Annotated in this window: 103 protein-coding genes, 1 tRNA gene and 1 pseudogene (2 of these 105 cut by a window edge); 61 read left to right on the top strand and 44 right to left on the bottom strand. The window is 67.7% G+C overall.

Annotated elements, in window-relative coordinates:
- Positions 1-209: the 5' end (the start) of a glycerol kinase GlpK gene (gene glpK / locus KR541_RS13950; RefSeq protein WP_050014613.1), read on the bottom strand. Its footprint begins 1,294 nt before the window's first position; only the first 209 of its 1,503 coding nucleotides appear in the window; its start codon is at positions 207-209; its stop codon lies beyond the left edge, outside the window.
- A 111-nt stretch (positions 210-320) separates the two neighbouring features.
- Positions 321-1,844: a glycerol-3-phosphate dehydrogenase gene (gene glpD / locus KR541_RS13945; protein ID WP_050014611.1), complete on the bottom strand. Its 1,524-nt coding sequence runs from the start codon at positions 1,842-1,844 to the stop codon at positions 321-323.
- Positions 1,845-2,006: 162 nt separating this feature from the next.
- Between glpD and KR541_RS13940 the strand changes: the two genes are divergently transcribed.
- Complete coding sequence (locus tag KR541_RS13940; protein WP_050014610.1) at positions 2,007-2,375, top strand: hypothetical protein; 369 nt, start codon at positions 2,007-2,009, stop codon at positions 2,373-2,375.
- A 91-nt stretch (positions 2,376-2,466) separates the two neighbouring features.
- Here KR541_RS13940 and KR541_RS13935 read toward each other — a convergent pair whose 3' ends face one another.
- Positions 2,467-2,664 carry a hypothetical protein gene (locus KR541_RS13935; protein ID WP_050014609.1) on the bottom strand — a complete coding sequence of 66 codons (198 nt, stop codon included), beginning with the start codon at positions 2,662-2,664 and terminating at the stop codon, positions 2,467-2,469.
- Between the two features lie 300 nt (positions 2,665-2,964).
- Positions 2,965-3,744, bottom strand: coding sequence for a DeoR/GlpR family DNA-binding transcription regulator (locus KR541_RS13930; protein WP_034208319.1), 780 nt, complete (start codon positions 3,742-3,744; stop codon positions 2,965-2,967).
- Between the two features lie 211 nt (positions 3,745-3,955).
- On the opposite strand from KR541_RS13930, the gene KR541_RS13925 reads away from it, so the two are divergent.
- The 3 genes from KR541_RS13925 (at position 3,956) to KR541_RS13915 (ending at position 7,327) form a co-directional block, all read left to right on the top strand.
- Positions 3,956-5,596 (top strand): gamma-glutamyltransferase family protein, encoded by a 1,641-nt coding sequence (locus tag KR541_RS13925; protein WP_050014607.1) that lies wholly within the window; start codon positions 3,956-3,958, stop codon positions 5,594-5,596.
- A gap of 326 nt (positions 5,597-5,922) precedes the next feature.
- Complete coding sequence (locus KR541_RS13920; protein ID WP_050014606.1) at positions 5,923-6,750, top strand: ferritin-like domain-containing protein; 828 nt, start codon at positions 5,923-5,925, stop codon at positions 6,748-6,750.
- Between the two features lie 70 nt (positions 6,751-6,820).
- Complete coding sequence (locus KR541_RS13915) at positions 6,821-7,327, top strand: hypothetical protein (RefSeq protein WP_050014605.1); 507 nt, start codon at positions 6,821-6,823, stop codon at positions 7,325-7,327.
- Here the strand turns inward: KR541_RS13915 and KR541_RS13910 are convergent.
- The 3 genes from KR541_RS13910 to KR541_RS13900 form a co-directional block, all read right to left on the bottom strand.
- On the bottom strand, positions 7,321-8,766 hold the full coding sequence (locus tag KR541_RS13910) for a DEAD/DEAH box helicase (protein ID WP_050014604.1): 1,446 nt from the start codon (positions 8,764-8,766) through the stop codon (positions 7,321-7,323). The two genes, KR541_RS13915 and KR541_RS13910, sit on opposite strands and share 7 nt — an antisense overlap.
- A gap of 137 nt (positions 8,767-8,903) precedes the next feature.
- Positions 8,904-10,202 (bottom strand): c-type cytochrome, encoded by a 1,299-nt coding sequence (locus KR541_RS13905; RefSeq protein WP_050014602.1) that lies wholly within the window; start codon positions 10,200-10,202, stop codon positions 8,904-8,906.
- Positions 10,203-10,221: 19 nt separating this feature from the next.
- Positions 10,222-10,986: a c-type cytochrome gene (locus KR541_RS13900; protein ID WP_050014600.1), complete on the bottom strand. Its 765-nt coding sequence runs from the start codon at positions 10,984-10,986 to the stop codon at positions 10,222-10,224.
- A 390-nt stretch (positions 10,987-11,376) separates the two neighbouring features.
- Between KR541_RS13900 and KR541_RS13895 the strand changes: the two genes are divergently transcribed.
- Entirely contained in the window at positions 11,377-12,309 is a 933-nt protein-coding gene (locus KR541_RS13895; RefSeq protein WP_089488793.1) for a CopD family protein, read from the top strand.
- A gap of 148 nt (positions 12,310-12,457) precedes the next feature.
- Here the strand turns inward: KR541_RS13895 and dgoD are convergent, their stop codons facing one another.
- A complete protein-coding gene (gene dgoD / locus KR541_RS13890) occupies positions 12,458-13,606 on the bottom strand; it encodes a galactonate dehydratase (RefSeq protein ID WP_050014598.1) in 1,149 nt (382 codons plus the stop codon).
- Positions 13,607-13,752: 146 nt separating this feature from the next.
- Here dgoD and KR541_RS13885 point away from each other — a divergent pair, with 146 nt between their 5' ends.
- Positions 13,753-14,436 carry a FadR/GntR family transcriptional regulator gene (locus tag KR541_RS13885; protein ID WP_089488792.1) on the top strand — a complete coding sequence of 228 codons (684 nt, stop codon included), beginning with the start codon at positions 13,753-13,755 and terminating at the stop codon, positions 14,434-14,436.
- Positions 14,437-14,475: 39 nt separating this feature from the next.
- On the opposite strand, the gene KR541_RS13880 is transcribed toward KR541_RS13885, so the two are convergent.
- Positions 14,476-14,721 carry a DUF1272 domain-containing protein gene (locus tag KR541_RS13880; RefSeq protein ID WP_006483256.1) on the bottom strand — a complete coding sequence of 82 codons (246 nt, stop codon included), beginning with the start codon at positions 14,719-14,721 and terminating at the stop codon, positions 14,476-14,478.
- Between the two features lie 148 nt (positions 14,722-14,869).
- On the opposite strand from KR541_RS13880, the gene KR541_RS13875 reads away from it, so the two are divergent.
- On the top strand, positions 14,870-15,217 hold the full coding sequence (locus KR541_RS13875) for a GFA family protein (RefSeq protein WP_050014595.1): 348 nt from the start codon (positions 14,870-14,872) through the stop codon (positions 15,215-15,217).
- 39 nt (positions 15,218-15,256) lie between these two features.
- On the opposite strand, the gene KR541_RS13870 is transcribed toward KR541_RS13875, so the two are convergent.
- Complete coding sequence (locus KR541_RS13870) at positions 15,257-18,364, bottom strand: transglycosylase domain-containing protein (protein WP_050014593.1); 3,108 nt, start codon at positions 18,362-18,364, stop codon at positions 15,257-15,259.
- A gap of 247 nt (positions 18,365-18,611) precedes the next feature.
- Positions 18,612-19,499 carry a LysR family transcriptional regulator gene (locus tag KR541_RS13865; RefSeq protein WP_089488790.1) on the bottom strand — a complete coding sequence of 296 codons (888 nt, stop codon included), beginning with the start codon at positions 19,497-19,499 and terminating at the stop codon, positions 18,612-18,614.
- A gap of 583 nt (positions 19,500-20,082) precedes the next feature.
- Here KR541_RS13865 and KR541_RS13860 point away from each other — a divergent pair.
- On the top strand, positions 20,083-20,367 hold the full coding sequence (locus tag KR541_RS13860; protein ID WP_050014589.1) for a PAAR domain-containing protein: 285 nt from the start codon (positions 20,083-20,085) through the stop codon (positions 20,365-20,367).
- Positions 20,368-20,425: 58 nt separating this feature from the next.
- Here KR541_RS13860 and KR541_RS13855 read toward each other — a convergent pair whose 3' ends face one another.
- Both KR541_RS13855 and KR541_RS13850 read right to left on the bottom strand, forming a co-directional pair.
- The gene (locus tag KR541_RS13855) at positions 20,426-20,737 is read right to left on the bottom strand and encodes a cupin domain-containing protein (protein ID WP_050014587.1); all 312 of its coding nucleotides are present in this window, start codon (positions 20,735-20,737) and stop codon (positions 20,426-20,428) included.
- A gap of 59 nt (positions 20,738-20,796) precedes the next feature.
- Complete coding sequence (locus KR541_RS13850; protein WP_050014585.1) at positions 20,797-21,480, bottom strand: DJ-1/PfpI family protein; 684 nt, start codon at positions 21,478-21,480, stop codon at positions 20,797-20,799.
- 116 nt (positions 21,481-21,596) lie between these two features.
- On the opposite strand from KR541_RS13850, the gene KR541_RS13845 reads away from it, so the two are divergent.
- Both KR541_RS13845 and KR541_RS13840 read left to right on the top strand, forming a co-directional pair.
- Entirely contained in the window at positions 21,597-22,571 is a 975-nt protein-coding gene (locus KR541_RS13845; RefSeq protein WP_050014583.1) for a GlxA family transcriptional regulator, read from the top strand.
- Positions 22,572-22,746: 175 nt separating this feature from the next.
- Positions 22,747-23,721: a LysR family transcriptional regulator gene (locus KR541_RS13840; protein WP_089488789.1), complete on the top strand. Its 975-nt coding sequence runs from the start codon at positions 22,747-22,749 to the stop codon at positions 23,719-23,721.
- Positions 23,722-23,825: 104 nt separating this feature from the next.
- On the opposite strand, the gene KR541_RS13835 is transcribed toward KR541_RS13840, so the two are convergent.
- The 4 genes from KR541_RS13835 to KR541_RS13820 form a co-directional block, all read right to left on the bottom strand.
- Positions 23,826-23,902: transfer RNA gene (locus KR541_RS13835), tRNA-Met, on the bottom strand.
- 159 nt (positions 23,903-24,061) lie between these two features.
- A complete protein-coding gene (locus tag KR541_RS13830; RefSeq protein ID WP_050014581.1) occupies positions 24,062-25,720 on the bottom strand; it encodes an MFS transporter in 1,659 nt (552 codons plus the stop codon).
- Between the two features lie 227 nt (positions 25,721-25,947).
- A complete protein-coding gene (locus KR541_RS13825; RefSeq protein ID WP_089488788.1) occupies positions 25,948-27,501 on the bottom strand; it encodes a sensor histidine kinase in 1,554 nt (517 codons plus the stop codon).
- Positions 27,502-27,518: 17 nt separating this feature from the next.
- Positions 27,519-28,247 (bottom strand): response regulator transcription factor, encoded by a 729-nt coding sequence (locus KR541_RS13820; protein WP_006497347.1) that lies wholly within the window; start codon positions 28,245-28,247, stop codon positions 27,519-27,521.
- Here KR541_RS13820 and KR541_RS13815 point away from each other — a divergent pair.
- The 10 genes from KR541_RS13815 (at position 28,246) to KR541_RS13770 (ending at position 37,642) form a co-directional block, all read left to right on the top strand.
- Complete coding sequence (locus tag KR541_RS13815) at positions 28,246-28,386, top strand: hypothetical protein (protein WP_160300515.1); 141 nt, start codon at positions 28,246-28,248, stop codon at positions 28,384-28,386. The two genes, KR541_RS13820 and KR541_RS13815, sit on opposite strands and share 2 nt — an antisense overlap.
- A gap of 49 nt (positions 28,387-28,435) precedes the next feature.
- Positions 28,436-29,506, top strand: coding sequence for a recombinase RecA (recA, locus tag KR541_RS13810; RefSeq protein WP_011546125.1), 1,071 nt, complete (start codon positions 28,436-28,438; stop codon positions 29,504-29,506).
- Entirely contained in the window at positions 29,506-30,414 is a 909-nt protein-coding gene (recX, locus tag KR541_RS13805; protein ID WP_089488787.1) for a recombination regulator RecX, read from the top strand. Before recA ends, recX begins: the two co-directional genes overlap by 1 nt.
- 146 nt (positions 30,415-30,560) lie before the next feature.
- Entirely contained in the window at positions 30,561-31,169 is a 609-nt protein-coding gene (locus KR541_RS13800; protein WP_050014576.1) for a DUF2889 domain-containing protein, read from the top strand.
- Positions 31,170-31,237: 68 nt separating this feature from the next.
- The gene (gene sucC / locus KR541_RS13795; RefSeq protein ID WP_006477915.1) at positions 31,238-32,404 is read left to right on the top strand and encodes an ADP-forming succinate--CoA ligase subunit beta; all 1,167 of its coding nucleotides are present in this window, start codon (positions 31,238-31,240) and stop codon (positions 32,402-32,404) included.
- A 64-nt stretch (positions 32,405-32,468) separates the two neighbouring features.
- Positions 32,469-33,350: a succinate--CoA ligase subunit alpha gene (gene sucD / locus KR541_RS13790; protein WP_006477916.1), complete on the top strand. Its 882-nt coding sequence runs from the start codon at positions 32,469-32,471 to the stop codon at positions 33,348-33,350.
- Between the two features lie 157 nt (positions 33,351-33,507).
- Positions 33,508-34,209 carry a TerC family protein gene (locus KR541_RS13785; RefSeq protein WP_050014572.1) on the top strand — a complete coding sequence of 234 codons (702 nt, stop codon included), beginning with the start codon at positions 33,508-33,510 and terminating at the stop codon, positions 34,207-34,209.
- Between the two features lie 95 nt (positions 34,210-34,304).
- Positions 34,305-34,901, top strand: a complete 597-nt coding sequence (locus KR541_RS13780) for a pilin (RefSeq protein WP_050014570.1) — start codon at positions 34,305-34,307, stop codon at positions 34,899-34,901.
- Positions 34,902-35,056: 155 nt separating this feature from the next.
- Positions 35,057-36,835, top strand: coding sequence for a PglL family O-oligosaccharyltransferase (locus KR541_RS13775; RefSeq protein ID WP_216089588.1), 1,779 nt, complete (start codon positions 35,057-35,059; stop codon positions 36,833-36,835).
- Positions 36,836-37,291: 456 nt separating this feature from the next.
- Entirely contained in the window at positions 37,292-37,642 is a 351-nt protein-coding gene (locus KR541_RS13770; protein ID WP_124556531.1) for a TonB family protein, read from the top strand.
- Between the two features lie 148 nt (positions 37,643-37,790).
- On the opposite strand, the gene KR541_RS13765 is transcribed toward KR541_RS13770, so the two are convergent.
- The 5 genes and pseudogenes from KR541_RS13765 to moaC all read right to left on the bottom strand — a co-directional run bounded on the left by KR541_RS13765 (position 37,791) and on the right by moaC (position 43,221).
- The gene (locus tag KR541_RS13765; protein ID WP_050014706.1) at positions 37,791-38,951 is read right to left on the bottom strand and encodes a glycosyl hydrolase; all 1,161 of its coding nucleotides are present in this window, start codon (positions 38,949-38,951) and stop codon (positions 37,791-37,793) included.
- A 76-nt stretch (positions 38,952-39,027) separates the two neighbouring features.
- Positions 39,028-39,933: a hypothetical protein gene (locus tag KR541_RS13760; protein WP_050014566.1), complete on the bottom strand. Its 906-nt coding sequence runs from the start codon at positions 39,931-39,933 to the stop codon at positions 39,028-39,030.
- Entirely contained in the window at positions 39,926-40,738 is an 813-nt protein-coding gene (locus tag KR541_RS37040) for a DUF2345 domain-containing protein (protein ID WP_425542616.1), read from the bottom strand. The genes KR541_RS13760 and KR541_RS37040 overlap by 8 nt, the downstream gene beginning before the upstream one ends.
- Before the next feature lie 51 nt (positions 40,739-40,789).
- Positions 40,790-42,452, bottom strand: a pseudogene (locus KR541_RS37035) (type VI secretion system Vgr family protein); the annotation flags it as partial.
- A gap of 280 nt (positions 42,453-42,732) precedes the next feature.
- Positions 42,733-43,221: a cyclic pyranopterin monophosphate synthase MoaC gene (moaC, locus tag KR541_RS13750; protein WP_050014564.1), complete on the bottom strand. Its 489-nt coding sequence runs from the start codon at positions 43,219-43,221 to the stop codon at positions 42,733-42,735.
- 269 nt (positions 43,222-43,490) lie between these two features.
- Here moaC and KR541_RS13745 point away from each other — a divergent pair, with 269 nt between their 5' ends.
- Entirely contained in the window at positions 43,491-45,185 is a 1,695-nt protein-coding gene (locus KR541_RS13745) for a M48 family metalloprotease (RefSeq protein WP_204383382.1), read from the top strand.
- Between the two features lie 36 nt (positions 45,186-45,221).
- Here the strand turns inward: KR541_RS13745 and KR541_RS13740 are convergent, their stop codons facing one another.
- From KR541_RS13740 to KR541_RS13715, 6 genes are all read right to left on the bottom strand, one after another.
- Positions 45,222-45,809 (bottom strand): DUF2946 family protein, encoded by a 588-nt coding sequence (locus KR541_RS13740; protein WP_050014561.1) that lies wholly within the window; start codon positions 45,807-45,809, stop codon positions 45,222-45,224.
- Entirely contained in the window at positions 45,802-46,839 is a 1,038-nt protein-coding gene (locus tag KR541_RS13735; RefSeq protein WP_050014560.1) for a YheT family hydrolase, read from the bottom strand. Before KR541_RS13735 ends, KR541_RS13740 begins: the two co-directional genes overlap by 8 nt.
- 33 nt (positions 46,840-46,872) lie before the next feature.
- Complete coding sequence (locus tag KR541_RS13730) at positions 46,873-47,319, bottom strand: nuclear transport factor 2 family protein (RefSeq protein ID WP_050014558.1); 447 nt, start codon at positions 47,317-47,319, stop codon at positions 46,873-46,875.
- 115 nt (positions 47,320-47,434) lie between these two features.
- Positions 47,435-48,472 carry a lipopolysaccharide heptosyltransferase II gene (gene waaF / locus KR541_RS13725; protein WP_050014556.1) on the bottom strand — a complete coding sequence of 346 codons (1,038 nt, stop codon included), beginning with the start codon at positions 48,470-48,472 and terminating at the stop codon, positions 47,435-47,437.
- 140 nt (positions 48,473-48,612) lie between these two features.
- Entirely contained in the window at positions 48,613-48,807 is a 195-nt protein-coding gene (locus KR541_RS13720; RefSeq protein WP_006482499.1) for a zinc-finger domain-containing protein, read from the bottom strand.
- A 50-nt stretch (positions 48,808-48,857) separates the two neighbouring features.
- Entirely contained in the window at positions 48,858-49,781 is a 924-nt protein-coding gene (locus tag KR541_RS13715) for a branched-chain amino acid transaminase (RefSeq protein ID WP_006477940.1), read from the bottom strand.
- Between the two features lie 206 nt (positions 49,782-49,987).
- On the opposite strand from KR541_RS13715, the gene KR541_RS13710 reads away from it, so the two are divergent.
- The 3 genes from KR541_RS13710 to KR541_RS13700 all read left to right on the top strand — a co-directional run bounded on the left by KR541_RS13710 (position 49,988) and on the right by KR541_RS13700 (position 52,541).
- Positions 49,988-50,743: an AzlC family ABC transporter permease gene (locus tag KR541_RS13710; RefSeq protein WP_050014553.1), complete on the top strand. Its 756-nt coding sequence runs from the start codon at positions 49,988-49,990 to the stop codon at positions 50,741-50,743.
- Positions 50,740-51,063 (top strand): AzlD domain-containing protein, encoded by a 324-nt coding sequence (locus KR541_RS13705; protein ID WP_050014552.1) that lies wholly within the window; start codon positions 50,740-50,742, stop codon positions 51,061-51,063. The genes KR541_RS13710 and KR541_RS13705 overlap by 4 nt, the downstream gene beginning before the upstream one ends.
- Before the next feature lie 281 nt (positions 51,064-51,344).
- Positions 51,345-52,541, top strand: coding sequence for a phosphoglycerate kinase (locus tag KR541_RS13700; protein WP_050014551.1), 1,197 nt, complete (start codon positions 51,345-51,347; stop codon positions 52,539-52,541).
- Between the two features lie 157 nt (positions 52,542-52,698).
- Here KR541_RS13700 and KR541_RS36930 read toward each other — a convergent pair whose 3' ends face one another.
- Entirely contained in the window at positions 52,699-52,827 is a 129-nt protein-coding gene (locus KR541_RS36930) for a hypothetical protein (protein WP_256975618.1), read from the bottom strand.
- On the opposite strand from KR541_RS36930, the gene pyk reads away from it, so the two are divergent.
- The 6 genes from pyk (at position 52,826) to KR541_RS13670 (ending at position 59,635) form a co-directional block, all read left to right on the top strand.
- Complete coding sequence (gene pyk, locus KR541_RS13695; RefSeq protein WP_050014704.1) at positions 52,826-54,262, top strand: pyruvate kinase; 1,437 nt, start codon at positions 52,826-52,828, stop codon at positions 54,260-54,262. The genes KR541_RS36930 and pyk overlap by 2 nt on opposite strands.
- A gap of 318 nt (positions 54,263-54,580) precedes the next feature.
- Positions 54,581-55,645: a class II fructose-bisphosphate aldolase gene (gene fba, locus KR541_RS13690; protein WP_050014549.1), complete on the top strand. Its 1,065-nt coding sequence runs from the start codon at positions 54,581-54,583 to the stop codon at positions 55,643-55,645.
- A gap of 233 nt (positions 55,646-55,878) precedes the next feature.
- Positions 55,879-56,769, top strand: a complete 891-nt coding sequence (locus KR541_RS13685) for a phosphoribosylaminoimidazolesuccinocarboxamide synthase (protein ID WP_027785305.1) — start codon at positions 55,879-55,881, stop codon at positions 56,767-56,769.
- 17 nt (positions 56,770-56,786) lie between these two features.
- Positions 56,787-57,308: a 5-(carboxyamino)imidazole ribonucleotide mutase gene (purE, locus tag KR541_RS13680; protein WP_050014544.1), complete on the top strand. Its 522-nt coding sequence runs from the start codon at positions 56,787-56,789 to the stop codon at positions 57,306-57,308.
- Positions 57,309-57,398: 90 nt separating this feature from the next.
- Positions 57,399-58,595, top strand: a complete 1,197-nt coding sequence (locus tag KR541_RS13675) for a 5-(carboxyamino)imidazole ribonucleotide synthase (RefSeq protein WP_050014543.1) — start codon at positions 57,399-57,401, stop codon at positions 58,593-58,595.
- A gap of 11 nt (positions 58,596-58,606) precedes the next feature.
- On the top strand, positions 58,607-59,635 hold the full coding sequence (locus KR541_RS13670) for an L-threonylcarbamoyladenylate synthase (protein WP_050014541.1): 1,029 nt from the start codon (positions 58,607-58,609) through the stop codon (positions 59,633-59,635).
- Between the two features lie 89 nt (positions 59,636-59,724).
- On the opposite strand, the gene KR541_RS13665 is transcribed toward KR541_RS13670, so the two are convergent.
- The 3 genes from KR541_RS13665 to dacB form a co-directional block, all read right to left on the bottom strand.
- A complete protein-coding gene (locus KR541_RS13665) occupies positions 59,725-60,864 on the bottom strand; it encodes an SGNH/GDSL hydrolase family protein (protein WP_216089587.1) in 1,140 nt (379 codons plus the stop codon).
- A 96-nt stretch (positions 60,865-60,960) separates the two neighbouring features.
- Complete coding sequence (locus KR541_RS13660) at positions 60,961-61,875, bottom strand: sterol desaturase family protein (protein ID WP_050014538.1); 915 nt, start codon at positions 61,873-61,875, stop codon at positions 60,961-60,963.
- A 333-nt stretch (positions 61,876-62,208) separates the two neighbouring features.
- The gene (gene dacB / locus KR541_RS13655) at positions 62,209-63,741 is read right to left on the bottom strand and encodes a D-alanyl-D-alanine carboxypeptidase/D-alanyl-D-alanine endopeptidase (protein WP_050014537.1); all 1,533 of its coding nucleotides are present in this window, start codon (positions 63,739-63,741) and stop codon (positions 62,209-62,211) included.
- Positions 63,742-63,926: 185 nt separating this feature from the next.
- On the opposite strand from dacB, the gene KR541_RS13650 reads away from it, so the two are divergent.
- The 6 genes from KR541_RS13650 to KR541_RS13625 all read left to right on the top strand — a co-directional run bounded on the left by KR541_RS13650 (position 63,927) and on the right by KR541_RS13625 (position 69,301).
- Complete coding sequence (locus KR541_RS13650; RefSeq protein WP_050014536.1) at positions 63,927-64,589, top strand: response regulator; 663 nt, start codon at positions 63,927-63,929, stop codon at positions 64,587-64,589.
- Positions 64,590-64,592: 3 nt separating this feature from the next.
- Positions 64,593-65,939 (top strand): ATP-binding protein, encoded by a 1,347-nt coding sequence (locus KR541_RS13645; protein ID WP_050014534.1) that lies wholly within the window; start codon positions 64,593-64,595, stop codon positions 65,937-65,939.
- A gap of 114 nt (positions 65,940-66,053) precedes the next feature.
- The gene (locus KR541_RS13640) at positions 66,054-67,535 is read left to right on the top strand and encodes a DegQ family serine endoprotease (RefSeq protein WP_089488779.1); all 1,482 of its coding nucleotides are present in this window, start codon (positions 66,054-66,056) and stop codon (positions 67,533-67,535) included.
- Between the two features lie 104 nt (positions 67,536-67,639).
- A complete protein-coding gene (locus KR541_RS13635; protein ID WP_089488778.1) occupies positions 67,640-68,077 on the top strand; it encodes a carboxypeptidase-like regulatory domain-containing protein in 438 nt (145 codons plus the stop codon).
- Between the two features lie 128 nt (positions 68,078-68,205).
- Positions 68,206-68,565, top strand: coding sequence for a DUF427 domain-containing protein (locus KR541_RS13630; RefSeq protein ID WP_050014528.1), 360 nt, complete (start codon positions 68,206-68,208; stop codon positions 68,563-68,565).
- A gap of 28 nt (positions 68,566-68,593) precedes the next feature.
- Positions 68,594-69,301, top strand: coding sequence for an SRPBCC family protein (locus KR541_RS13625; RefSeq protein WP_050014527.1), 708 nt, complete (start codon positions 68,594-68,596; stop codon positions 69,299-69,301).
- Positions 69,302-69,352: 51 nt separating this feature from the next.
- Here the strand turns inward: KR541_RS13625 and KR541_RS13620 are convergent, their stop codons facing one another.
- Entirely contained in the window at positions 69,353-70,357 is a 1,005-nt protein-coding gene (locus tag KR541_RS13620) for a helix-turn-helix domain-containing protein (RefSeq protein ID WP_209928301.1), read from the bottom strand.
- A gap of 152 nt (positions 70,358-70,509) precedes the next feature.
- On the opposite strand from KR541_RS13620, the gene KR541_RS13615 reads away from it, so the two are divergent.
- Positions 70,510-71,175 (top strand): cysteine hydrolase family protein, encoded by a 666-nt coding sequence (locus KR541_RS13615; RefSeq protein WP_089488932.1) that lies wholly within the window; start codon positions 70,510-70,512, stop codon positions 71,173-71,175.
- A gap of 37 nt (positions 71,176-71,212) precedes the next feature.
- On the opposite strand, the gene KR541_RS13610 is transcribed toward KR541_RS13615, so the two are convergent.
- Entirely contained in the window at positions 71,213-71,854 is a 642-nt protein-coding gene (locus tag KR541_RS13610; protein ID WP_050014522.1) for a TetR family transcriptional regulator, read from the bottom strand.
- A 408-nt stretch (positions 71,855-72,262) separates the two neighbouring features.
- Here KR541_RS13610 and KR541_RS13605 point away from each other — a divergent pair, with 408 nt between their 5' ends.
- From KR541_RS13605 to KR541_RS13575, 7 genes are all read left to right on the top strand, one after another.
- Positions 72,263-73,537, top strand: coding sequence for an efflux RND transporter periplasmic adaptor subunit (locus KR541_RS13605; RefSeq protein WP_089488777.1), 1,275 nt, complete (start codon positions 72,263-72,265; stop codon positions 73,535-73,537).
- 15 nt (positions 73,538-73,552) lie between these two features.
- Positions 73,553-76,753 (top strand): efflux RND transporter permease BpeB, encoded by a 3,201-nt coding sequence (gene bpeB, locus KR541_RS13600; protein WP_060734073.1) that lies wholly within the window; start codon positions 73,553-73,555, stop codon positions 76,751-76,753.
- A complete protein-coding gene (locus KR541_RS13595; RefSeq protein WP_176016111.1) occupies positions 76,753-78,270 on the top strand; it encodes an efflux transporter outer membrane subunit in 1,518 nt (505 codons plus the stop codon). The genes bpeB and KR541_RS13595 overlap by 1 nt, the downstream gene beginning before the upstream one ends.
- A 484-nt stretch (positions 78,271-78,754) precedes the next feature.
- The gene (locus KR541_RS13590; protein WP_050018263.1) at positions 78,755-79,432 is read left to right on the top strand and encodes a PAAR domain-containing protein; all 678 of its coding nucleotides are present in this window, start codon (positions 78,755-78,757) and stop codon (positions 79,430-79,432) included.
- Positions 79,429-79,983, top strand: coding sequence for a PAAR domain-containing protein (locus KR541_RS13585; protein ID WP_050018264.1), 555 nt, complete (start codon positions 79,429-79,431; stop codon positions 79,981-79,983). The genes KR541_RS13590 and KR541_RS13585 overlap by 4 nt, the downstream gene beginning before the upstream one ends.
- On the top strand, positions 79,980-80,633 hold the full coding sequence (locus KR541_RS13580) for a M35 family metalloendopeptidase (RefSeq protein ID WP_089488775.1): 654 nt from the start codon (positions 79,980-79,982) through the stop codon (positions 80,631-80,633). The genes KR541_RS13585 and KR541_RS13580 overlap by 4 nt, the downstream gene beginning before the upstream one ends.
- 25 nt (positions 80,634-80,658) lie before the next feature.
- Complete coding sequence (locus KR541_RS13575; protein WP_124631677.1) at positions 80,659-81,099, top strand: OmpA family protein; 441 nt, start codon at positions 80,659-80,661, stop codon at positions 81,097-81,099.
- Positions 81,100-81,346: 247 nt separating this feature from the next.
- On the opposite strand, the gene KR541_RS13570 is transcribed toward KR541_RS13575, so the two are convergent.
- Complete coding sequence (locus tag KR541_RS13570; protein ID WP_050016976.1) at positions 81,347-82,723, bottom strand: nucleobase:cation symporter-2 family protein; 1,377 nt, start codon at positions 82,721-82,723, stop codon at positions 81,347-81,349.
- Positions 82,724-83,162: 439 nt separating this feature from the next.
- On the opposite strand from KR541_RS13570, the gene KR541_RS13565 reads away from it, so the two are divergent.
- The 5 genes from KR541_RS13565 to KR541_RS13545 all read left to right on the top strand — a co-directional run bounded on the left by KR541_RS13565 (position 83,163) and on the right by KR541_RS13545 (position 88,008).
- Positions 83,163-84,644: a xylulokinase gene (locus KR541_RS13565; protein WP_216089586.1), complete on the top strand. Its 1,482-nt coding sequence runs from the start codon at positions 83,163-83,165 to the stop codon at positions 84,642-84,644.
- Between the two features lie 215 nt (positions 84,645-84,859).
- Positions 84,860-85,966, top strand: coding sequence for an S-(hydroxymethyl)glutathione dehydrogenase/class III alcohol dehydrogenase (locus tag KR541_RS13560; protein WP_006483756.1), 1,107 nt, complete (start codon positions 84,860-84,862; stop codon positions 85,964-85,966).
- Positions 85,967-85,982: 16 nt separating this feature from the next.
- On the top strand, positions 85,983-86,831 hold the full coding sequence (gene fghA / locus KR541_RS13555; protein ID WP_124654457.1) for an S-formylglutathione hydrolase: 849 nt from the start codon (positions 85,983-85,985) through the stop codon (positions 86,829-86,831).
- Positions 86,832-87,034: 203 nt separating this feature from the next.
- Positions 87,035-87,694, top strand: coding sequence for a hypothetical protein (locus KR541_RS13550; protein ID WP_089488771.1), 660 nt, complete (start codon positions 87,035-87,037; stop codon positions 87,692-87,694).
- A gap of 17 nt (positions 87,695-87,711) precedes the next feature.
- Positions 87,712-88,008, top strand: a complete 297-nt coding sequence (locus KR541_RS13545) for a hypothetical protein (RefSeq protein WP_050016983.1) — start codon at positions 87,712-87,714, stop codon at positions 88,006-88,008.
- 24 nt (positions 88,009-88,032) lie between these two features.
- Here the strand turns inward: KR541_RS13545 and KR541_RS13540 are convergent, their stop codons facing one another.
- The 4 genes from KR541_RS13540 to KR541_RS13525 are packed head-to-tail and all read right to left on the bottom strand — an operon-like array spanning position 88,033 to position 91,139.
- Entirely contained in the window at positions 88,033-88,815 is a 783-nt protein-coding gene (locus KR541_RS13540; RefSeq protein WP_050017091.1) for a metal ABC transporter permease, read from the bottom strand.
- Positions 88,808-89,698, bottom strand: a complete 891-nt coding sequence (locus tag KR541_RS13535) for an ABC transporter ATP-binding protein (protein ID WP_050016985.1) — start codon at positions 89,696-89,698, stop codon at positions 88,808-88,810. Before KR541_RS13535 ends, KR541_RS13540 begins: the two co-directional genes overlap by 8 nt.
- A 21-nt stretch (positions 89,699-89,719) precedes the next feature.
- A complete protein-coding gene (locus tag KR541_RS13530; protein WP_089435550.1) occupies positions 89,720-90,631 on the bottom strand; it encodes a metal ABC transporter solute-binding protein in 912 nt (303 codons plus the stop codon).
- A gap of 46 nt (positions 90,632-90,677) precedes the next feature.
- On the bottom strand, positions 90,678-91,139 hold the full coding sequence (locus tag KR541_RS13525) for a Fur family transcriptional regulator (RefSeq protein ID WP_050017093.1): 462 nt from the start codon (positions 91,137-91,139) through the stop codon (positions 90,678-90,680).
- A gap of 330 nt (positions 91,140-91,469) precedes the next feature.
- Between KR541_RS13525 and KR541_RS13520 the strand changes: the two genes are divergently transcribed.
- From KR541_RS13520 to KR541_RS13485, 8 genes are all read left to right on the top strand, one after another.
- Positions 91,470-92,246: an L-iditol 2-dehydrogenase gene (locus KR541_RS13520; protein ID WP_050016989.1), complete on the top strand. Its 777-nt coding sequence runs from the start codon at positions 91,470-91,472 to the stop codon at positions 92,244-92,246.
- A gap of 79 nt (positions 92,247-92,325) precedes the next feature.
- A complete protein-coding gene (locus KR541_RS13515) occupies positions 92,326-93,282 on the top strand; it encodes a sugar kinase (protein ID WP_050016991.1) in 957 nt (318 codons plus the stop codon).
- Positions 93,270-94,634 carry a D-tagatose-bisphosphate aldolase, class II, non-catalytic subunit gene (locus tag KR541_RS13510; protein WP_050016993.1) on the top strand — a complete coding sequence of 455 codons (1,365 nt, stop codon included), beginning with the start codon at positions 93,270-93,272 and terminating at the stop codon, positions 94,632-94,634. Before KR541_RS13515 ends, KR541_RS13510 begins: the two co-directional genes overlap by 13 nt.
- Before the next feature lie 71 nt (positions 94,635-94,705).
- On the top strand, positions 94,706-96,031 hold the full coding sequence (locus KR541_RS13505) for an ABC transporter substrate-binding protein (RefSeq protein ID WP_006477974.1): 1,326 nt from the start codon (positions 94,706-94,708) through the stop codon (positions 96,029-96,031).
- Between the two features lie 113 nt (positions 96,032-96,144).
- Complete coding sequence (locus KR541_RS13500; protein ID WP_216089585.1) at positions 96,145-97,098, top strand: carbohydrate ABC transporter permease; 954 nt, start codon at positions 96,145-96,147, stop codon at positions 97,096-97,098.
- Positions 97,095-97,946 (top strand): carbohydrate ABC transporter permease, encoded by an 852-nt coding sequence (locus KR541_RS13495; protein WP_050016995.1) that lies wholly within the window; start codon positions 97,095-97,097, stop codon positions 97,944-97,946. Before KR541_RS13500 ends, KR541_RS13495 begins: the two co-directional genes overlap by 4 nt.
- Complete coding sequence (locus KR541_RS13490) at positions 97,943-98,671, top strand: HAD family hydrolase (protein WP_050016996.1); 729 nt, start codon at positions 97,943-97,945, stop codon at positions 98,669-98,671. The genes KR541_RS13495 and KR541_RS13490 overlap by 4 nt, the downstream gene beginning before the upstream one ends.
- Positions 98,672-98,733: 62 nt before the next feature.
- Positions 98,734-99,843 carry an ABC transporter ATP-binding protein gene (locus tag KR541_RS13485; protein WP_216089584.1) on the top strand — a complete coding sequence of 370 codons (1,110 nt, stop codon included), beginning with the start codon at positions 98,734-98,736 and terminating at the stop codon, positions 99,841-99,843.
- 100 nt (positions 99,844-99,943) lie between these two features.
- Here the strand turns inward: KR541_RS13485 and KR541_RS13480 are convergent, their stop codons facing one another.
- The 4 genes from KR541_RS13480 to KR541_RS13465 all read right to left on the bottom strand — a co-directional run bounded on the left by KR541_RS13480 (position 99,944) and on the right by KR541_RS13465 (position 105,091).
- Positions 99,944-100,900: a sugar-binding transcriptional regulator gene (locus KR541_RS13480; protein WP_034174431.1), complete on the bottom strand. Its 957-nt coding sequence runs from the start codon at positions 100,898-100,900 to the stop codon at positions 99,944-99,946.
- 123 nt (positions 100,901-101,023) lie between these two features.
- Entirely contained in the window at positions 101,024-102,505 is a 1,482-nt protein-coding gene (gene xylB / locus KR541_RS13475) for a xylulokinase (RefSeq protein ID WP_216089583.1), read from the bottom strand.
- A 105-nt stretch (positions 102,506-102,610) separates the two neighbouring features.
- Positions 102,611-104,005: a D-arabinitol 4-dehydrogenase gene (dalD, locus tag KR541_RS13470; protein WP_050017003.1), complete on the bottom strand. Its 1,395-nt coding sequence runs from the start codon at positions 104,003-104,005 to the stop codon at positions 102,611-102,613.
- A 174-nt stretch (positions 104,006-104,179) separates the two neighbouring features.
- Entirely contained in the window at positions 104,180-105,091 is a 912-nt protein-coding gene (locus KR541_RS13465; protein WP_050017005.1) for a LysR family transcriptional regulator, read from the bottom strand.
- A 99-nt stretch (positions 105,092-105,190) separates the two neighbouring features.
- Here KR541_RS13465 and mdlC point away from each other — a divergent pair, with 99 nt between their 5' ends.
- The 4 genes from mdlC (at position 105,191) to KR541_RS13445 (ending at position 110,908) form a co-directional block, all read left to right on the top strand.
- Positions 105,191-106,798, top strand: coding sequence for a benzoylformate decarboxylase (gene mdlC, locus KR541_RS13460; protein WP_050017007.1), 1,608 nt, complete (start codon positions 105,191-105,193; stop codon positions 106,796-106,798).
- Between the two features lie 29 nt (positions 106,799-106,827).
- Positions 106,828-108,279 (top strand): aldehyde dehydrogenase family protein, encoded by a 1,452-nt coding sequence (locus KR541_RS13455; protein ID WP_050017009.1) that lies wholly within the window; start codon positions 106,828-106,830, stop codon positions 108,277-108,279.
- A 14-nt stretch (positions 108,280-108,293) separates the two neighbouring features.
- Positions 108,294-109,238, top strand: a complete 945-nt coding sequence (locus KR541_RS13450) for a ketopantoate reductase family protein (protein ID WP_124595539.1) — start codon at positions 108,294-108,296, stop codon at positions 109,236-109,238.
- A 263-nt stretch (positions 109,239-109,501) separates the two neighbouring features.
- A complete protein-coding gene (locus KR541_RS13445; RefSeq protein ID WP_050017013.1) occupies positions 109,502-110,908 on the top strand; it encodes an MFS transporter in 1,407 nt (468 codons plus the stop codon).
- A 21-nt stretch (positions 110,909-110,929) separates the two neighbouring features.
- Here KR541_RS13445 and kynA read toward each other — a convergent pair whose 3' ends face one another.
- On the bottom strand, positions 110,930-111,447 hold the 3' portion of the coding sequence (gene kynA, locus KR541_RS13440) for a tryptophan 2,3-dioxygenase (RefSeq protein ID WP_050017015.1). Its footprint extends 418 nt past the window's final position; 518 of the gene's 936 nt are visible here — the last part of the coding sequence; its start codon lies beyond the right edge, outside the window — the gene reads right to left on this strand; the stop codon is at positions 110,930-110,932.

Genomic DNA, 111,447 nt, shown 5'->3' with positions numbered 1-111,447 from the left:
TTCAGGCCCGTGCGCGTGACGGCTTCTGCGGCGACGCCGGCTTGCGTCGACCAGATTTCCTGCGGGTCGTGCTCGACCCAGCCGGGTTGCGGGTAAATCTGTTCGAATTCCTTCTGGGCGATCGATACGATGTTGCCCTGGCGATCGAACAGCATCGCGCGGGAACTCGTGGTGCCCTGGTCAAGCGCGAGGATGTACTGGTCCTGCATGTCTCTCATCTCCATCCGTGGATTGGCTTAGTTGTGATGCGCGCCGCATGTGGGCGGCGCGTCGGTGAATCAACGTCGGTCAGGCAACGGCAACTGCAATGTGCATTCGAATCAGGCGTGCGGTGCATGCGCGGCGGCGAACCACGCGTCGACCGCGGCGGTCACGGCGTCCAGCGTGCCGGGCGCGACGTGCAGGCCCAGCTTCGAGCGGCGCCACAGCACGTCCTGTGCGCAGGTCGCCCATTCGGCGTCGCGCAGATAGCGCAGTTCGGCGTCGTGGATGCCCGGTGCGATTTCGGCGCCGAGGTCGGCGAGCGAGGTCGCGCCGTCGACCACGCGCTCCGCACGCGTGCCGTACGCACGTGCATAGCGGCGTGCGAGCGCGGCGGGCAGCCACGGATGGCGTTTCGCGAACGCACTGGCGAACCCGTCGAACTTCGCGTCGGCGATATCGCCGCCCGGCAACGCGACGCCGGCCGTCCAGGTCTTCGCGTCGCGGCCGAGCGCGCGGCACAGCATGTCGCCGGCTTCTTCCGCGAGCTTGCGGAACGTCGTGATCTTGCCGCCGAACACCGACAGCAGCGGGGCGCCCGCGCCGTCGTCGAGTTCGAGGCGATAGTCGCGCGTGACGGCCGACGCGTTCGCCGCGTTCTCGTCTTCCAGCAGCGGGCGCACGCCCGAATAGGTCCAGTGCACGTCGGCCGGCGAGATCTTGCGCTTGAAGTAGCGGTTGATCGAATCGCACAGATATTGCGTCTCGTCGCGATCGATCGCGACCTTCGCGGGATCGTTCGTGTATTCGACGTCGGTCGTGCCGATCAGCGTGAAGTCGTGCTCGTACGGAATCGCGAAGATGATCCGCTTGTCCGGATTCTGGAAGATGTACGCGTGATCGTGATCGAACAGGCGGCGCGTGATGATGTGGCTGCCCTTCACGAGCCGCACGCTGTGATGCGCGCCGCGGCCGAGCGCGCCGTGCAGCACGTCGCCGACCCACGGGCCGGCCGCGTTCGCGATCGCGCGCGCCTGCACGACGCGGATCGAACCGTCGGCGTGCTGGAGCCGCGCTTCCCATTCGTCGCCGCGGCGTTCGGCGGACACGAGCTTCGTGCGCGTGAGGATCTCGGCGCCGCGCTCCTTCGCATCCATCGCGTTCAGCACGACGAGGCGGGCATCGTCGACCCAGCCGTCGGAATACACGAAGCCGCGCTTGATCGAGTCGATCAGCGGCGCGCCGGCCGCATGGCGGCGCATGTCGATGCCGCGCGAGCCGGGCAGCAGTTCGCGTTTCGCGAGGTGATCGTAGAGGAACAGGCCGATGCGGATCAGCCAGGCCGGGCGCAGGTTCGGCATGTGCGGCATTACGAAGCGCAGCGGCCACATGATGTGCGGCGCCGCGCGCAGCAGCGTTTCGCGCTCCTGCAACGCCTTGCGCACCAGTCCGAACTCGTTGTACTCGAGGTAACGCAGGCCGCCGTGAATCAGCTTCGTGCTGGACGACGACGTATGCGACGCGAGGTCGTCCTGCTCGCAGAGCATGACCGACAGGCCGCGGCCGGCCGCATCGCGCGCGATCCCCGCGCCGTTGATGCCGCCGCCGACGACGAGCAGATCGTAGCGATTCGGTTGGGTCACCTGCTGTCCTTATCGTCTGTTGAAATAGGGCGAACATGAAATGTTCGAATTCGAAATTTAACGAACGAAATCGAAAAAGTAAAGTTCGATAAAGCGGGGCCAGTAGCGCGCGACACGATCCCGGACGATACTGGCGAAATCGACCGTTTCGCGAGGTGAATCATGCGTATTGGGATGTGGGCCGGCGTGTGCGCCATCCTTCTGGCGGGGTGCAGCGCGGGTACGCCGCCGCTCGCCGGCAACTGGCGGGCGCCGTCGTTCGTCGACCTGCAGACGTCGTGCGGCGGCGCCGTGCGCGACTGGGGCGCGGACGCGCAGCCGGTCTATTCGACGCTGTACGACGCGTACGTCGCGAAACGGTATCGCGGGCTGACCGAAGCGAACTATTGTGCGTTCGTAAACGAACTTTCGACCCACTATGTGGCGCCTGACGCGGCGGCGCGCGCGGGCTGGATCGCGTATTTCAACGGAGCGCGCGCGCAGGCCATCAGCTGGCGGGCGGCGGTCGATCCGACGCTGCGCGGCGGTTGAAGCCGGCGGCGACGAACGGGCCGGGAGGCGGAAACGACCGCGCGGCCGGATGCCGGCCGCGCGATCAGGTCAAGGTCGGGAACAGCGGGGCTTACGAATAGCGGTACTTGACGGATCGCAGCGTGGCGTCGCCGGTCTCGGTCACGCAGTATCTGCGCCCCGAGCCGAGCCCTTCCAGGCGGACGAGCTGTTGTTCGAGCAGGATGTCCAGTTCATCCCGATCCATGTCGCGCTGATCAGGCGCGTCCTTCACAAGCAAGAGCGTGGCGAATTCATGCGGACTCAGCATCGTTCTCTCCATGGCAATCGGACTGCCCGCGCGGCCGGCGCATACGCCGACGCGCGATACCCCGCGGGGTATGGCTTGGGGGGAAAGCTGTATTCGCCGGCCCTGCAGTTCGCACCGCCCTGGCACAGGCGGATCGGCGAACGGGCCGGGGAACTGGAGTCTAGTCGAGCGCACACGCAACGACAAATCGTGCCCCGTTAATTTTCCGTTTGACAGAAGGGCATGCCGCAAGCGGTTCGTGCGCGGCGCCAACTTCTTGATTTCACTTGAAGTTTCAGGTGCGGTGCAGCATCGCAACCGTCATTCCGCGACGTACACCTGGGTGCCGGCGGCGGCCACCGTATCGGCCATGTCGGGCGGCAGCGGCTTGTCGGTGAAGAGCGCGTGCACCTGGCTCAGATGGCCCTGGCGCACGAGCGCCGGGCGGCCGACCTTCGAATGATCGGTGACGAGGTACACCGTGCGTGCATGCTGCATGATCGCCTCGGCGACGCGCACCTCGCGCGTGTCGAAATCGCGCAGCGTGCCGTCGGCCTCGATCGCCGACGTGCCGATGATCGCGTAGTCGACCTTGAACTGCCGGATGAAGTCGATCGCGAGTTCGCCCACGATGCCCTTGTCCCACGGCCGCACGATGCCGCCCGTGATCAGCACCTCGCAGTCGGGGTAGCCGCTCATCATCGACGCGACGTTCAGGTTGTTCGTGATCACGTGCAGCCCGTGATGGCGGTTCAGCGCGCGCGCGACTTCCTCGGTCGTCGTGCCGAGGTTGATGAACAGCGACGCCTGGTCGGGGATGTGCGACGCCGCGAGCGCCGCGATGCGCCGCTTCTCGTCGTGGAACATCCGCTGGCGCGCGGTGTACGACACGTTCTCCGAGCTGGTCGGCAGGCTCGCGCCACCGTGATAGCGGCGCAGCAGGTTCAGGTCGGCAAGCCAGTTCACGTCGCGGCGGATCGTCTGCGGCGTGACCGCGAAGTGCGCGGCGAGATCGTCGACGGTCACGAAGCCGTCGCGCTGCACCCATTCGAGCAATTCCTGCTGGCGCGCGTTGAGGGTGAGGCGGGGATCTCGGGTCATGGCTCGATGGTCGTGTCGTGAGACGGAGCGGGTATTGTAAGGGCGGCAACGGCGTTCGGCCGGCCTGCCGGACATCGGCGCGCATGATTCATGCGGAAATGGCATGGATTCATGTGACAAATGAATTTGTGCGATCGCGCCGATCGCGCTGCAATGGCGGATTGCCCGTTCGCACGGGCCCGTTCATTCAGCTTTCGACGAGGTGGTCTCGATGAGTGGCTTCAACTGGCACAACCCGTATCCGTCGACCCGTATTCCGGTGTTCGCGCGCAACGTCGTGTCGACGTCGCATCCGCTGGCCGCGCAGGCCGGGCTGCGGATGCTGTGGAAGGGCGGCAACGCGGTCGACGCGGCGCTGGCCGCGGCCGCCGCGATCACGGTCGTCGAGCCCGTATCGTGCGGGCTCGGCGGCGATGCGTTCGCGCTCGTATGGGATGGCGACCGACTGTCGGGGCTCAACGCATCGGGCGTCGCGCCGGCCGCATGGAACGTCGACTACTTCCGCAAGCGTCACGGCGAGGACGCGCGCGGCAACGCGAACAAGCCGACCCGCGGCTGGGACACCGTCACCGTGCCGGGCGTGATCGCGGGCTGGGAAGCGCTGCACGCGAAGTTCGGTTCACTGCCGTTCGCGGACCTGCTCGAGCCGGCGATCGAGATCGCGGAGCGCGGCTTTTCGGTGCCGCCGATCGTCGCGCACAAGTGGGCGGCGGCCGTCCCCGAACTGCAGGGCCTGCCCGGTTTCGCGGACACCTTCATGCCGCGCGGCCGCGCGCCGCTCGTCGGCGAACGCGTGTGCCTGCCCCGTCATGCGCAGACGCTGCGCACGCTCGCGAAGGACGGCGCGCGGGCGTTCTACGAAGGCGCGCTCGCCGAGCGTATCGCCGCGTTCGCGCGCGAAGGCGGCGGCGCGCTGACCGCAGCCGACCTGCGCGCGTACCGGCCGGAATGGGTCGAGCCGATCGGCAAGCGCTTCGGCCGTCACACGATTCACGAGATCCCGCCGAACGGGCAGGGCATCGCCGCGCTGATCGCGCTCGGCATCGCCGAGCAGGCGGGCGTGACCGAGTGCCCGGTCGACTCGGTCGATTCGCAGCATCTGCAGATCGAGGCGATGAAGCTGGCGTTCGCCGACGTCTATCGCTACGTCGCCGATCCGCGCGCGATGGACGTCACGCCCGAACAGATGCTCGACGATGCGTATCTCGCCGAACGCGCGAAGCTGATCGATCGCGCGCGTGCGACGCACTTCGCCGCCGGCCGTCCGCATTCGGGCGGCACGATCTACCTGTCGGCGGCCGACGAGCGCGGGATGATGGTGAGCTTCATCCAGTCGAACTACATGGGCTTCGGCTCGGGGCTCGTCGTGCCCGGCGCCGGCATTGCGCTGCAGAACCGCGGGCACGGCTTCTCGATGGACCCGGCTTCGCCGAACGTCGTCGGGGGCGGCAAGCGGCCGTTCCACACGATCATCCCGGCGTTCGTTACCGAGGAAGCCAATGGCCGCACCGAGGCCGTGATGAGCTTCGGCGTGATGGGCGGCGACATGCAGCCTCAGGGCCATCTGCAGACCGTCGTGCGGATGCTCGGCTATGGCCAGCAGCCGCAGGCCGCGTGTTGCGCGCCGCGCTGGAAGGTCAATCGCGACTTCACGCTCGACGTCGAGGCGACGATGAACCGCGCGACGGTCGACGCGCTGGCCGCCCGCGGCCATACGATCCAGTCGATCGACGATCCTTACATGGATTTCGGTTCGGGGCAGTTCGTGTGGCGCCTCGATCCCGACGATCCCGAGCGCGGCTACGTGGCCGCGAGCGACAGCCGGCGCGACGGGCTCGCGGCCGGTTTCTGACGGATCGCTTCCGGCTTTCTTTGCAGTTGTCCAGCATTACGGGCGGCCCGGTGGCCGCCCGTTTCGTTTGATGCGGCGGATCTCGTCGACCGCGCGCAAGCGGTTTGAAGGACTTGTCTAACGAACGGCAACAGACGCCGTGGAACTGCGCGTGTCGGGTATGGTCAGTGCTCTGGAGCACGAACTTCAAAGTCCGGCTAAGATGCCAGGATGGTTCGGCCGGACCGACTCACTATAAACGCAAGTAAAACGCCGCCTGCGGATCGGCTGGCGCCTGTGCCCCAGGCATGGGCCGGCCTCCGCGCGACGACTGGGAGCGCACTACCATGGACACCAAAACGACGCATGTGATGCCGTGGCGTATCGAGGACATCGACCTGAACCGGATCGATCGTCAGCGTGCCGCCGCGAACGAGGATCTGCTACTGCTGCTGTGCGCGTCGTCGTTCATCGAAAGCGGCTCGGATCTCTATACGAGCAATCTGAGCGAATTCTTCAATGACGATCCGGAAGTCTCCGCATGGCTCAACAATGCATGGGAGCCCGAAGAATTGCAGCACGGCCGCGCGCTGAAGGCGTATATCGCGCACGTGTGGCCCGAGTTCGACTGGGATACGGCCTTCGCGAATTTCTTCGCCGAGTATTCGAAGACGTGCTCGGTCGAGGCATTCGAAAAAACCCGCGCGCTCGAAATGGTCGCGCGCTGCGTCGTCGAGACGGGCACGGCCACGCTCTATCGCGCGATCAACGAATGCTCGGACGAGCCGGTGCTGAAGGAAATCACCGACAACATCCGCACGGACGAAGTGCGTCACTACAAGCACTTCTTCAAGTTCTTCAAGAAGTACAACCAGGTCGAAGGCAACGGCCGGCTCGCGGTGCTCGGTGCGCTTGCGCGCCGCGTGATGGAAATCAAGAACGAGGATTCCGAGATCGCGCTGCGCCACGTGTTCGCGGTCCGCTATCCGGACCGCGTCGGCGACAGCCAGTACAACCGCGAGCGCGCCGCGCGCATCAATTCGCTGGTCCGGCGCAACCTGTCGGCCGACATGTGCGTGAAGATGCTGCTCAAGCCGCTCGACCTGCCCGCGAAGATCCAGCCGGGCGTCCACTATCCGCTCACGAAGATCACGCGGCACGTTTTCCTGCGCTGATCGCCGCGGGGCGGCCCGTCGCGCGTATGCTGGCGCATCCTCATCCGATCCGCAGCCGGGCCACGCCATCATGACCGATACCCATCGCCACGCACTCGAACAATGGACGTTCGATGCGTGGCCGTCCGCCGTCGTGTCGCTGTTCGACGGCACCGCGCTCGAGCGTCACGCCGACGTCGCAGCGTCGCTGATCGTCGCGACCGACGACGGCCAGTTGCGCACGACGCTGCTCGGCGTCGGCGAAATCTACGCACACGATGCGCGCACGCTGCTGATCGCGCTCTGGCCGCAGTCGCGGGCGGCGCGCGCGATCGCGCAACGGCGCACGGCCGCGTTGACGCTGGTCGCGGACGGCGCGTTTTTTCAGGCGCAACTGGAGATGAGGCCGCTCGAAGGGGACTTCGGCGGACTGGCCGGATTCGCTGCGACGATCGCGCACGGCGATGCGCAGCGGGTCGGCTATGCGCGTCTCGCGACAGGCGTCACGTTCACGCTGGAAGGGGAGCGCGCCGCGGTGCTCGCACGCTGGCAACGCCAGATCGAGCACCTGCGGCGCGCGGCCGCGCGGCTTCAGTGACCGCGCTGGCCGCTGCGCGACGAACGGTTGCGGTTCGGATGCGCGGCGTTGCCGCTTGCCGGGCGGGCGCCGTTGGCGCCGCCTGCCGGACGTCCGCCGCTATTGCCAGCGGCGCCGCCTTGCGTGCGCGGCTTCGCGGTCTTCTGCTGCGATGCCTTCGGTTGCGCGTTGCCGTCGCGTTTCGCGGCCGGCTGGCCTGAGCCGCCGGCACGCGGCTGGCGATTGCCGCCGCCACCGCCGCCGCCGCGCGGTTGCTGCTGGCCGCGGCGTTGCTGGATCGGCTCCGGCTTCGCGTTCGGATCGGGTTCGAAGCCCGCGATCACTTCCTGCGGGATCTCGCGCTTGATCAGCCGCTCGATGTCGCGCAGCAGTTGCTTCTCGTCGACGCACACGAGCGACACGGCTTCGCCGGTCGCGCCCGCGCGGCCCGTGCGGCCGATCCGGTGCACGTAATCCTCGGGCACGTTCGGCAGGTCGAAGTTGACGACGTGCGGCAACTGGTCGATGTCGATCCCGCGCGCGGCGATATCGGTCGCGACGAGCACCTGCAGCGTGCTGTTCTTGAACTCGGCCAGCGCGCGCGTACGCGCCGACTGGCTCTTGTTGCCGTGGATCGCCATCGCGCTGATGCCGTCCTTCGTCAGTTGCTCGGCGAGCCGGTTGGCGCCGTGCTTGGTGCGCGTGAACACGAGCACCTGGAACCAGTTGTGTTCGCGGATCAGGTGCGTGAGCAGCTCGCGCTTGCGGTCGCGGTCGACCGGGTGGATCTTCTGCGCGACGCTCTCGGCGGTCGTGTTGCGGCGGGCGACCTCGATCAGCGCGGGCGAATCGAGCAGGCTGTCGGCGAGCGCCTTGATTTCATCGGAGAAGGTGGCCGAGAACAGCAGGTTCTGGCGTTGCGGCGGCAGCTTCGCGAGCACGCGCTTGATGTCGTGGATGAAGCCCATGTCGAGCATCCGGTCGGCTTCGTCGAGCACGAGGATGTCGAGATCCGACAGGTCGATGGTCTTCTGCTGCATGTGGTCGAGCAGGCGCCCCGGCGTCGCGACGACGATGTCGACGCCGCGCTTGAGCGCATCGATCTGCGGATTGATGCTGACGCCGCCGAACATCACGGTCGAGCGCAGCTTCAGGTACTTGCTGTACGCGCGCACGCTTTCCTCGACCTGGGCGGCGAGTTCGCGCGTCGGCGTGAGGATCAGCGCGCGCACCGCACGCTTCGCGCCACGGTGCTCCGCGTAGAACGTATGCAGGCGTTGCAGGATCGGCAGCGTGAAGCCGGCGGTCTTGCCGGTGCCGGTTTGTGCGCCGGCGAGCAGGTCGCCGCCGCCGAGGACGGCCGGGATCGCCTGCTGCTGGATCGGGGTCGGCGACGTGTAGCCGAGCTCGTTGACCGCCTTGACCAGCGGTTCGGCCAGGCCGAGAGATTCGAAAGACATAGATACCACTCTTGAGTTTTATGATCGGCGATGCATCGCGCGGCCCGCGCGGCAAACCTGCATCGCAAAACAGCCAAAAAGCAAAAGGGCGCGGCCGCGGTTTCCCGCAGCCGCGCCCCGTTTGTGTGAGCCGCTTCTTAGTCGAGCGGCGCGGAACGCAGGTCGCTCACCTGTTGCGGCGAGATCGGCGTACCGTTGTTACCCCAAGACATCCGGATATACGTGACGACCGCCGCGACTTCCTGGTTCGACAGCGACTGCGCGAACGGCGGCATCCCGTACGGACGCGGATTCTTGAACGTGCTCGGCGGGTAGCCGCCATTCAGCACCATGCGGATCGGGTTGACGGCCGATTCCATCATGATCGAGTGGTTACCCGCGAGCGGCGGATAGGCCGGCGGCTTGCCCGCGCCGTTTTCGGCGTGGCAGGTCGCGCAGTTGTCCGCGTAGATCTTCTTGCCCTGGTCGAACAGCGCGTTGCCGAACTGCTTCGACGGCTCGTACTGCATGTTCTTCGGCGCTTCGGCTTTCTGCGGGATCGACTTCAGGTACGTCGACATCGCGCGCGTATCTTCGTCGGTCATGTACTGCAGGCTGTTGTGGACCACGTCCGCCATCGGGCCGAACACTGCGCCCTTCTGCGACACGCCGGCCTGCAGCAGGTCGGACAGCTCCTGCACGTGCCAGTCGCCGAGGCCGAGCTCCTTGTCGTTCGTCAGCGACGGCGCATACCAGTTCTGCAGCGGGATCAGGCCGCCGGCGAACGCCGACGAGCTCACCGGGCCGCCCATCATGTTGATCGACGTGTGGCACATCGAGCAGTGGCCGAGGCCTTCGACGAGATACGCGCCGCGGTTCCATTCGACCGACTTCGTCGGATCCGGCTTGTATTCGCCTTCCTTGAAGAACAGCGTGCGCCAGCCGATCAGCAGGTTGCGGTTGTTGAACGGGAACTTCAGTTCGTGCGGACGGCTCGGCACCGACACCGGCGCGACCGAACGCAGGTACGCGTAGATCGCGTCCGAATCGGCGCGCGTGACCTTCGTGTAGCTCGCGAACGGGAAGCCCGGGTACAGCAGGCTGCCGTCCTTCGAGCGACCGGTGTGCATCGCGCGGTAGAAGTCGTCCGACGTCCATTTGCCGATACCGTTCTGGTCGTCCGGCGTGATGTTCGGCGTGTACATCGTGCCGAACGGCGTCGCCATCGGCAGGCCGCCCGCGAAGGACTTGCCGCCGCGCACGGTGTGGCACGCGATACAGTCGCCGACGCGCGCGAGGTATTCGCCCTTCTTGATCAGCGCGGCCTGGTCGGCCGGCGTGGCCGCGACGGCGGCAGCGCCGTGCAGCGTGTCGTTGCCCGGCCACAGGACCGGCACGAGGGCGGCAGCCGCGACGATCGCGACGGCCGAGAGTGCAAACAGGGACTTGCGTTTCATTGTGTCTGTCTCCCTTGCCTTATTGCGGTTCGCTGCCGCAGGCGAGCGGAGTCTTCATCGAACGCGCCGGGGCCGGCACGGGGTTGGCGGGCGCCGGTTGCGCGGCGAGCCACGCGGTCACGGCCGTCACGTCTTCGTCGGAAAGCTTCGCGGCGATGTCGTGCATGCAATCGGGCGCCTTCGCGTGGCGGTTGCCCGAGCGCCATGCGCCGAGCTGCGCGCTCAGGTAATCGGCGTGCAGGCCGACGAGGCCCGGGATCGCCGGCTGCATGCCGGTCAGCCCTGCGCCGTGGCAGGCCACGCAGGCCGGCAGCTTGCGGGACGGGTCGCCCTGCGTGACGAGCTGCTTGCCGCGTGCGAGCGTCGCGGCCGGCAGCGTCGGCTTCGCCGGCGTCGGGTACGGCGGACGTTCGGCCGAGAAGTGCTCGGCGATTTCCTTCAGGTAATCGTCGTTCAGGTACGTCAGCAGATAGTTCATCGGCGGGTACTTGCGCCGGCCGTCACGGAAGTTGACGAGCTGGTTGTACAGGTACTCGGCCGGCTTGCCGGCAAGACGCGGGAAGTAGTCGTTGTCCGTGCCCTGGCCGTGAACGCCGTGGCATGCAGTACAGCCGCGCACGCGCTCGGCCATGGTATCGGGTGCCTTGAGCGGCGCCTGCTGGGCGTGCGCTTGCTCCGTGGGCTTGGTCTGCGCTTGGGCAGCGCTCATAAGGCCCGCGCCGCCGATCATCAGAACGGCGAGCAGCGGACGGAAGAGGCGTCTTGAAGACACACGAGACTCCATGTTTATTCGTCGGGGACCTTGTCCGGGCTACGATCGGCTCGGCGCATGGACGGCAGGACAGCCGGGCTGCTGCGACGCGGCATTCTATCATCGATGGGTAATGACGGCTATTTGGCAAAAGGACATCGGTTCCTGTCCGTTTGCGACTTGCGACAATTTGACGCGCATTGTGCCGGGGGCATGTGAACCGGCGTGCGTTTTCCCCATCGAAGACCGTACACTCGCGGGTCGCGCGGCGCCGCCTCCGCCGCAGGTCCAGTCATTTCTCCCGTTTCCGGATTCATCGATGACGTTTTCTACCGTGCCGTTGCCTGCCTCCCGCTGTCCGTCCCGCTGTCCGTCCCGGTGCCGCCGCACTGCCGGCCTGCCGCTTGCGGGAGGGGGCGCGCGATGAAGTTCGACAGCTTGTGGATCGGTCAGGTCGCGCTCGCGGCGCTGATGGATGCGGCGTTCGCGATGGCGGTCGGCTCGGCGCTGCTCAAGGCGTGGCTCGGCAAGGACGGTGCGCGGCCGGTCATCGCGCCGTCGCACCCCGCCTGGCTGCGCGCGCAACATTCGCTGGTCGCGGCGGCGCTGGCGCTGGTGCTCGCCGATCTCGGCTGGCTCGTCTACGAGGCCGCGACGATGAGCGGCGCGGGGCTCGGCGGCGCGTTCGCCGCGATTCCCGTCATGCTGATGCAAACGCATACGGGCTTCGCGTGGAGCGTCGCGTTCGCCGGCGCGCTGCTGCTCGCGGTCGTCGCGCTCGCGAAGCCGGACGGCCCGGTCGCGCATGCAGTGCTGTGGCTCGCGGTGATCGTGGTCGCGGCCGGCAAGGCGTCGCTCGGCCATGCGGCCGACAGCGGCGTGCTGTCCGCGGCGGTCGGCGTGCAGACGCTGCACCTGCTGGCCACCGCCGTATGGGGCGGCCTCGTGCTCGCGGGCGGGCTCGCGGTGTTGCCGGCGCTCGGGACGTCGGTCGCGCGCGGCGCGCTGATCCGCATCGGCCAGCACCTGTCGCGCACGTCGATCGTCGCGGTCGTCTTCGTGCTCGGCACCGGCGTGCTCAACGCGATCCGCGGGCTCGGCGGCTCGCTCGCGCCGCTCGACGGCAGCACGTGGGGGCGCGTGTTGCTGCTGAAGTTGCTGCTCGTCGCGCTCGCGCTCGTGCTTGGCGGGCTCAACCGCTTCTCGGCGCTGCCGCGCCTGCGCCGCACCGCGTCGACCGAGGACGCGTACACGTTCCGCAACATCCTGCATCTCGAAGGGATGACGATGATCGGCGTGTTCGTGGCGGCGGCCGTGCTGTCGTTCAGCGTGCCGGGATTCGCGGCGCTCGGCTGACGGCCGAACGGCGCAGGGCGCAGGGCGCTGGCGCGCGCCGCTGGCGTGGCGCGGATGCAAGAACGGCCGCCTTGTCGGGCGGCCGTGTCGAACGCATTGCGCGGCGCGCGCCGCACCCCGCGTCTTTCTTATTTATCTCACGCGTTCATCACCACTCGGCGACGCTGCCGTCCGCGTGGCGCCACACCGGGTTGCGCCAGCGATGGCCGGTCTTCGCCATCTCGCGCACCTTCTCCTCGTTCACGTCGATGCCGAGCCCCGGCCCTTGCGGGATCGCGACGAAGCCATCGTCGTAGCGGAACACCTCGGGGTTGCGCAGATAGTCGAGCAGGTCGTTGCCCTGGTTGTAGTGGATGCCGAGGCTCTGTTCCTGGATGAACGCGTTGTAGCTGATCGCGTCGAGCTGCAGGCACGCGGCGAGCGCGATCGGCCCGAGCGGGCAATGCAGCGCGAGCGCGACGTCGTAGCTTTCCGCGAGCGTCGCGATCTTGCGGCACTCGGTGATGCCGCCCGCGTGCGATGCGTCCGGCTGGATGATGTCGACGTAGCCGCCCGCGAGGATGTGCTTGAAGTCCCAGCGCGAGTACAGCCGCTCGCCGAGCGCGATCGGCGTGTTGGTCTGGTTGACGATGTCGCGCAGCGCCTCGGCGTTCTCCGACAGCACCGGCTCCTCGATGAACATCAGCTTGTACGGGTCGAGTTCCTTCGCGAGCACCTTCGCCATCGGCTTGTGCACGCGGCCGTGGAAGTCGACGCCGATCCCGACGTGCGGGCCGACCGCGTCGCGCACCGCCGCGACGTTCGCGATCACCTGCTCGACCTTGTCGTAGGTGTCGACGATCTGCAGTTCCTCGGAGCCGTTCATCTTCACGGCCTTGAAGCCGCGCTCGACCACCGCGCGCGCATTGTTCGCGACGTCGCTCGGCCGGTCGCCGCCGATCCACGAATACACCTTGATGCGGTCGCGCACCTGGCCGCCGAGCAGCGCGTGCACGGGCACGCCGTGATGCTTGCCCTTGATGTCCCACAGCGCCTGGTCGACGCCCGCGATCGCGCTCATCATGATCGGGCCGCCGCGGTAGAAGCCCGCGCGGTACATCACCTGCCAGTGATCCTCGATCAACAGCGGGTCGCGGCCGACCAGGTAGTCGGCCAGTTCCTGCACGGCGGCCTCGACCGTGTGCGCGCGGCCTTCGACGACGGGCTCGCCCCAGCCGATGATGCCCTCGTCGGTTTCGATCTTGAGGAACAGCCAGCGGGGCGGGACGACGAACGTTTCGAGGCGGGTGATTTTCATGACGCGTGTCTCCATGATTGACCGGCGCGCCCGCGCGGGCGCGGCGCACGATCCGTGCTTTCACGGTTATCCTAGCGTAGTCGAATAAAAAATAGTATTAATAGCATTAATGCGCAGATAGTGGGCAGCCCGCCCGACGGAGAACGATCATTCAACGCGACCTGCATGGACAGACGGCCTTCCGGCTCGCGACGGCGATCCTGCGCGGCGACTACCCGCCCGAATCGCTGCTGCCGAGGGAACCCGACCTGATGGAGATGTACGGCGTGAGCCGCACGGTGATGCGCGAGGCGCTGCGCACGCTGACGTCGAAGGGGCTGGTCGAATCGCGGCCGAAGGTCGGCACGCGCGTGCGGCCGCGCCGTGCGTGGAACCTGCTCGATGCCGACCTGCTCGACTGGTATGCGCGCGTCGCACCGCCGCTCGCGTTCGCGCTGAAACTGCAGGAAATGCGCGAGATGATCGAGCCGCACGCGGCCGCGCTCGCCGCGCGCACCCATACGCCCGAAGCCTTCGACGCGATCGACGGCGCGGTGCGCGCGATGGCCGCCGCGCGCAACGTCGACGAATGGGTGCGCGCCGACCTGCACTTTCACCTGAGCGTGCTGGAGGCCGGCGGCAACGAGCTGCTGGTGCCGCTCGGCGCGCTGATCGATCGCACGCTCGAGGCGCAACTGCAGCTGAACGCGCGCCGGGCGGACGTGTACAACGCGTCGCTTGCCGAGCACACGGCCGTCAGCGACGCGATCCGCGTGCGCGACGAAGACGGCGCGCGCCGCGCGATGGCGACGCTGCTCGCGGTGACGCGCGCGCGGATCGAGACGTCGTGACGGAGCGGGGCGAGGCGGCCCCCGCGCCGCGCCGTGTCGTCAGGCGTTCGCGCAGCCGCCCGGCTTGTGGATGCGTTCCGTCGACGGCGGGTACTTCGCGAGCAGGCTCGCCGGCCGCCGCGGCCGCGCGACCAGGTCGCCGCCGCAGTTCGGGCAGCGGCCCTTCAGCACGTCGTCGGCGCAGGTCGCGCAGAACGTACATTCAAATGTACAGATGCGCGCTTCCGCCGAATCGGGCGGCAGGTCCTTGTCGCAGCATTCGCAGCCGGGGCGCAGTTCGAGCATGAGGGTCTCCTGGGTCGATGACGGATGGGCGCCGCCCGGACATTGCGTGCGGCGCGTGCGAGCGCTACTGTACGCGTTTGGATCGGCCCGGCCAACGGCGTCCCGCCTGGGCGCCGGCGCTGCGCACGGGCTGCACCGGGAGACGACCATGCTTTATCGCGGAAGCTGTCATTGCGGCGACGTGACGTTCGAGGCGGAAGGCGACCTGCAGGGCGTGATGGCGTGCAACTGCTCGATCTGCCAGCGCAAGGGCGCGCTGATGTGGTTCGTGCCGCGCGACCACATGAAGCTGCTGACGCCCGACGAAAATCTCGCGACCTACCTGTTCAACAAGCACGTGATCCGGCATCGCTTCTGCAAGCGGTGCGGGATTCATGTATTCGGCGAAGGCGTCCATCCGGACGGCACCGCAATGGCCGCGATCAACGTGCGCTGCGTCGAGGGCGTCGATCTCGACGCGCTACCCGTCACGCACTACGACGGCCGCTCGCGCTGAGCGGCGCGCGGTTGCGGGCGCCTGCGCGGCGCAATCGGATCAGGAGGGTTGCACGGGCGCCGCGTTCGGCGCAGGCGTTTCCGCTTGCGGCGCCGGGCCGGCGGTGCGCGTGCCGGCGTCGGCCGGGCGTTCGATCAGCGGCGCGAGCGCCGGCGCCATCGACTTCAGCAACTGCACGGCCATCGCGCTCGTGAAGTCGTAGCGCGCCGCATACGGCTCGTGCGCGGTCGCCGTCAGCACGCCGAAGAACCGGTCGCCGATCGCGAACACGAAGGTGCCGCTGCGGTTGACCTTGCGCGACTCGATCAGCCGCGCGCCGCGCGCATAGATGTTGAAGCGCTGGTCGCCCGTCCCGGTCTTGCCGTACACGTCGAGCGTCTTGCCGTCCGGCAGCGTGAGCCCGCCCGCGAGGCGGCGCGCGGTGCCGTGGAGCACGACGTCGCGCAGCAGCGTGTGCGCGACGTTGACGATCTCCGGCGCCAGCATCGGCTGCGGCTGCGCGGCCGCGCGCACGAAGCGGGTTTCGTACGGCGTGCCCTTCGCGAAATCGAGCCGTGTGATCGTCTCGGTCGGCGCCTTCTGGCCGCCGTTCGCGATCAGGCCGATCAGTTTCGCGAGCGCGTCGGGCTGGTCGCCCGAGGCGCCGATCGCGGCCGCGTAGGACGGCGTCACCTCCGCGAACGGGTAGCCGAGCGCGCGCCACGACTTCGTGATTTCCGCGTACGCGCGCAGCTCGACCATGCGGCGGATGCGGCGGTCCTGCGTCGCGTGGTAGCGGGTCTTGTACAGCCACGAATACGTGTAGAAACGCGCATCGCGACTGTCGCGCTGCACGTCGGCGAGCGACGCGGCCGGATGTGCGCGCAGGTAGTTGAGCGTCCACAGCGCGAGCGGATGAACGCTCGCGATATAGCCGCGATCGTTGAGGTTGAAGCGGTCGATCGCGTACTTCGCGTAGAGCGCGGCGAGATCGTCGTCGGACAGCGTCGCGGCCGGCGTGCCTTTCAGTTGCGCGCGCATCTGCGCATCGAACCATGCAAGCGATTCGTTCGGCGCGACGCTGCGCAGCACCGTCGCGAGCTTCGGCGGCGACTTGCGTACGTCGCGCAGCATCAGCGCGAGCGCGTCGTCGGGCGCCTTGCCCGCATAGCGCGTGTAGTAGCGCTTCACGTAGACCTGGCTTTCGCCGTCGACGAATTGCTGCAGGTAATGCTGGCGCTGCGCGGGATCATTGAGCCACGACGACGACGGGCCGGCCGCCTGCAGCGTTTCGTAGTGAACGATGTCGCGCATCAGCCGCACGAACACGAGGTTGACCGAGTGCTCGAACGCCGCGTGCAGCGTCAGGATGCGGCCGTTGTCCGACTTTTCGAAGTTCGAGAACACCTGCGCGCCGCCGCCCGTGTAGAACACGTCCGGACTCGCCGAATACTTGCGTTCGACGGACGCATCCAGCATCGCCTGCAGCGAGCGGTCGCGCGTATGCGACAGGTAGTCGAGCGCCCAGCGCGACAGCCCGTCGATCGGATCCGGTTTCACGCGCGCCAGCTCCGCGTTCGACAGGTTCGCATAGCGCGCATGCAGGTCGGCGACGATCTGCAGGTACGTGATCAGCGTGCGCAGCTTCGCGGTCGAGCCGAGGTTGATGCGGCCGCCGCGATTCACGTCGAACGGCTGGTTCACGCTGTCGGTCTGCACGCGCAGCATGTTCGCGCCGTTGCGGTGCTCGTACAGCGTGAAGCTGTACGTGAGGTGCGACGGGTCGTCCTTCGGCGCCAGCATCTCGAAACCGTACAGGCCGGCGGCCTGCGCGCCGTCGCGCGTCGATGCCCGCGCGAGCCGCTCCGCGACCGCCTGCTGCACGCCGTTGTCGAGCGTGCTGGTGGCCTGCAGATCGAGCTGGTCGAGCTGGTACAGGTCGCTGATGCCGAGCGCCGACAGCAGCGACGCGCGCGCGGAGGTCACGGCCTTGCGCGACACGAACGACTGCACGCGCGCGGCGGCCGGCGGCGCGCTGCGTTCGATCTGCGCGGCGAGCGCGGCATCGCGCAGCGCGGGCGAGATCACGCCGCCGTTCGACAGCAGCCGCAGGTAGCTGTCGGTCAGCTTCTGCAGCGCCGGATAGCCGCGGTTGAGGAAGTACGACGGCGCGCGCTGCGCGATCAGCAGCGACAGCGCCTCGCGGAACATCTTGCCTTGCTGGTCGACGTTGTCGCCGGTCGTCGGCGCGGAGAGCACCCGGTTCACGTCGTTGAAGTCGCGGCCGTACCACGCGGCGAGGCCGTCGCCGATGCCGGTGATTTCGCCGACGTGCGGCCGCGCGGCGAGCGGCACGGAGTTCAGGTAGCGCACCACGATCGTGCGGCGCGCGAGCATCGTCTGCGGGCCGTTCAGGTACGCGCGCACCGACGCGGACGCGATCTGCCGCAGCTTCTCGGGCGGCGTCGCGGTGCGGCCCTCGGGCGAATGGCGGAATTTCTCGATCTGCGTCGCGAGCGTGCTGCCGCCCGGGCGCGCCTGATGGCGATTGACCACGTGCAGCGCCTGGTCGGCCAGCGCGCGGCTGAAGCGCCCCCAGTCGATCGCCGGGTTGCGGTTCGGTTCGTTCGCATCGAGCAGGTAGCGATCCTCGATGAACAGCAGCGAATCGGTGATCACGCGCGGCACCGTGTCGAAGTCGGCATAGACGCGCTGCGGGAACACGGTCGCGAACAGCGGCGAGCCGGTCGAATCGAACAGCATCAGGCCCGTCTGGTCTTTCTCTTCGTAAGGGAGAAATAGCCCGCGCTCGCCGAGCGACAGCATCCGCTGCGAATCGCGCGCCTGTTCGCTGACGACGAAGCCGCGCGCGAGCAGCCGCTGCTGGAACGCGGGGATCAGCGCGTAGCCGAAGCGCTGGTCGTACGGGCCGTTCCCGGGGAAGCGGATGTGATCGCTCGGCCCCGTCTCGACCGTATAGCCGACGTCGCGGGTGAGCTCGGACAGGTAGCGCGCCTGCAGCCGGGACGTTTCGATCTCGGTCTGCACCAGCCGCGCGACGATCGCCACCGCGATCAGCAGTGCGGCGAGCAAAGACCACTTGACCCACGTCCAGACCGATGCGGGACCGGTCACGCGCGGGAGGATACGATTCAGCGGCCGATTCATGGCGGCGTCTCCCTGAGGGCGCGGTTGTCCGGCCACACCCCATTAAGGATTAGTGTAGTCCTCCGCGGCGGGCTGCCAAGGCCGGTTGACTACCGAGATGCGCCGGCGCAACAGGCGTGCCCGCGCCGGCCGGGCGACGGGTCGATGGCGGTCGGGGCGCCAGCCGGCGCGGTGCGCCGGCCCTGGGCAGGTCGAGCGGGCGGCGGCGACGCAGCGTGGAAAAATGGTGCGCGATTTCACCGTTCATTCAACTGGTGAAATGCTCGATCAGGTGATCGACGAACAGCCGTGCCTTGCGCGGAAAATGCCGGCGGGTCGGGTACGCGACATTCATCTCGAGGGCTTCGAGCCGATAGCCGGGCAGCAGCGCGAGCAGCCGGCCGTCGTCGAGATCCGGCTTGACGAGGAAATCGGGCAGGACCGCGATGCCCATGCCGGACAGCGCCCAGTTCCGGATCAACCCGACGTTGTTCGACGATGCGGATTTGTTCGGGCGCACGGTGATGCGCGTTTGTTCGTGTTCGAACGACAGGTATTCGCCCGCGAAATCGGCATGGAATGCCAGGCCCGCGTGCGATGCGAGATCGTGCGGATGGGCCGGCGCGCCGTGCCGTTCGACATAGTGCGGCGCCGCGCAGACGATCCGGTTGATGCGCGTGAGCGGGCGCTTCACGAGGGAGTTGTTGCCGATGTGCTGCGACAGCAGCAGCCCGATGTCGAAGCCCTCGGACACGAGGTCGACGTGACGGTCCACGATCGTGACTTCCGGCACGATGGCCGGATGGCGCGTCTTGAACGCGTCGATGGCCGGCGCGAGCACGTGCATGCCGAACATGACCGGCGCGGCGATTTTCAGCGATCCAATCGGTTCGTGATGCATCGAGGCGATCGTTTCCTCGACCCGGTCGATCTCGTCGATCACGTGACGTATCTGCGCCAGATAGAGGTGGCCCGCGTCGGTCAGCGACAGGCTGCGGGTGGTGCGATTCAGCAGGCGTGCGCCGAGCCGATCCTCGATGCTCATCACGAGGCGGGTGGCCGACGAATTGGAGATGTTCAGTTCCGTGGCCGCGCGCGCGAAACTGCGAAGTTCGGCGACCTTGACGAATAGTCGCATCGGTAGGAGTTCGTCCATTTTTTATCGATAAATAGAAAACGATGACTTGATTCTATCTATCGGTTTGCTGGATTTTAACGGGCGTTTTTCGCGAATTATTATTATGGAATCGCGTATTTATCTGGTGTGCGAACGGTATGAGAATGGTGGATTCCAAGGCATTAAAGTCGTTGAATTGGCGATTTGATTGAGATTGCAATTAAACCTTTTTGACGGATTTGTATTTAGTAATTGTACGAAAATATAGGCTACTTTTTCGTTAAAGAATCGGACGTTATCGATGCGATGTGATGCCGAACCGTATACGTCCCTGTTGCGTTGGCAGCTTCGCGCGTTCGTGCCGGCGCACGGCCTCGGCGGAACGGCGGATCGGGTAGTCGCAGGTAATCGGGTTTGGCGCATCGCGGCGCGTGAGCGCGCGTGACCGCCGGATGGCCGTGCGCGGCGAACACGTGTTGCAGCGGGCGGCCCACGCCGAGGACCCGTGTCGCGGCCGCGGCCAGCGGTGATATGCTCGCGGGACGCCCGCGACCGACGGGCGGTTTCACGATGCCCGTGCGCGGTTGCGTCGCGCGGCGTTTCCGAGGGAAGAACCGACATCATGAGCCGCAAATTCATTCTGAAGGGCGACACGACCGATCACGGCGGCGTCGTGCTCGAAGGGATCGCCAATTCGTCGTTCGACGGGCGCGAACTCTCCTATCTCGGCGCAGCTGTGTTCTGCGCGGCGTGCAAGTCGCCGGGCGTGATCGTATCGGACGGCGGCGAGCGCACGATGACCGTGATGGGCAAGGTCGTCGCGCTCGAACACGACCTGTGCCAGTGTCTGTGCACGCCGCAGCCGAAACTGATCCCGTCGCAGGCGACCGGGACGATCTCGGGCTGAGCCCCGCCGCGCGCAGGCGGTCGTCGTCCGCGCTGCGTCGAGACACCGATGCCCGCTGTCAGACGCTGCCTGTGGTCTCGATCACGAGGATGCGCGCGGCGCCGAGCGGATGCGCGACGTGCTCGGTGCCGACCGTCGCATGGAAGACGTCGCCCGTCTCGAGCACCGTCGCATGCTCGACGCCTGCGTCGCGGTAGCGCATCTCGACGCGGCCATCGAGCACCGCGAACACCTCCTCGCCGTCGTTCACGTGCCAGCGATACGGCTGGTCGGTCCAGTGCAGCCGGACCGTGATGCCGTTCAGGTTCGCGATGTCGAGCGCGCCCCACGCGCGGTCCGCCGTGAATGCGGCACTCCGGATGATCTTCATCAATGTGTTCTCCGGCACGCGTGTGTGCCGCTTTCCCGTGATTTTTCCGACATCCGCGTTCAGCGCGACGCTGCGCGCAGCGCCTGCTCGACGATCTGCTTGCGCTTCTCGAAGCCGGCGGCCGTCCGTTCGGTGACGCGCGTCACGACCGCAGCCGGCGCGGTGTCGGGCGAGCCGGCGTCGAACGGCGGCGCGGGCGCATATTCGAGCTGCAGCTGAATCGCCTGCGCTTCTTCGTCGCCGACCAGCTCCGCGGCGATCGTCAGCGCGAAGTCGATGCCGGCCGTCACGCCGCCGCCCGTGACCAGGTTGCCGTCGCGCACGACGCGCTCGCGCACCGGTATCGCGCCCAACGGTTCGAGCAGCGAGTGGAACCGCCAGTGCGTCGTCGCGCGCCGTCCGCGCAGCAGGCCGGCCACGCCGAGCAGCAGCGCGCCCGTGCAGACCGACGTCACGTAGCGCGCGGTGGCCGCGCGCCGTTGCACGAACGCGATCGTTTCGGTATCGAGCAGCAGGTCGTTAATGCCGATCCCGCCCGGGATGCAGATCACGTCGAGCGGCGGGCAGTCGTCGAACGTGCAGGTGGGCGCGAGCGCGAGGCCGCTGCTCGACGCGACCGCGTCGCGCGACTTCCACACCAGATGGACGGCCGCGTCGGGCAGCGACGCGAGCACGTCGTGCGGGCCGGTGAGGTCGAGTTGCTGGACGCCCGGAAAGACGAGAAGGCCGATATGCAGGCTCATGCGAGGACTCCGTCGGGAAGGGAACGCGCGCCGTTCGGCACGGGATGGACAGATCGATTCTAGGCGCGTAGTGTTTGGCGAAATTGCCATATCGCCCACGTTTTCAGCCAATCGCCATGCCCGCCGCCGCTCCGCGTTCGATCCTCGTCCTCGCGTTTCCCCGTGCGCAACTGCTCGATGTGACGGGGCCGCTGCAGGTGTTCGCATCCGTCAACGAGCTCGCGCTGGAGCGCGGGCAGCCGGCGCCGTATGCGCCGCGCGTCGTGGCCGTCGAAGCCGGGCCCGTCGAGACGTCGTCGGGCCTCGTCGTGATGGCCGAGTCGCTGCGCGCGGCCGCGCGCCGTCCCGACACGCTGATCGTCGCCGGCGGGAAGGGCGTGCATGCGGCGTCGAAGGATGCGCGGGTGGTGAGTTGGGTGCGGCAGCAGGCCGGGCGCGCGCGGCGCGTGGCGTCGGTCTGCACCGGCGCGTTCCTGCTCGCCGAGGCCGGCCTGCTCGACGGGCGGCGCGCGGTCACGCACTGGGCGCGCTGCGACGAATTCGCGGCGCGCTACCCGAACGTGCGTGTCGAACCGGACCCGATCTTCATCCGCGAAGGCGCGCTGTGGACGTCGGCCGGCGTGACGGCCGGCATCGATCTGGCGCTCGCGCTGGTCGAAGAAGATCTCGGTCGGGCGACCGCGCTCGACGTCGCGCGCGAACTCGTCGTGTTCCTGAAGCGTCCGGGCGGACAGGCGCAGTTCAGCACGATGCTGTCGATGCAGCGCACTGCCGACCGGTTCGGCGAGCTGCACGCGTGGATGGCCGAGCACTTGACGGCCGACCTGTCGGTGCCCGCGCTCGCCGAGCGCGTGAGCATGAGCGAGCGCAGCTTCGTGCGCCACTATCGTGCGGAGACCGGCCGCACGCCCGCGCGCGCGGTCGAGCAGATCCGGGTCGAGGCCGCGCAACGCCTGCTCGGCGAAACGGCGTGGCCCGTCAAGCGGATCGCCGGGCGTTGCGGCTTCGGTACCGAGGAGACGCTGCGACGCAGTTTCGTGCGCGTGCTCGGCGTGTCGCCGCAGGGATATCGCGAGCGGTTCGTGCGGTAACGGACGACGGATGAGCGGGGCCGGAGCAGGCGCTGCGCGGAACTGAACGGAAACCGGTCGGTTTCGAGTCCGAAGCACCGAAACTATTCAGGGTTGGACAACAATAGGCGGGGGCTTGTGCCGCGCCCGCCGCGGGCTCTATTCTGTTCCGTTGGTGATTCGAAGGGGAAGCGGCATGGACCGAATCCAGGCAATGGAAGTTTTTACCCGCGTGGTCGACGCGAACAGCTTCACGCGGGCGGCCGACACGCTCGCGATGCCGCGCGCGTCGGTGACGACCATCATCCAGAATCTCGAGGCGCTGCTCGGCGTGCGCCTGATGCACCGGACGACGCGCCGGCTGTCGCTGACGCCGGAGGGCGCCGCGTACTACGAGCATTGCATGAAGATCATCGCGGAGATCGCCGAGGCCGACGCGAGTTTCCAGGCCGGCAACCGCAAGCCGAGCGGCATGCTGCGCGTCCACATGCCGAGTTCGCTCGGGCGGCGCATCGTGCTGCCGTCGCTGTCGATTTTCCGGCAGCGCTATCCGGACATCACGCTCGAGCTGGGGCTGTCCGACCGCTACGTCGATCCGGTCGAGGAGGGCATCGACTGCATGATCCGGGTCGGGCCGCTCGAGGATTCGTCGATGGTCGCGCGGCGCATCGGGATGCTCAAGCGCGTGACGTGCGCGTCGCCTGATTACCTGGCCCGTCACGGCGAACCGAACGAGATTGCCGATCTCGTCGAACATCATGCGGTGAATTTCCGCTCGAGCCACGGCGCGCGGGCGATTCCGTGGGTGTTCATGATCGACGGCAAGCCGTTCGAGGTGCGGATGAACGGCAGCGTCACGGTCAACGATTCGGATGCCTACGTGACGTGCGGGCTCGAAGGCTTCGGGATGATCCAGCCGACGCTGTTCATGGTGCTGTCGCACCTGCTCGACGGTTCGCTGGTCGAAGTGCTGCCGGACAGCAATCCGAAGCCGAAGCCGATTTCCATCGTGTATCCGCACAACCGGCATTTGTCGCAGAAGGTGCGCGTGTTTGCGGACTGGATCGCGGAGGTGTTCGAGTCGACGCCGGCGCTGGAGGGTGGGGAGAACTGGCGGGGGAAGGTGGGGGCGGAGGCACGGGATGCGAAGCGCGGAGCGGTGGTGGCGTAGTCGCGGCGCAGCACGCGGGCTGAAGGACGGGCAACGTGCGGCACCGTGTGCGCTGAAGCAATGAAAAAGCCGCTGTTTCTTTCGAAACAGCGGCTTTTCGCATTTGGTGGCGAATCAGGGATTCGAACCCCGGACCTGCGGATTATGATTCCGTCGCTCTAACCGACTGAGCTAATTCGCCGAAGACCCAAATTATGTCGATCGGCCGGCCGGCTGTCAATACCTTTTTCCATCTTCCCCGAAAAAAGTTGCCGGCGGCCCGTGCCGGCCTCCATCGCGGGCGGGAGCCGGCCAGCGGAAGCAGTGCCTCCGCCGGCCTTTCCCCGCTGCGCAGCCAACATCAATCCTGCGCGTAGATGTCCGAGTCCTTCGTCTCCTTGACGAACAGCAGGCCGATCACGAACGTGGCCAGCGCGATCACGATCGGATACCAGAGCCCCGAGTAGATGTTGCCCTTCGCCGCGACGATCGCGAACGCGGTCGCCGGCAGGAAGCCGCCGAACCAGCCGTTGCCGATGTGATAGGGCAGCGACATCGATGTGTAGCGAATCCGCGTCGGGAACATCTCGACCAGCATCGCCGCGATCGGGCCGTAGACCATCGTCACGAAGATCACGAGGATCGTCAGGATCACGATCGTCATCGGCCAGTTGAGTTGCGCCGGGTCCGCCTTGGCCGGGTAGCCGGCCCCCTTCAGCGTCGACGCGAGCGTCTTGTCGAATGCCGCGCCCTGCACCTTCGCGTCGGCCGCCTTGCCGTCGTAGGTCTGGATCACCGTGTCGCCGACCTTGATCTGGGCCGGCGTACCGGCCGGCGCCGCGACGTTCTCGTAGTTCAGGCCGGCCTTCGCGAGCGCGCTCTTCGCGATGTCGCACGAACTCGTGAACTTCGACGTGCCGACCGGGTTGAACTGGAACGAGCAGGCGGCCGGATCGGCGATGACCGTGATCGGCGCCTTCTGCGTCGCGAGTTCGAGCTGCGGGTTCGCGTAGTGCGTGAGCGCCTTGAACAGCGGGAAGTAGGTCAGCGCCGCGATCAGGCAGCCCGCGAGGATGATCGGCTTGCGGCCGATCTTGTCCGACAGCGAACCGAAGAACAGGAAAAACGGCGTGCCGATCAGGAGCGCGATCGCGATCAGGATGTTCGCGCTCGCGCCGTCGACCTTCAGCGTCTGCGTGAGGAAGAACAGCGCGTAGAACTGACCCGTGTACCACACCACGGCCTGGCCGGCCGTCAGGCCGATCAGCGCGAGGATCACGATCTTCAGGTTCTTCCACTGGCCGAACGCTTCGGTCAGCGGCGCCTTCGACGTCTTGCCTTCCGCCTTGATGCGCAGGAACACCGGCGATTCGTTCAGTTGCAGCCGGATCCACACCGACACCGCGAGCAGCAGGATCGACGCGACGAACGGCACGCGCCAGCCCCAGCTGCCGAACGCTTCCTCGCCGATGAACGTGCGTACGCCGAGGATCACGAGCAACGACAGGAACAGGCCGAGCGTGGCCGTCGTCTGGATCCACGCGGTGTAGAAGCCGCGCCGGTTGGCCGGCGCATGCTCGGCGACGTAGGTCGCCGCGCCGCCGTACTCGCCGCCGAGCGCGAGGCCCTGCAACAGCCGCATCGCGATGAAGATCACGGGGGCGGCGATGCCGATCGACGCGTAGCCGGGCAGGAAGCCGACCACGAAGGTCGAGACGCCCATGATCACGATCGTCACGAGGAACGTGTGCTTGCGGCCGACGAGGTCGCCGAGCCGGCCGAACACGATCGCGCCGAACGGCCGCACCGCGAAGCCGGCCGCGAAGCCGAGCAGCGTGAAGATGAACGCGGCGGTCGGATTGACGCCGGAGAAGAAGCTCTTGCTGATGTAGGCCGCGAGCGAGCCGGCCAGGTAAAAGTCGTACCACTCGAACACGGTGCCGAGCGACGACGCGAAGATCACCTTCTTCTCTTCGCCCGTCATCGGCGAGTGCGAAATTTGCCCGCCTAACGTTGCCATGAATCGTCTCCAAGTCCCTTGATATAGATATGCGGCCGCCGTGGGAGGGGCGGGCCTGTCGACGATTATTGGCACGGAAACTTACGGCCCACTGACTCGCGCGTACAAAACCACTGCGCGTTAACCCGCGTCGAATCGGCCGCTTCGCGCGCCGATCGTAGCGCGAACGGTTGGTAAATCGCCGGTTTCGACGTTTTTGCGCCGCGCCGCGGCGGCGCGCGTCAGGGTTAATCCGGGGCGGGGGCGGCCAGCGGCAGGCTGATGCGCACGAGCGTGCCGGCGAGGCGCGGGGCGTGCTGATAGACGTGATCGTCGAGCGTCAGCGTGCCGCCGTGCTGCGTGGCGATCTCGCGCACGATCGCGAGCCCAAGGCCGCTGCCGTCGCCTTCGCGGCCGAGGATCCGGTAGAAGCGCTCGACGACGCGATCGCGCTCGCCGGCCGGGATGCCGGGGCCCGTATCCTCGACTTCGAGATGCACCCGCCGCGCCGCGGGCTCGGCGCGCACGCGCACCGTGATGCGGCCGCCTTCGGGCGTATAGCGGATCGCGTTGTCGACCAGGTTGCCGAGCATCTCGCGCAGCATCACCGGATTGCCGTCGACGTCGAGCGGCGCGTCGTCGTCCGGGCCTTCGTACCCGAGGTCCATCCGTTTCGCGAGCGCGGCCTGCACCCAGTCGCGCACCGTGCGTCGTGCGAGCGCGCCGATCTCGACCGGCTCGAAGGTCAGCCCGCTCGCGCGGTTTTCGGCACGCGCGAGCGCCAGCAGTTGCGTGACGAGCCGCGCGGCCTGCTCGGAGCTCGTCGCGATCTGCTCGAGCGAACGCTGCACGTCGGGCGGCACCGGGTGGCGCAGCGCGAATTCGGCCTGCGTGCGCAGGCCCGCGAGCGGCGTCTTCATCTGGTGCGCGGCGTCGGCGATGAAACGTTTCTGCAGCGCCATGTTCTGTTCGAGCCGCGCGAGCAGGTCGTTGAACGACGTGACGAGCGGTTCGATCTCGGGCGGCGCGCGCTGCGCCTCGACGGGCGACAGGTCGTCGGGTCGTCGCGCGCGGATGTGCGCCTGCAGCGCGTTGAGCGGCGCGAGCCCGCGCGACAGCCCGAACCAGACGAGCAGGATCGCGAGCGGCAGGATCACGAATTGCGGCAGGATCACGCCCTTGATGATGTCGTTCGCGAGCGCGTTGCGCTTGTCGAGCGTTTCGCCGACCTGCACGAGCACGGGCTGCGCGCCGCTCGCCTGCGGCAGCGCGACGGTCGTATATGCGACGCGCACGTCGTTGCCGCGCAGCAGGTCGTCGCGGAACACGACGACGCCCGGCGGCGGGCGGTCCTCGTCGCGCGGCAGCGGCATGTCGGCCTCGCCGGCGACCAGCTCGCCGCGCGTGCCGAGCACCTGGAAGTAGACGCTGTCGATGTTGTCCGCGCGCAGGAAGTCGCGCGTCTGCTCCGGCAGCGTCAGTTCGGCGACGCCGTTGACCGGATGGATCTGCCGGGCGAGCACGTACGCGTTGGTCTCGAGCGCGCGGTCGAACGGGCCGTTCGCGATCGTCTTCGCGACGAGATAGGTGACGGCGATGCTCATCGGCCACAGCAGCAGCAGCGGCGCGAGCATCCAGTCGAGGATTTCGCCGAACAGCGAGCGCGGGCGCGGCGTTTCGGGCGATTCGGTTTCGTCGGGCGGCGCGAACGGGTTCTCGTAGCGGGCGTCGCGCGCGTCGTCGGCAGCCGACGACGGCGCGCCGGTCGGGTGGCGGGAAGGGGAATGGGCCGGCGTGGCCATCGCGGCGCCGCCCGGCGTCAGCGCAGCGGCGTGCCGGCGGCCGCGGGCTGGGGCGCCGCCGTGTCGGCCGGCGTCGCGGGCGCGACCTTCTCGAGGCAATAGCCGAGGCCGCGCACGGTCGAGATCCGCACGCCGCTCGGTTCGATCTTCTTGCGCAGCCGGTGCACGTAGACTTCGATCGCGTTGTTGCTGACTTCCTCGCCCCATTCGCACAGGTGATCGACGAGTTGTTCCTTCGACACGAGGCGGCCGATCCGCTGCAGCAGCACCTCGAGCAGGCCGAGTTCGCGCGCGGAGAGATCGAGCACGTGATCGTTCGCATACGCGATGCGGCCGACCTGGTCGAATGCGAGCGAGCCGTGGCGCACGACCGTCGGGCCGCCGCCGGCGCCGCGCCGGGTCAGCGCGCGCACGCGCGCCTCGAGCTCGTTGAGTGCGAACGGCTTGGCCATGTAGTCGTCGGCGCCGAGGTCGAGCCCCTTCACGCGTTCGTCGACGCTGTCGGCGGCGGTCAGGATCAGCACGGGGAGATTGGAATTGCGCGCGCGCAGGCGCTTGAGCACGTCGAGCCCGGACATTTTCGGGAGCCCGAGATCGAGGATCAGCAGGTCGAAAGTCTGCATCGACAGCGCGGTGTCGGCGTCGACGCCGCTCTTCACGTGATCGACGGCATAGCCCGATTGGCGGAGTGACCGGGTGAGTCCGTCCGCGAGTATGCTGTCGTCTTCGGCGATGAGAATTCGCATGTTGCTGACCGATGCCGGCAGGGCGTTCGCGCCGGCGCGGCTGTCTCCGAAGTTATTCGTGTACAACGCAACCCGCATTGCGGGCTTGCATAAACCACTGTTTTTTTATACAGTGTCTGCATTCGTGGGCAGCGCTTGATGCGGGCGCGCCTCCAACAGACGCTGCTCATCATAGCAAAGGACGATTCATGGAAGATAGCAAGAAGGGCTCCGGGATGACCGCCGAGAAGAGCAAGGCGCTGGCGGCCGCGCTCGCGCAAATCGAGAAGCAGTTCGGCAAGGGCTCGATCATGCGCATGGGCGACGGCGAGGCGGCCGAGAATATCCAGGTCGTCTCCACGGGGTCGCTGGGTCTCGACATCGCGCTGGGCGTCGGCGGCCTGCCGCGCGGCCGGGTGGTCGAGATCTACGGTCCGGAATCGTCCGGTAAAACCACGCTCACGCTGCAGGTCATCGCCGAACTGCAGAAGATCGGCGGCACGGCAGCCTTCATCGACGCCGAGCACGCGCTCGACGTCCAGTACGCGTCGAAGCTCGGCGTGAACGTGCCGGAGCTGCTGATCTCGCAGCCGGACACCGGCGAGCAGGCGCTCGAAATCACCGATGCGCTGGTGCGCTCGGGCTCGATCGACATGATCGTCATCGACTCGGTCGCGGCGCTCGTGCCGAAGGCCGAAATCGAAGGCGAGATGGGCGATTCGCTGCCGGGCCTGCAGGCCCGCCTGATGTCGCAGGCACTGCGCAAGCTGACCGGCACGATCAAGCGCACGAACTGCCTCGTGATCTTCATCAACCAGATCCGGATGAAGATCGGCGTGATGTTCGGCAACCCGGAAACCACGACGGGCGGCAACGCACTGAAGTTCTATTCGTCGGTGCGTCTCGACATCCGCCGGATCGGCTCGATCAAGAAGAACGACGAGGTGATCGGCAACGAAACCCGCGTGAAGGTCGTCAAGAACAAGGTATCGCCGCCGTTCCGCGAAGCGATCTTCGACATCCTGTACGGCGAAGGCATTTCCCGCCAGGGCGAGATCATCGATCTCGGCGTGCAGGCGAAGATCGTCGACAAGGCCGGCGCCTGGTATAGCTACAACGGCGAGAAGATCGGCCAGGGCAAGGACAACGCGCGTGAATTCCTGCGCGAAAATCCGGAAATCGCGCGCGAGATCGAAAACCGCATCCGCGAATCGCTCGGTGTCGTCAGCATGCCCGATGGCGTAGCCAACGAAGCCGAGGCGCTGGACGAAGAAGAGTGATGGTTGCGCGCCGAGGTCGGGCTGGCGAGCCGGAGGAGCACGACACGCCCGAAATGGCGGGTCGCTCCGGCCGGCGAGCCGCACCCTCGGGCGCCAGCCGGCGGGACGCAGGCGGCAACGCTGCGAACCGCACCGCGACGAGGGCATCCGACGATGCCCTCGTTTCGTTTGAGATTGCCGCACCGGACGATCCGTTCGACGACGACGAATCGTTCGACGCACACGATCGCCCCCGCCGTCGGGTGTCCGGTGTCCGCTTCCCGGGCGATCGAGCCCCGGGCGCTCGTGCCCCGGGCGATCGCGCAGCCGATGCGCCCGCGACGGAAGATGTCTATACGCGCAGCAGCCAGCATCCGCGCCGCACACGCCGTGCATCCGGCGCGTCTTTCGGCGCATCTTCCGGCGGCGCTGCTTCAAGCGACGCCCCGGGCGCTCGCGAACGCGAGTCGTCGAAGCCGCCGCGGTCGTTGAAGGGGCGCGCGCTCGGCTATCTGTCGAGGCGCGAATACAGCCGCGCGGAACTCGCGCGCAAGCTCGCCCCTTACGTCGGCGAGGACGAATCCGTCGACCCGGTGCTCGATGCGCTGGAAAAGGAAGGCTGGCTGTCCGACGCGCGCTTCGCCGAGAGCCTCGTGCATCGTCGCGCGTCGCGCGTCGGCGTCGCGCGCATCGTCAGCGAACTGAAGCGCCATGCGGTCGGCGACAGTCTCGTCGAAGAGGTGAATGCCCAATTGCGCGAGACCGAGTGGACGCGCGCGCAGGCCGTTTGGCGCAAGAAATTCGGTGCACTGCCGCAAACGCCTGCCGAGCGCGCGAAGCAGGCGCGCTTCCTGGCCGCGCGGGGCTTCTCGAGCGCGACCATCGTGAAGTTGCTGAAGGTCGGCGACGATTTCCCGATCGATGACTGAGCCGCCCGGTCGCGCGCGTGGCGCGCGATTTTGCTGCATCGCAACCGCTTCCGGACAGGCGGGAATACCCGCCGTCGGGGCCGAATGCCTCAAATACCCAATATGCTAAAATCCACGGGTTTTCCTCTTCGGCCTCAACCTCCAGCATGCCGCTATCCGAGCCCGTGCCCCGTCAGTTGCGACATCGACGCGCAATCCGAGCGGAAGCCTACGAGCGCGGCGACGGCTTGTGGGACATCGAAGCCTGCCTGACCGACCACAAGCCGCGCGATGTCGCGCTTGCGTCGGGCATCCGGCCTCAGGGCCTGCCGATCCACGAACTCTGGCTGCGCGTGACCATCGATCGTGACCTCAATGTCGTCGACGCCGAAGCGTCTTCGGAATGGGTGCCCTATCCCGGTCACTGTCAATCCGCTTCCCCCGCCTATCGGGCCCTCATCGGGCTCAACCTCTTCCGCAATTTCCGCCGCAACGCGAACCGGCTGCTCGCCGGCGTCGCAGGCTGTTCCCATCTCACCGAACTGTGCGCCGTGCTGCCGACGGCCGCGATCCAGGCGTTCGCCGGTGATGTATGGAACGTGCGCGAGGAGGGTGGCGAAGGGCCGGACCATGACGGCGTGCACGCCGAACCGCCTTTCCAGCTCGGCCGCTGCCGCGCGCTGCGATTCGATGGCGAGGTCGTGCGGCAGTACTACCCGCGCTGGTATGGCCCGATTCGGCCGGATCTGCCCGGTGAAGGCAGCACGAAGGAATGAACGGAAATCATTCGAAGAAGCGTCTTAAGCGACATTTCATCCAACTCTCAGACTGAAGGGAATCACGCATGAAGATTCACGAGTACCAGGGTAAGGAAATCCTGCGGAAATTCGGCGTCGCGGTACCGCGCGGCAAGCCGGCGTTCTCGGTGGACGAGGCCGTCAAGGTGGCGGAAGAGCTCGGCGGCCCGGTTTGGGTCGTGAAGGCTCAGATTCACGCGGGTGGCCGTGGCAAGGGCGGCGGCGTGAAGGTGGCGAAGTCGATCGAACAGGTGCGCGAATACGCGAACCAGATCCTCGGCATGCAGCTCGTCACGCACCAGACCGGTCCGGAAGGCCAGAAGGTCAACCGCCTGATGATCGAAGAAGGCGCCGACATCAAGCAGGAACTGTATGTCAGCCTCGTCGTCGACCGCATCTCGCAGAAGATCGTGCTGATGGGTTCGAGCGAAGGCGGCATGGACATCGAAGAAGTCGCCGAAAAGCACCCGGAACTGATCCACAAGGTCATCGTCGAGCCGTCGACGGGCCTGCTGGACGCGCAGGCCGACGACCTCGCCGCGAAGATCGGCGTGCCGGCCGCATCGATTCCGCAAGCGCGCGCGATCCTGCAAGGCCTGTACAAGGCATTCTGGGAAACCGACGCTTCGCTGGCTGAAATCAACCCGCTGAACGTCTCCGGCGACGGCAAGGTCACCGCACTCGACGCGAAGTTCAACTTCGACTCGAACGCGCTGTTCCGTCACCCGGAAATCGTTGCGTACCGCGATCTGGACGAAGAAGATCCGGCTGAAATCGAAGCGTCGAAGTTCGATCTCGCGTACATCTCGCTCGACGGCAACATCGGCTGCCTCGTGAACGGCGCAGGCCTCGCGATGGCGACGATGGACACCATCAAGCTGTTCGGCGGCGAACCGGCGAACTTCCTGGACGTCGGCGGCGGTGCGACGACCGAGAAGGTCACGGAAGCGTTCAAGCTGATGCTGAAGAACCCCGACCTGAAGGCGATCCTCGTGAACATCTTCGGCGGCATCATGCGCTGCGACGTGATCGCGGAAGGCGTGATCGCCGGTTCGAAGGCCGTGAACCTGAACGTGCCGCTCGTCGTGCGCATGAAGGGCACGAACGAGGACCTCGGCAAGAAGATGCTGGCCGATTCGGGCCTGCCGATCATCTCGGCCGACAGCATGGAAGAGGCTGCGCAGAAGGTCGTCGCGGCTGCCGCAGGCAAGTAACGCTATCGAATACGCATGGCGGCGCGGCTTGCACGCGACGCCCATCGAACAGAGGTCAAAATACATGTCGATTCTGATCAACAAGGACACGAAGGTCATCACGCAGGGCATTACCGGCAAAACCGGTCAGTTCCATACGCGCGCCTGCCGTGAATACGCAAACGGCCGCGAAGCATTCGTCGCGGGCGTGAACCCGAAGAAGGCCGGCGAAGATTTCGAAGGCATTCCGATCTACGCGAGCGTCAAGGAAGCGAAGGCGGAAACCGGCGCGACCGTGTCGGTCATCTACGTGCCGCCGGCAGGCGCAGCCGCTGCGATCTGGGAAGCGGTCGAAGCCGATCTGGATCTCGCGATCTGCATCACGGAAGGCATTCCCGTGCGCGACATGATCGAAGTGAAGGACCGCATGCGTCGCGAAGGCCGCAAGACGCTGCTGCTCGGGCCGAACTGCCCGGGCACGATCACGCCGGACGAACTGAAGATCGGCATCATGCCGGGTCACATCCACCGCAAGGGCCGCATCGGCGTCGTGTCGCGTTCGGGCACGCTGACGTATGAAGCGGTTGCGCAGCTGACGGCACTGGGCCTCGGCCAGTCGTCGGCAGTCGGTATCGGCGGCGACCCGATCAACGGTCTGAAGCACATCGACGTGATGAAGATGTTCAACGACGATCCGGATACGGATGCGGTCGTGATGATCGGCGAAATCGGCGGTCCGGACGAAGCCAACGCCGCCGAGTGGATCAAGGACAACATGAAGAAGCCGGTCGTCGGCTTCATCGCGGGCGTCACGGCGCCTCCGGGCAAGCGCATGGGCCACGCCGGCGCGCTGATCTCGGGCGGTGCGGATACGGCCGAAGCGAAGCTGGAAATCATGGAAGCGTGCGGCATCACCGTCACGCGCAACCCGTCGGAAATGGGCCGTCTGCTGAAGAAGGCGCTGTAAGTATTTCCATCGGGCTCGTCCTGCAGAAAACGCCGGCTTTGCCGGCGTTTTTTGTTATGCTCCCGCAATGAATTCGTAAGCACCGGGCATGCGTGCTGCATGTGCCGACGATGAACCGGGTCGCCCGCGAGGCGGCCGCTGCCCTTTCCTCACCGCCATGCTCGAATTCCTGACCTCGCTGCACTGGGGCGCCATTCTCCAGATCGTCATCATCGATATCCTGCTCGGCGGCGACAACGCGGTCGTGATCGCGCTTGCATGCCGCAACCTGCCGGCGAACCAGCGGCTGCGCGGGGTCGTCTGGGGCACCGCTGGGGCGATCCTGCTGCGCGTCGCGCTGATCACGTTCGCGGTCGCGCTGCTCGACGTGCCGTTCCTGAAGCTCGGCGGCGGGCTGCTGCTGCTGTGGATCGGCATCAAGCTGATGGCGCCGGCCGCCGACGCGCACGACAACATCAAGCCGGCCGACCGGCTGTGGGATGCCGTGAAGACGATCGTGATCGCCGATGCGGTCATGAGCCTCGACAACGTGATCGCGATCGCCGGCGCGGCCGAGCAAGCCGATCCGTCGCACCGGATCGCGCTCGTGATCTTCGGGCTCGTCGTCAGCGTGCCGATCATCGTGTGGGGCAGCACGCTAGTGCTGAAGCTGCTCGACCGTTTCCCGGTCGTCGTGGCGCTCGGCGCCGGGCTGCTCGGCTGGATCGCGGGCGGGCTGATCGTGAACGACCCGGTCGGCGACCGCTGGCCGGTGCTCGATACGCCGGAAGTGGTTTACGGCGCGAGCATCGTCGGGGCCCTGTTCGTCGTCGCGATCGGTTACGCGCTCAGGAAACGCCGCGACGTGCCGCAGCACTGACTGGCCATCCGGCCGACTGCCGGCTTCGCGGCCCGCTGGCTACGATCGAGACGCCTGCCTTTGTCGGCAGGCGTTTTTCGTTTCCGGAGCCTGCCATGTTCGAAGCCTTTTCCGTTTCCCTGTTCCGTCGCGTTGCCGCCGATCTGCGGCGCGCGAACCGGTCGTCGCCGCGCTGGCGGCTGGCCGGGTTCACGCTGATCGAACTGATGATCGTGCTGGCGATCGTCGGCGTCGTCGCGGCCTATGCGATTCCCGCGTACCAGGATTACCTCGCACGGTCGCGCGTCGGCGAGGGGCTTGCGCTCGCGTCGTCGGCGCGGCTCGCGGTCGCCGACAATGCCGCGAGCGGCGCGAGCCTCGACGGCGGCTACAGCCCGCCGGCCGCGACCCGCAACGTCGAATCGGTTGCGATCGATGGCGCCACCGGCCAGATCACGGTTGCGTTCACCACCCGTGTCGCCGCGGCCGGCACGAATACGCTGGTGCTCGTGCCGTCCGCGCCCGACAAGGCCGATGCGCCCACCGCGCGCGTGCCGCTCAAAAAGGGGGCGATACAGGCGGGCGCGATTGCGTGGGAATGCTTCGCCGCCGGCAAGGACGCGTCGTCGCTGCCGGCGCCCGGCGCCGGGCCGTTGCCCGGTAACGCCGCGACGCTGCCCGCGAAATATGCGCCCGCGGAGTGCCGTGCATAAGGCTGGCGCAGAAGGAGAGCGGCCGCGCATGCGGCCTGCCGGCCGCCGCTTCGGCCGGCCGGGCTGCGGCCCGACGCCGGCACGCGGAGCGACAGCCCCGCACAGAGCGGGGAAAGTTTTGTATAGTGCGCCGGTTGCTGACATCCGGTTCGCTCATGCCTTCTACTTTTTCCCGTTCGTTGTCGCTCGTTGCGCTGGCTGTCGCCCTGATCGTGCCGTACGCGATCACGAATCACACGTATCCGATCCCGACCTTCTATTCGGAGTTTTCCGCGCTGGTGCTGTATCTGCTGGTGGGCGTGTCCGTCGTGCTGCTCGCGCGCACCGGCCGCCCGGCCCAGCGGTTTGCCGCGCCGCCGGCGTTCGCGGCGCCGCTCGGTTTTGCGGCGGTGCTGATCGCGCAGGTCGCGCTGATCCCGCTCAAGGTGCCGTCGATGAACTGGCTGGCGGTCGGCTATCTCGCCGCCGCGCTGGTCGCGATGCAGGCCGGGTATGCGCTGGCGCGCGACGGGATGGCGGAAATCGTGTCGCGGATGATGGCCGGTGCGCTGCTCGTGGGCGGCGTGTTCGCGGTCGGCACCCAGATCGTGCAGCTGTTCCACCTCGAATCGGCCGTCTCGCCGTTCGTCGTGGTGTACAACATCGCGGTCGATCGCCGCCCGTACGGCAACATGGCGCAGGCGAACCACCTGGCCAGCTACATCGCCTTCGCGCTCGCGGGTGCGCTGTATCTGGTGCAGACGCGCCGGCTCGCGGTGTGGGCATGGCTCGCGCTGTCGCTCGTGCTGTCGGTCGGTCTCGCGCTGACGGTGTCGCGCGGGCCGTGGCTGCAGGTCGCGGTGATGGTCGTCGCGGGCTTCTGGATGGCGTGGGTCGAATCGCGCCGCACGCCGGGCAATGCGCGTGCGTGGCTGATACCGGTGGTGCTTGCGGTCGCATTCATCGCGGTGAACGTCGCGGTGCGCTGGGCCAACGTGCACTACCACCTGAATCTCGCGGAGTCGGCAGCCGACCGGATGCGCGATGCCGGGCAGATCGCGCCGCGCCTCGCGCTGTGGAAGTACGGGCTCGCGATGTTCCGCGAGCATCCGCTGCTCGGGGTCGGCTGGGGCGAATTCCCGTCGCATCAGTTTGCGCTCGTGCGCACGCTCGGCGGCGTCGAGATCGCGAACAACTCGCACGACATCTTCATCGACCTGCTCGCGAAGTCCGGTCTCGTCGGGCTCGGCGTGCTCGCCGTCACGCTCGTCATGTGGTTCGTGCGTGCGGTGCGGGCGCCGCAGTCGAGCATGCGCGTGTTCGGCTTCGCGCTGATCGGCATCCTGCTGATGCATGCGCTGGTCGAGTATCCGCAGCAATACATGTTCTTCCTCTTGCCGGCGATGTTCGTGATCGGGCTGCTCGAGGTGAAGCCGCTGCGTATCCTGCCGAGGCGTGCGGCATTCGGGCTGTTCGCGGTGCTGTCGTTCGGCGGCGTGCTGGCGGCGGTGCCCGTGCTGCGCGACTACCAGCGCGCGGAAGTGCTCTATTACGGCAGCAGCCCGGCCGCGCAGTACCGCGATGCGCCGTCGCTGCTGTTCGGCGCGTGGGGCGATTACGGTGCGGCGACGCTGCTCACGATTTCGTCGGACAACCTGCCGCTCAAGCTCGCCGCGCACGAGCGCGCGATCGCGCTGCTGCCCGGCGAGACGGTGCTGCGCCGCTATGCGGTGCTGCAGGCGCTGGCCGGCCGCGAAGCGGACGCGCTCGATACCGTCGCGCGCCTGCATGTGTTTGCGAAGGAATTGAAGGACTGGCCGCAACAGCTGGCCGCGTTGTACAAGCTGTGCGATCAGGAGCCGGCGCTGAAGACGTTCAGGGCGGCCGTCGTCGCGAAGTACGGCGAAGCGCCGGCCGACGAGGGCGACGATTCGGACGACGACGATTCGGATTGACGCGTGTCGTGCACGCCGGAACGGGGAATTCCGGCGTCTACCGCGCCGCGCTGACGGCGGCCGACGTCGGAGCAAGACGGCCGCCCGGCGCATAGCGCGCCAATCCGGTCGGGTATCGATTACGTCGCGGATCGCGCGGATTCCAGCCGAATGGGCGGCGATTCGCGTCAACCATTGTCAAATCGCCGCCGCTGACCGGGCGGCGCGTGCACAATGCGCGAAAGCGCTCGCGTGCCCGCCGGCGCGGCGCGTAGCCGGTGTGAATACGGAGAATGTCCAGGCTATCCGGGCATTCCGCCGAGCAGGATCGCGGTCGAGCATTGTTCGGCCGCGCGGCCGTAACGGGGCGCCGGTCCGATGGCCGCGGCGCGGTGCGACACACGCGATGCGGCCGGCGAAAGGCTGCCGGCGCGCGACGCATGTGCCCAGAACAGTGCTGAAGAACGACATTCGACCATGGCCCTTCGCTCGACCTACCTGATCCTGCCCGCCGTCGCGGTACTGCTTTCCGGCTGCGCGATGCTGTCGTCGTCGCAGGAAAGCAAGCTGACCTGCCATATCCCCCGGGCCGTCTATCCGGATAGCGCGAAACCGCTCACGCGTCCGGTTACCGTGCTCGTGCGCGCGCTGATGACGACGTCCGGCGAAGCGCAGAACGTGACCGTGACGACGAGTAGCCGCAACGCGGCGGCCGATCGCGCGGCCGTCGAGGCGATGACGCACGCGACTTGCGCGCAGACTGGCGCGACCGCGAATCCTTTCCTGCTGACGCAACCGTTCGTGTTCGAGCCGCAGCGCGGGCAGTGACGGGCGGGCTGCGCGCCGATGGCCGCACCGTTGCACGCGGCCACCGAAAGTCGATCCGTGCGGCCGCCGAGCCGTGCGCTCGATGTGCGCTGCCGCGGAGCCGGCACCCGAATCGCGACGGCGGTCCGCGGCAATCGCATCGGAACGGTCAGAACTGCCGCTTCTTGAGCGTATAGGCGACCAGCGAATACAGCGTGTTCGTTTGGGCGTTGAAATATCCGCCCTGAGCCGGTTTCTCCCTGCTCGAGTTCCAGGTCTTCCCGCCGTCGCTGCTGACGAACGTGAGATCGAGCGGTGTGCCGTTGCGGCTGGCGTCGGTGGCGTAGACGAGCAGCAATCCGTCCCGGCCGACGCTCAGACTATCGAGCGTCAGTGCGTCGTCAAACGAATGCAACTGGCGCACCTGCTCGGGTTCGCCGTTCGTCCACGTCGAAATGGCGCCGACGCGTTTTCCCTTGTCGGCGGGATTATCGAAATTGCGCGGTTCGCCGAGGCGCGACAGCGCGTAAAGCGCATAGTGATTCGACGCGGTTGGAGACGAGGACAGGTTGACGACGACCTGTTCGGGCAAAACGGCCTCCAGGGCGAACCCGGATTGCTCCCAGCCCAGCCGATAGACGACGCTTCCGGCGGTAGCATGCTCGGATTTCTCGACATGGTATGCCACGCGCAAGGTACCGTCCGGGCCGAGGTCGATGCCGTCAAAGGTGCGGCGGGGTTTGCCGGCCTCCGCAGCACCCGGTGGCAGTTGGATTTCCCGCCACGATTGACCGCCGTCGGACGTGCGCCACACGTGCGGGCCCCAACCGATCGCATAGCCGCGCTGCGGATCCAGAAAGAGCAGGCGACCGATGTTCCGATCTTCGGGCCACGCGAGCTGTACCCAGTCGCGTCCGCCGTTGGACGACTTCCAGAGCTTGGTCACGTGCGGCGTCAGCCCGTCGGCAGGCTGAGGCGACTTGTAGTCCATCCAGCCGGTGCTGATGAATTCGACCGTCCAGTCCTTGGCGTGCCACCAGGCGGCGGTCTGGCCCACCTGCTTGAAATGGCGCGTCATGTCGCCGTTCACCGGGCCGCGCCAGAATTCGACCGACGTCCGGTTCAGCGTTTCGCGACTGTCGCTCATCCAGGCTTCGGCCGGCTCGGCTTTTTCCTTGTCCTTCCATTCCGCGTACGGTTTGAACGTGATTTCAGGATCGCTGATCTTCAGCGTGATCGCCTCGTTTCCCGATATCACGAAGTCGCCTCCGCCGTAAGGCTTGCTGTTCTTCATGAAAGTGTTGGAAACGACCTGCCAGTCATTCGACATAGATGAGAACCCGACAATCAAGACAATGAGCACGACTGCCGCACCGAGCGACAGCTTCAGGAATTTTTTCGTCATTTCATTTCGGCATCAGTTTTTCGATTGCCTGTGCAACAGGGTCGATGACATGTTCGTTGACGGCATCACCGGCCTTTTTCGCATATTCGACGGTATTGTCGACGTACTGTTTGCCCACGCCGACACCGCTGTCGAATGCCTGGGAGAATGTCCTGAGATCACCCCATTCCTGGGCGTTGGGTTGCTTCAGGATGTAGTACATATCGACAGGCCCGAGCCCGGCCAGACCGCCGTCGAGATAGGCGAGAGGGTGGGTCTTGAACGCGTACGTCTTGAAGGTGTCGTCATCCAGTTCGAGCGCGTACTGCGGCACGTTCATCTCGCAACCGCCGCTGTTCGGCTTCTTGCCCCTGATCGAAATGGTGTCGCCGCGCATGTTCTGCTGCAAACCCTGTTCCAGATAATGCTGCAGGAACCAGCGTGCGCTCGCAAGCCACGCCTTGCCTTTGTCGCTCAATTGCGGGAGCAGGTATTTGCCGTAATTCGAGCAATAGTAGTAACCGTAGCTGACGTAATATCCCGGCGGCTTATGCCCGCATCCGATATGACGCATCATGAAATTGCCGTGGCGGGACCAGTCGGAATCGGTGCTTTCGGCTTGTATCAGGTTCTCCCGCCGATGCAGCAGTTCACGGGCAACTTTCGTGTCTTTCCACGGATCCCATGACGTCGCGAATTTCTTGACGGTTGCCCAGATACTCGACGTGCTGACTTTTTCGACCGTTTCCCAGTACTCGCCATGCAGCGGCCGGTAGTAGTACGGGCACGTTCCGATAATGGAATCCGCCGCCGGCGTCACATGCTTGTCGCAGATGTTGATCTGTACCTTCGGCCGATCCTGGTATCCCGTCGGGGTGAGCATCGCCGCACCGGTTCCGAGCACCTTGTCCTGTTGTCCGTCAGCCATTCGATTTCCCCAGAAACTTGACGACGACGTCGTGCGGCACGTGGCTCTGCGTGAGCCCTGTCTCGCCTGCCGCGTTGGTGACGCCTTCCGAGATCAGTTGTCCGTTCGAGAACATCTGGTACCGCGTGTTCGCGACCGGGATGTCGGTGCCGGCCCAGTGCGCGATGAACGCCTGGTCGTAGTTGCCGTTGGAGTTCGGCAGCGTCGGCATCGCTTGCGACAGGTGGGTGGGGCCGCTGAACGCATGCTGCGCGCCCTTGATGTCGATCTTGCCGGGCGCATGCACCTCGATGTTGCCGTTCGCGATGCGGATATAGGCGCCGCCGGACGTCAGCAGGATTTCCTTCGCCGCGGCGCCTTCGACCGACTGCGTGACGGCGATCAGCTTCAGCGCCTTCTGCGCGGTCAGCTCGATGTTGTCCGCGTGCGCCTGCACTTCGACCTTGCCCTTGCCGGCGAACAACTTCATCCCCGCGTTTTGCGCGAACAGGCTGATCCGGTCGAGGACACTGGCGACCAGCGATTTCCCGGCGGCGACGTGCGTGCTTTGTCCGCTGACGAGGTTGATCTGCTGGTCCGCGGCAAATTGCGCGGATTGCTGCGTGGACATCCCGATGCCGGCCGGGCTGCCGAACAGCATGACCGGCTCCTTGAACGCATTCGCGCTGCCGGTTCCGCCGCCGGCCGTCCGCCCGCCCGACGTGCCGCCGCTCACGCTGTTCCGCGTCGCATCGGCGAACTGCTTCAGTGCCGAGTGGCCGGGGTCGAGCGACTCGCCCTGATGCTGCGCGCTGACCTGCGACATCGCGTCGATCAGTCCTTCCGCGCGCACGAGCTGCTCCCGCGTCTCGTCGACGTCGAGCGGCTGGCTTGCCGCCTGCTTCGGATGCGTCGTGACGTACAGCCCGCGGTTCGCGCGCACGGCGCCGTAGGCGTCCGAGCGCAGGTCGAAGCCGCTGCCGAGATAGCTGCCGCGGTTGTTGCCCGCGTGGTCGATCAGGTAGCCCAGATGCAGATGTGCGTTGGTCTGGCTGCTGTACAGGTGCACGCGGTTCTGCGACGTCGCGTCGTCCAGTACCAGCTGGTTGTAGCCGGCGCCCGCATATTCCTTTGACCGGTATCCGGACAGGATCCCGTTGCTGTGCCATTGCGGACTCGTCGCGCCGTTGTAGACCTTGCCGACGATGATCGGACGATCGCAGTCGCCGCCGACGAAGTCGACCAGCACTTCCTCGCCGCTGCGGTGCGGGTGAACGGCGCCGTAGCCGTTGCCCGAATCGGACGACGTGGCGCGGAGCCAGCACGATGCCTTTTCGTCGCCGTCGTTCAGGCGGTCCCAGTGGAAGCGGACCTTGACCCGGTTGAGCGCGTCCGTGTGGACCTCTTCGCCCTGCGGGGCGACGACGATCGCGGATTGCAGGTGCATCGGCGGCTTCGCATGCTCGAACGGGCTGCGGAACGGCACCGTCGTGCGCTGCGCTTCGATGCGGATCTGATAGAAGCCCTCGGTGCCGTCGGGATGACGCACACGCGACAGCGGAGTATCGCCTGCCTGCACGATGCGGCCGATCTCGGCCTGCAGACTGTGCGGGAAAACGGCCGACTCGTCGGCCACGGGCAGGTTGTTGACGATGACCCACGTCGTCTCGATCACCGCGAATTCGCGTTGACCGGCATCGTCCTTGTCGTGTTCGGGATGATCGGCGAACGCGAACGTGCGTCCCGCGTCCATGCGCCGCACGCCGCCGACACCATGAAAGCGCTTCGCTTGCGATTCCTGTTCTTCCATCCAGATCTTCGACAGATGGTCGCCGCGCGACTGCTCGGGATACGTGTACGCACCCGTGTATTCGTAGACTTCGAGCTGCCCCGGCAGGTCGCCCTGGTTCGCGATCGTCGGCGTGTGGGTGGCCTTCGGATTCGACGCGGTGGGCGGCTGCTTGTAGTCGAACGTGCGCGTGGCGCGCGACGCTGCGCAGCGTGCGCGTACCGGTGAACTGGACGAGCGTGTCGGCTTCGTCGCCCGTGCCCGCGTGATGAAAGCGCACGGTTCGCGGCGACAGCGCGGGCAACGCATCGAGCCGATCGACGATGACGAGCCGGTGCGACTTGCCGTCCTTGTCCTGTTCCCAGAAACCGTACAGGCCTTCCGATTCCATCAGGCGATGCACGAAATTCCAGTCGTCCTCGTATTGCATGCAGAACGAGCGCGACGGCAGCGGTCGGGAAAGCTGGAACGTGAAGCGGCCCTGGGCCTGCGGGTGCTGGTTCAACACGTCGGCGATGATGTCGTCGGCCGACCGGTCCTGCCAGATGCGCTGATCGCGGCGGAACTTCAGGAAGTGCAGGAACGATGCAAAGACGATCTGGTAGTGCGTGACGCCGCTGTCCGATCCGAGCCGGCGGACCGCATGCGCATAGCCGTGGTGTGGCGCGTACGATTGGTCGGCCTGCTGGATCCAGAGCGTCACCGGCTGCGCGATCAGTTTCTTGAGTTCGACGTCGTCGGATACCGACATGGTATCGACGGTGAACTCGAAATGGCGCCCGAGCCGCGACCGGCCCGCGACCCGCTGTGGCAACAGGACGTCAGGACCGAGCGGGGTATCCAGCTTGACGAGGCGCGCGTGCTGGACCGGTCCGGCCAGCAACGCGCTTCTTAACGCTTGCGAATTCATCACCAGGGCTCGCTTTGTTGTGCTGTTTTGCTGGTTCGCACGCTCTCTCGTGCGGAATCCGGTAATTGTATGAGATAAACGGTTTTATCTCGAATTTGCGGGCCGGCTGCGCCCAGGCCGTTCAGCCCGCCGCGTCTTCCGCCTTCCAGTCCCCCGACTTCCCGCCGCGCTTCTCGCGCACGCTCACGTCGGTGATCACCATCCCGCGGTCGACCGCCTTGCACATGTCGTACACGGTCAGCAGCCCGACCTGGACGGCCGTCAGCGCTTCCATCTCGACGCCGGTCCGGCCGAACGTCTCGACCTGCACGACGCAATGCACGCCCGGCAGCGCGTCGTCGAGTTCGAAGTCGACGGCCACGCGCGTCAGCGCGAGCGGGTGGCACAGCGGAATGAGATCGGCCGTGCGCTTCGCGCCCTGGATCGCCGCGATGCGCGCGACGCCGAGCACGTCGCCTTTCTTGGCCTTGCCGTCGCGGATCAGCGCGAACGTGGCCGGCAGCATCCGGATCGTGCCGCGCGCGATCGCGATGCGCCGCGTTTCCTGCTTGTCGCCGACGTCGACCATGTGCGCATGGCCGGCGGCATCGAAATGGGTGAGTCCTGACATGTCTTCCTCTCGTGGAACGGCGTGCGCGCGCACGTCCGTCGATCCGGCTTCGCGGTCGGCCGCGCTTCGAATCCCGTACCGGCGCGACGAACCGATCCAACCGCGCAGCGGGCGCCTATCATAGCAGCGGCGTTCGCGTTGCCGGACGCGCAGATGACGCATGCGCGGCACGGGACAGTCGTCGCGGCGCCGGTACAATGACCCGAATATTCAGACCAAACGCCGCGATGCGCGCCGCTCGCGCGGGACGGCGTCGTATTCATCCTGCCATGCGTGTCAAACAGTTGCTTGCCGTGTCGCTGTCGGCCGCGCTTGCGCTGCCGCCGGGCGGCCATGCGCAGAGCGCCGCCGCGCCGCCGCTCGAGCCGGCAGCGGGCGGCGCGACGTCGATATCCACCGTGCCGTCCGGCATCGCGACCGGCGTGTTCGGCACGTACGGCGGCGCGGAGAGCCGGTTCTCGGGCGCGGACGGTGCGTCGGCGCCGGTCGCGAGCCTGCGCGCGCCGCTGCGTGCGCTGGAGCTGCCCGATCTCGGCGACGGCTCCGGCGGCGCGCTGACGCCGCGGGCCGAGCGCCGGCTCGGCGAGCGCGTGATGCGCGAGGTGCGGCGCGATCCCGACTATCTCGACGACTGGCTCGTGCGCGACTACCTGAACGCGATGGCGGCGCGGCTCGCGGCCGCGGCGGCGGCGCGCTACATCGGCGGCTACACGCCCGACTTCGACCTGTTCCCGGTGCGCGATCCGCAGATCAACGCGTTCTCGATGCCGGGCGGCTTCATCGGGATCAACAGCGGGCTGGTGGTGACGACGCAGACGGAGTCGGAACTCGCATCTGTGGTCGGCCACGAGATGGGGCATGTGCTGCAGCGGCACATCGCGCGGATGATCGGCGCGAGCGAGAAGAGCGGCTACACGGCGCTCGCGACGATGCTGCTCGGCGTGCTGGCCGGCGTGCTCGCGCGCAGCGGCGATCTCGGCAGCGCGATCGCGATGGGCGGGCAGGCGTACGCGGTCGACAACCAGCTGCGCTTCTCGCGTTCGGCCGAGCGCGAGGCCGATCGCGTCGGCTTCCAGTTGCTCGCGGGAGCCGGCTACGACCCGTATGGGATGCCGGGCTTCTTCGAGCGGCTCGATCGCGCGTCGATGGGCGATGCGGGCGTGCCGGCCTACGCGCGCACGCATCCGCTGACCGGCGAGCGGATTGCGGACATGGAGGATCGTGCGCGCCGCGCGCCGTACCGGCAACCGCGCCAGTCGGCCGAATACGGGTTCGTGCGCGCGCGGCTGCGCATCCTGCAGAACCGGGCGCCGACCGACATCTCGGCCGAGGCGCGCCGGATGCAGCTCGAGATCGACGATCGCACCGCGCCGAACGTCGCGGCGAACTGGTACGGCATCGCGCTCGCGAACACGCTGCTCGGCCAGTACGATGCGGCGGACAAGGCGCTCGCGTCGGCGCGCGGCGCGTTCGACGAGCGCGAGCGGCGCGACGACGATCCGGCCACCCGTTCGCCGAGCCTCGACGTGCTGGCCGCCGACATCGCCCGCCGCGCGGGCCGGACCGACGACGCGGTACGGCTGTCGGCGCTCGCGCAGCGGCGCTGGCCGGCGTCGCACGCGGCGATCGTCGCGCACCTGCAGGCGCTGATCGCCGCGCGCCGCTTCGCCGACGCGCAGACGCTCGCGCGGGCGCAGGCGAAGGCCGACCCCGAACAGCCGGACTGGTGGGATTACCTCGCGAAGGCGAGCGACGGCAAGGGCGACGTGCTCGCGCGGCGCCGCGCGCTGGCGGAGAAACTGGCGCTCGACGGCGCGTGGCCATCGGCGATCCGGCAACTGAAGGAAGCGCGCGACGCGAAGGACGTGTCGTTCTACGAGCAGTCGATCATCGGCGCGCGGCTGCTGGAATTCGAGGCGCGCTACAAGGAAGAGCGCGACGACGAGAAGAACGGCCGCGGGTAGCGGCCATCGCGCGGCGAACGCGGCCGGCGCCGCCGCTCACTGGTCGCTGTCGGCCGCGTCGCGCGCGCGGCGCGCCGGGCTGGCGACGTAGCCGAACCGTGCCGGTACGTCGGCGCACGCGATGCTGCCGAGCGGCAGCGTACGGCCGTCGCGCCAGCGCAGCACGGGCGGCTCGGCATCGAAATCCGCGTGATCGGCGAACAGCCCGAGGTCGTGATCGTGCAGCGCCGCGATGCGCGCGGGCGTGCCGGCGTCGCGAAACAGCACGCCGCCGCCGTCGTCGAGCCACGCTGCCTCCGGCTTGAACGGGGCGCCCGTCTGGTCGGTGAGCGCAAGCTGCCCGTCATGCTCGGCGAGCCGCACGACCCACGGCGTATAGGCGAGTTCGACGTACACGCGCTGCGGCCCGTTCTGGAAGAACCACTGGCCCTGCGCGTCGCATGCGTAGTTGCGGCCGATGAACGCGTTCAGCGCCGCATGCCGGATCGGCGAGCCGAGCTCGCCGGCCGCCTGCGCGGCGTCGTCGCGCAGCCGCCATGCGCCGCGCCGATCGAGCAGCAGCCAGCCGGTGCAATGCGGCACGTTCGGCCATTTGGCGAGCGCCTGCCTGACGATGTCATCCATGGTCGACGAATTTCGAGCAATAGCCGAACACCCGCGCCGACAGCCAGTCGAGGCGGCCGGGGAACGGCCCGGTCATGAAGCCCGCGTGGCCGCCGTGCGCGGGCTGGTCGAGCTCGACGGCCGGCGACACGTCGGCCGGGCCCGGCAGCGCCGATTCGGGCAGGAACGGGTCGTTGCGGGCGTTGAGGATCAGCGTGGGCACGTCGATCGCGCGCAGCAGCGGGCGCGTCGTCGCCTGGGTCCAGTAGTCGTCCGCGTTCGCGAAACCGTGCAGCGGCGCGGTCACGACTTCGTCGAAGTCGCGCATCGTCACGGCCCGCAGCATCGCGTCGCGGTCGAACAGCCCCGGATACTGTTCGAGTTTCGCGAGCCCCTTGCGTTTGAGCGTCTTCAGGAAGCTGCGCGTGTAGACCATCGCGAAGCCCTGCGACAGCGCGCGGCCGCCGGCATGCACGTCGATCGGCGTCGAGATCGCGGCGGCGGCGCGCACGATCGACGTGTCGCTGCGATGCTCGCCGAGCCAGCGCAGCAGCACGTTGCCGCCCAGCGACACGCCGGCCACGACCAGCGGTCCGCGGTGCTGCGCGGCGAGCCGGCGCAGGATCCAGTCGACCTCGGCGCTGTCGGCGAGATGGTAGAAGCGCGGCTGCCGGTTGATCTCGCCGCTGCAACTGCGGAAGTGCGGGACGACCGCGTGCCAGCCGTGCGCGCGCGCGGTGGCCATCATCGCGAGCGCGTAGTGCGAGCCGGAGCTGCCTTCGAGGCCGTGGAACAGCACGAACAGCGGCGCGTCGGGCGCCGGCGCCGCGCTGTCGAGGTGCGCGACCCAGTCGAGGTCGATGAAGTCATGGTCGGGCGTTTCCCATCGCTCTCGCCGATAACCGACTACCGGCCGCCGCGCGAACAGCGCGGGCACGATGGTTTGCACATGGCTGTTGGGCAGCCAGCGCGGTGCGCGATAGCGCAATGAATCGTCGTCGGGGGCCGGGGGCCCGGTCAGCGGCGAGGTGGGCGGAGAAGCCGTACTCATGATCGCCCCGCTAATGCGTTGCTTCGTTTTTCGTCAGTGCAGCGGACCCTGCCCGTGACGGATCTTCGCGGCGAATTGTCCGGCCGCTCGTTCAGGAATCGGGCTCGCGTGGATGTGCGCGATGCGCCATTCGCCACGTTCGTGGATCATCACGTACGTCGCGAAAACCATGTCGGGTTCGGCCGTCAGGTCGGCCTGCTGATGCGCTTCGGCGATCGTATAGACGACCGTGCCGAGGCTGTCGTACACGCGGATGTCGAGCGGCTCGATCGTGACGGGGCGCGTCGCGAGGCGATTGCCCAGCCCGCTGCGGATCTGGTCGAGGCCGTGCAGATGCTCGCCGTCCGCCCACACGCAGCTGGCGAAATCCTCGTCGATCCACAGCGCCAGCAGCGCGTCGAGATTGGCATCCGCGACGGCCTGGTAGTAGGCGTTCAGCGTATCGGCGGCAGCTTCGAACAGGCGGGCAAAACGTGGCATCGGGGTGGTCTCTCGCGCGCATCGCGCGCCGTATTCAGCACGGCGGCCCGGATCGAGCCGCCGTACACCGGTGAATCGGATTGCCCGGCGCGCCGTGCGACGCTGCCGGTCAGGGTCAGCGCTGCCCGACGAGCATGCCGCGCAAATCGCCGAATACCTGCTCGGGACCGAGTTCGCGCAGGCACTTCAGGTGGCCGAGCGGGCACTCGCGTTCGAAGCAGGGACTGCATTCGAGATGTAACCATTGTACCTTCGCCAGGTCCGACAGCGGAGGGGTATGGCGCGGATCGGTCGATCCGTACAACGCGACGAGCGGCCGGCGCAACGCGGCGGCGACGTGCATCAGCCCCGAATCGTTGGTGACGACCGCGTTCGCGCGCGCGATCAGCGCGCACGCCTCGGACAACGACGTCTGCCCGCACAGGTTGCGCACGTTCGGCGCGTGGTCGGCGATCGCCTGCGCGGCGGCCGAATCCTTCGGCGAGCCGAGCGCGACGATCTGCGTATACGGGAACGACTGGTGGACGATGGTCGCGAGCGACGCGAAGTGCTCGGGCGGCCAGCGCTTGGCCGGGCCGTATTCGGCGCCGGGGCAGAACACGACGAGCGGCTTGCGCGTATCGAGATTGAAACGTGCGGACACGCGCGCCGTCTCGTTCAGGTCGGCGTCCAGGCGCGGCGCGGGCAGCGTCTTCATCGACTCGGGCAGCTTCGCGCCCGGCGCGTACGCGAGCGCCGCGTAGTGGGTCGTCATCGGCGGCCGCTCGCCCGACTTGTCGGGGTTCGCGTGCCGCACGTTCAGCAGCCCGTAGCGGTGCTCGCCCGTATAGCCGATGCGCAGCGGAATGTTCGCGAGCCACGGGATCACCGCGGATTTCAGCGAATTCGGCAGCACGTACGCCGCGTCGTAGCCGACGTCGCGCAGGTCGCTCGCGAGCTGCCAGCGGCGCAGCAGCTGCAGCTTGCCGTGCGCGAGATCGGTCGCGTAGACATCGTGGATCTCGGGCATCCGCTCGAGCACGGGCGCGACCCAGGAGGGTGCGACGGCATCGATCGCGATGCGGGGATGGAGCTTTTTCAGCAGCGCAAAAAGCGGCTGCGCCATCAATGCGTCACCGATCCAGTTCGGTGCGATAACCAGCGCTCGACGCATCAGGTCGACTTCCGATGTCGTAATGAAGCACGGCGCACGGGCGCCGCGTTCGGGTTGCCAGAATGGGGAAGGGCGGCGCGCCGGACTGCCGGCTGCGCCGCCTTGCGGGTCGGCGGGCCGTCAGGCCCGGCCGCCGGGGCTCAGTGGCCCTTGACGACCTCGCCGTCGCGCAGCTTGTAGCGCGTGCCGCAGTACGGGCAGCGCGCCTCGCCGTGCGATACGTCGATGAAGACGCGCGGGTGCGCATTCCAGCGCGTCATGGCCGGGTTCGGGCAGTAGGCGGGAAGATCCTTGGCCGTCAGCTCGACCAGCGGCATTTCCTTGATTTCGCTCATGAGACTTTCTCTTATCACTCTTGTGTGGGGCGGTCGGTGGCGCGGCGCGCTCAGACCTTCGTCAGCCAGTGCGCGTACTTCGCGTTCTTGCCTGACACGATATCGAAAAACGCCGACTGGAGCTTTTCCGTGACGGGGCCGCGCGCGCCGCTGCCGATCGTGCGGTTGTCGAGTTCGCGGATCGGCGTGACCTCGGCGGCCGTGCCGGTGAAGAACGCTTCGTCGGCCGTGTAGACCTCGTCGCGCGTGATGCGCTTCTCGATGACCTCGATGCCGGCGTCCTTCGCGAGCGTGATGACCGTGTCGCGCGTGATGCCGTCGAGGCAGGACGACAGGTCGGGCGTGTACAGCTTGCCGTTGTTCACGAGGAAGAAGTTCTCGCCGGAGCCTTCGGACACGTAGCCGTCGACATCGAGCAGCAGCGCTTCGTCGTAGCCGTCGGCCGTCGCTTCCTGGTTCGCGAGAATCGAGTTCACATACCAGCCGGATGCCTTCGCACGCACCATCGACACGTTCACGTGGTGGCGCGTGAACGACGACGTCTTCACGCGGATGCCCTTCGCGAGGCCGTCCTCGCCGAGGTACGCGCCCCACGGCCACGCGGCGATCGCGACGTGGATCGTATTGCCCTTCGCGGCCACGCCGAGCTTTTCCGAGCCGACCCAGATGATCGGGCGCAGGTAGCACGACTCGAGATGGTTCTCGCGCACGACCGCGAGCTGCGCGGCTTCGAGCGTTTCGCGGTCGAACGGCACGTCCATCTGGAAGATCTTCGCCGAATTCAGCAGACGTTTGGTGTGCTCGCGCAGGCGGAAGATCGCGGTGCCGCCGTCGGCCGTCTTGTACGCGCGCACGCCCTCGAAGACGCCCATGCCGTAGTGCAGCGTATGGGTCAGGACGTGGATCTTGGCGTCGCGCCAGTCGATCAGCTTGCCGTCCATCCAGATCTTGCCGTCGCGGTCGGCCATTGACATAAGATTCTCCTGGAAGCGGTGATGTGCTGCGGGTGATGTGCAGCGTTGAACCGGAAAGACGCTTATTTTAGCGTCATTTGGGGACGATCCGGTCGGGCGGCACGGGGCCGGCGCTATAATCGTCCGGTACCGATTCCAATAACGATGGGTCGCACGGCAGGAGGCGCCGGCGTCCCGACGAACCGCCCGCTGCGGCCCGCTTTCCGATGCTCGCTCGATTGTCCGCCACCGACCGCTTCGCGCTGATCCAGGGCGCGCGCGACTATTCCCCGACACTGATGGCGATCCTGTCCTGGGGGCTCGTCACCGGCATCGCGATGAGCAAGTCCGTGATGACGCTCGGGCAGGCGAGCGCGATGTCGCTGTTCGTCTACGCGGGCTCGTCGCAGCTCGCGGTGCTGCCGCTGCTCGCGGCGAAGCTGCCGATCTGGACCGTGTTGCTCACGGCCGCGATGGTCAACCTGCGCTTCGTGATCTTCAGCGCCGGGCTGGCGCCCCATTTTTCCTACCTGCCGCTGTGGCGGCGCCTCGCGATCGGCTATTTCAACGGCGACGTGATCTATCTGCTGTTCCAGAAACAGGGCTTCGCGTACGGCCGCGTGCCGGGCAAGGAAGCGTATTTCTGGGGGATGGCGCTCGCGAGCTGGGCGTCGTGGCAGGTGTCGTCGCTCGCCGGCATCCTGCTCGCGAGCGTCTTTCCCGCGAGCTGGGGGCTGGAGCTGGCCGGCACGCTCGCGCTGATCCCGATCATGGTGTCGGCGGTCGCGAACCGCTCGACGCTCGCGGCCGTCGCGGTCGCGGGCATCGTGTCGCTGATCGCGTTCGACCTGCCGTACCGGCTCGCGCTCCCGATCGCGGTGCTCGCCGCGCTCGCGGCCGGCTGCGCGGCCGATTTCTTCGTCGAGCGCGCTGACTGGCGGCGCATCCGGACCGAAACCGTGCACGAAAAGGACATCGAATGAGCGCGACCGAGATCTGGATCGTCATCGTCGGGATGACGATCGTCACGGCCGTCACGCGCGCGCTGTTCCTGATCGGCGGCGAGCGCACCGTGCTGCCCGAACGCGCGCAGCGCGCGCTGCGCTACGCGCCGGCCGCCGCGCTGGTCGCCGTCGTGTTGCCCGACGTGCTCGAAACGCCGGCCGGACTGTCGTTCGGGCTGTCCAATCATCCGTTCTACGCGGCGCTCGCCGGCCTCGGCTGGTTTTTGTGGCGGCGCAGCATGCTCGGCACGATCGTCATCGGGATGCTCGTGTTCACCGCACTGCGGCTGATTTTCTGATGCGCCGCCGTTCCGGTCCGATCACTGCCGGCCGGCTGTGCGCCTGTCTTGCTGCGATGCAGCAATTCGTCCGTTCCGGCGCGCGATCCCAAATAGGCGGAATTCGCCGTCGCACGGGTCAGTCTGCCGGATGGATCGGCTAGAATGCCCGTTCGAGATTTTTTACCCGTGCGCGTCTTGCGAACCGCCAGCCACGGCCGCATCCGGCGCCCTTTCGCGGCAGCCCGCGCACGTCCAGCGTGAACCCCCCTTTCCCCATCCACCACTTCAATCTGTTCAACATGAGCCAAGTCAAGCGTCTTACCGACCTGATCGCCGCCGGCCAGCTCGCCGGCAAGCGGGTGTTCATCCGCGCCGACCTGAACGTCCCGCAGGACGACCAGGGCAACATCACCGAGGACACGCGCGTGCGTGCGTCCGTGCCGGCCATCCAGGCCGCGCTCGACGCCGGCGCGGCGGTGATGGTCACGTCGCACCTCGGCCGTCCGACCGAAGGCGAATTCAAGCCGGAAGACTCGCTCGCGCCGGTCGCGAAGCGTCTCGCCGACCTGCTCGGCCGTGACGTGCCGCTCGTCGCGAACTGGGTCGAGAACGGCGTGAACGTCGCGCCGGGCCAGGTCGTGCTGCTCGAGAACTGCCGCGTGAACAAGGGCGAGAAGAAAAATTCGGACGAGCTCGCGCAGAAGATGGCGAAGCTCTGCGACGTGTACGTGAACGACGCGTTCGGCACCGCGCACCGTGCGGAGGCGACCACCCACGGGATCGCGAAGTACGCGCCCGTGGCATGCGCGGGCCCGCTGCTTGCTGCGGAACTCGACGCGCTCGGCAAGGCGCTCGGCAACCCGGCGCGCCCGCTGGTCGCGATCGTCGCCGGTTCGAAGGTGTCGACCAAGCTGACCATCCTGAAGTCGCTGGCCGGCAAGGTCGACCAGCTGATCGTCGGCGGCGGCATCGCGAACACGTTCATGCTCGCGGCCGGCCTGTCGATCGGCAAGTCGCTCGCGGAAGCCGATCTCGTCGCCGAGGCGAAGGCGATCATCGACGAAGCGCGCGAGCGCGGCGCATCGGTGCCGATCCCGACCGACGTCGTCACCGCGAAGGAATTCTCGCCGACGGCCGCGGCCACGGTGAAGCAGGTCGCCGACATCGAAGCGGACGACATGATCCTCGACATCGGCCCCGATACGGCCAAGGCGCTCGCGAGCCAGCTCGAGAAGGCCGGCACGATCGTGTGGAACGGCCCGGTCGGCGTGTTCGAGTTCGACCAGTTCGGCAACGGCACCAAGACGCTCGCCGAAGCGATCGCCAAATCGTCCGCGTTCTCGATCGCGGGCGGCGGCGACACGCTCGCGGCCATCGCGAAGTACGGCATCCACGACCAGGTCAGCTACATCTCGACGGGCGGCGGCGCCTTCCTCGAGTTCCTCGAGGGGAAGAAGCTGCCGGCGGTGGAAGTGCTCGAAACGCGGGCGGCCTGAGCGTGGCGGCGCGCGCAGGGGTGACGAAGGCCGCGCGCTCCGCGAAAGCGGAGCAGCCGGCCGGCGCGGGCAAGCGCACACGCGCGCCCGCGCGGGCGAACACCGCCCCGCGCGCACCGGCGGCCGCCGGCGACGCGGCCGTGCAGCACCACGAGATTCAGAACAAAGCGATGCCGGGCGCCAGCACCGGCACGCCCCCCGGAACGGCGGCCGCTGGGCCTGCCGGTTCCGGCTCTCGCAGCGTTTCACCCAGCGCATCCACCTTGATCCAGATGAGGAGTTTCATGCAGCGCGCCACCAAGATAGTCGCCACGATCGGCCCGGCATCCAGTTCGCCGGAGATTCTGCTGCAGATGATGCAGGCGGGCCTCGACGTCGTGCGGCTCAATTTTTCGCACGGCACGGCCGACGATCACCGCCAGCGCGCCGAAATGGTGCGCGAGGCCGCCCGCAAGGTTGGCCGCGAGATCGCGATCATGGCCGACCTCCAGGGCCCGAAGATCCGCGTCGGCAAGTTCGAGAACGGCAAGACCACGCTCGTGCCGGGGCAGCCGTTCATCCTCGATGCGGGCTGCGAACTCGGCAACGACGAGCGCGTCGGCCTCGACTACAAGGAGCTGCCGCGCGATCTGAAGCCGGGCGACCTGCTGCTGCTGAACGACGGCCTGATCGTGCTGACCGTCGAGCGCGTGCTCGGCGACGAGATCCACACGATCGTCAAGGTGGGCGGCGAGCTGTCGAACAACAAGGGGATCAACCGCCAGGGCGGCGGCCTGTCGGCGCCGGCGCTGACCGCGAAGGACATGGAGGACATCCGCACCGCGATGTCGCTCGGCGCGGACCTCGTCGCGGTGTCGTTCCCGAAGAACGCGACCGACATGGAAATGGCGCGCCAGCTCGCGAACATCGCGGGCGCGCCGTACGGCATCAAGCCGAAGATGATCGCGAAGATCGAACGCGCGGAGGCGATTCCGGCGCTGCAGAGCATCCTCGACGCGTCCGACGGCATCATGGTCGCGCGCGGCGACCTCGCGGTCGAAGTGGGCAACGCGGCCGTGCCGGCGCTGCAGAAGCGGATGATCCGGATGGCGCGCGAGTCGAACAAGCTCGTGATCACCGCGACGCAGATGATGGAATCGATGATCTACGCGCCGGTGCCGACCCGCGCGGAAGTGTCGGACGTCGCGAACGCGGTGCTCGACGGCACCGACGCGGTGATGCTGTCGGCCGAGACGGCTGCCGGCAAGTATCCGGTCGTCACGATCGAGACGATGGCGGCCGTGTGCGTCGAGGCGGAAAAGTCGGAAGAAGTCGAGCTGGACAAGGACTTCCTCGACCGCACGTTCACGCGGATCGACCAGTCGATCGCGATGGGCGCGCTGTTCACCGCGTACCACCTGGGCGCGAAGGCGATCATCGCGCTGACCGAATCGGGCGCGACCGCGCTGTGGATGTCGCGTCACTACACGCACGTGCCGATCTTCGCGCTGACGCCGCGCGTCGGCAGCGAGCGCACGATGGCGCTGTACCGCAACGTGACGCCGCTGCACGTCGACTTCAACAGCGACCGCGATTCGGCGCTGCAGGCCGCGCTCGAGATCGTCGTCAAGCAGGGCTACGTGCAGCACGGCGACATGGTCGTGCTGACCGTCGGCGAGCCGATGGGGCAGGCGGGCGGCACCAACACGCTGAAGATCGTGCGGGTCGGCGAGCACTATTGAGCGCCGGCTGAACCGCATCGCGCCGGCCGGCAGACCGGCGGCCCGGATCGGCTGCAATTGATCCGGCACCGTTTTTTTGCGCGCAGGCCGCGCGGGGTCCGAAGCCCCGCGCGGCTTTTTTTCTCCTTTTTGGCCCGATTGTGCCGTGCGAACGTAACAAATTGCGAGCGGGCGCCACCGGGCGGTCGGAATCGGAGGCGCTTCGCGATAAAATGCGGCTATTCGACGCTCAGCCGCGCCGCGCCGTCCCGGTTCAGAGGGGAGTGAGCGCCGCGCCGGCGTCAGGGCGCACCGGTTTTCATTCCAAGGAGTTCCACAATGCCTCTCGTATCAATGCGTCAATTGCTGGACCACGCGGCAGAGCACGGTTACGGCCTGCCGGCCTTCAACGTGAACAACCTGGAGCAGGTCCAGGCGATCATGGCGGCGGCGGATCAGGTCGGCGCGCCCGTGATCATGCAGGCATCGGCCGGCGCGCGTAAGTACGCGGGCGAGCCGTTCCTGCGCCACCTGATCGAAGCAGCGGTCGAATCGTATCCGCACATCCCGGTCGTGATGCACCAGGATCACGGCCAGTCGCCGGCGGTCTGCACGGCCGCGATCCGCAGCGGCTTCACGAGCGTGATGATGGACGGTTCGCTCGAAGCCGACGGCAAGACGGTCGCGTCGTACGAGTACAACGTCGACGTGTCGCGCAAGGTCGTCGAGATGGCGCACTCGATCGGCGTGACGGTCGAAGCCGAACTCGGCGTGCTCGGCTCGCTCGAGACGATGAAGGGCGACAAGGAAGACGGTCACGGCGCGGAAGGCACGATGACCCGCGAGCAACTGCTGACCGATCCGGAGCAGGCCGCCGACTTCGTGAAGCTCACGCAGTGCGACGCGCTCGCGATCGCGATCGGCACGTCGCACGGCGCGTACAAGTTTTCGAAGAAGCCGACGGGCGACATCCTGTCGATCCAGCGCATCAAGGAAATCCACGCACGCATTCCGAACACGCACCTGGTGATGCACGGTTCGTCGTCGGTGCCGCAGGAACTGCTGGCCGAGATCCGCGAATTCGGCGGCGACATGAAGGAAACCTACGGCGTGCCGGTCGAGGAAATCCAGGAAGGCATCAAGCACGGCGTGCGCAAGATCAACATCGACACCGACCTGCGTCTCGCGATCACCGGCGCGATCCGCCGCTACCTGTTCGAGAACCCGGGCAAGTTCGATCCGCGCGACTACCTGAAGCCCGCGCGCGAAGCCGCGAAGCAGGTGTGCGTCGACCGTTACCTCGCGTTCGGCTGCGAAGGCCAGGCCGGCAAGATCAAGCCGGTGTCGCTCGACAAGATCGCCGAGCAGTACAAGTCGGGCGCGCTCGCACAGGTCGTGCGCTGAGACTGTAGTACGATTGCCCCGCCCGGTTCTGCCGCCGGGCATGGGCTGGCTGCCCGTTCGGCCGGATTTGATCCGGCCCCGGCAGCCGTTCCGTCCGGCCGAACAAGGGCCGGCCGGCAGCCGCCCGGGCGCTGCGCCCGCCGGTTCGCCGACGTATTGCAAGACCGCCGTTCCCGCCTGCCGCGGGGAACGGCGTTTCCCTTTTTGTTTGGCTCCTTATCTGCGAAAAGACGATGTCTACCCTTTACGAATCCACGCTCCGCTCGCTGCCGCTTCTCGGTCGCGGCAAGGTTCGCGATAACTACGCGGTCGGCAACGACAAGCTCCTGATCGTCACGACCGATCGCCTGTCGGCCTTCGACGTGGTGATGGGCGAGCCGATTCCGAACAAGGGCCGCGTGCTGAACCAGATGGCGAACTTCTGGTTCGACAAGCTCGCGCACATCGTGCCGAACCACCTGACGGGCGACGCGCCGGAAGCGGTCGTCGCGGCCGACGAGGTCGAGCAGGTGAAGGGCCGCGGCGTGGTCGTCAAGCGCCTCGAGCCGATCATGATCGAAGCGGTCGTGCGCGGCTACCTGGCCGGCAGCGGCTGGAAGGAATACCAGGCGTCGGGCGCCGTGTGCGGCGTGCAGCTGCCGGAAGGCCTGCAGAACGCGCAGAAGCTGCCCGAGCCGATCTTCACGCCGGCCGCGAAGGCCGAGATGGGCGAGCACGACGAGAACATCACGTTCGAGGAAACCGAGCGCCGCATCGGCACCGAGCTGGCCGCGACGATCCGCGACATCTCGATCCGCCTGTACAAGGAAGCGGCCGACTACGCGGCGACGCGCGGCATCATCATCGCCGACACGAAGTTCGAATTCGGCCTCGACAACCACGGCAAGCTGTATCTGATGGACGAAGTGCTGACCGCCGATTCGTCGCGCTTCTGGCCGGCCGACCAGTACGAAGTCGGCACGAACCCGCCGTCGTTCGACAAGCAGTTCGTGCGCGACTGGCTCGAGGCGCAGCCGTGGGGCAAGACGGCGCCGGCGCCGGCGCTGCCGGCCGACGTCGTCGAGAAGACGGCCGCGAAGTACCAGGAAGCGCTCGAGCGCATCACGGGCCAGTCGCTTGCCTGATCGAGGAAGATAAGAGAATGAGTGAAGTCCAGACCGCCCACACGCACAGCGCGCCGCTGATCGGCGTGCTGATGGGTTCGAGTTCCGACTGGGACGTGATGAAGCACGCGGTCGCCATCCTGCAGGAATTCGGCGTGCCGTACGAAGCGAAGGTCGTGTCCGCGCACCGGATGCCCGACGAGATGTTCGACTATGCGGAGAAGGCGCGCGAGCGCGGGCTCCGCGCGATCATCGCGGGCGCCGGCGGCGCCGCACACCTGCCCGGCATGCTCGCCGCGAAAACCACGGTGCCCGTGCTCGGCGTGCCGGTCGCGAGCAAGTACCTGAAGGGCGTCGATTCGCTGCACTCGATCGTGCAGATGCCGAAGGGCGTGCCGGTCGCGACGTTCGCGATCGGCGAGGCCGGCGCCGCGAATGCCGCGCTGTTCGCGGTGTCGATCCTGTCCGGGAACTCGGTCGACTACGCGAACCGGCTCGCCGCGTTCCGCGTGCGCCAGAACGAAGCCGCGCACGCGATGGTGCTGCCGCCGCTGGAATGACGGCATGGCGCGCGGCCGCACGATGCGGCCGGCGCCGGATTTTCCTACTGCGGCGGGCCTTTCCGCGTTCCGCCGCGACCGACCACTGACATGACCGCAACTCCTGATTCCGTTTCCCCGATCCTGCCCGGCGCGTGGCTGGGCATGGTCGGCGGCGGCCAGCTCGGCCGCATGTTCTGCTTTGCCGCCCAGTCGATGGGCTATCGCGTCGCCGTGCTCGATCCCGATCCGACGAGCCCCGCCGGCGCGGTCGCCGATCGCCACCTGCGCGCGGCGTACGACGACGAAGCCGCGCTCGCCGAACTGGCGGACCTGTGCGACGCCGTATCGACGGAGTTCGAGAACGTGCCGGCCGCGAGCCTCGATTTCCTCGCGCGCACGACGTTCGTCGCACCGGCCGGCCGCTGCGTCGCGGTCGCGCAGGACCGGATCGCGGAGAAGCGATTCATCGAGGCGTCGGGCGTGCCGGTCGCGCCGCACGTCGTGATCGAATCGGCGGCGGCGCTCGTCGCGCTCGACGATGCGGCGCTCGACGCGGTGCTGCCGGGCATCCTGAAGACGGCCCGCCTCGGCTACGACGGCAAGGGCCAGGTGCGTGTCGCCACCGCGCAGGAAGCGCGCAACGCGCATGCCGCGCTCGGCGGCGTGCCGTGCGTGCTGGAGAAGCGCCTGCCGCTGAAATACGAAGTGTCGGCGCTGATCGCGCGCGGCGCCGACGGCCGCTCGGCCGCGTTCCCGCTCGCGCAGAACGTGCATCACAACGGCATTCTCGCGCTGACGGTCGTGCCGGCGCCGGCGGCCGACGCCGCGCGCGTCGAAGAGGCGCAGCAGGCGGCCGTGCGGATCGCCGATACGCTCGGCTACGTCGGCGTGCTGTGCGTCGAATTCTTCGTGCTGGAGGACGGCTCGTTCGTCGCGAACGAAATGGCGCCGCGCCCGCACAACTCCGGCCACTACACGGTCGATGCGTGCGCAACGAGCCAGTTCGAGCAGCAGGTGCGCGCGATGACGCGCATGCCGCTCGGCAATCCGCGCCAGCATTCGCCAGCCGCGATGCTGAACATCCTCGGCGACGTGTGGTTTCCCAATGGTGCGGCGGCCGACGCCGTCACGCCGCCGTGGGACACGGTCGCCGCGATGCCGGCCGCGCACCTGCATCTGTACGGCAAGGAAGAAGCGCGCGTCGGCCGCAAGATGGGCCACGTGAACTTCACGGCCGAGACGCGCGACGAAGCCGTCGCCGCCGCCACCGCGTGCGCGCACCTGCTGCGCGTGCCGCTCGACTGAGGCGCGGGCCGATGTCCATCGATCTCCCGAAGCACGTGACGCCCGCGCAGATCGACGCGGCCGCGGCGCTGCTCGACGCGGGCCAGCTCGTCGCGTTTCCGACCGAGACCGTCTACGGGCTCGGCGGCGACGCGGCGAACCCCGAGGCCGTCGCGCGCATCTATGCGGCGAAGGGGCGGCCCGCGAACCATCCGGTGATCGTGCATCTGCCGCCCGGCGGCGACCCGGGCTATTGGGCCGACGACCTGCCGGCCGACGCGCACGCGTTGATCGATGCATTCTGGCCGGGCCCGCTCACGCTGATCCTGAAGCGCCATGCGCGCATTCCCGATGCCGTGAGCGGCGGGCAGGATTCGGTCGGGCTGCGCTGTCCGTCGCATCCGGTCGCGCAGGCGCTGCTGGCCGCGTTCAGCGCGCGGCGCGGCGGCCATGGCGGCGTGGCCGCGCCGTCCGCGAACCGGTTCGGCCACGTGAGTCCGACGACCGCGCAGCACGTGCGCGACGAGTTCGGCGATACCGTGCACGTGCTCGACGGCGGCGCGTCCGAAGTCGGCATCGAGTCGACGATTCTCGACCTGTCGCGCGGCTTCCCGGCGCTGCTGCGCCCGGGCCACGTGACGCCGCAACAGATCGCCGACGTGCTCGGCCGCGCACCGAGGCTGCCGGACGGCAGCGATGCGACGGCGCCGCGCGCGTCGGGCACGCTGAAAGCGCATTACGCGCCGCGCACGCCGCTCGCGCTGCTGCCGTTCGACGCGCTCGAGCCGCTGCTCGCGGCCGCGCAAACCGACGGCGAGCGCGTCGCGCTCGTCGCGCGCGCATCGCGGGCAGCGCACTGGGCGCAGGCCGACGGCGTGCATTTCATCGCGGCGCCGGAAGATCCGCAGGCCTATGCGCGCGACCTGTACGGGATGCTGAGGGCGCTCGACCGCGCGCAGGTCGCGCGCATCCTCGTCGAGAAGCTGCCCGAGACCGTCGAATGGATCGCGGTCAACGATCGTCTCGGCCGCGCGGCGGCCGCGTTCGAAGCGCGCGACTGACGCAGCCTTCGCCTTCCGCTCGAGAATGAAAAAACGCCTGACCGGCGCGAACCGGTCAGGCGTTTTCGCTTGGGCGCGTGGCCGGCGGCTTACTTGCCGACGCCGGATTTCGCGATCTGCTGTTCGACGTACTGCGCGAACAGCGCATGCAGGCGCGTGGTCGGGTGGACCGTGTCGGCGAACATGTAGGTCTGGTCCGCGTTCGCGACCGTGTAGGTCTGCGGCGAGCAGAACAGCGACGAGCCGAACGCGGTCGCGTTCGCGACGCCGTACTGCGTCGCGGCCTGGACCATCGCCTTCAGGTTGCAGGCCGTATCGGTGTTCTTCACGCTGAAGCCGTTCGCCTGGTAGTTGGCCGCGATGCCGTCCTGCCACGTGAACGAATCGACCACCGCGACCTTCGTGGTGTCGACCTTCAGCGCGGCCAGCGTGCCGGCCAGCGTCTGGTTGAAGAGGCCCGACAGTTGCGTGAACGCGGCCTGCGTGCCGCCCTGCAGCGCGAGCGGCGTGCTGCCGATGTCCGGCACGTTCGCGACGAACACGTGCTTGGCGCCTGCCGCGACGATCTGCTGGACGATTCCGCCGAGCTGCTGCGCGGCCAGGCCGATCGCCTGCGCCGCCGCGAGCTGCGCGGCCGGCGTATTGCCTTGCGCCTGCGCGACCTGGGCCTGGTAGAAGATGTCGTTCGCGCCGCCGTTGATCAGCACGATCTGGCCGGCGTTGAAGCTGCCGTGCTGCGTCAGGTACTGCTTGACCTGATCGGCGATCGGCGTGGTGGTCGCCTGCGCGTAGTCGGGGTTCGGCACGCTCGCGTCCGCATGGCCGATGCCCGGCTGCAGCGTCACGCGCGAGCCGCCCTGCGCGTAGCCGAGGCCGCCGGTGGCCTGCAGCGGGATGCCGAAGCCGCCCTGGTTGGCGGGCTGCAGCGTGTCGCCGTAGTACTGCGCGACGTTCTGCGTCCACACCTGGCCCGGGTTGGTCGTGAAGCGGCCGCCGCCGAAGCCGAGCTTGATTTGCGAGTAGGTGCCGACGTCGGACAGGCTGTCGCCGAACGACACGATTTGCATCTTCACGCCCGACGGCGGCGTGGTCGACGCGCTGCTGCCGTTGTTGTCGTCGCCGCCGCCGCATGCGGCGAGCAGCGCGAGCGCGGCGCCGGCGATCGCGACCTGCGCGGTGCGCAGCATGCGCCCACGCGTGCGGGAAAGTGCGTGTTGTTGTGTCTGCATCGTTCTATCTCCTCGTAGATATGGCCCTGATGTGTTTCTCATCTGCCGCGTGCCTGCTCGGTTCCGGGCTGCGCGGCGGCCGTTGGCTGAAACGGTTTATCGGTCGTGCGCAGCCGCCGGCGGCACGGTGCGCGGATCCTGGTTCGCGGCCTCGGCAATCTGCGCATGATAAGCGCTCGCCCATTCGGGCGGGCCGAAAATCGCGCGCAGCTTGTTGCGCCATCCGCCGACGCGCCACGCGTCGGACGCCATCGCCACCCACTCGTGGAACGTCGCGACGAGCGGGTTGTTCGAGCCGAGCCGCTCGACGATTCCGTACTGCGGCGGATCGTCGGGCGTTTCGTCGACATAGCTGCCGAACAGGCGATCCCAGATCACCAGGACGCCTGCGTAATTGCGGTCGATGTAGCGCGCGTTGCGCGCATGGTGCGCGCGGTGGATCGACGGCGTGTTCAGCACGTATTCGAGCCAGCCGAGCTTGCCGATCGCCTGCGTGTGCACGAAGAACTGGAACGCGAGGTTGATCAGCACGATGCCGACGACCTGTTGCGGCGGAAAGCCGGCGAACGCGAGCGGCAGCCAGAACAGCCACATGCCCGAGACCGGGTACATCAGGCTCTGGCGGAACGCGGTCGAGAAATTCATCCGCTCGGACGAGTGGTGCACGACGTGCGCGGCCCACAGCCAGCGCACGCGATGACTCGCGCGATGGAACACGTAGTAGAGGAAGTCCTGCGCGACGAACAGCACCGCGAACGACAGCCAGCCGTCGTGCCACGTGTAAAGACGATAGTGCCGGTAGCAGTACGCATAGACGGGAATCACGAACAGCCATGCGAGCTTGTCGGCGCCCTGGTGCATCAGCGCGAGCGCCGCGTTGCACAGCGTGTCGCGCCACGCATAGATGCGGTCGTGCGCACGGGTGCGGGCGAGGTGCCAGGCCTCCCACGCGATGCAGAGCAGGAAGACGGGCGCCAGCGCGAGCAGAAGCAATTCGACGTCGAATCGCATGGGCGAGTGTCTCCTTCGTTCCCCTGCAAGCCATGAGGCCGGGCGTGTGGCCCGTTGTAGATATCGGTCAGGCCAACAGCCTACGCAATCGCCACGCGCTAGGCGAGGGGGCAGCGTAGAGGGTTCCCTCTGAGGACAGGGTTTCTACGGAATCCGTACTGCACGGGGCCGGGCGGTGCGGCCCCGTTTTGCGGGCATGGCGTGCGCACAGCGCGTTGCACGAGGGTGGCGGCGGCGTTTCAAACCGCGCAGCGCGAAATTTCGCGGGCGACGCGGAGCAGCGGGAGCGCGGGCCGCGTTGTCACGACGGCCCGATGCGCGGTGCGCGGAGCGTCAGTGCGCGCCCGCGTAGATCCACTCGAGCAGCGTGTCGTGCGCGGCGCGTGCGCCTTCCGCGCGATCGTCGTTGATGAAGCTGACGACGACGTAGCTCTGGCCGTCCGCGCCGGCGACGTAGCCGGCGATCGCGCGCACGTCGCGCAGCGTGCCGGTCTTGATGTGCGCGTTGCCGAGCACGCCGGCGTTGGTGAGGCGGTTCTTCATCGTGCCGTCGATGCCGGCGATCGGCAGCGAATCGACGAACGCCTGCGCGACGGGGCTCGCGTTCGCGGCCTGCAGCAGCGCGGCGAGCGACAGCGCGCTCACGTGCTCTTCGCGCGACAGCCCCGAGCCGTTCTCGAGCACGAGATCGGGCATCGCGATGCCGTTCTTCTGCAGGAACGCCTGGATCGCGCGGCTCGACTGCTCGGGCGTCGCGGGCGGCTTGCCGCTGACCGCGCCGATCGTCAGGAACAGGTTGCGCGCCATCACGTTGTTGCTGAACTTGTTGATGTCGTAGACGATGCTGCCGAGCACCGGGCTGTGATGCACGGCGAGCGGCCGCGCGGTGGTCGGCACCTTGCCTTCGCTCACGGGCCCCGCGATCGTGCCGCCGTCCTGCTGCCACAGCGCGAGGAAGCCGCGTGCGAAGAACGTCGTGTGATCGAGGATCGCGAGGTTGGTCGTGTGCGCGCCGCAGCGCAGCGGGTAGTCGCCGGCGAACGACGCGGTCATGATCCCGCCGCCGGCGGTCAGCGTCGGGCGCGCGGCCGCGGCGGCCGCGCTGCACGAGCCCGAGCCTTCGACGAGCTGGTTGTCGATCGACAGGTCCGCGAGCGGCGGCAGCACGTCGACGGCGACCTTGCCGTCGTCGCCCGGCGTGACTGTGAACGACACGGCCTTGAATGCGTACAGCAGCGGATCGGGGCCGACGTTGTACGGCGCGCTTGCATCGTCGTCGAATGACGGCAGGTCGCGCGTCGACGCCGCGAAATAGCTCTTGTCGAGCACGAGGCCGCCGGCCACGCGCTTGACGCCGGCCTTGCGCAGCTTGTCGACGAGGTCGATCAACTCTTCGGGCACGAGCTTCGGATCGCCGGTGCCCTTGATGTACAGGTTGCCCTGCAGCGTGCCGTCGGGGTCGATCGTGCCGTCCGTGTACGCGGTCGTGCGCCAGCGGTAGTCGGGGCCGAGGATCGACAGGCCCGAGAAGGTCGTCACGAGCTTCATCGTCGAGGCCGGCAGCATTGGCCGGCTCGCATTCCACGCGATCAGCGGTTGCGGATCGCCGACGCGCTCGACCACGACGCTCATCGCCGATGCCGGCACCTTCGCGCGCTGCAGCGCGACGAGCACCGATGCCGGCAGGCCGGCCGCGCGCGCGGCCGGCGACACGACGGCGCTCTTGCGCGCTTCCTTGTGGGATTTCTTGCGGGCCTGCGCGGGCGGCGCGAACGCGAGCGCGGTGCAGGTGGCGACGACGGCGGCCGCCCGCAGGCAGACGCGGGCGCGAGGGGCGAACCGGGCGGAAAGATCGGAAATCGGCATGGGCGAATACGGGAAAAGCGGGGGCTCGGGCAGGGCGCGCGGGGCGCCGAAGCGCACATTGTAGAGACAAGTCGCGGCACGCCCCTTGCAATCCGCCTTACTGTTGCATTGCAGGGTGCCGCGCACGCGATTCGCGGCGCTACAATGGTCGCCGTGTTTGACTCGCCCCATGGATGCGTGGCCCGATGCGGATTCTGCTTGTCGAAGATGATCGAATGATTGCCGAAGGCGTGCGCAAGGCGCTGCGCTCGGACGGCTTTGCGGTCGACTGGGTGCAGGACGGCGACGCCGCGCTGACGGCGCTCGGCGGCGAGACGTACGATCTGCTGCTGCTCGATCTCGGGCTGCCGAAGCGCGACGGCATCGACGTGCTGCGCACGCTGCGCGGGCGCGGGCTGGCGCTGCCGGTGCTGATCGTCACCGCGCGCGACGCGGTCGCCGATCGCGTGAAGGGGCTCGACGCGGGCGCCGACGACTACCTCGTCAAGCCGTTCGATCTCGACGAGCTCGGCGCGCGGATGCGCGCGCTGATCCGCCGCCAGGCCGGGCGCAGCGAGTCGCTGATCCGCCACGGTGCGCTGACGCTCGATCCGGCCGCGCACCAGGTGACGCTCGACGGCGCGCCCGTCGCGCTGTCCGCGCGCGAGTTCGCGCTGCTCGAGGCGCTGCTCGCGCGGCCGGGCGCGGTGCTGTCGAAGAGTCAGCTCGAGGAGAAGATGTACGGCTGGGGCGAGGAGATCGGCAGCAACACGGTCGAGGTCTACATCCACGCGCTGCGCAAGAAGCTCGGCTCGGACCTGATCCGCAACGTGCGCGGGCTCGGCTACATGGTCGTCAAGGAAAGCTGACGCGTGCGGTCGATTCGTCATCAATTGCTGATCTGGCTGCTCGCGATCGTGGTCGCGGGCGTGGGCATGGCGGGCTGGCTCATCTACCGGCAGGCGCTCGCCGAGGCGAACGAACTGTTCGACTACCAGCTGCAGGAAATCGCCGCGGCGCTGCCGTCCGAGCCGTTTTCGCAGGTGTTCGGCTCGCGCACCAACGGCGACGAAGGCATCGTGATCCAGATCTGGAACCGCAACGGCGTGCTGATGTACTTCTCGCATCCGCGCGCGCCGATCGCGCCGCGCGCGGAGCTCGGCTTCTCGACCGAGCGCACCGATCGCGGCGAATGGCGCGTGTACGGCGCGATCGTCGGCGACAACGTCGTGCAGCTCGCGCAGCCGCTGTCGGTGCGCAACCGGCTCGCGGCGAACGTCGCGCTGCGCACGCTGTGGCCGCTGATCGTGCTGCTGCCGTTCCTCGGCGCGGCCGTGTGGGGGATCGTCGGGCGCGGGCTCGCGCCGCTCGGCCGCGTGACGCGCGCGGTCGAGGCGCGCCGGCCGGAAGCGCTCGATCCGCTGCCCGACGGCCGGCTGCCGCTCGAGGTGCAGCCGCTCGTGCGGGCGCTGAACGGGCTGCTCGCGCGATTGTCGTCGGCGCTCGACACGCAGAAGGCGTTCGTCGCCGACGCCGCGCACGAATTGCGCACGCCGCTCGCGGCCGTGCAGATCCAGGCGCAGCTCGTCGCGCGCGCGAAGGACGATGCATCGCGCCGCGAGGCGATCGCGGATCTCCAGGACGGCGTGTCGCGCGCGACGCGCCTCACCGAGCAACTGCTCGCGCTCGCCCGCGCCGAGCCGGACGGTGCGACGATGCGCGAACCGGTCGACCTGCAGGCGCTGCTCGCCGAATGCGTGGCCGCGCATGCGCCGCTCGCGCAGCGGCACGACATCGATCTCGGCTTCGAGGAAACGCGCGCGGCGAGCGTCGTCGCGGACGTCGGCGCGCTGCGCGTGATGTTCGGCAACCTGCTCGACAACGCGGTGAAGTACACGCCGGACGGCGGCCGCATCGACGTGTCGCTGACGCGCGACGCGGCCGGCCGCGCGTGCGTGCAGATCGCCGACAGCGGGCCGGGCATTCCGGCCGACGAGCGCGAGCGCGTGTTCGACCGCTTCTATCGCGACAGCACGGCGCGCGCGCGCACCGACGTGTCGGGCAGCGGGCTCGGGCTCGCGATCGTCAAGCGCGTGGCCGCGCAGCAGGGCGCGACGGTGTCGCTCGGCGATGCGGCCGCGGGCGGCCTGCTCGTCAGCGTCGTGTTCCGCGATGCCGAGATGCCGGCCCAGGCGCCGCAGCCTTCCGAATCCGCCTGAAGGGACGCGGGGCCGGCCCGGCGCCGGAGGTCGCTTAAGCCCCGCTTAAGGCTGATTAAGCCTCCTTTAAGTCAGGGTCGTTACGCTGCGTCCTAACAACGAGGAGGTCCTACGATGAACACCCGATTCCTTGCACGCGGCACCGTCGCGGTCGCCGTGGCGGCCGCCCTGTCGGCAGGCTATTTCGCCGGTACCCGCCGCGCCGATCCGCAGATCATCACGCCCGCGCAGGCCGCCATGATGCCGGCCGAAGCCGCCGCCAAGACCGGCATCCCCGATTTCTCCGGGCTCGTCGAGACCTACGGCCCGGCGGTCGTGAACATCAGCGCGAAGCATGTCGTGAAGCAGGTGTCGCGGCGCGCGCCGCAGCCGCAACTGCCGATCGATCCGAGCGACCCGTTCTACCAGTTCTTCAAGCACTTCTACGGCCAGGTGCCGGGCATGGGCGGCGACGCGCAGCCGGACGACCAGCCGAGCGCGAGCCTCGGGTCGGGCTTCATCGTCAGCGCCGACGGGTACATCCTCACCAATGCGCACGTGATCGACGGCGCGAACGTCGTCACGGTCAAGCTGACCGACAAGCGCGAATACAAGGCGAAGGTCGTCGGCTCCGACAAGCAGTCCGACGTCGCCGTGCTGAAGATCGACGCGAGCGGCCTGCCGACCGTGAAGATCGGCGATCCGGCGCAGAGCAAGGTCGGCCAGTGGGTCGTCGCGATCGGCTCGCCGTACGGCTTCGACAACACGGTCACGTCGGGCATCATCAGCGCGAAGTCGCGCGCGCTGCCGGACGAGAACTACACGCCGTTCATCCAGACCGACGTGCCGGTGAACCCGGGCAACTCGGGCGGCCCGCTGTTCAACCTGCAGGGCGAGGTGATCGGCATCAACTCGATGATCTACTCGCAGACGGGCGGCTTCCAGGGCCTGTCGTTCGCGATCCCGATCAACGAGGCGATCAAGGTGAAGGACGAGCTCGTGAAGACGGGCCACGTGAGCCGCGGCCGTCTCGGCGTGGCCGTGCAGGGGCTGAACCAGACGCTCGCGAGCTCGTTCGGGCTGCCGAAGCCGGACGGTGCGCTCGTCAGCTCGGTCGACGCCAACGGTCCGGCCGCGAAGGCCGGCCTGCAGCCGGGCGACGTGATCCTGTCGGTCAACGGCTCGCCGGTCGCCGATTCGACGTCGCTGCCCGCGCAGATCGCGAACCTGAAGCCGGGTTCGAAGGCCGAGTTGCAGATCTGGCGCGACAAGTCGAAGAAGTCGATCAGCGTGACGCTCGGCGCGATGGCCGATGCGAAGCTCGCGTCGAACGACGGCGGGCCGGTCGAGCAGGGTCGTCTGGGTGTCGCGGTGCGGCCGCTGTCGCCGCAGGAGCGCAACGCCGACAACCTGTCGCACGGGCTGATCGTGCAGCAGGCCGGCGGGCCGGCCGCCAACGCGGGCATCCAGCCCGGCGACGTGATCCTCGCGGTGAACGGCCGCCCGGTCACGAGCCCCGAGCAGTTGCGCGACGCGGTGAAGGGCGCGGGCAACAGTCTTGCTCTGTTGATCCAGCGCGACAATGCACAGATCTTCGTGCCGGTCGACCTGAGCTGACCGGCCACGGCCGACGGCCGGCCCGGCCGGCCGCGGCGGGCGCCGCCGCCGCTCGATCGCGTGACGCTGCGCCCCGTATGTGTTCCGACCCCAAGGAGAGAGCCATGCAACATCTACGCAACGTGTCCCGATTTGCCGTCGCCGCGGCGCTGACCGCCGGCCTCGCGGCCGGTGCGACCGGCGCGTACGCGCAGTCGGACGGTCTGCCCGCCGCGAGCCAGCAAGGCGATATCAGCTATGTGTCGGGCGGTATCGGCAAGGACCAGTCGACGGCATTCCAGAGTAACGAGGCGTCATGGCCGCTGGCGCTGCGCTTCACCGGCAAGGGCGGCGAGTTCCTGGCCGACGTCCATGTCCGGATCGTCGACGGCAAGGGCACCGAGGTGCTGGCGACCGACGCGCGCGGGCCGTACATGCTGGTGAAGCTGCCGCCGGGGCGCTATACGGTGCATGCGTCGTACCAGGGCAGCGACGAATCGCGCGCCGTCACGGTCGGCGCGAAGGGCGGCGCGAAAGCCGCGTTCCAGTGGAGTGCGCAGTAGCCGCCCGCGCGCGGCCCGGGCCCGGGACGCGCAATCGGACGAAGTTTCGCCCATAATGAAAGCCACGGCATGCGTGCCGTGGCTTTTTCGTTTCCTGCCCGGCCTGGCGGCCGCCCGAAGGAGAAACGATGTCCGATGCAGCCGACCCCCGACTCGAAATCGTGCCGAACCGTCATCGCGTGCGCGTGATCCATCGCGGCATCACCTATGCCGATTCGCACGGCGCGCTGACCGTGCGTGAAGCGGGGCTCCCGGACATCCACTACCTGCCGCGCAGCGACGTCAACATGCGCCGGCTCGTGAAATCGGGCGTCACGACCGCCTGCCCGTTCAGGGGGCAGGCCGTGCATTTCGACTTGCAGACGGAAGACGGCGTGATCGAGAACGCCGCATGGAGTTACGAAGAACCGAAGGAGGCGGCCGCCGTGCTCGCGCACTACGTCGCCTTCGATGTCGCACGGGTCGACAGTCTCGTCGAGACGTCCTGATGCGGCGCGCGTTCATCGGGGAGGCGTCATGGAATTGAACGACACGTTACGCGTACCGCTCGCGCCGCCTGTCGTGCGGGAAGCGCTGGAGGATCTCGCGCTGCTGCGTGCGAGCTTCGATCATTGCGAATCGTTCGTGAAACTCGCGCACGGCGAGTTCGCGCTGACGATCACGGTGCCGCTGGGCCCGCTGCGCGCCCGCTACGACGTGCGCGCGCATGCGGCCGCCGAACAGGGCGACGCGGAAGGGCAGCCGCGCCGCGTGCTCAACTTCAAGGCGCGGGCCGACGGCCTCGGCGCGCTGCGCGGCCAGGTCGAGCTCGTGCTGATGCCGGATGACGATGCGACCGCCACGCGCATCGAGTACGTGGTCTGGGCGACGGCGAGCGGGCCGCTCGCGGAGTTGCCGGGGCGGCAGATCGACAATGCGCTGCGCGAATGGACCGACGCGTTCTTCCGCGAGTTCTGCGCGGTCGTGCAGGCGAAGCACGGCCTCGCGCCGAATCGCGCGAGCGCCGCCGCGCAGCGACGCCAGCATGTCTTTCTGCGGCCGGCATCGCTGATGGCCGCGACGAAGCGTTCGCTGCCGCCGCATCTCGGCGGTACGCTGAGCGGGCGGGCGGCGAGCGCGCTCCGGCATCGCGATTCCGGCACGGTGCCCGTGTGGGCCTGGGCGGCGATGATCGTGTTCGTCGCGCTGCTGCTTTACGCGGCACGCTGGTTCAACGGCGGCTGAGCGGTCGCCCGGTTCCGCGTCACGGCCTGCGTCGCGCCCGCACGGCGCGTATCACCGTCCCGCGTCGTTACCGGCGCCGGCGCCGCGAAATTCCCTTCGATATGCAGACGGCGACGTGCCGAGCGCGCCCGCGAAACGCTGGCGCAGCGACACGCTCGAGCCGTAGCCGGCCGCCTGCGCGATCGCGTCGATCGATTGTCCGGTGGTTTCGAGCAGATGCTGCGCGCGCGCGAGCCGCTCGGCCTGCAGCCACGCGGTGACGGTCGTGCCCGTCGCCTGGCGGAAGTGACGCGTGAACGTGCGCCGACTCATCAGCACGCGTTCGGCGAGCGAATCGACGCTATGCGCGGCGTCGAGATGGGCGCGCACCCAATCGAGCAGGCCCGCGAGCCGCGCATCGCGCGGGTGCGCGGCGACCGGTTGCGGCACGTACTGGGCCTGGCCGCCCTGGCGGTGCGGCGGGATCACGAGGCGGCGCGCGATCCGGTTCGCGGCGTCCGAGCCGAAGCGTCGCCGCACGACGTGCAGGCAGCAGTCGAGGCCTGCCGCCGTGCCGGCCGACGTCATCAGATTGCCGTCGCCTACGTACAGCACGTCGGGATCGAGTCGCACGCGCGGAAAGCGCTGCGCGAAATCGTCGGCCCACGCCCAGTGCGTGGTGGCCGGGCGGCCGTCGAGCAGCCCCGCCGCGGCGAGCACGTACGCGCCGAGGCACAGGCCGACGAGCTCGGCGCCGCGCGCGGCGACCGCGCGCACCGCATCGAGCAGCGCGTCGGGCGGCGTTTCGTCCGGGTCGCGCCACGAAGGCACGATGACGATGTCCGCATCGTCGAGCGCGTCGAGCCCGTACGGCGCGGTGATCGTGAAGCCGCCCGTGGTCGCGAGCGGGCCGCGCTCGGCCGAGCAGACGCGGAATTCGAACACGGGCGACACGGCCGCGTCGCGTTCCTTGCCGAACACGACCGATGGCACCGACAGATGGAACGGGCTGATGCCGTCGTACGCGATCACGGCGACGACGGTCGGAGCGGACGGGGACGAGGCGACGGCGGGCATGGCGGACTCCGGAACGGCGATGGCCCGATTTTATCGAAGAATGGCTATCGGGCCACTATCGACGCACGCCATGCGGCCCGACAATGCATCGCATCGCACTGCTGGCCGCCCCGCTCCGGGGCGGGGCAGCGCCTCCCGACCAGGAGCTCGCCATGTCGAATGCCGCCTCGCATTCCGCTTCCCGTCCCGCCCACCGCCGCGCGCTGATCGTGATCGACGTGCAGAACGAATACGTGACGGGCAACCTGCCGATCGAATATCCGCCGCTCGACGTGTCGCTCGCGAACATCGGCCGTGCGATCGACGCCGCGCACACGGCCGGCGTGCCGGTGATCGTGGTGCAGCACGTCGCGCCGGCGGGCGCGCCGATTTTCGCGCCCGGCAGCGACGGCGTCGCGCTGCACGCGGTGGTCGCGAGCCGGCCGTACGCGCATCGGATCGAGAAGGCGCAGGCAAGCTCGTTCGCCGGCACCGATCTCGCCGCGTGGCTCGACGCGCACGGGATCGACACGCTCGCGGTGGCCGGCTACATGACGCACAACTGCAATGCGTCGACGGTCTATCACGCGGCGCATGCGGGGCTGAAGGTCGAGTACCTGGACGACGCGACGGGCACGCTGCCCTACGAGAACGAAGCGGGCGCGGTGAGCGCCGAAGAGATTCACCGCGCGTACGGGGTGGTGTTCCAGTCGAATTTCGCGGCGGTGATGTCGACCGACGCGTGGATCGCGGGACTGGCCGGCGCGCCGATGCCGGCGCGCGATTCGGTGGCCGCGTCGAACCGGCGGGCCCGCGCGCGGCGCGCGAAGGCGGCCTGACCCCGCGCGTCGACGGGGCGTGCGACGCGCCGCGCGGTCAGTCGCCGTCCTTCAGCATCGCCGGGCTGTAGCGCAGCATGTCGAAGCAGCCGTCGACGAGCTTTTCCGCATGCTGCTCGGCGTCGATCTCGTCGGGCAGCATCAGCATGTCGCGCACGAAGCCGCTGACGAGCGTGTGCAGCATCAGCGTCGCGCGCCACGTGTCGAGCCGCTCGGGCAGCAGCTTGAGCCCCACGGCCACCGCGAGATCGGCGTCGATCATGTGCAGCGCCTCGCTCATCCCCGCGCGGTTGCGCTGGAGCAGCGGCTCCATGTCCGCGACGTATTCGCACTTCATGAACATGATGCTGAACACGCGCCGCAGCTGCGGGTCGCGCTGCACGCCGAGCAGGCACCAGATCAGGATCTGGCGCACCTTATCGAGCGGATTGCCGCCCGGCGCGTCGAGCGGCATCCGCTTCAGTTCGTCGATCGGCAGGAGCACGCGGTTGAACATCGCATCGAACAGTTCGCTCTTGTTCGCGAAATGCCAGTAGATCGCGCCGCGCGTCACGCCGGCGTGCTGGGCGATGTCCGCGAGCGACGTGTGCGACACGCCTTTCTCGAAGAACACGTGTTCGGCGGCGTCGAGAATGCGATTGCGCGTCTCGAGCGCCTCCTCCTTGGTACGTCTGACCATGTGCAGGCCTGATTGGATCGATCGTCGGTGAATAGAGGGTCGCCACCCCTCGTCGCCGTCATGCAGACGGGCTATGCTTGCTTCCGGTAACAATTCGTAAGACTGGACAGCCGGCGGCGTACAAACGGGCTTTTTACATACATTCGTGAATGTATATACAATACCACCCTACGATCGAATGACCCAAGTGGCAATCAGTTAATATCCCACTCTGCTGATTCCCGCCCTAGTACTTGTCCGCAGTTCGCGGCGTCCCGTCGGCACGGAGGTCTCGTGCCGACTTGCTGTATCCAGCAGTCTCTAGCAGTCCAGTAATTCAGGTGTTCGATCAGCGCCGCGAGGCGCATCCGTGTTGCGCTCCGCTCGGGCGCGGCACTTATTCCATTGGTTATACACAGAGGTCGCTCCATGCGCGTCGAACGGGTTCCATACCGCTTAATCACTGTCGCGACGGCCGCCGTTTTCCTGGCCGCGTGCGGGAAAAAAGAATCGGCACCGCCGCCGCAAACGCCGGAAGTCGGCGTCGTCACCGTCCAGCCGCAAGCCGTACCGGTCTTCACCGACCTGCCGGGCCGCACCAGTGCATTCCTCGTCGCGCAGGTCCGCGCGCGGGTCGACGGCATCGTGCTGCGCCGCGAATTCACCGAAGGCACCGACGTCAAGGCCGGTCAGCGTCTCTACAAGATCGATCCGGCGCCGTACATCGCCGCGCTGAACAGCGCGAAGGCGACGCTCGCGAAGGCGCAGGCGAACCTCGTCACGCAGAACGCGCTGGTCGCGCGCTACAAGGTGCTGGTCGCCGCGAACGCGGTCAGCAAGCAAGACTACGACAACGCGGTCGCCACGCAAGGCCAGGCCGCTGCGGACGTCGCGGCCGGCAAGGCGGCGGTCGACACCGCGCAGATCAACCTCGGCTATACGGACGTCGTGTCGCCGATCAGCGGCCGCGTCGGCATCTCGCAGGTGACGCCGGGCGCATACGTGCAGGCGAGCCAGGCGACGCTGATGTCGACGGTGCAGCAGCTCGATCCGGTGTACGTCGACCTCACGCAGTCGAGCCTCGAAGGGCTGAAGCTGCGTCAGGACGTGCAGAGCGGCCGCCTGAAGACGAGCGGCCCGGGCGCGGCGAAGGTGTCGCTGATCCTCGAAGACGGCAAGACCTATTCGGAAGCCGGCAAGCTGCAGTTCTCGGACGTGACGGTCGACCAGACCACCGGCTCGGTGACGATCCGCGCGGTGTTCCCGAACCCGGGCCGCGTGCTGCTGCCGGGGATGTTCGTGCGCGCACGGATCGAGGAAGGCGTGAACGAGAACGCGTTCCTGGTGCCGCAGATCGGCGTCACGCATGACCAGAAGGGCCAGGCGATCGCGATGGTGGTGAACGCCAGCAACAAGGTCGAGCCGCGTCCGCTGAAGACCACCGGCATGCAAGGCCCGAACTGGGTCGTCGAAGGCGGTCTGCAGGCAGGAGATCACGTGATCGTGCAAGGCGTCGACAAGGTGCGCCCGGGCGCGACCGTGAAGACGGTCCCCGCGCAGCTCGCTCCGGCGGCCGATGCCGCCTCGGGTGCTGCTGCCCCCGCCGCGCCGGCCGCCGCCGGGTCCGGCGCCGCTGCCGCTTCCGGTGCCGCCGCATCGGGCGCCGCGCCGGCGAGTGCTGCCGCTGCCTCGAGCGCGAAATAACAGGGAGCCTGTTTCATGGCAAAGTTTTTTATCGATCGCCCGATCTTCGCGTGGGTGATCGCCATCATCCTGATGCTGGCCGGGGTTGCGGCGATCTTCACGCTGCCGATCTCGCAGTATCCGACGATCGCGCCGCCATCGATCCAGATCACCGCGAACTACCCGGGCGCTTCCGCGAAGACGGTGGAAGACACGGTGACGCAGGTGATCGAGCAGCAGATGAGCGGTCTCGACAACTTCCTGTACATGTCGTCGACGAGTGACGACTCGGGCAACGCAACGATCACGCTGACCTTCGCGCCGGGCACCAACGCCGACATTGCGCAGGTCCAGGTGCAGAACAAGCTGTCGCTCGCGACGCCGGTTCTGCCGCAGGTCGTGCAGCAGCTCGGTCTGTCGGTCACGAAGTCGAGCAGCAGCTTCCTGCTGGTGCTCGCCTTCAACTCCGAAGACGGCAGCATGAACAAGTACGACCTCGCGAACTTCGTGGCGTCGCACGTGAAGGATCCGATCAGCCGGCTGAACGGCGTCGGTACCGTCACGCTGTTCGGCTCGCAGTACGCGATGCGGATCTGGCTCGATCCGAACCGCCTGACCAACTACGGCCTCACGCCGGTCGACGTCAGCTCGGCGATCACCGCGCAGAACGTGCAGATCGCGGGCGGCCAGATCGGCGGCACGCCGGCCAAGCCCGGCACCGTGCTGCAGGCGACGATCACCGAATCGACGCTGCTGCAGACGCCCGAGCAGTTCGGCAACATCCTGCTGAAGGTCAACCAGGACGGCTCGCAGGTTCGCCTGAAGGACGTCGCGCAGATCGGCCTCGGCGGCGAAAACTACAACTTCGACACGAAGTACAACGGTCAGCCGACCGCGGCACTCGGTATCCAGCTCGCGACCAACGCGAACGCGCTCGCGACCGCGAAGGCCGTGCGCGCGAAGATCGACGAGCTCGCACCGTTCTTCCCGCACGGCCTCGTCGTCAAGTATCCGTACGACACGACGCCGTTCGTGAAGCTGTCGATCGAGGAAGTGGTCAAGACGCTGCTCGAAGGTATCGTGCTCGTGTTCCTCGTGATGTATCTGTTCCTGCAGAACCTGCGGGCGACGATCATCCCGACGATCGCGGTGCCGGTCGTGCTGCTCGGTACGTTCGCGATCATGTCGATGGTCGGCTTCTCGATCAACACGCTGTCGATGTTCGGCCTCGTGCTCGCGATCGGCCTGCTGGTCGACGATGCGATCGTGGTGGTCGAGAACGTCGAGCGCGTGATGGCCGAAGAAGGGCTGTCGCCGAAGGAGGCGACCCGCAAGGCGATGGGCCAGATCACCGGCGCACTCGTCGGCGTGGCGCTCGTGCTGTCGGCGGTGTTCGTGCCGGTCGCGTTTTCCGGCGGGTCGGTCGGCGCGATCTATCGTCAGTTCTCGCTGACGATCGTGTCGGCGATGGTGCTGTCGGTGCTGGTCGCGTTGATTCTGACGCCGGCACTGTGCGCGACGATCCTCAAGCCGATCCCGCAAGGGCATCACGAGGAGAAGAAGGGCTTCTTCGGCTGGTTCAACCGCACGTTCAACACCAGCCGCGACAAGTACCACGTCGGCGTGCACCACGTGATCAAGCGCTCGGGCCGCTGGCTCATCATCTATCTGGTCGTGATCGTCGCGGTCGGGCTGCTGTTCGTGCGCCTGCCGAAGTCGTTCCTGCCCGATGAAGACCAGGGCCTGATGTTCGTGATCGTGCAGACGCCGTCGGGTTCGACGCAGGAAACGACCGCGAAGACGCTCGCGAACATTTCCGACTACCTGCTGAAGGACGAGAAGGAAATCGTCGAATCGGCGTTCACGGTCAACGGCTTCAGCTTCGCGGGCCGCGGCCAGAACTCCGGTCTCGTGTTCGTCCGCTTGAAGGACTATTCGCAGCGTCAGCATGCGAACCAGAAGGTGCAGGCGCTGATCGGCCGGATGTTCGGGCGTTACGGGAGCTACAAGGACGCGCTCGTGATTCCGTTCAACCCGCCGTCGATTCCGGAACTCGGTACCGCTGCCGGCTTCGACTTCGAGCTGACGGACAACGCCGGTCTCGGCCACGACGCGCTGATGGCCGCGCGTAACCAGCTGCTCGGGATGGCTTCGAAGGATCCGACGCTGCAGGGTGTCCGTCCGAACGGCCTGAACGACACGCCGCAGTACAAGGTCGACATCGACCGCGAGAAGGCGAATGCGCTGGGCGTGACGGCGGATGCGATCGACCAGACGTTCTCGATCGCGTGGGCGTCGAAGTACGTGAACAACTTCCTCGACACCGACGGCCGGATCAAGAAGGTGTACGTGCAGGCCGACGCGCCGTTCCGGATGACGCCGGAAGACATGAACATCTGGTACGTGCGCAACGGGTCGGGCGGGATGGTGCCGTTCAGCGCGTTCGCGACCGGTCACTGGACGTACGGTTCGCCGAAGCTCGAGCGCTACAACGGCGTGTCGGCGATGGAAATCCAGGGCCAGGCCGCACCGGGCAAGTCGACCGGTCAGGCGATGGCCGCGATGGAAACGCTCGCGAAGAAGCTGCCGGTCGGTATCGGCTATTCGTGGACGGGCCTGTCGTTCCAGGAAATCCAGTCCGGTTCGCAGGCGCCGATCCTGTACGCGATCTCGATTCTCGTCGTGTTCCTGTGTCTCGCGGCGCTGTATGAAAGCTGGTCGATTCCGTTCTCGGTGATCATGGTCGTGCCGCTCGGCGTGATCGGTGCGCTGCTCGCGGCCACGATGCGCGGCCTCGAGAACGACGTGTTCTTCCAGGTCGGCCTGCTGACCACCGTGGGCTTGTCCGCGAAGAACGCGATCCTGATCGTCGAGTTCGCGCGCGAACTGCAGCAGACGGAGAAGATGGGGCCGATCGAGGCCGCGCTGGAAGCGGCGCGCCTGCGGCTGCGTCCAATCCTGATGACGTCGCTCGCGTTCATTCTCGGCGTGATGCCGCTCGCGATCAGCAACGGCGCGGGTTCGGCCAGCCAGCACGCGATCGGTACGGGCGTGATCGGCGGGATGATCACGGCGACGTTCCTCGCGATCTTCATGATCCCGATGTTCTTCGTGAAGATCCGTGCGATCTTCAGCGGCGAGAAGGAAGATGCCGACGAGGCGCTGCGCCTGGCTCAGGAGCACTCGCACCACGAAGAGAAGCCGGGCAACGGCGACCAAGGCAACAAGGGACAGTGATGATGCAAAAACACGCTTTGACTGCAATCGCAGTCGCGCTCTTTGCCGCGGGCTGCACGATGGCGCCGCATTACACGCGGCCCGACGCGCCCGTCGCGCAGGCGTACCCGGCCGGCGGCGTCTACGCGACGCAGCCGGGCGCGGCCGGCGCGCGCAGCGCGAACGGCCAGGCGGCGACTGCCATCGGCTGGCGCGAGTTCTTCGTCGATCCGCGCCTGCAGCGGCTGATCGAGATCGCGCTGAAAAACAACCGCGACCTGCGCGTGTCGGTGCTGAACGTCGAGGCCGCGCGTGCGCAGTACCAGATCACGCGTGCGGGGCTGTTCCCGACGCTCGACGGGACGGGCACGGGCAGCATCCAGCGCGTGCCGCAGGGTCTTTCGCAGACCGGTGCGCCGTACATCTCGCGCGCCTACAACGTCGGATTGTCGGCGTCGTGGGAGCTCGATCTGTTCGGCCGCGTGCAGAGCCTGAAGGACCAGGCGCTCGCGCAGTACCTGTCGACGTCGTACGCACGGCAGGCGTCGGAGATCTCGCTGGTGTCGCAGGTGGCCGATCAGTACCTGACGCTGCTGTCGACCGATGACCTGCTGAAGGTCACGGAGGACACGCTGAAGACCGCGCAGGCGTCGTACGACCTGACCAAGCTGCAATTCGACAACGGCACGGGCTCCGAGCTCGAGCTGCGTCAGGCGCAGACGGTAGTCGAGACGGCGCTCGCGAACCAGCAGGCGCAGGCACGTGCGCGCGCACAGGCGCTGAACGCGCTGGTGCTGCTGATCGGCGAGCCGCTGCCGGACGATCTGCCGGCGGGCATGCCGCTCGACGCGCAGAACCTGCTGACGGACGTGCCGGCCGGGTTGCCGTCGGATCTGCTGACGCGTCGTCCGGACGTGATGCAGGCCGAGCAGACGCTGCTGGCCGCGAACGCGAACATCGGCGCGGCGCGCGCGGCGTTCTTCCCGAAGATCTCGCTGACGGGCGCGTTCGGCACCGGCAGCCCGACGCTGGGCGGCCTGTTCAAGGCCGGCACGGCGGCGTGGTCGTTCGCGCCGCAGATCACGATGCCGATCTTCGAAGGCGGTCAGAACATCGCGAACCTGAATCTCGCGCATGTGCAGAAGCGCATCGAGATCGCGAACTACGAGAAGGCGATCCAGTCGGCGTTCCGCGAAGTGTCGGACGGGCTTGCCGCACGCGGCACGTACGATCAGCAGATCGCGGCATTGGAGCGCAACGAGCACGCGCAGCAGCGTCGCTTCGACCTGTCGGACCTGCGTTACAAGAACGGTGTGGACAGCTATCTGTCGGTGCTGACCGCGCAGACGGATCTGTACTCCGCGCAGCAGTCGCTGATCAGCGCGCGCCTGGCGCGCTGGACGAACCTGGTCGATCTGTACCGCGCACTCGGCGGTGGGTGGATCCAGCGCGCCGGCGAAGCGCCGCGCGCACCGGATGCACCGGTCGACTACGACAAGGCGGCGGCTCCGGCGCCTGCGTCGGCGACGAACGGGTAACATGCGGTAATCCTGCCTGCGTGCGGTCGCTTCGCGCGCAGGCAGGACGTTGTTAGTCCTGTCGCAAGCTGGCCGTTACGAACGATGCGAAGCGTAACGAAGGAAACGTAAGGCTCGTCCATGATTGTTGGTCCTTAAGTGCGCGGTAACCTCGCGTGGGAGTGCTGCGGCGATCCACGCGGGACACGCGTCTACATCTGCAGCGGGCGCGAAATCCAGGGGCCGGGCGCCGTCGAGCACGACGCATACGGACTAACCGTGCAGATTCTCGTTTCGCCCAATCGATGATCATCCCTCTCCGGTAGCCTGTCGCCCGGCCGCCAAATCCCCGCTCATTTCGCCCAACTCAGGCTCATTTGCTGTTGGACGGTCTTTATAACGATTAGTTATACGAAATTCGAACTCGTCTGATTGGTTCTTTTTTCTCGTCCGTGCAAATTGTGCATGGAGCATTTCTCACCCATTGTCGAGAAAGGAAATCCGGATGAAGAGCGAGCAGACTGCACCGCCCGATCTTTTTGCCACCATCGGCGCGCTCACTGAGCGCGGTGGGCGGGTAACCGAGGCTACGAGCGGCCTCACAGTCGCCGGGCTTGTCGTTGCCCGTGTTGGCGATGTCGTCACTTACGAGGATGGCAGCGAGGCCGTCATCGTGGATGGTGCAGGCGAATATGCGATTTGCAGCGACAAGCCGTTTGCGCTGGTGGGTAGCAGGTTGAGCAACGGCGATCGTATCGTCGAAACGCTTCAGCGGTTGTCGGGAATTCACGTACCGGTTGGCGAAACGGCCGGAGGGTTGTTTAACGAGGATTATGCGCCGCCGCCTGCACTGCCGCGATACAGGTTGGCTGTACGAGGAGCCACGACCGCGCGAGGCGGTGCATTGCGCGAAGCTACCGGCACGTGGGACACCGGCGTTGGGCTTGGCAAGGCTGGCGTCGTGGGTGATCAAATTCACTACGCAGACGGTTCGACCGCGCGAATCATAAGCGGTCTTGGGCTGGTGGATAACGGAGACTTCCAGCCGCTGGCTTTCGTCGGTAGCGAACTGGATAACGGCGACGTCATTACCGATAGCCCTGAGCGTGATGGTCTGGTATCCGCTAACGCCTTCACCGTGGCGAAGCGTCCAACCGTTGTGCATCGAGGCGAGACCTCATGATTCGTTATTTCCTTGCCAAAGGGGATCAGGGCGGCAGCGCCACGATTACAGAAGGATTGGAGGACGTAACCTGTTCCAATCCACCGCCGCGCGTGCAAATCGCAACGCTGTACATGAAGACGTACTGCACGGCATGCAAGCAGGAAGGGTTTGTCGCCCCGGTGGGTCCACGCTGGCCGGGCACAGGGCCAAACGGCAAGCCGTGGGCGTTGAGTGGTGATATCAACGTCTGCGATTGCAAGCCGCCACCGGTTTTCTATGCCGAGCGCGGCATGAAGATGACCTTTGCCGCAGACGAGGTGGCGCGGTTGACGGGCAAGCATGGCTTAGGCGTCGCCCCTGTAAGAAGAGGCACGGCAGTCCACGATCAGCAGTTCGTTATTCGCAACAAGAAGTCCAGGAAACCTGTTGTTGGCGCGCGGTATTGGATCACAAATTGCCGTGGCGACGTGCTGGCTTCAGGGATTACCGATGCGCAGGGGCATACTGTGCGAGTGATCACGCCGGAGGCCGAATCGGTAAAGCTCGAGGTCATCGGAGAAATAGAATGAGTGACGGCGATCGTGTGGAGATTGCAGAGGCGATGACGGACACGAAAGAAGGTTCGTTGATCGAGGCATTGATATCGAACGGGCCACCCATCTGCCCAAACATGACTGATGCGGAATTTCGCCGTATGGTTCTAACGTTACGCGATAGAGCCGTACAAATGATTGATGTACGGCTCGTAGACTTGCGCAAGTGGGGGGCGGTCGAACGTCAGCGCGTCGCAACGTGGTTTGGCTCAAGCGATGAAACGATTCGGCAACGTCTGACAGTCGGCCTCGCACGAGTCAGTCGGGTGATGCGCGATCTCAAGCCTGGAAATTTTGTTCGCCAATCAGAGGAGCTTGATCGATATCTTGGTTGTACGCCGAATAACAAGGACCCTGATGGTGCCGTCGCGCATGTTTGCACCCCGGACACCGCTACACATACTATTTGTATCCACGAGAATTTTTGTGGGATGCGCCCCATATCCAGTGCAAAGGACTCGATGTTGTCGACACTGATTCATGAGTGCACTCATTTTGCCGACACTTTTGGCGCTCAGGATCATCAATATTTCATGCGCGAGTGCTTGGTATTGGCTCGGACGCGCCCCGATCTCGCAATCGATAATGCGGATAGCATTGCCGGGTATGTTATCTATGAGGATTAGAGGCGGTGTGGCAGCGCGATCCTGGTTGAATCTGATTGGGTCCAACGGAAAATTGATATGGGCATGTATCGCACTCGCATTTTTCTCGGCAGGGACATTCGCCTGCTCCCCAGTCCATACGCTTGATGTTTCGTTTGAAAGAGATTCTGCCAAGGTGTCCGGCGATGAGCTCACAAGGGTGGCCAATTGGGCGATAGACCTTCAACTCAAATATCCCAATCTCGATCGTACGTCTGTCGGTGGCCTTGCCGAAGCTGACGAAAGACAGCCGCACGTGCTGGCTCAACAACGCGCGGAAAGTATCAAGGGGCTTCTAGTCACATTGGGGCTTGGTCGAGCACCTATCGACGTCGACGCCAGGCTTTATAAGTCGCATCATTTGAGCGGTGTGCCGGATAATGGCCGACGAGTAGAAATCGACTTCCTTCCCGGTTGCCCGCATGAATGTCCTTGCCAAGTGAAATGAGGCATTGGCCGCGAGCCGCCGCGCAGTGCTGCACATTTTGATGGTGTGCAGCAACCCCTTGCGCACCATGCGGTAAGCGCCGGCCGCCACAAGCCGACGCGTGCTTGGTGTCCGTCATCGCACACCGCACTTCGCACGATCGCTCCGTGCGTCCCCGCCTTTCGCCGTCCCCGCAAAGCAAAACGCCACGGCATGCCGTGGCGTTTTTCGTTACCGCTTCTCCGCGCGGACGCTCGCCGCGAGGCGATCAGTGATGCACGTCAGCGGGCCGCCCGTCGAAATCGTGCCCCGCGCGCCGAATCTCGCAGCGCGCATCCTTTTCGCCTTTCACGCCGTTGAACACGATGTTCAGGATCACGGCGCTGGCCGACGCCAGCAGGATGCCGCTGTGCAGGATCGGCGCGAGCGCGGGCGGCAGCTTCGAGAAGAAGTGCGGCGACACGACCGGCACGAGGCCCATGCCGACGCTCACGGCGACGATGAACAGGTTGTGCGAGTTGTTCACGAAGTCGACCTTCGACAGCACCTTGATGCCGTTCGCGGCGACCATCCCGAACATCACGATGCCCGCGCCGCCGAGCACGAACGGCGGCACCGACGCGACGACCTGCGCCATCTTCGGGAACAGCCCGAGCAGCACGAGGATCACACCGCCAGTCGCGCACACGAAGCGGCTCTTCACGCCCGTCACGCCGATCAGGCCGACGTTCTGCGAGAACGACGTATGCGGAAACGAGTTGAAGATGCCGCCGATCAGCGTGCCGAGGCCGTCGACGCGCAGGCCGCGCACGAGGCGCTCCTGGTTGACCGGGCGATCGACCATGTCGCCGACCGCGAGGAACATGCCGGTCGATTCGATGAACGTGACGAACATCACCGTGACCATCGTCACGATCGACAGCGGGTCGAAGTGCGGCCAGCCGAAGTGGAACGGCATCACGAAGCCGACCCACGGTGCAAGCGACACGCCTTCCGTGTTCACGCGGCCGATCGCGAACGCGATCACGAAGCCGGCGACGATGCCGAGCAGCACCGAGATGTTCGCGATGAAGCCGCGGCCGAACTTGTTGATCAGCAGGATCAGCGTGAGCACGAGCAGCGACAGGCCGAGATAGACGGGGCTGCCGTACTCGGGGTTGCCGACGCCGCCGGCCGCCCAGTTGATGCCGACTTCCATCAGCGACAGCCCGATCACCGCGATCACCGTGCCGACCACCACGGGCGGGAAGAACCGCAACAGCTTGCCGATCGTCGGCGCGAGCACGATGCCGATGATGCCGGCCGCGATGGTCGAACCGAAGATGTCGAGAATGCCGAGGCCCGGGTTCGTGCCGATCGCGATCATCGGACCGACGGCCGCGAACGTGCAGCCCATGATGACCGGCAGGCGGATCCCGAAGATCCACAGGCCGAGCGTCTGGATCAGCGTGGCGATGCCGCACGAAAACAGATCGGCGCTGATCAGGAACGCGATCTGGTCTTTCGGCAGCTTGAGCGCCGCGCCGACGATAAGCGGCACGGCGACGGCGCCGGCGTACATGACGAGGACGTGTTGCAGGCCAAGCGTTACCAGCTTGCCGGTCGGCAGCACCTCATCGCACGGATGGACCGTGTTCGATTGCATCTGTCTCACTCCATGATCTTGTTTTCGGGGTGATACGAAGTTATTCGGAATGAATCCATGCAACAAGAGCACTGGGTTCTATTCCGTTCTTTGCTGGTTCGATATGCCATTTCGGTATGGAACAGGGGGGCGATCATCGGGAAACTGCCGCGGGAGTGAGGTGTACCGGTTTTATAGCGCTTCAAAATAGCGCCGGCCCCCCTGTCAAATATGGGGTGCTTTATGGTGTGTATCGGGCGGGCCGCATAGTGGCAAAAAGCGGTGTTCGGAAATCGTGCCGGGTTAACCCGCGAACGACCGCTTTTGCGTGCAAGGTGCAGCCCGGTGGAACGCGCCGGCCCGACCCCACGGTCGATGCGTCGACGCGGCGGCAAAAAGCGCGGTGCGCATCGCGATCCCGTTATCATCGACATCCGTTCATTCGAATCCCTCTTAGCTCATGCGCCTGCTCGGAATCGACCTCGGCACCGGCTCTGTCAAACTCGTCACGCTCGATGCCGACGGCGTCGAGCGGGCCGTCGCGAGCGAACCTTACGGGTTGTCGTCGCCGCAGCCCGGCTGGGCGGAAATCGCGCCCGACGCGTGGTGGCAGGCGCTCGTGCGCGCGGCCGCGCGGCTGCCGGGCGACGAGCGTGCGCAGGTCGCGGCGATCGGCTTTTCGGGCCAGATGCATGGCGTCGTGCTGATCGACGCGGCCGGCCAGCCGGTGCGGCCCGCGCTGCTGTGGCCCGACACACGCGCGGTGCGCGAGGCGGACGCGGCCGACTGGCCTGCCGCCGGATGGCCCGTCGCCGGATTACCCGTCGCCGGATTGCCCGTCGCCCCGAACCCCGTCGCGCCCGGCATGGCCGGCCCGCTGTTGCGCTGGCTGGCGGCGCACGAACCCGACGCGCTACGCGCCGCGCGCTGGGCCGTGCAGCCGAAGGACTGGCTGCGCATCGCGCTCGGCGGCGACGTGGCGGCCGATCCGAGCGACGCGTGCGCAACGGCGCTCGCGACGCCCGACGGCGCGTGGGACACTGCATTGATCGACACGCTCGGCCTGACGGCCGACCGCTTCGCGCCGGTTCGCGCGTCCACCGCGCGCTGCGGCATGCTCGGCGCGCAGGCCGCCGCCGCGCTCGGCCTGCCGGCCGGCGTGCCGCTCGCGACGGGCGCGGCCGACACCGCATGCGCGGCGCTCGGCAGCGGGCTGGCCGCGGCAGGCGATGCGTTGCTGACGACCGGCAGCGGCGGGCAGATCGTCGTGCTCGCGGATGCGTTGCCGCCCGCGCGGCGCGGCTTGCATCGCTATCGTGCGGCGACGGGCGGCGGCTATTACACGATGGCGGCGATGCAGAACGTCGGGCTCGCGCTCGAAGCCGTGCGCGGCTGGCTCGGCTACGCGCAATGGGCCGATGCGTATGACGACGCGTTCGCGCAGCCGGCGTCCGAGCGGCTGTGCTTCCTGCCGTACCTGACCGGCGAGCGTTCGCCGTGGATGAACCCCGATGCGCGCGGCGGCTGGCTCGGCCTCGGGCTCGGCGACACGCGCGGCGCGATGATGCGCGCCGCGTTCGAGGGCGTCGCGTTCGCGTTGCGCGCGGGGCTCGATGCGATCCGCGATGCCGATCGCCGTGACGCGGTGACGACGCTGCGTCTCGCGGGCGGCGGCTCGGTCGATCCGCGCTGGCGCCAGTTGCTCGCCGATGCGCTCGGCGCGTCGCTGCACGCGATCGATTGCCCGAACGCCGCGACGCGCGGCGCCGCCTTGCTCGCGGGCGTCGCGATCGGGCATTGGCGTGAAGACGCGTTGCGCGCGCTGGCGCCGGCTGCTGCGCCGGTCGCGGCACCGCACGACGACCGCCTGCTGGCCGTACGCCACGCGCGCTTCGTCGATCTGTATGCCCGCACGGATGCATGGTTCACGACGGGCGTTTAAACTCGACCACTTGTTCTTTTGCGCCAGCGATGACGCATCCTGGCAAGCCGGCGACCGTTTCGCGCACGCGATGCGCGGCGGGAGCGGCCATCATGGCGAGCACGATATTCTTGCGCCGTGCCGCGCGGCACGGCTTCGACCGCCTTGCATGAAACCCGGGCCGGCGCCGCACGCCGGCCCGGGCCGATCTCACCGACACACAGAGGAGTGACACGATGAAAACGAAAGCCGCGATTGCATGGAAGGCCGGTGCGCCGCTGACGATCGAGGAAGTCGATCTCGAAGGGCCGCGCGCTGGCGAAGTGCTGATCGAAGTGAAGGCGACGGGCATCTGCCATACCGACTACTACACGCTGTCGGGCGCCGATCCGGAAGGGATCTTCCCGGCGATCCTCGGCCATGAAGGCGCGGGCGTGGTGGTCGACGTCGGCCCCGGCGTTGGCACCGTGAGAAAGGGCGACCACGTGATTCCGCTCTACACGCCCGAATGCCGCGAGTGCAAGTTCTGCCTGTCGCGCAAGACCAACCTGTGCCAGAAGATCCGCGCGACGCAGGGCAAGGGCCTGATGCCGGACGCGACATCGCGCTTCTCGCTCGACGGCAAGCCGCTGTTCCACTACATGGGCACGTCGACGTTCTCGAACTACATCGTCGTGCCGGAGATCGCGGTCGCGAAGGTGCGCGAGGACGCGCCGTTCGACAAGATCTGCTACATCGGCTGCGGCGTGACGACGGGCGTCGGCGCGGTCGTGTACTCGGCGAAGGTCGAGGCCGGCGCGAACGTGGTCGTATTCGGCCTCGGCGGGATCGGCCTGAACGTGATCCAGGGCGCGAAGATGGTCGGCGCGGACAAGATCATCGGCGTGGACATCAACCCGAAGCGCGTCGAGCTCGCGAAGAAGTTCGGGATGACGCACTTCATCAACCCGAACGAAGTCGAGAACGTCGTCGACCACATCGTGCAGCTGACCGACGGCGGCGCCGACTATTCGTTCGAATGCGTCGGCAACGTGAAGCTGATGCGCCAGGCGCTCGAATGCACGCACAAGGGCTGGGGCCAGTCGTTCATCATCGGCGTCGCGGCAGCGGGCGAGGAAATCAGCACGCGTCCGTTCCAGCTGGTGACGGGCCGCGAATGGAAGGGCTCGGCGTTCGGCGGCGCGCGCGGGCGCACCGACGTGCCGAAGATCGTCGACTGGTACATGGAAGGCAAGATCAACATCGACGACCTGATCACGCATACGCTGCCGCTCGAGCGGATCAACGAAGGCTTCGACCTGATGAAGGCCGGCGAGTCGATCCGCTCGGTCGTGCTGTACTGACCGGGAGCGCATCGCCATGCTCGAACTCGTTTCCTCGCATGCGTGCCACGGCGGCGAGCAGCGTTTCTACCGTCACGATTCGGCGGCCATCGGCCTGCCGATGAAGTTCTCGGTGTACGTGCCGCCGCAGGCCGCGCAGGGGCGCGTGCCGGCGCTGTTCTATCTCGCGGGGCTCACGTGCACCGACGAGACGTTCGCGATCAAGGCCGGCGCGCAGCAATACGCGGCGCAGCACGGCATCGCGCTCGTGATGCCCGATACGAGCCCGCGTGGCGCGGGCGTGCCGGGCGAGACCGATGCGTGGGACTTCGGCGTCGGCGCGGGCTTCTACGTCGATGCGACCGAAGCGCCGTGGTCGACGCATTACCGGATGGAGTCGTACGTGACGGGCGAGCTGCGCGAACTCGTCACGGCCGAGCTGCCGATCGACGGCGCGCGGCTCGGCATCTTCGGTCACTCGATGGGCGGGCACGGCGCGCTGACGCTCGCGTTGCGTCATCCGGGCCTGTACCGGTCGGTGTCGGCGTTCGCGCCGATCGCCGCGCCGACGCGCTGCCCGTGGGGCGAGAAGGCGTTCTCCGGTTATCTCGGCGCCGATCGCGATGCGTGGAAGGCGCACGACGCAAGCGAGCTGGTCGCCCGTGCCGATGCGCCGAAGTTCGCGGACGGCATCCTCGTCGATCAGGGGCTCGCCGATCAATTCCTCGCGAACCAGCTGAACCCCGACGTGTTCGAAGCCGCGTGCGCGAAGGCCGGCCAGCCGCTGACGCTGCGCCGCCATCCGGGCTACGACCACGGGTACTACTTCATCTCGACGTTCATCGCCGATCACCTCGCGCATCATGCGCGCGTGCTGGCGCGGTGAGTTGTCCCTGACGCCACGTCGTTGCGCTCCAACGGGCGACGTGGCTGTCATCCATCGTTACGCATTCCACCGGGGCATTCGCCCGGAAAAATCACCTGCCGCCGCAAATTCGTACTCGTTCTATAGGATGCCAAATCGATTCGCCGAATAATGATCGCCGATTCAATCGTGGTGAAATTAATTCGAGCGAGGCTTTGACCTGAATGGGCGACATGGTTTGCGAGGTATCAAACAATTCCCCGAACTGGGGGTTGATCAATCTGTTTGCGTGGAAACTTGTGCCCGAGCGATGGAGTGGTGGCATCAAATACATCCAGGCGTTCAAGGATGCGTGGGTCGTGCACAACAAGTCCCATATCCGAGCAGCAGCGGGGCGCCACCGTCTACCTCGGGAAATGCTCGCGGGCGTATGTTGGATCGAGGTTGGTGGCGACCCTGAATTCATCGATCGCGTTGCATTCGAAGTGCGCACGTTCGACTGGAGTGGTCCGCCGTTCGTCGACAGGCATCTGACACTGACACGTCATCCAGCGATGACATCGTTCGGCCCGGTGAGCATGCAGCTTCGCACGGCCGCACAAACGCTTGGAATGGATCCGTCGCAAATGTCAGCGTCGCAATTTCGGAGTTTGGCCCGCTGCCTTCAACGCGATATTTTTAATATCGATGTGGTTGCGCGTCATCTCGCCCAGTTGGCGAAGCGCGATGGGATCCAATATCCGTTCTCGATGGATCAAATTCGCATCATCGGCGCGCGCTACAACCGAGGAAGTGGGTTGTCTCTCGAGCAAATAAGACAAAATACCAGCTACGGTAACTTCATCGTTACGCATTGGTCGCGCTTCACTCGGCTCATGCAGTAATGCATCAGGATGCAAACATGGCCCGTCTCCTCCGCTTCGTCACTCATGTCGCATGTGTCATCGGATTGCTCGTCGTTATCACGATCACCGGGAACAAGTATGCGTGGATGCATGAAATCGATCCATCCGTCGCGATCGATGCGATCAAGGACGAAGCTGGCGACCATACGCTGGTCAGCTATGCATTGCTCATGGTCGTTGCGATCACACAGGTCGTGTTGCTCGCGAGGTCCAGGGCCACAGGTGCCAAACCCTGGGTCGGGTTCCTGATGCTCGCGGCAACGGCAGTGTGCGCATGGAAAACGATCACGTAACGCCATCCGCACGCATGCGAGTCGTCATGCCCTGCGCAACAAGCTCGCGCCGTACACGAGCGCCGACAGCGCGGTGATCCAGAAGCTCGTCGGCCAGTCGGTGTGATACGCGAGCACGATGCCGAGCCACGCTTCGAACAACGCGAACAGCGCGGCGAGCAGCACGCCGGTCGACAGCCGCGTCGTCACGTTCTGCGCGGCGGCAGCCGGCCCGACCAGCAGCGTGAACACCAGCAGCACGCCGACGATCTGCGTCGCCGCGGCCACTGCGAGCGCGCACACCGCGAGGAACAGCATCGACACCGTGCGCAGCGACACGCCCTTCGCTTCAGCGAGTTCGGGCTGGAGCGACGCGAACAGCAGCGGCCGTGCGATCAGCGCGAGCGCGAGCAGGCTCACCGTGCCGATGGCGGCGAGCACCGCGAGCGTGTCGTGGCTCACCGCGAGCACGTTGCCGAACAGCAGCGCGGTGACCTGCGTCGCGAACGACGTGTAGAAGTGCAGGAACAGCAGGCCGAAGCCGAGCGCGCCGGACAGGATCACGCCGATCGCGACGTCGCGGCCCGCGAGCTTTTCGCCGAGCGCGCCCATGCCGATCCCGGCCGCGAGCGTGAAGCCGACCATCCCCCAGATCGGCGAGATGCCGAGCAGCACCGCGCCCGTCGCGCCGGTGAAGCCGACGTGCGACAGCGCATGGCCGGCGAAGGTCTGCCCGCGCAGCACCAGGAAATAGCCGACGATGCCCGCGAGCACCGCGACGATCCCCGACGCGGCGAACGCGTTGATCATGAAGTCGTATTCAAACATCGTGCGAATGCCCGGGATGAGCGTGTCCGTGGTGGTGATGGCCGTGGCCGCCGCCACCGCCGTGCGAATGGCCGTCGTCGTCCTCGTGTTCGTGATCGTGCTTTTCGATTTCGACGTCGCCCGACATCACGAAGATCTTGCCGTTCACGCGCATCACGTCGATCGGCGATCCGTAGAGCCGCGACAGCACGGGCTTCGTGATCACCTCGTCGACGGTGCCGAGCGCCGCGACGCCGTTGCCGAGATACAGCACGCGATCGAGCGCGTTCAGCAGCGGATTCAGTTCGTGCGCGGAGAACAGCACGGTGATGCCGAGCTCGCGCTGCACGTTGCGCACGAGCTCGACGACGCCGCGCTGGTGGTTCGGGTCGAGGCTGATCAGCGGCTCGTCGAGCAGCAGCAGCTTCGGGTTGCCGAGCAGGCATTGCGCGAGCAGCAGCCGTTGGCGCTCGCCACCCGACAGTTCGGACAGCGGCCGGCGCGCGAGCGACGGGCCGCCGACGAGATCGAGCACGCGATCGACGTCGCGGCGCGTGGCCGCGTTCGTGTGCGGCAAGCCCCAGCGATGGCCGTCGGCGGCCATCGCGACGAAATCGTAGCCGCGCATCCGGCGGTTCGCGAGGCCGCTTCTGATCTGCGGCATGTAGCCGATCGACGCGTTGCCGCGCACGACCGGCACGCCGCCAACCGACAGCGTGCCGGCCGACACGGGGACGAGGCCGAGCACCGCGCGCATCAGCGTCGTCTTGCCCGCGCCGTTCGGCCCGAGCACGCCGACGAATTCGCCGGGCTCGATCGAGAAGCTGACGTCGCGCAGGATCGTGCGGCCGCCCAGTTCGAGCGTGACGCGATCGAGGGCGAGGGCGTGGGGAGTGGCGGTCATGTCGTGACGGTCGTCTATTACTTACTTGCCGGCTGAAAGCGCGCTGCCGAGCGCGTCGAGCTGGCCGATCATCCATTGCTGGAAGGTCTTGCCGGCCGGCTGCGTTTCGGTGACGCTGACGGTCGGCACGCCGCCGTCGCGTGCGATCTTCAGCATGCGCTTGGTCATCGGCTCTTCGGCCTGGCTGTTGTAGATCAGTGCGCGCACCTGCTTCTTGCGCAGGTCGCCCTCGAACGCGGCGACGTCCTGCGCGCTCGCCTCGGTGTCGTTCATCGTCGCGAGCTGGAAGCGCTGGTTGCGCATGTCGAGGCCGATCGCGTCCGACATGTAGCCGAACACGGGCTCGGTGGCCGTCACCGGCACGCCCTTGTACTTCGCGCGCAGCGCGGCGACCTTGTCGTCGACGGGCTTCAGCGACGCGACGAACTTTTGCAGGTTCGCATCGTATTCGGCCTGGTTCGCCGGGTCGGCGCGGCCGAGTTCGGCCGCGATCGCGCGTGCGGCGGCCGGCATCGTCGCCGGGTCGTACCACAGGTGCGGGTTGTCGCCGGCCTTCTTGCCGACGAGATCGGCGACGACGATCGTCGCGCGCTTCGCCTGCTTCGATGCGCCGAGCAGCTTGCCCATCCACGGATCGTAGTCGGCGCCGTTGTAGATCACGACCTGCGCGTGCTGCAGCGCGCGGGCCGTCTTCGGGCTCGCTTCGAACAGGTGCGGATCCTGGTCCGGATTGCTGAGGATGCTCGTGACCGCGACGTGGCGGCCGCCGATCTGCGACGCGACGTCGCCGTAGAAATTCTCCGCGGCGACGACGTTGACGGTCGCGGCCTGCGCGAACGCGGGCGCGGCGAACGACAGCGCGGCGACGGCCGCGGCGAGCCAGCGGACAGGCGACAGGGCGCGCCGCGGCGCGCGCTTCAGGGCAATGGACATGGAACTCCTCGTTGGAAGGGCGGCGCAGGCGCCGCGCGATGCGGCGTCAGCGCTGCGCGGGCTTGCGCTTGCAGTGCCCGCACAGGCCGTTCAGCTCGACGACCTGGTGATGGACTTCGAATCCGTGCGCGGGCTCGCTCGCGGACAGTTGCTTCGCGAGGTCGCTGCCGGGAATCTCGACGGTGTCGCCGCACGAATCGCAGATCAGGAACTGGCCTTCGTGCGGCACGCCGATCTCGCAGCACGCGAGGAACGCGTTCTTCGATTCGATCCGGTGGATGAAGCCGTGCTCGACGAGAAAATCCAGCGCGCGGTAGACGGTCGTCGGCGGCACGCGGCCGCGTTGCGGTTCGAGTTCGGCGAGCAGGTCGTACGCGCCGATCGGGCGCTGCGCGGCCAGCACGCGTTCGTAGACCTGGCGACGCAGCGGCGTCCACGCGAGCCCGTGCTCGGCGGCGAATGCGTCGGCCCGGGACAGCCGGGCGTCGATGGACGATGAGGTAGCCATGGCGTGAAGCAGGGCGATGAAACACAGTATCGCGATGATATAACGTATCGCTGCGCCGTGCAGTGCCAATTCCGTTTTCCGTCCTTCCTCCATCCCCGTCAGCATCGATGCCACTGCGCCGCACCGTGCCCTTCTTGCCTTGCAGCGCGGGCGCGGCGGGATGCAGCCGTGCGCCGTCGTGCCGCAGCGCGTCATAGAAAGCCGTCGCGTCGTCTTGACAGCGCGTATCGCGTATCCGATCATTCGATCACTAACAGAGCAATTGATCGGTCGGAGAGCGTTCGCTCACCTCGCGACCGTCGTGCAGCAAGAACGAACCGGAGACAGCCAGTGAGACTGGAACACAAGGTCGCGATCCTGACGGGCGCCGCAAGCGGCATCGGCGAAGCGGTCGCGCAACGCTATCTGGACGAGGGCGCGCGCTGCGTGCTCGTCGACGTGAAGCCGGCAGGCGGTTCGCTCGCGCGGCTGATCGAGTCCAACCCCGGCCGCGCGGTGGCCGTCACGGCCGACGTCACGCGCCGCGACGACATCGAGCGGATCGTCGCGACGGCGGTCGAGCGCTTCGGCGGCGTCGACATCCTGTTCAACAACGCGGCGCTGTTCGACATGCGCCCGCTCCTCGACGAATCGTGGGACGTGTTCGACCGGTTGTTCTCGGTCAACGTGAAAGGGCTGTTCTTCCTGATGCAGGCCGTCGCGCAGCGGATGGTCGAGCAGGGGCGCGGCGGCAAGATCGTCAACATGTCGTCGCAGGCCGGCCGTCGCGGCGAGGCGCTCGTTTCGCACTACTGCGCGACCAAGGCCGCGGTGATCAGCTATACGCAGTCGGCCGCGCTGGCGCTCGCGCCCCACCGGATCAACGTGAACGGCATCGCGCCGGGCGTGGTCGACACGCCGATGTGGGAGCAGGTCGATGCGCTGTTCGCACGCTACGAGAACCGGCCGCTCGGCGAGAAGAAGCGGCTCGTCGGCGAAGCGGTGCCGCTCGGGCGCATGGGCGTGCCGGGCGACCTGACGGGCGCCGCGCTGTTCCTCGCGTCGGCCGACGCCGACTACATCACCGCCCAGACGCTGAACGTCGACGGCGGCAACTGGATGAGCTGAAAATGCTGCCGCTCGCACGCGCCACCTGCCGGCCGGCCCGCGACGCGGCGGCCGCCGTCGACCGAGGAGGGCTCGCCTGATGGCCGAGATCGTCGTCGCCGGCGAACTGCTGGCGGAATTCGTCGCCGCCGAGCGCGGCCAGGGTTTCGATACGCCCGGCCTGTTCGAAGGACCGTTCCCGAGCGGCGCGCCGGCGATCTTCGCCGATCAGGCCGCGCGGCTCGGCGCGCGCGTCGCATATGCGGGCTGTGTCGGCCGCGACGCGTTCGGCGATGCGATCGTCGCGCGGCTCGCCCGCGACGGCGTCGACGTCGCGCGCATTCGCCGCGTCGCGCGCCCGACCGGCACCGCATTCGTCGCGTATCGCGACGACGGTTCGCGCAGTTTCGTGTTCACGCTTTCGACCAGTGCGGCCGCGTGCGTCGATGCGTCCGACGTCGACACCGCGATGTTCGACGGCTGCCGCTACTTCCACGTGATGGGCTCGTCGCTGACGAGCGAATCGGCGATCGCGGCCGTGCAGCGCGGCGTGATCGAGGCCGCGCGCGCGGGCGCCAAGGTGTCGTTCGATCCGAACGTGCGGCCCGAAATGCTGAGCTTCCGCCCGATGCGCGCGGCGCTCGACGAGATGCTCGCCGCGTGTCACCTGTTCCTGCCGAGCGAAGCCGACCTGCCGTTCTTCTGCGGGCCGCAGCCGGCCGAGCGCGCGATCGCGGGCCTGCTCGCGACGCATCCGCTGCTCGAGCGCGTCGTGCTCAAGCGCGGCGCGCAAGGCAGCGTCGCGTTCGATCGCGCGAACCGGGCCGAAGCGCCGGCCTTTCCGGTCGACGAAGTCGATCCGACCGGCGCCGGCGACTGCTTCGGCGGCACGCTGGTCGCGAGCCTCGTCGCGGGCTTGGCCGTCGACGTCGCGCTGCGCCGCGCGAACGCGGCCGGTGCGATCGCGGTCACGCGGCGCGGCCCGATGGAAGGCAACAGCAGCGCGGCCGAGATCGACCGTTTCCTGACCGAACGAGGTATCGCATGTCCGGCCTGACGACCGTTGCCGAGCGCACGCGCACCGCGCACGCGGACACCGTGCTGCGGATGATCTTCGACGCGAACCGCGCGGACGCGCAGCGCGGCATCTATTCGATCTGCAGCGCGCACCGGCTCGTGCTGGAGGCCGCGTGCGAAGCCGCGCGAGCCGACGGCTCGCCGCTGCTGATCGAGGCGACCTGCAATCAGGTGAACCATCTCGGCGGCTATACGGGCATGACGCCCGCCGATTTTCGTCGCGACGTCGATGCGATCGCCGCACGCTGCGGGCTCGCGCCGTCGGCGCTCGTGCTTGGCGGCGACCATCTCGGCCCGAACCCGTGGCGGCACCGCCGCGCGGCCGACGCGATGCGTGAAGCGGCCGCGATGATCGCGGCCTACGTCGAAGCCGGTTTCGAAAAGATCCATCTCGATGCGAGCATGGCGTGCGCGGACGATCCGGCGCGGCTCGACGATCGCACGATCGCCGCGCGCGCGGCCGAGCTGTGCCGCGTCGCGGAAGACGCGGCGGCGCGCGCCGGGATCGCGCCCGTCTACGTGATCGGCACCGAGGTGCCGACGCCGGGCGGCGAAGTGAGCGGCGAGGCAAGTAACGACGCGAGCGGCGACGCGATCGCGCGGATCGCGGTCACGCGCAGCGACAGCATCGCGGCGACGCTCGACGCGCACCGCCGCGCGTTCGCGGCGGCCGGGCTCGACGATGCGTGGATGCGCGTCGTCGCGATCGTAGCGCAGCCGGGCGTCGACTTCGACGATCGCCACGTGCTCGACTACGACAGCGCGAAGGCGGCGTCGCTCGGCGCGAGTATCCTGCAGACACCGCGCCTCGTATTCGAAGCGCATTCGACCGATTATCAGACCGAAGCCGCGCTCGCCGCGCTCGTGCGCGACCACTTCGCGGTGCTGAAGGTCGGCCCCGCGCTGACGTTCGCGCTGCGCGAGGCGCTGTTCGCGCTGACGTACATCGAGGACGCGCTGATCGACGACGTCGCGCAGCGCTCGCGGTTGCGCGACGTCGTCGACGCGGCGATGCGCGCGCAGCCCGAGCACTGGGCGCCGTACTACCGCGGCGACGAGACCGCGCAGCGGCTCGCGCGCCAGTTCAGCTACAGCGACCGCATCCGCTATTACTGGCTGCAGCCGGCCGTCGCGGCCGCGGTCGAGCAACTGTTCGACAACCTCGCGCGGCAGCCGGTGCCGGAGACGCTCGTCGCGCAGTGGCTGCCGGACGTCTACGCGGCGTGCCGCGCGGGCGGCCTCGCGAAGGAGCCGCGCGCATGGGTGCGCCACCGGATACGCGACGTGATCGCGCACTATGCGCGCGCGTGCGGGATGCAGCGGCCGGCATGACGGGCCGCGAAGGAAGCGACGCAACACCACGCAAGACCGACGACATTTCGAACAATCACAGGAGACATGCCATGCAACGAAAGATGCTCGACGCCGCCGCACGCTGTTTCGCCGGAGCCGCGCTCGCGACGGCGGCCTGCGCGGCGTCCGCCGGCACGCTGACGATCGCGACGCTGAACAATCCCGACATGATCGAGTTGAAGAAGCTGTCGCCGGCGTTCGAGAAGGCGAACCCCGACATCAAGCTGAACTGGGTGATCCTCGAGGAGAACGTGCTGCGCCAGCGCGCGACGACCGACATCACGACCGGCAGCGGCCAGTTCGACGTGATGGCGATCGGCACCTACGAAACGCCGCAGTGGGGCAAGCGCGGCTGGCTCGCGCCGATCACGGGCCTGCCCGCCGACTACGACCTGAACGACATCGTGAAGACCGCGCGCGACAGCCTGTCGTACAACGGCCAGCTGTACGCGCTGCCGTTCTACGTCGAAAGCTCGATGACGTTCTACCGCAAGGACCTGTTCGCGGCGAAGGGGCTGAAGATGCCCGACCAGCCGACCTACGACCAGATCGCCGAATTCGCGGACAAGCTGACCGACAAGTCGAAGGGCACCTACGGGATCTGCCTGCGCGGCAAGGCCGGCTGGGGCGAGAACATGGCGTACGTGTCGACGGTCGTGAACACGTTCGGCGGGCGGTGGTTCGACGAGAACTGGAATGCGCAGCTCACGTCGCCCGAATGGAAGAAGGCGATCAATTTCTACGTGAACCTGCTGAAGAAGAACGGCCCGCCGGGCGCGAGCTCGAACGGCTTCAACGAGAACCTGACGCTGACCGCATCGGGCAAGTGCGCGATGTGGATCGACGCGACGGTCGCGGCCGGGATGCTCTACAACAAGCAGCAGTCGCAGGTGGCCGACAAGATCGGCTTCGCGGCGGCGCCGGTCGCCGCGACGCCGAAGGGCTCGCACTGGCTGTGGGCGTGGGCGCTGGCCGTGCCGAAGACGTCGAAGCAGCAGGACGCCGCGCGCAAGTTCATCGCGTGGGCGACGTCGAAGCAGTACATCGAGATGGTCGGCAAGGACGAAGGCTGGGCGTCGGTGCCGCCGGGCACGCGCACGTCGACGTATCAGCGCGCCGAGTACAAGGCCGCCGCGCCGTTCTCGGACTTCGTGCTGAAGGCGATCGAGACGGCCGACCCGAACGATCCGTCGCTGAAGAAGGTGCCGTACACGGGCGTGCAGTACGTCGGGATTCCTGAATTCCAGTCGTTCGGCACGGTGGTCGGCCAGTCGATCGCGGGCGCGGTCGCGGGCCAGATGTCGGTCGACCAGGCGCTCGCCGCGGGCCAGGCCGCCGCCGACCGCGCAGTGCGGCAGGCAGGCTACAAGAAGTAACGCGCAAGCCGTCGCGCGGCCCGCGTCGTGCGCCATCGCACACGGCGCGGGCCGGCGAGGCCGACAGGCGGGCAGGCCGTTCGCGCCCGCGCATCAACCGGAGGGACTCCGTCATGCGTCACCTGCGTCTTCCCCTGAGTCACGCTCACGCGCCGTCGGTCGGCGACGCGTCGTCGCCGCCCGGCGCGCCGCGCCGTGCGCGCGGCGGCGCGAGCTGGCTCGTGTCGCCGTCCGTCGCGGTGCTGCTGCTGTGGATGTCGATTCCGCTCGCGATGACGATCTGGTATTCGTTCTCGCGCTACAACCTGCTGAACCCGGACGTGAAGGGCTTCGCAGGGTTCGACAACTACCGCTTCCTCGCGACCGATCCGTCGTTCCTGCCGGCGATCTGGCACACGCTCGTGCTGATCGGTGCGGTGCTCGCGATCACCGTGATCGGCGGCGTGCTGATGGCCGTGCTGTTCGACCGCAAGTTCTACGGGCAGGGCGTCGTGCGCCTGCTCGCGATCGCGCCGTTCTTCGTGATGCCGACGGTTTCCGCGCTGATCTGGAAGAACATGATCCTGCATCCGGTGTACGGGCTCGTCGCGAACGCGATGCGCGCGCTCGGGCTGACGCCGATCGACTGGTTCGCCGACTACCCGTTGACCGCGGTGATCATCATCGTTGCATGGCAGTGGCTGCCGTTCGCGTTCCTGATCCTGTTCACCGCGATCCAGTCGCTCGACCAGGAGCAGAAGGAAGCCGCGCGCATCGACGGCGCCGGCCCGATCGCGATGTTCTTCTACATCACGCTGCCGCACCTGAAGCGCGCGATCGCCGTGGTCGTGATGATGGAGACGATCTTCCTGCTGTCGATCTTCGCGGAAATCTACACGACGACCGGCGGCGGCCCCGGCGACGCGACGACCAACCTGTCGTACCTGATCTATGCGCTCGGCCTGCAGCAGTTCGACGTCGGCCTCGCGTCCGCGGGCGGCATCATCGCCGTCGTGGTCGCGAACGTCGTGTCGTTCTTCCTGGTGCGGATGCTCGCGCGCAACCTGAAAGGGGAGTACGAAAAATGAGCGACCTGACCTTGGCGGGCCGGCGCACGCCGGCCGTGTTCGACCTCGTGCGGCGTGCGCTGCCCGGCACGCTCGCGTGGCTGATCGCGCTGTTGCTGTTCTTCCCGATCTTCTGGATGGCGATCACCGCGTTCAAGACCGAGCAGCAGGCGTACGCGTCGTCGCTGTTCTTCATCCCGACGCTCGACAGCTTTCGCGAGGTGTTCGCGCGCAGCAACTACTTCGGGTTCGCGTGGAATTCGATCCTGATCTCGGCCGGCGTCACCGTGATCTCGCTGCTGTTCGCGGTGCCGGCCGCGTACGCGATGGCGTTCTTCCCGAACCACCGCACGCAGAAGGTGCTGCTGTGGATGCTGTCGACGAAGATGATGCCGTCGGTCGGCGTGCTCGTGCCGATCTACCTGCTGTGGAAGAACGCGGGGCTGCTCGATACGGTGTCGGGGCTCGTGATCGTCTACACGCTGATCAACCTGCCGATCGCGGTGTGGATGACCTTCACGTACTTCAACGAAATCCCGAAGGACATCCTGGAGGCCGGGCGGATCGATGGCGCATCGACGTGGCAGGAGATCGTCTACCTGCTGATGCCGATGGCGCTGCCGGGGCTCGCGTCCACCGCGCTGCTGCTCGTGATCCTGTCGTGGAACGAGGCGTTCTGGAGCATCAACCTGTCGAGCTCGAACGCCGCGCCGCTGACCGTATTCATCGCGTCGTACTCGAGCCCCGAAGGCTTGTTCTGGGCGAAGCTGTCCGCGGCGTCGCTGCTCGCGGTCGCGCCGATCCTGATCGTCGGCTGGCTGTCGCAGAAGCAGCTCGTGCGCGGGCTCACGTTCGGGGCGGTTAAATGAGCGATGCAAGCAAAGGTGCGGCTGGCAAACGTACGACCGGTCACGGCGTGAACGTGCTGATCTGCGATTGCGACGGCGTGCTGATCGACAGCGAGGCCGTGGCCGCCGACGTGATCGTGCGCGAACTCGATGCACGCTGGCCAGGGGTCGACGCACGGCCGGCCGTGATGCCGCTGCTCGGGCTGCGCATCGAGCGCGTGCTGGCCGGCGCGAGCGACGCCGTGGGCCGCACGCTATCGGCCGGCGACGTCGACGCGATCCGCTGCGCGGTCGAGGCGGCGGCCGTGAATGCGCCGATGGTCGAAGGCATCGACGCGGCGCTGGCCGCGATCGACCTGACGACGGCCTGCGCGAGCAACAGCTACCGCACGTACGTCGAAGCGGCGCTCGCGCGCACCGGCCTCGCGCGCTTCTTCGGCGACCGGCTGTTCTGCGCGGATTCGGTCGCGCGGCCGAAGCCGGCGCCGGACGTGTATCTGGCAGCCGCACGCACGCTCGGCGCGGTGCCCGCGCAATGCCTCGTCGTCGAGGACAGCGTGACCGGCATCACCGCCGCGGCCGCGGCCGGCATGACCGTGCTCGGCTTCATCGGCGGCGGGCACGCATCGGCGGCCCAGATCGACGCGCTGCGCGGCATCGGCGCGCGTCACGTATTCGACGACATGCACGAGCTGCCCGGCTACGTCGCGCGCTGGCAGGCGACGGGCGAGGTGCTGCCGAACTAGCAATCAGGAACGAAGGCGCGCCGCTTTCAACGCGGCGCATCACGAACGAACGGAGACAGATCATGGCAAGCGTGCTCCTGCGCAACATCGCGAAGCGCTACGACGACACCGAAGTGCTGCGCAACGTGAACCTCGACATCGCCGACGGCGAATTCGTCGTGTTCGTCGGCCCGAGCGGCTGCGGCAAATCCACGCTGATGCGGATGATTGCCGGCCTCGAAGACATTTCGAACGGCGACCTGCTGATCGACGGCGCGAAGGTCAACGACGTGCCGAGCGCGAAGCGCGGCATCGCGATGGTGTTCCAGTCGTATGCGCTGTACCCGCACATGACGCTGTACGACAACATGGCGTTCGGCTTGAAGCTCGCCGGCGCGAAGAAGCCCGAGATCGACCAGGCGGTGAAGCAGGCCGCGAAAATCCTGCACATCGATCATCTGCTCGACCGCAAGCCGAAGCAGCTGTCGGGCGGCCAGCGGCAGCGCGTCGCGATCGGTCGCGCGATCACGCGCAAGCCGAAGGTGTTCCTGTTCGACGAGCCGCTGTCGAACCTCGACGCCGCGCTGCGCGTGAAGATGCGGCTGGAATTCGCGCGACTGCACGACGAGCTGAAGACGACGATGATCTACGTGACGCACGACCAGGTCGAGGCGATGACGCTCGCCGACAAGATCGTCGTGCTGTCGGGCGGCGCGGTGCAGCAGGTCGGCACGCCGAACGCGCTCTATCACGCGCCGGCGAACCAGTTCGTCGCGGGCTTCATCGGCTCGCCGAAGATGAACTTCCTGAAGGGCACGGTCGAATCGGCCGATGCGGGCGGCGTGCTCGTGCGCTTCGACAGCGGCGAGACGCAGCGTGTCGCGGTGGACGCGGGGGGGCTGCAACGCGGCGCGGCGGTGACCGTGGGCGTGCGGCCCGAGCATCTGCTGGTCGATGCGGCGGCGGCGGGCGTCGCCGCGCGGACGATGGCCGTCGAGTCGCTCGGCGATGCCGCATATCTGTATGCGGAATCGGCCGTCGCGCCGGACGGGCTGATCGCGCGGATTCCGCCGCTCGACACGTACCGCACCGGCGACCCACTGCGCGTGCATGTGCAGGCGGAGCACTGCCACCTGTTCGACGAAAACGGGCAGGCGTTCCGGCGGCTGAGCGTGCACGCGAAGGCGGCGTGACGCGTCGGTGTTCGGCGGTTTGCGCGTCGATCGTGCGTCCCCCGCGGTAGCGCGAAGCAATGCCGGTACGGCCGAGCGCCGCGCAGGATCCATGGCCGCGTCAGGCCGCCTTCGCCGCGAGCGCGGCGCGCGCGCACGCTTCGTCGGTGACGAGCCCCGACAGCCAGCCGCCGCGCAGCGCGGCAATCACCGCGTCGTGTTTCTTCGGGCCGCCGGCGAACGCGATCGTCGGCAGCTTCGGCGGCGTGGCGAGCGCGACGCTGGTCACGCGCGCGCTCGTCGACACGGTGATCTGCGTGCCCTGCGCGTCGATCGGCACGCCGAGCAGCTCGGCCACCGCGCCGAGCGCGGTCATCTCGTCGCGCTCCTGTTCGGTGATGAAGCCGTCTTCGTAGAGCGGGCAGTGCGGGCCGATGTTGCCGATCCCGACGAACGCGACGTCGGCCTCGCCGGACAGCGCCTCGACGATCCGGTACAGCCGGTGGTTGCACCACTGCGCGCGTTCGGCGTCGCTGTCGGCGAACAGCGGCGCGGGCAGCAGGAAATGCTTGCTGCCGGTTTTCTCGGAGATGTACTGCGCGACGTCGTAGCGGTTCGACGAACCGTCGGCCGCGATCGCGCCGACCATCGACACGAGCCGGTGCTGCGGGCGGTCGATCTGCGCGATCTGCGCGACCGCGGCCTTCAGCGTCCGGCCGCTGCTGACCGCGATCACCATCGGTCGCGTCTCGTTCAGGTAGCGCTCCATCACCTGCGCGCCGGCGACCGCGAGCTTGCGGTCGATCGCGTCGGGCGCATCGGCGTCGACGGGCACGACTTCGCACATCGCGAGGCCGTAGCGTTTCGACAGCTGCGCGCCGAGGTCGAGACAGTCGGCGAGCCGATGGTCGACGCGCACGCGGATCAGGTTCTTCTCGACCGCGAACGCGACGAGGCGCTGCGCGACGGGGCGCGACACCTGCAGCTTTTCGGCGATTTCGTTCTGCGTGTCGCCCGCGACGTAATAGAGCCACGCGGCGCGCGTGGCGAGATCGAGTTTTTCTGAGGACTTGGACACGATAGCGATTCGGTTCGGATCGGGGGGGGCCGCCCTGCGGGCCGGCCGGCGGGCCGCATGACGGCATCCACTGTAACGCATGTCGCGCGGCTGGCCTGCGGCCGGCCGTGCGACGGAGCGCGCCTACCCGAGCCGCGCGCGCGACGGCTCGTACAGCGGCCGCACGTGACGGTACAGCGTGCGGAACGCATCGAGGCGTTCGCGCAGCCGCGCATGGCGAGCGGCATCGGGTGCGTATTCGGCGCGTACCGGCGGCTTGGTCAGCACCGTATGCGCGTCGCCGCCGACGGCCAGCCAGCCGAGCCGCGCCGCGCCAAGCGCCGCGCCCGTTTCGCCGCCGCCGATCTGCTGCGTGCGCACGTTCAGCGCGTCCGCGATCAGTTGCGCCCAGAACGCGCTGCGCGCACCGCCGCCGATCAGCGACAGCTGGTCGGTTTCGACGCCGGCCGCGTGCAGCGCGTCGAGGCCGTCGGCGAGGCCGAGCGTCACGCCTTCGAGCACCGCGTAGCCCAAGTGCGCGCGCTCGGTCGCATGCGTCATCCCGAAGAACACGCCCTGCGCGTATGGATCGTTGTGCGGCGTGCGTTCGCCGGACAGGTAGGGCAGGAACAGCGGCGCCGCCGCGAGCGCGTCGGGATCGAGCGCCTCGACTTCGGCGAGCAGCGCGGGCTCGTCGGTGCCGGTCAGCTTGCAGACCCAGCGCAGGCAACTCGCGGCCGACAGCACGACGCTCATCAGTTGCCAGCGATCGGGAATCGCATGGCAGAACGCATGCACGGCCGACGCGGGATTCGGCATGAAGCGATCGCCGACCACGCTCAGCACGCCCGACGTGCCGAGCGACACGAAGCCGTCGCCCGCGTGGATCGCGCCGATGCCGAGCGCGCTCGTCGCGTTGTCGCCGCCGCCGCCCGCGACCAGCACGGCCTCCGACAGCCCGAGCTCGCGTGCGACGTCCGCGCGCAGCGTGCCGGACGGCGCGTTGCCTTCGACGATGCGCGGCATCTGCTCGCGCGTCATCCCGCACGCGGCGAGCAGCGCATCGGACCAGTCGCGGCGCGCGACGTCGAGCCACAGCGTGCCGGCCGCGTCGGACGGATCGGACACTTTCGCGCCGGTCAGCCGGAATCGCAGGTAATCCTTCGGCATCAGCACGCACGCGGTGGCCGCGAACACGTCGGGTTCGTGCGTCGCGACCCACAGCAGCTTCGGCGCGGTGAAGCCGGGCATCGCGAGGTTGCCGGCCAGCGCGTGGAGGTCGGGCGCACGTTCGGTGAGCAGCGCGCATTCGTCGGCGCTGCGCATGTCGTTCCACAGGATCGCGGGGCGCAGCACGCGGTCGTCGCGGCCGAGCAGCACCGCGCCGTGCATCTGGCCCGACAGGCCGATGCCGCGCACCTGCGCGAAAGCGTGGGGATGCCGTTCGCGCAGCGCCGCGAGCGCGGCGAGCGTGCCTTGCCACCAGTCGTCCGGATGCTGTTCCGCCCAGCGCGGGTGCGGGCGCGACACGGTGAACGGCGAGCCCGCGGTGCCGACCACCGTGCCGTCCGGGGCCAGCAGCAGCACCTTCACTTCCGAGGTGCCGAGGTCGATGCCGAGATACATGAGCGATCCGTTCGGTCGGTGAGGAGCCGCTACTTTAGCCGTGCCGCACGGCCTGTGCCAAGCGGGTTCGCCCGGCTGCGCGGCCGGGCGCCGGCGCGCGCGTCGTCACCGCGCGGCGAGCCAGGCGTCGACGCGCGCGAGCCCGGCGCGCAACGCATCGAACAGCGCCGCGTTGCCGGCGAGCGAGCCCCACAGCGCGCGGTTGGCGCACAGCGCGACGACGGGGTCGTCGGCTTCGACGATCGCGCGTGCGCTGCTGTCGTCCATCACGCCGTCCTGGTACGCATAGGGCAGCGTGCCGCGCGCCCAGCGTTCGAGAAAGCGCAGGAACAGCGCGGGCAGCACGGCGGTGGCGACCGGCGCGGCGCCGCGCGCGAACGATTCGACGAGCGTCGGCGCGATGAAGCCGGGAATCTTCGAGAAGCCGTCGGCCGCGACGCGCTGGTTCGTGTCGAGCACGTACGGGTTGCCGAAGCGCTCCAGCACGACGTCGCGATAGCGCGCGAGATCGAGCGGGCTCGGCGTGAGGCACGGGATCACGTCCTGCGTCACGTAGTCGTGCGCGAAGCGGCGGATCGCCGCGTCGTGCGTGCCTTCATGGATGTAGGTGTAGCCCGCGAGCGTGCCGGCCCACGCGATGCAGCTGTGCGTCGCGTTGAGGATGCGGATCTTCGCTTCCTCGTACGGATGCACGTCGTCGACGAGTTCCGCGCCGGCCAGTTCCCAGCGCGGCCGGCCGGCCGCGAAGCGATCCTCGATCACCCACTGGATGAACGATTCGCCCATCACCGGGCACGCGTCGTCGATGCCGGTGGCCGCCCGCACGCGCTCGCGCACGTCGGCGGTCGGGCGCGGCGTGATGCGGTCGACCATCGCGCTCGGCGTCGCGACGTGCGCATCGAACCACGCGAGCAGGCCGCCGTCGCCGCGCCGTTCGAGGAATTCGCGCATCCCCGCGCGAAAGCGTGCGCCGTTGTTGCGCAGGTTGTCGCAGCTCTGCAGCGTGAGCGGGCCCGCGCCGCGCTTCACACGTTCGGCGAGCAGCGCCGCGAGCGCGCCGTACAGCGTCGTGCGCGCGCCCTGCAGGTCGGCGGCGAGATCGGCGTTCGCAACGTCGAGCCGGTTGTGTTCGTCGAGGTAGTAACCGCCTTCGGTGACGGTGAACGACACGATCCGACAGGCTGGATCGGCGCCCGCGTCGATCAGCGCGGCGAGGTCGATCGACCACGGCAGCACGCGCGTGATCGCACGGATCGTCTCGTACGCGCGTTCGCCTTGCGGCGTGACGGTTTCGAGCGTGTACGCGCCGTGCTGGGCGGCCAGCGCGTCCATCGTCGCGTGCATGTCGTCACGAATGTTGCCGATGGTCAGCGACCAGCGTTCGTCGGCCGGCACGGCCGCGTTCACGCGATGCAGATACCACGCCTGGTGCGCGCGGTGAAACGAGCCCGCGCCGATGTGCAGCAGCACGGGCGCGTGGGCGGAGGGCGATTCGCTCATCCGTGTCTCCTGTTCCTGGCTGTCTATCCTGTCGAATACGATCATTTGCTCTTTGTGTGAGCGAATGATCGTATTCGGGCGAGCGAAAGTCAAGGCGCGGACACGGCATTTCGATGGTGCGCTGCGGTGGCGTACGGGGCAGGGCGAGTGGGGCGGCGCCGGAGGAAAAAGGCGTCAGCGCCCTTCGCGCGTGAGGGCGACGAGTTCGTCGAGCAGCTTGCCGGCCGGCCCCGGCAGGATCCCGTGGCGGCGCCGGAACGCGGTGAGCGTGCGCACCGCGACGACTTCGCGTACCGGCAGCGTGTCGATCGTGCCGGCGCGCCGTTCGGCGCCGACCATCGGCTCGGCCATCCAGCTGAGGAAGCCCGCATGCGCGACCAGGCTTTTCAGCGTGATGACCGAGCGCGTCTCGACCGCGATGTCGGGCAACGGCAGCCCGTGCGCGTCGAAGGTCGCGCGCATGTGGTCGAACGGCGCGGTGCCGCGCGGCGGAATCGCCCAGCGCGCGTGCAGCGTATCGGCGAGCGTCGGTGCGCGGCCGAGCGCGCGCAGCGGATGGTGCGGCGCCGCAACGATATGGCTGCGATCTTCCCAGCGGCATTCGGGAATCGCGACGATCTCGTCGGTATCGGGCCCGTGCGCGGACAGCGCGAGGTCGATCTCGTGCTTGATCAGCCCTTCCGCGAGCCGGTCCCACACGCCCTCGATGATTTCGACACGCAGGTTCGGCCAGCGGTCGAGCACGCGGCCGACCGCGACCGGCAGCACGAGGCTCGCGATGCTGCCCACCGTGCCGACCTTGATCGTGCCCTTCGCGAACCCGCGCATCGCGTCCAGTTCCTCGCGCGCATGCTCGGCCTCGTGCTGCAGCAGCGTCGCGTGCGGCAGCAACGCTTCGCCGAACGCGGTGAGTTGCACGCCCTTCGAATGGCGTTCGAACAGCGGCGCGCCGACCTGCTCCTCGAGCCGCTTCAGGATCCGGCTCAGCGCCGGCTGCGTGACATGCAGCGCGTCGGCCGCACGGCCGAGGCTGCCGCACGCGACGATCGTCGTAAACGCGCGCAATTGTCGGAGATCGAAAGTCATGCGGGGACGTAATGGCTTTTCGCAGAAAATACAGTATCCGTGAATGGCTTGCGCTTCGATACTGTGGAAACCGCCAAGCCATCGAGGAGACGCCCGAGCATGTCCGGCACCCCGTCCCATTCCGCCGCATCGATCACCGTCCGCGACGCCGTGATCGATTTGCTCCGCCAGTTCGGCATCGACCGCGTGTTCGGCAATCCCGGCTCGACCGAGCTGCCGATGTTCCGCGACTTCCCCGACGATTTCCGCTACGTGCTCGGCCTGCACGAAGCCGTCGTGGTCGGGATGGCCGACGGCCATGCACAGGCCACCGGCAACGCGGCGGTCGTCAACCTGCATTCGGCGGCGGGCGTCGGCAACGCGATGGGCAATCTGTTCACAGCGTTCAAGAACCGCACGCCGCTGATCGTCACCGCGGGCCAGCAGGCGCGCGCGATTCTGCCGTTCGATCCGTTCCTTGGCGCGACGCAGGCCGCCGAGCTGCCGAAGCCGTACGTGAAATGGAGCATCGAGCCGGCGCGCGCGCAGGACGTGCCGGCCGCGATCGCGCGTGCGTACCGGATCGCGATGCAGGAGCCGCGCGGCCCCGTGTTCGTGTCGATCCCGGTCGACGACTGGGACCAGCCGGCCGAGTGGCTGCCGCGCCGTGACGTCAGCAGCGTCGTCCGGCCCGATCCGGACGCGCTCGCCCGGCTCGGCGACGCGCTCGACGCCGCGCGGCGCCCCGCGTTCGTGGTCGGCGCGGCCGTCGATCGCGCGGGCGCGTGGGACGACGTCGTGCGGCTCGCCGAGCGGCACCGTGCGCGCGTGTACGTCGCGCCGATGTCCGGGCGCTGCAGCTTTCCGGAGGACCATCCGCTGTTCGCCGGCTTCCTGAGCGCGATCCGCGAGAAGATCGTCGCGCGGCTCGACGGGCACGATCTCGTGTTCGCGTTCGGCGCGCCCGCGTTCACCTATCACATCGAGGGCTTCGGCCCGCACGTGCCGCCGGGCGCGACGCTCGTGCAGCTCGTCGACGATCCGGGCGTCGCCGCGTGGACGCCGTCGGGCGATGCGGTCGTCGGCAATTTGCGGCTCGCCGCGCGCGATCTGCTGGCGCGGCCCGCGCCGCCCGAGCGGCCGATGCCCGAGGCGCGCGCGCCGCGGGTGCGCGTCGATGCGCCCGCCGCCGGCGAGCGGATGTCGGTCGCGTTCGCGCTGCAGACGCTCGCCGACGTGCGCGACGCGCAGGACATCGTCGTCGAGGAGGCGCCGAGCGCGCGGCCGGTGATGCAGGAGCATCTGCCGTTCACGCGCAGCGGCACGTTCTACACGATGGACAGCGGCGGGCTCGGCTACGGGATGCCGGCCGCCGTCGGCGTCGCGCTCGCGCGGCCGGGCCGGCGCGTGATCGGGCTGATCGGCGACGGCTCGAGCCTGTATTCGATCCAGGCGCTGTGGAGCGCCGCGCAACTGAAGCTGCCGATCACGTTCGTGATCCTGAACAACCGGCGTTACGCGGCGCTGCAGGATTTTGCGCCCGTGTTCGGCTTCGGCCCGAGCGACCCGGTGCAGGGCACCGATCTGCCCGACCTGGATTTCGTCGCGCTCGCGCGAGGGATGGGCTGCCGCGGCGTGCGCGTGGCCGATGCGGCGCGCCTGCGCGACACGCTGACCGACGCGTTGCGTGCGGCGACGCCAGTCGTCGTCGAAGTCGAGATTGCCTGACGCGCCGCGCGCGTCTTTCCGGAGATTCCATGCAAACCGTAGCGATGCTGATCGGCGGCGAACGCCGCCACTCGTCCAGCGGCGCGACCTTCGTGCGCCGCAACCCGCTCGACGGCGACATCGCGTCGGCCGCGCCCGCAGGCACCGTCGACGATGCGCGCGCGGCGGCCGATGCGGCTGCCCGTGCGTTTCCCGGCTGGGCCTCGCGCGGCCCCGGCGCGCGGCGCGCCTTGCTGCTGAAGGCGGCCGCCGCGCTCGAAGCGAAGCAAGAGCAGTTCGTCGCCGCGATGGCGGCTGAAACGGGCGCATCCGCGCTGTGGGCCGGCTTCAACGTGCAGCTCGCGGCGAGCGGGCTCGTCGAGGCCGCGTCGCTGACCACGCAGGTCGGCGGCGAGTTGATCCCGTCCGACGTGCCGGGCTCGCTCGCGATGGGCGTGCGGCAACCGGCCGGCGTCGTACTCGGCATCGCGCCGTGGAATGCCCCGGTGATCCTTGCGACGCGCGCGCTCGCGCTGCCGCTCGCGTGCGGCAACACGATCGTGCTGAAAGGCTCGGAGCTGTGCCCCGTCACGCACGGGCTGGTCGTCGAGGCGCTGCAGGAGGCCGGGCTGCCGCCGGGCGTCGTCAACTTCGTGACGAACGCGCCCGACGATGCGGGCGCCGTCGTCGACGCGCTGATCGCGCACCCGGCCGTGCGCCGCGTGAATTTCACCGGCTCGACGCGGGTCGGGCGGATCGTCGCCGAAGCGTGCGCGCGCCATCTGAAGCCGGCGGTGCTGGAGCTCGGCGGCAAGGCGCCGTTCGTCGTGCTCGACGATGCCGACCTCGACGCGGCGGTCGCCGCGGCCGCATTCGGCGCGTTCGCGAATTCCGGGCAGATCTGCATGTCGACCGAGCGCATCGTCGTCGACGCGTCGATCGCCGATGCGTTCGTCGCGAAGCTCGCCGCCAAGGCCGCGTCGCTGCCGCTCGGCGACCCGCGCCACGGGCCGGTCGTCCTTGGTTCGCTGATTGACACCAAGGCCGTCGAGCGCTGCAACGCGCTGATCGACGATGCGCTCGCGCACGGCGCGACGCTGCGGTGCGGCGGCAAGGCGGACAGCACGCTGTTTCCGGCGACGCTGCTCGACCACGTGACGCCGGCGATGCGCGTCTATGCGGAAGAATCGTTCGGCCCGGTGAAGGGCATCGTGCGCGTCGACGGCGAGGAGGCCGCGATCCGCTGCGCGAACGACAACGCGTTCGGGCTGGCGTCGGCCGTGTTCAGCCGCGACGTCGCGCGGGCGCTGCGCGTCGCGGCGCGCATCGAATCGGGCCTCTGTCACGTGAACGGCCCGACCGTGCACGACGAGGCGCAGATGCCGTTCGGCGGCGTGAAGGACAGCGGCTTCGGCCACTTCGGCGGCAACGCCGGCATCGCCGCGTTCACCGACCTGCGCTGGATCACCGTGCAGACGGCCCCGCGCCACTACCCATTCTGACGAGGCGGCCGACGATGAGAATCGCGATTCTGGGAGCGGGCGCGATGGGCTCGCTGTTCGGCGGGCGGCTCGCCGAAAGCGGCGAAGCCGTCACGCTGATCGACGTGAACGATGCGCATCTCGATGCAATCCGCCGCGACGGGCTGCGCATCGACGACGATCGCGGCGAACGGCGCATTCGCACGCTGCAGGCCGTGCGACCGGAAGCCGCGAATGCGGCCGCGGCCGGCGCGCCCGACACACCGTTCGACCTGCTGATCGTCTTCACGAAATCGCTGCACACGCGCGCGGCGCTCGATGGCGTGCGCGCGCTGCTGACGTCGGACACGTTCGTGCTGACGCTGCAGAACGGGCTCGGCAACGTCGAGACGCTGAATGCGTTCGTGCCGCTGGAGCGCATCCTGGTCGGCGTGACGACGTGGCCGGCCGATGCGGCCGGGCCCGCGCACGTGCGCTCGCACGGCGCCGGCACGATCCGCATGATGACGGCCGACGGCGCGGCGCGCCCGTTCGCGGCGGCGGTGGCCGACGCGCTGTCGCGCGCGGGGCTCGCGTGCACGCTCGACGCCGACGTATGGGCCGCGATCTGGGAGAAGGTCGCGTTCAACGCGGCGCTCAACACGCTGTGCGCGGCGACGGGCTGCACCGTCGACCAGCTCGGCCATCATCACGACGGGCCGCGGCTCGCGCTCGCGATCGCGGCGGAGACGGCCGCCGTCGCGCGCGCGAAGGGCATCGCGGTCGATGGCGAGCGCATCGCGCGCAACGTCGAGCATGCGATCCGCGACCATCTCGGCCATCGCCCGTCGATGCTGCAGGACGTGCTCGCGGGGCGCCGCACCGAAATCGATGCGATCAGCGGCAAGGTCGTCGCGGCCGCACGCGAAACCGGCGTCGCGGTGCCGCATGCGGAGACGCTGCTCGCGCTGGTCCGGTTGATCGACGCGCGGACGAACTGAGCAACAGGCCGGCGGCCGGCTGGCGCCGCATGACGATACGGATGCCGTGCGCGCGAAGCAACGGCGCTGGATCTTGAAGGATGGGACGAGACACCGGTGCCGATCGATGAGCGCCGGTCGACTGCTGCACAGCATGAGATCCGGGCACGCGTGCGCGCGCCAGCCCGGACAACAGGAGACGCCATGAAAACCATCGAATACCGTTGTCTTGCCGCGCGCCGTTCGCGCCTCTTGCCGCCGACGCACGGTGCATCGGAGGCCGCATGAGCACGCCCGACGCACTGAATGAACGGCGGCCGCCCTCGGTCGACATCGGCACGACGCTCGACGACGGGCCGTTCACGCCGATGCAGCGCGGCGTGGTGCTGCTCGCCGCGCTCGCGATCGTGCTCGACGGTTTCGACGGCCAGTTGATCGGTTTCGCGATTCCGGTGCTGATCCGCGAATGGGGCGTCACGCGCGGCGCGTTCGCGCCGGCCGTCGCGGCGGGGCTGGTCGGGATGGGGATCGGCAGCGCGTGCGCGGGGATCGTCGCGGACCGCTTCGGCCGCCGCCAGGCCGTGATCGGCAGCGTGTTCCTGTTCGGCATCGCGACCTGCGCGATCGGGTTCGCGCCCGACGTCGCGACGATCGCGATCCTGCGCTTTTGCGCGGGGCTCGGGATCGGCGGCGCGCTGCCGACCGCCACGACGATGACCGCCGAATACACGCCCGCGCGGCGCCGCACAATGATGGTGACCGCGACGATCGTCTGCGTGCCGCTCGGCGGGATGCTGGCCGGCCTGTTCGCGCACGAGGTGCTGCCGCGCTACGGCTGGCGCGGGCTGTTCTTCGCGGGCGGCGCGTTGCCGCTCGTGCTCGGCTTCGTGCTCGTGCGCGCGTTGCCCGAATCGCCGCGCTATCTGGCGCGGCGCCCCGCGCGCTGGCCGGAACTCGGCGCGCTGCTCGCGCGGATGCAGCGGCCGGTCGCGCCGGGCACCGTGTTCACCGATGCGAAGGACGCCCGCGCGCCGGGCGGCCGCGGCGGCTTCGGCGCGCTGTTCGCGAGCGGGCAGGCGCGCGACACGGTCGCGCTGTGGTGCGCGTTCTTCATGTGTCTGCTCGCCGTGTATGCGGCATTCAGCTGGCTGCCGACGATGCTCGCGGCGAGCGGGTTGAGCGTGTCGGTTGCGGGCTCGGGACTCACCGCGTACAACCTCGGCGGCGTGATCGGCGCGCTGTTGTGCGCGTGGGCGATCGCGCACGCGGGGTCGCGCTGGCCGCTCGCGCTGTGCAGCATCGGGGGCGCCGCGAGCGCGGTGTGGCTGATGGGCGTCGACGCGAGCCGCCACACGAACTGGCTGATCGTCGGGCTCGGCCTGCACGGGCTGTTCGTCAATGCGGTGCAGTCGACGATGTATGCGCTGTGCGCGTACATCTACCCGACGGCCGTGCGCGCGACGGGGACCGCGAGCGCGCTCGCGTTCGGCCGGCTCGGCGCGATTCTCAGCGCGTTCGCGGGCGCGCTCGTGATCACGGCGGGCGGCGCGGGCGCGTACCTGACGATGCTGGCCGTTGCGATGGGCGCGGTGTGCGTTGCGCTGCTCGCGGTGCGGCGGCACATTCCGCGGCTGTCGCGCGCGCAAACGCAGCCGCGCGAAGGGGACGAACTCGCCCGCACGTCGTCGTGACGTGCGGACGCATCGCGTGCGTTACAGCGTGGTGCGCACGTGCCAGAGCTCGGGGAACAGCACGACGTCGAGCATCTTGCGCAGATACGGCGCGCCGCTCGTGCCGCCGGTGCCCTGCTTGAAGCCGATGATGCGTTCGACCGTCGTCACGTGACGGAAGCGCCACTGGCGGAACGCATCCTCGAGATCGACGAGTTCCTCGGCCATCTCGTACAGTTCCCAGTGCTGCTGCGGATGACGGTAGACCTCGAGCCACGCGGCCTCGACCGTCTCGTCGTGCCGCATCGGCTGGGTCCAGTCGCGCTCGAGCCGCTCGGGCGCGATCGGGAACCCGCGCCGCGCGAGCAGGCGCACGACCTCGTCGTAGAACGACGGCGCTTCGAGCGTCGCGCGCACCTGTTCGAGGATGTCGGCCCGGTGCGCATGCGGCTGCAGCATCTGCGCGTTCTTGTTGCCGAGCAGGAATTCGAGCTGCCGATACTGGTACGACTGGAAGCCCGACGACTGGCCGAGATACGGCCGCATCGCCGAATACTCGG

The sequence above is a fragment of the Burkholderia sola genome, from assembly GCF_905400185.1.
Classification (GTDB): Bacteria; Pseudomonadota; Gammaproteobacteria; order Burkholderiales; family Burkholderiaceae; genus Burkholderia; species Burkholderia sola.
Note: the sequence above shows the minus strand (reverse complement) of the source record. Positions and strands in the feature narration are given on the sequence as shown.

What these genes read in the sequence shown, in the direction of transcription:
- waaF (WP_050014556.1), bottom strand. Translation starts at nt 48,472, where the DNA reads ATGCGTCGAGCGCTGGTTATCGCACCGAACTGGATCGGTGACGCATTG.
- KR541_RS13620 (WP_209928301.1), bottom strand. Translation starts at nt 70,357, where the DNA reads ATGCCCGCCGTCGCCTCGTCCCCGTCCGCTCCGACCGTCGTCGCCGTG.
- KR541_RS13935 (WP_050014609.1), bottom strand. Translation starts at nt 2,664, where the DNA reads ATGCTGAGTCCGCATGAATTCGCCACGCTCTTGCTTGTGAAGGACGCG.
- KR541_RS13505 (WP_006477974.1), top strand. Translation starts at nt 94,706, where the DNA reads ATGCAACGAAAGATGCTCGACGCCGCCGCACGCTGTTTCGCCGGAGCC.
- KR541_RS13715 (WP_006477940.1), bottom strand. Translation starts at nt 49,781, where the DNA reads ATGTCAATGGCCGACCGCGACGGCAAGATCTGGATGGACGGCAAGCTG.
- KR541_RS13650 (WP_050014536.1), top strand. Translation starts at nt 63,927, where the DNA reads ATGCGGATTCTGCTTGTCGAAGATGATCGAATGATTGCCGAAGGCGTG.
- KR541_RS13785 (WP_050014572.1), top strand. Translation starts at nt 33,508, where the DNA reads ATGCTCGAATTCCTGACCTCGCTGCACTGGGGCGCCATTCTCCAGATC.
- mdlC (WP_050017007.1), top strand. Translation starts at nt 105,191, where the DNA reads ATGTCCGGCACCCCGTCCCATTCCGCCGCATCGATCACCGTCCGCGAC.
- KR541_RS13920 (WP_050014606.1), top strand. Translation starts at nt 5,923, where the DNA reads ATGGACACCAAAACGACGCATGTGATGCCGTGGCGTATCGAGGACATC.
- KR541_RS13925 (WP_050014607.1), top strand. Translation starts at nt 3,956, where the DNA reads ATGAGTGGCTTCAACTGGCACAACCCGTATCCGTCGACCCGTATTCCG.
- KR541_RS13515 (WP_050016991.1), top strand. Translation starts at nt 92,326, where the DNA reads ATGGCCGAGATCGTCGTCGCCGGCGAACTGCTGGCGGAATTCGTCGCC.
- dacB (WP_050014537.1), bottom strand. Translation starts at nt 63,741, where the DNA reads ATGCCGATTTCCGATCTTTCCGCCCGGTTCGCCCCTCGCGCCCGCGTC.
- KR541_RS13765 (WP_050014706.1), bottom strand. Translation starts at nt 38,951, where the DNA reads ATGTCGAATGACTGGCAGGTCGTTTCCAACACTTTCATGAAGAACAGC.
- dgoD (WP_050014598.1), bottom strand. Translation starts at nt 13,606, where the DNA reads ATGAAAATCACCCGCCTCGAAACGTTCGTCGTCCCGCCCCGCTGGCTG.
- KR541_RS13675 (WP_050014543.1), top strand. Translation starts at nt 57,399, where the DNA reads ATGACCGCAACTCCTGATTCCGTTTCCCCGATCCTGCCCGGCGCGTGG.
- KR541_RS13545 (WP_050016983.1), top strand. Translation starts at nt 87,712, where the DNA reads ATGGCCCGTCTCCTCCGCTTCGTCACTCATGTCGCATGTGTCATCGGA.
- KR541_RS13830 (WP_050014581.1), bottom strand. Translation starts at nt 25,720, where the DNA reads ATGGCAACGTTAGGCGGGCAAATTTCGCACTCGCCGATGACGGGCGAA.
- KR541_RS13630 (WP_050014528.1), top strand. Translation starts at nt 68,206, where the DNA reads ATGTCCGATGCAGCCGACCCCCGACTCGAAATCGTGCCGAACCGTCAT.
- KR541_RS13910 (WP_050014604.1), bottom strand. Translation starts at nt 8,766, where the DNA reads ATGTCTTTCGAATCTCTCGGCCTGGCCGAACCGCTGGTCAAGGCGGTC.
- KR541_RS13760 (WP_050014566.1), bottom strand. Translation starts at nt 39,933, where the DNA reads ATGGCTGACGGACAACAGGACAAGGTGCTCGGAACCGGTGCGGCGATG.
- KR541_RS13815 (WP_160300515.1), top strand. Translation starts at nt 28,246, where the DNA reads ATGTTGCTGACCGATGCCGGCAGGGCGTTCGCGCCGGCGCGGCTGTCT.
- KR541_RS13850 (WP_050014585.1), bottom strand. Translation starts at nt 21,480, where the DNA reads ATGAGCCTGCATATCGGCCTTCTCGTCTTTCCGGGCGTCCAGCAACTC.
- recX (WP_089488787.1), top strand. Translation starts at nt 29,506, where the DNA reads ATGGTTGCGCGCCGAGGTCGGGCTGGCGAGCCGGAGGAGCACGACACG.
- recA (WP_011546125.1), top strand. Translation starts at nt 28,436, where the DNA reads ATGGAAGATAGCAAGAAGGGCTCCGGGATGACCGCCGAGAAGAGCAAG.
- KR541_RS13510 (WP_050016993.1), top strand. Translation starts at nt 93,270, where the DNA reads ATGTCCGGCCTGACGACCGTTGCCGAGCGCACGCGCACCGCGCACGCG.
- KR541_RS13450 (WP_124595539.1), top strand. Translation starts at nt 108,294, where the DNA reads ATGAGAATCGCGATTCTGGGAGCGGGCGCGATGGGCTCGCTGTTCGGC.
- KR541_RS13930 (WP_034208319.1), bottom strand. Translation starts at nt 3,744, where the DNA reads ATGACCCGAGATCCCCGCCTCACCCTCAACGCGCGCCAGCAGGAATTG.
- moaC (WP_050014564.1), bottom strand. Translation starts at nt 43,221, where the DNA reads ATGTCAGGACTCACCCATTTCGATGCCGCCGGCCATGCGCACATGGTC.
- KR541_RS36930 (WP_256975618.1), bottom strand. Translation starts at nt 52,827, where the DNA reads ATGAAACTCCTCATCTGGATCAAGGTGGATGCGCTGGGTGAAACGCTG.
- KR541_RS13895 (WP_089488793.1), top strand. Translation starts at nt 11,377, where the DNA reads ATGAAGTTCGACAGCTTGTGGATCGGTCAGGTCGCGCTCGCGGCGCTG.
- KR541_RS13875 (WP_050014595.1), top strand. Translation starts at nt 14,870, where the DNA reads ATGCTTTATCGCGGAAGCTGTCATTGCGGCGACGTGACGTTCGAGGCG.
- KR541_RS13800 (WP_050014576.1), top strand. Translation starts at nt 30,561, where the DNA reads ATGCCGCTATCCGAGCCCGTGCCCCGTCAGTTGCGACATCGACGCGCA.
- KR541_RS13615 (WP_089488932.1), top strand. Translation starts at nt 70,510, where the DNA reads ATGTCGAATGCCGCCTCGCATTCCGCTTCCCGTCCCGCCCACCGCCGC.
- KR541_RS13740 (WP_050014561.1), bottom strand. Translation starts at nt 45,809, where the DNA reads ATGGATGACATCGTCAGGCAGGCGCTCGCCAAATGGCCGAACGTGCCG.
- KR541_RS13905 (WP_050014602.1), bottom strand. Translation starts at nt 10,202, where the DNA reads ATGAAACGCAAGTCCCTGTTTGCACTCTCGGCCGTCGCGATCGTCGCG.
- dalD (WP_050017003.1), bottom strand. Translation starts at nt 104,005, where the DNA reads ATGAGCGAATCGCCCTCCGCCCACGCGCCCGTGCTGCTGCACATCGGC.
- sucD (WP_006477916.1), top strand. Translation starts at nt 32,469, where the DNA reads ATGTCGATTCTGATCAACAAGGACACGAAGGTCATCACGCAGGGCATT.
- KR541_RS13780 (WP_050014570.1), top strand. Translation starts at nt 34,305, where the DNA reads ATGTTCGAAGCCTTTTCCGTTTCCCTGTTCCGTCGCGTTGCCGCCGAT.
- KR541_RS13565 (WP_216089586.1), top strand. Translation starts at nt 83,163, where the DNA reads ATGCGCCTGCTCGGAATCGACCTCGGCACCGGCTCTGTCAAACTCGTC.
- KR541_RS13550 (WP_089488771.1), top strand. Translation starts at nt 87,035, where the DNA reads ATGGGCGACATGGTTTGCGAGGTATCAAACAATTCCCCGAACTGGGGG.
- KR541_RS13865 (WP_089488790.1), bottom strand. Translation starts at nt 19,499, where the DNA reads ATGGACGAACTCCTACCGATGCGACTATTCGTCAAGGTCGCCGAACTT.
- KR541_RS13610 (WP_050014522.1), bottom strand. Translation starts at nt 71,854, where the DNA reads ATGGTCAGACGTACCAAGGAGGAGGCGCTCGAGACGCGCAATCGCATT.
- KR541_RS13775 (WP_216089588.1), top strand. Translation starts at nt 35,057, where the DNA reads ATGCCTTCTACTTTTTCCCGTTCGTTGTCGCTCGTTGCGCTGGCTGTC.
- KR541_RS13700 (WP_050014551.1), top strand. Translation starts at nt 51,345, where the DNA reads ATGAGCCAAGTCAAGCGTCTTACCGACCTGATCGCCGCCGGCCAGCTC.
- KR541_RS13625 (WP_050014527.1), top strand. Translation starts at nt 68,594, where the DNA reads ATGGAATTGAACGACACGTTACGCGTACCGCTCGCGCCGCCTGTCGTG.
- pyk (WP_050014704.1), top strand. Translation starts at nt 52,826, where the DNA reads ATGCAGCGCGCCACCAAGATAGTCGCCACGATCGGCCCGGCATCCAGT.
- KR541_RS13580 (WP_089488775.1), top strand. Translation starts at nt 79,980, where the DNA reads ATGAGTGACGGCGATCGTGTGGAGATTGCAGAGGCGATGACGGACACG.
- KR541_RS13845 (WP_050014583.1), top strand. Translation starts at nt 21,597, where the DNA reads ATGCCCGCCGCCGCTCCGCGTTCGATCCTCGTCCTCGCGTTTCCCCGT.
- KR541_RS13665 (WP_216089587.1), bottom strand. Translation starts at nt 60,864, where the DNA reads ATGCAGACACAACAACACGCACTTTCCCGCACGCGTGGGCGCATGCTG.
- KR541_RS13485 (WP_216089584.1), top strand. Translation starts at nt 98,734, where the DNA reads ATGGCAAGCGTGCTCCTGCGCAACATCGCGAAGCGCTACGACGACACC.
- KR541_RS13445 (WP_050017013.1), top strand. Translation starts at nt 109,502, where the DNA reads ATGAGCACGCCCGACGCACTGAATGAACGGCGGCCGCCCTCGGTCGAC.
- KR541_RS13595 (WP_176016111.1), top strand. Translation starts at nt 76,753, where the DNA reads ATGATGCAAAAACACGCTTTGACTGCAATCGCAGTCGCGCTCTTTGCC.
- KR541_RS13770 (WP_124556531.1), top strand. Translation starts at nt 37,292, where the DNA reads ATGGCCCTTCGCTCGACCTACCTGATCCTGCCCGCCGTCGCGGTACTG.
- KR541_RS13825 (WP_089488788.1), bottom strand. Translation starts at nt 27,501, where the DNA reads ATGGCCACGCCGGCCCATTCCCCTTCCCGCCACCCGACCGGCGCGCCG.
- KR541_RS13455 (WP_050017009.1), top strand. Translation starts at nt 106,828, where the DNA reads ATGCAAACCGTAGCGATGCTGATCGGCGGCGAACGCCGCCACTCGTCC.
- KR541_RS13660 (WP_050014538.1), bottom strand. Translation starts at nt 61,875, where the DNA reads ATGCGATTCGACGTCGAATTGCTTCTGCTCGCGCTGGCGCCCGTCTTC.
- KR541_RS13870 (WP_050014593.1), bottom strand. Translation starts at nt 18,364, where the DNA reads ATGAATCGGCCGCTGAATCGTATCCTCCCGCGCGTGACCGGTCCCGCA.
- KR541_RS13735 (WP_050014560.1), bottom strand. Translation starts at nt 46,839, where the DNA reads ATGAGTACGGCTTCTCCGCCCACCTCGCCGCTGACCGGGCCCCCGGCC.
- KR541_RS13855 (WP_050014587.1), bottom strand. Translation starts at nt 20,737, where the DNA reads ATGAAGATCATCCGGAGTGCCGCATTCACGGCGGACCGCGCGTGGGGC.
- fghA (WP_124654457.1), top strand. Translation starts at nt 85,983, where the DNA reads ATGCTCGAACTCGTTTCCTCGCATGCGTGCCACGGCGGCGAGCAGCGT.
- sucC (WP_006477915.1), top strand. Translation starts at nt 31,238, where the DNA reads ATGAAGATTCACGAGTACCAGGGTAAGGAAATCCTGCGGAAATTCGGC.
- KR541_RS13900 (WP_050014600.1), bottom strand. Translation starts at nt 10,986, where the DNA reads ATGGAGTCTCGTGTGTCTTCAAGACGCCTCTTCCGTCCGCTGCTCGCC.
- KR541_RS13535 (WP_050016985.1), bottom strand. Translation starts at nt 89,698, where the DNA reads ATGACCGCCACTCCCCACGCCCTCGCCCTCGATCGCGTCACGCTCGAA.
- KR541_RS13880 (WP_006483256.1), bottom strand. Translation starts at nt 14,721, where the DNA reads ATGCTCGAACTGCGCCCCGGCTGCGAATGCTGCGACAAGGACCTGCCG.
- KR541_RS13820 (WP_006497347.1), bottom strand. Translation starts at nt 28,247, where the DNA reads ATGCGAATTCTCATCGCCGAAGACGACAGCATACTCGCGGACGGACTC.
- KR541_RS37040 (WP_425542616.1), bottom strand. Translation starts at nt 40,738, where the DNA reads ATGTCGCAGGTCAGCGCGCAGCATCAGGGCGAGTCGCTCGACCCCGGC.
- KR541_RS13585 (WP_050018264.1), top strand. Translation starts at nt 79,429, where the DNA reads ATGATTCGTTATTTCCTTGCCAAAGGGGATCAGGGCGGCAGCGCCACG.
- KR541_RS13685 (WP_027785305.1), top strand. Translation starts at nt 55,879, where the DNA reads ATGTCTACCCTTTACGAATCCACGCTCCGCTCGCTGCCGCTTCTCGGT.
- KR541_RS13840 (WP_089488789.1), top strand. Translation starts at nt 22,747, where the DNA reads ATGGACCGAATCCAGGCAATGGAAGTTTTTACCCGCGTGGTCGACGCG.
- KR541_RS13710 (WP_050014553.1), top strand. Translation starts at nt 49,988, where the DNA reads ATGCTCGCTCGATTGTCCGCCACCGACCGCTTCGCGCTGATCCAGGGC.
- KR541_RS13570 (WP_050016976.1), bottom strand. Translation starts at nt 82,723, where the DNA reads ATGCAATCGAACACGGTCCATCCGTGCGATGAGGTGCTGCCGACCGGC.
- KR541_RS13560 (WP_006483756.1), top strand. Translation starts at nt 84,860, where the DNA reads ATGAAAACGAAAGCCGCGATTGCATGGAAGGCCGGTGCGCCGCTGACG.
- KR541_RS13860 (WP_050014589.1), top strand. Translation starts at nt 20,083, where the DNA reads ATGAGCCGCAAATTCATTCTGAAGGGCGACACGACCGATCACGGCGGC.
- KR541_RS13730 (WP_050014558.1), bottom strand. Translation starts at nt 47,319, where the DNA reads ATGCCACGTTTTGCCCGCCTGTTCGAAGCTGCCGCCGATACGCTGAAC.
- KR541_RS13500 (WP_216089585.1), top strand. Translation starts at nt 96,145, where the DNA reads ATGCGTCACCTGCGTCTTCCCCTGAGTCACGCTCACGCGCCGTCGGTC.
- KR541_RS13745 (WP_204383382.1), top strand. Translation starts at nt 43,491, where the DNA reads ATGCGTGTCAAACAGTTGCTTGCCGTGTCGCTGTCGGCCGCGCTTGCG.
- KR541_RS13670 (WP_050014541.1), top strand. Translation starts at nt 58,607, where the DNA reads ATGTCCATCGATCTCCCGAAGCACGTGACGCCCGCGCAGATCGACGCG.
- KR541_RS13465 (WP_050017005.1), bottom strand. Translation starts at nt 105,091, where the DNA reads ATGACTTTCGATCTCCGACAATTGCGCGCGTTTACGACGATCGTCGCG.
- KR541_RS13590 (WP_050018263.1), top strand. Translation starts at nt 78,755, where the DNA reads ATGAAGAGCGAGCAGACTGCACCGCCCGATCTTTTTGCCACCATCGGC.
- KR541_RS13635 (WP_089488778.1), top strand. Translation starts at nt 67,640, where the DNA reads ATGCAACATCTACGCAACGTGTCCCGATTTGCCGTCGCCGCGGCGCTG.
- purE (WP_050014544.1), top strand. Translation starts at nt 56,787, where the DNA reads ATGAGTGAAGTCCAGACCGCCCACACGCACAGCGCGCCGCTGATCGGC.
- KR541_RS13640 (WP_089488779.1), top strand. Translation starts at nt 66,054, where the DNA reads ATGAACACCCGATTCCTTGCACGCGGCACCGTCGCGGTCGCCGTGGCG.
- KR541_RS13540 (WP_050017091.1), bottom strand. Translation starts at nt 88,815, where the DNA reads ATGTTTGAATACGACTTCATGATCAACGCGTTCGCCGCGTCGGGGATC.
- KR541_RS13705 (WP_050014552.1), top strand. Translation starts at nt 50,740, where the DNA reads ATGAGCGCGACCGAGATCTGGATCGTCATCGTCGGGATGACGATCGTC.
- KR541_RS13940 (WP_050014610.1), top strand. Translation starts at nt 2,007, where the DNA reads ATGCGTATTGGGATGTGGGCCGGCGTGTGCGCCATCCTTCTGGCGGGG.
- KR541_RS13525 (WP_050017093.1), bottom strand. Translation starts at nt 91,139, where the DNA reads ATGGCTACCTCATCGTCCATCGACGCCCGGCTGTCCCGGGCCGACGCA.
- KR541_RS13915 (WP_050014605.1), top strand. Translation starts at nt 6,821, where the DNA reads ATGACCGATACCCATCGCCACGCACTCGAACAATGGACGTTCGATGCG.
- xylB (WP_216089583.1), bottom strand. Translation starts at nt 102,505, where the DNA reads ATGTATCTCGGCATCGACCTCGGCACCTCGGAAGTGAAGGTGCTGCTG.
- KR541_RS13530 (WP_089435550.1), bottom strand. Translation starts at nt 90,631, where the DNA reads ATGTCCATTGCCCTGAAGCGCGCGCCGCGGCGCGCCCTGTCGCCTGTC.
- fba (WP_050014549.1), top strand. Translation starts at nt 54,581, where the DNA reads ATGCCTCTCGTATCAATGCGTCAATTGCTGGACCACGCGGCAGAGCAC.
- bpeB (WP_060734073.1), top strand. Translation starts at nt 73,553, where the DNA reads ATGGCAAAGTTTTTTATCGATCGCCCGATCTTCGCGTGGGTGATCGCC.
- KR541_RS13490 (WP_050016996.1), top strand. Translation starts at nt 97,943, where the DNA reads ATGAGCGATGCAAGCAAAGGTGCGGCTGGCAAACGTACGACCGGTCAC.
- KR541_RS13495 (WP_050016995.1), top strand. Translation starts at nt 97,095, where the DNA reads ATGAGCGACCTGACCTTGGCGGGCCGGCGCACGCCGGCCGTGTTCGAC.
- KR541_RS13605 (WP_089488777.1), top strand. Translation starts at nt 72,263, where the DNA reads ATGCGCGTCGAACGGGTTCCATACCGCTTAATCACTGTCGCGACGGCC.
- KR541_RS13720 (WP_006482499.1), bottom strand. Translation starts at nt 48,807, where the DNA reads ATGAGCGAAATCAAGGAAATGCCGCTGGTCGAGCTGACGGCCAAGGAT.